The sequence below is a fragment of the Gillisia xinjiangensis genome, from assembly GCF_046298265.1.
GTDB lineage: Bacteria > Bacteroidota > Bacteroidia > Flavobacteriales > Flavobacteriaceae > Gillisia > Gillisia xinjiangensis.
Window position 1 is genome coordinate 403,701 of the sequence record NZ_JBKAHK010000002.1, and the last position, 115,343, is coordinate 519,043.

Here is a 115,343-nt window from a genome sequence, read left to right on the forward strand (position 1 = left end):
AAGACAGGTTAGAACGGAATGAAAAACGCCTTCAGGAAAATGAAGCACTGCTGGAAGAATTGCAGAAATATTCAGAAAAAATCAACAGGGAAGAATTAACCGAAAAACTTGAAAAACTCTCCAAACAAAACAGCACTGAGCAAAAGAATCTGGAACAACTCCTGGAGTTGACCAAACGATATTACGTTCAGGAAAAAACCCAAAAACTTGCAAATGAATTAAGTGAACTGGCTCAAAAGCAGGAGGCGTTAAAAGATAAGGATTCATCAAATGCAGTTCAGGATCAGGAAGAAGTCTCAAAGGAATTTGAAGATTTCCAGAAACAAATGGAGGAGTTGGAAAAGGAAAACGAGAATTTAAAGAAGCCCATGGATCTTGGAAGGGAAGAGGAAAAAGAACAGGACATAAAGGAAGAGCAACAACAGGCAAAAGAGAATCTGGAAAAAAATAAGTCAAAAGAGGCCGGAAAAAACCAACAGAAGGCGGCAGAAAAAATGAAGGAAATGAGCAAAAAAATGAAAGCTTCTCAAATGATGGCTCAAGGGGAACAGCTAAATGCCAATATTGAAAGCATGCGGCAAATCCTTAGTAACCTCCTCGTTTTTTCCTTTGAACAGGAAGATTTGCTTCTTAAATTCAGGGATTTAAGGATTAACGATCCGGGATATGCAAAGGAGTTGAGGAAGCAACAGGTTTTAAAGGACCATTTCCGCCATATAGACGATAGTATTTTTTCCCTCGCGCTTAATAATCCACTGATCACAGAAAAGATCACCTCCAAATTAACGGATATTGAGTTTAATATAGATAAATCTTTGGAACGGCTTGCTGAAAATGAATTGCCGCAGGGAACTGCTAGTCAGCAATACGTAATGACCGGAACCAATGAGTTGGCTTTAATGTTGAGTGATGTATTGGCAAATTTGCAGGAAATGGCAAATTTGCAGCTAGGTTCTGGCGGGACTGGAAAAGGCATGCAGCTGCCCGATATTATTCAATCCCAGGAACAATTAGGAGAAAAAATGCAGCAAGGAATGTATCCAGGTGAAGGAGAAGAGCCTAAAGATGGTGAGGGAGATGGTAAAGACGGCGACCAGAATGGAGAGCAGGAAAAAGGATCGGATAGGTTGGACGAAAAGATGGACGGTGAGTTGTATGAGATATTCAAGGAACAACAAATGCTTAGGCAACAACTGGAAGATAAATTAAAGGAACGTGGTTTGGATAAGAAAAATTCTGGTTTGTTAAGGGAGATGGAAAATGTGGAGCGGGATATTCTTGAGAAAGGATTTAATTCCGAAACGAGCCAACGGATGAACCGGATTGTGCATAGATTGCTTCAACTTGAGAGTGCGGTGATGGAGCAGGAGGAGGAGGAAAGGAGAATTTCCAGGACTAACGAGAATAGTTTTGAGAACCACGCTAAGGATCAAATCATTAAGGCAAAAGAATATTTTAATTCTACAGAAATTTTAAACAGACAAACCTTACCTTTACGCCCTGTTTATAAAGAAAAAGTAAAGCGCTATTTTGAAGGAGTCGAAAATTAATTTTTATTCGGAAAATGAGTTCCAACTTGAACATGAGAAATCTTATGAAAGTTGGATCGAACGGGTGATTGATTCGGAAAATAAAAAGCTGGAAGAGATCAGTTATATTTTTTGCGACGACGATTATTTGCTGGATATAAATATGAAATATCTGGATCATGACACCTTTACCGATATTATTTCTTTTGACTACTCTATAGGGAATATACTACAGGGTGATGTCTATATTAGCACTGAGAGGGTGGAGGAAAATTCCCGGGAATTCAATGTTAGTTTTGAGGAAGAATTGCGACGGGTTATAATCCACGGGGTTTTGCATCTTTGTGGTTACAACGATAAAACGGAAGAAGAATCCTCTTTGATGAGACTTAAAGAAGAGGAAAAACTGAAATTGTTCCACGTGGAACAATAGGAAAAGATAAGCTATATGTTTGATAAGGAATATGATGTAATTGTGGTAGGAGGCGGTCACGCCGGAAGTGAGGCAGCTGCAGCAGCGGCCAATATGGGAAGCAGTACCTTGCTTATCACCATGAACCTTCAAAATATTGCACAAATGAGCTGTAATCCAGCTATGGGCGGTATTGCAAAGGGACAGATCGTTCGGGAAATTGATGCCATTGGGGGTTACAGCGGATTGGTGAGTGATACCAGTGCCATTCAGTTTAAAATGCTCAATAAATCTAAAGGCCCTGCAATGTGGAGTCCAAGGGTTCAAAGCGACAGAATGATGTTTGCCGAACACTGGCGATTGAGGCTTGAGAATACGGCAAATCTTGATTTTTACCAGGAAATGGTTGCCGGTTTAATCGTTGAAGGAAATAGGATTGCCGGAGTTCGAACTTCTCTTGGACTTGAAGTAAGGGCAAAATCTGTGGTGCTTACAAACGGTACTTTTTTAAACGGGTTAATTCATATAGGAAATAAAAATTTTGGTGGTGGTCGTTCTGGCGAAAGAGCCGCTACAGGAATTACAGAAGAGCTTGTTCAACTTGGATTTGAATCGGGCAGAATGAAAACCGGAACGCCTCCGCGTGTGGATGGCCGTTCCTTGGATTACTCAAAAATGGTAGAACAACCCGGTGATGAAATCCCTTCCAAATTCTCTTACCTGGATGAAACACAACCTTTGGTAAAACAACGTTCCTGCTATATGACGTATACCTCCAATGAGGTACATAATATATTGAAAGAAGGTTTTGACCGTTCTCCAATGTTCAACGGAAGGATTAAGAGTATTGGACCTCGATATTGTCCATCTATAGAAGATAAGATCAATAGATTTGCCGATAAGGATAGGCATCAGTTATTTGTGGAGCCGGAAGGATGGAATACGGTAGAGATGTATGTAAATGGGTTTTCAACATCGCTTCCGGAAGATGTTCAATACAAAGCATTAAAATCTGTAGCCGGATTTGAAAAGGTGAAATTCTTCAGACCGGGTTACGCGATCGAATACGATTATTTTCCGCCCACTCAGTTGCAACATACCCTGGAAACAAAATTGGTTGAAGGCTTATATTTTGCCGGTCAAATCAATGGAACCACCGGTTATGAAGAAGCCGCTTCCCAGGGGTTGATGGCAGGTATAAATGCCGCGCTTAAAGTTCAGGAAAGGGATCCTTTTATTTTGAAAAGGGACGAAGCTTATATTGGAGTGCTGGTGGATGATTTGATAACTAAAGGAACTGAGGAACCCTACCGGATGTTTACTTCCAGAGCCGAATATAGAACCTTGCTTCGGCAGGATAATGCCGATTTCAGGTTAACTGAAAAATCCTATAAATTAGGCTTGGCCGGAGAAAAAAGGATGCGAAAAATGGAAGAGAAGAAAGAAAAATCTTTCGGCTTTGTCAATTTTTTAAAGGAAACAAGTGTGGTTCCTGAATTTTCTAATCCTGTTTTGGAATCTAAAGATTCTGCAGTAATGAAACAAAGCGATAAGATCTTTAAGATTTTTTCCAGACCAAATATTACGATGGAGGATGTGAAAACATTCCCCGGGGTTACGGAATATATAAGGGAACATGATTTGAATGAAGAGATGCTTGAGCAAACAGAAATTCAAATTAAATATTCCGGATATATAGATAAGGAAAAAAACAATGCCGATAAATTGCATCGTTTAGAAGAGGTGAAAATCCCTAAGAATTTCGATTATTCCCACATTAAATCCATGTCTTATGAGGCTCGGGAAAAGCTGAATAAAATTCAACCTGTCACGGTATCTCAGGCTTCAAGGATTAGTGGGGTGAGTCCCAGCGATGTTTCAGTTTTGTTGGTTTATATGGGAAGATAAAACAGATTGTTTCACGTGGAACAATTTGAAATAAATTTTGTTTTTTAAATAGTACAACAACAAATTCAATGATAGGATCCGATATACAAAACAAACATTCAGTTTTTATCTCGTGTAAAGATCATACCGTTTCAAAGGAACAATTTGATTTGTTATATGATCCTGAAAAACAAATGTTGACTACTTTTCCTAAACCGGATTTAAAAGATCTCCCCGGCTTTTACAAAAGCAAGGATTACATTTCACATACCGATTCCAAAAAAACTTTAATAGAGAAAATCTACCATCAGGTTAAAAAGCATATGCTTTTAAGAAAGCTGAAATGGATAGAAAGAAAATATCCGGAAATAGGAAACTTACTTGACATTGGTGCCGGAACGGGTGATTTTTTAAACGAAGCAAAAAAGAGGGGATGGAAAGTTCATGGAATAGAGCCCGATACAGAAGCGCGAAAAAGAGCTTTAGATAAGGGAATTAAATTGTCTGTAAATTCCCACAATTTCAAATCGGGGAAATTTGATGTGATAACGATGTGGCACGTCCTTGAACACGTACACGATTTAAAAAGTCAGATCATAGAATTGGAACACCTTCTTAAAAAAAATGGATTATTGGTTATTGCGGTTCCAAATTACAAAAGCTATGATGCTCAATATTATAAAGAATTTTGGGCGGCCTATGATGTCCCCCGACATCTTTGGCATTTCTCCCAACAAAGCTTTAAACCTCTTTTTTCGGAAAACGGATTTAAACAGACCGATCTCAAACCATTGATTTTTGATTCCTTTTATGTAAGCCTTCTTTCGGAAAAATATAAAACCGGGCGAAGCAATTTTTTAAAAGCCTTCGCAATAGGATTAAAATCGAATATAAAAGCAAGATCCACCACAGAGTATTCTTCGCTGGTGTATTTCTTCCGAAAAACTAAGTAAAACCCATTTTAAGCTGTTTTAAGCGGGTATCTACCTGTTAAATAACCAATCACCTGTTTTTTGTCTGAAAATGGTTTTTGACGGCTTTAATCAGCTTGTTTTCTATTTCAATTCGCTATGTTTTTTAAAATTACTATAGAATTTAATTATAATCAGTAATTTCCAAATTAATTATTTTTTACAATCCTACTTTGTTACTTTTGCGGCTAAACAAAATTAAAAAGATGAAAAAATTAATATTGGTAGTTTTAGTTGCTGCCGGTCTTACAAGTTGTAATCAGGAAAAAACGGCGTATGTAGATACGACCAAACTTATTCAGGAATATAAGGAGATGAAAGATGTGGAAGCTGAATTCACTTCAAAATCCGACAGGATCAAGGGAGAATTGGATTCTTTGGCCCAAAGTTTCCAGGCAGAAGTTCAGGCTTATCAGGAAAATATGAGTAAGTTATCTACTGCTCAAAGACAGGAAAAAGAGCAGGAATTAATGAAAAAGCAGCAAACTATTCAGCAGCAACAACAAATGATGGGTAATCAATTGCGTAGTGAAAGCGACGTGGTAATTGATTCTATCGTGACTAAAGTGAAGGATTATGTGAAGGTATATGGTGAGAAAAATGACTATACCTATATTTTTGGTTCAAACGAATCTGCAAACATTATGTATGCTAAAGAAGGCCTTGATATTACAGAGGTGATCCTTGAAAAATTGAATGAAGGCTATAAAGAGTAGCACCAGATTTCTTAATTTAAAAAACGCATCAGGCTTTTTGTCTGATGCGTTTTTTTATGTATATACTGAAGCAGTATCTGATTTTCGGTTTATCATTATAATTCTATTAAATCAGGATAGAATATACACCCCAAAAATCACCACTATAAAATATCCGCAAATTGTAAAAGCTCCGGCATAATCTTTCGCCACTCTTTGTCCAAACAAAAGCATTAACAAAGTGATTGCTGCCATTATACAGGTATAAAGTGCAAATAGAAGTTCTCCATCTGTTATCAATTTAATAATTCCAACAATAGCCAAAAGACCTGTTACCACCTCAAGAACTAATATAGTACCAACCATTAACGGTACCTGCCCGGCTAAAAATGTTTTTGAAAAATGGGATTTTAACCAACCTGTATTTCCTTTCCAGTCGGTTATTTTATCAATTCCGGATTGTAAAAAGGTGATAAGAATAAAGATGAGAATTAAGATCTCCGTAATATAAGTTTGAAGGTTTACCATATTTGTGATTAAGCTGCTTTTTGATGTAAAAGACGGGTTAGTTTTATAGATAAGTCTGTGAGTATTATTTTTGCATTTCCATTTCGTTCAATATGATATATAGCATCCTGAATTTCTGAAGTGATCGCCATAATATTTGCACCGTGTATAAAAGGCGCGAATTTTTCCATCTTGAAAGTAGCCGATTTCGGCTGTAAATAAACCAGGTTTTTTGCGTTATAGTTGAACATTAATGCCTGCCTGAAAAAATCAAGACAATAGGACAAAAAGCTCTTTTGAGTCTCGCGGCCAATTCCTGCAATTTCTGTACTCCAGTCTATCAAGTCATGAATTGCAGCTTTATTGCCTTTTGCCTTAAATGCACTGCGCACCCAGGAAATGAACCAGGCTTCAAATTGTTCATCGCCGGAATCATTTTTTAAAATCTGGAGCGCCTGTGCAAAATTTCCATTGGCCTGGATCGCAATTTTTTTTGCTGAAAGCGCATCAATTTTTTTGTTTTTTTCCAATTCCTGAGCAATTACCGTTTCTGCAATAGGAGGAAAACGAAGAATTTGACACCGGGACCTTATGGTTTGAATAATTTGCTCCTCGTCTTCGGCTATTAAAATAAACAAGGTTTTCTCCGGCGGTTCCTCTATAAGTTTTAGAAGTTTATTGGAACAGGCCGTATTCATTTTATCGGCCCCCCAGATAAGCATCACTTTATAACCGCCTTCATAGGATTTCAGCGAAAGGGATTTTACAATTTCCTGCGCCTCATCTACTCCTAATTGCCCTTGTTTATTATCAATTCCAAGTTTAAGGTACCAGTCAAACAAACTTCCGTAGGGATTTTCATGGATAAATTCCCGCCAGGAATCCATAAAATTCCCCGAAACCGGGTGCTTTTTTATGGTATCTGTTGTTGCTACAGGGAATGCAAAATGAAGATCAGGATGTGCTAATTTTTTAAAGCTGTTATTACAGGATTGTGTTCCGGAACTGTTTTCGCCGCCAGAATTTTCGCATAATATATATTGGGCATAAGCAATGGCCATGGGGAGTAATCCGCTGCCATGATTTCCCGTAAATAGTTGTGCATGTGGAATGCGTCCTCTATCTGCGGTAGTAGTTAAATGATTTTTGATGTGGGGTAGGCCCAAAACTTCAGAAAAAAGCATAAGCAAAGATAAAATTAATCTACACTTTATATCTTCAGAAAAATTTATATTTGTAATATACGTACCCCCTGAGAAAGGCCAAATATGATTGTGGTCTAAAAAATTTAATTAATTATTCCCGATGGTGGCGTGGAACCATAAAATATAAAGAAAATGAAAACAATTAACGATTATAATTTTAAAAACAAACGAGCTTTAATTCGGGTAGATTTTAATGTTCCTGTAGATAAAGGTGGGAAGGTAGGCGATGCCAACAGGATTGAAGCAGCCGTACCTACTATTAAAAAAGTATTAAACGATGGCGGAAGCGTGGTTTTAATGTCTCATTTAGGAAGGCCAGAGAACAATGAGTCCAAGTATTCTCTCGAGCAAATTGTTGGAAAAGTATCTGAAGTTCTTGGAGTGGATGTGAAATTTGTAAACAATTGTGTAGGGGAAGTTGCCGAGAATGCCGCCAATGACTTAAAACCCGGAGAAGTTCTTTTACTTGAGAACCTGAGATATCATGAAGAAGAGACGGAAGGAGACTCAGATTTTGCCAAACAACTTTCCAAACTTGGGGATATCTATGTAAATGATGCTTTTGGAACGGCCCACAGGGCTCATGCTTCTACTACCATTGTCGCAAAATATTTTGAAGATAAATGTATTGGTTATTTGCTTCAAAAGGAAATTGAAAGTTTGAATAAGGTATTAAAATCGGCAGAAAAACCTGTAACGGCCATTTTGGGAGGTGCAAAAGTTTCCTCAAAAATTACCGTAATAGAGAATATTCTTGATAAGGTAGACCATCTAATTATTGGCGGAGGAATGGCGTTTACCTTTATAAAAGCACGTGGAGGAAATGTAGGAAGTTCACTAATTGAAGAAGATAAACAGGAGCTGGCATTGGAAATTCTTGAAAAAGCAGAAAAAATGGGTGTTGAAATCCATTTGCCAATCGATTCTGTAATTGCCGATAGTTTTTCTGAAATGGCCAATACCAATACTACTCCAATAGACAATATTCCGGATGGCTGGATGGGATTGGATGCAGGCCCCAAAACCATTGAAAGTTTCTCTAATGTGATCGCTAAATCTAAAACCATCCTTTGGAATGGTCCTATAGGTGTTTTTGAAATGAAAACTTTTTCAAAAGGAACCATAGAACTCGGAAAGGCTATAGGAAAAGCTACCAAAAATGGAGCATTTTCCCTGGTTGGTGGAGGAGATTCGGTTTCTGCTGTGAAAAAATTCGGACTTGAAGATCAGATGAGCTATGTTTCCACCGGAGGTGGTGCTATGCTTGAAATGCTGGAAGGAAAATCTTTGCCCGGAATCGAGGCAATTTCCGGAGAGTAGGCACTAAAATTGAAAAAATTCCGTTTTAAACCATAATTCAACGGCGAAATGAAAAAAACGATCTCTTTCCTGATGTTATTTCTTTGGTTTTTAGGCAGTTATGCCCAAAACCCAAAGAAACAAATAAATACGGCCAAGACTACCAATGCTCAAAAAGCGAACTTCAGGGTTCAGGTTTTCGAAAAAAAAGACAGCAGCAGCATAAAATTGCTAAACCCTGACCCTGAATTTAAAAACCGACTGCCTATAGGGGCTAAAATTGATGAAATATCAAATTTTCAGGATCTACCAAAGGCTGCTGTTATAGATTCAGTTTGGAAAGCAGAATTGTTGAATTCAGATCTTTTTGAAATGATGCAACGGGAGATCCGGGACCAGGACTATTCTGAAGTTGTTTATAAAGAATTACCCACAGATACCTTAAAGGCAAGATTGGCAAAATTAAATGCACGAACACCTTTTAATGTGGAGTATAATCCTATACTGGAAAGCGTAATTAAATCTTATTTGAAGCGTAATAAAAAGTCCATGGAGCGGCTTATGGCTTTAAGCGAATATTATTTTCCAATGTTTGAACAGCAATTGGACAGGTATGATGTTCCTCTGGAAATTAAATATCTTGCCATTGTGGAATCTGCTTTAAATCCCAGGGCTAAATCTCACATGGGTGCTACAGGACTCTGGCAGTTTATGTTCGCAACCGGAAAAATGCAGGGGCTAAATGTGAGTTCCTATGTAGACGAGCGAATGGATCCAATAATGGCTACAGAGGCTGCGGCGCAATATCTTGCCAGTCTTTACCGCACTTTTGGTGACTGGGATATGGTGCTGGCATCGTATAATTCCGGTCCGGGAAATGTTTCCAAGGCAATACGTCGAAGTGGTGGCTCTACCAATTACTGGAATTTGCGCTCCTATTTACCAAGGGAAACTGCAGGATATGTTCCGGCGTTCCTGGCTACATTATACTTATTTGAGTATGCAGAGGAACACGGTTTTCAGCCTGAAAAGCCTGAATTGGCATTTTTTGAAACCGATACTATCCACGTGAAACAATTGCTTTCTTTCGATCATATATCGAAGGTAACAGGCGTAGAAAAAGAACTGTTACAGTTTTTAAATCCCAGTTATAAACTGGATATCATTCCCTATGTTGAAAATGAAGACTATGCGCTCCGGATGCCCAGAAAAAGCGTGGGAATGTTTGTAAATAACGAAGATGCCATTTACAATTTCGCTAAAACCGAGTTGGTAGAAAAAGAGAAAGCGTTACCAGCATATGTGGAAGCTGAAGACAAGGTGAGATATCGTGTGAAAAGCGGTGATTATCTTGGAAAAATCGCTCAAAAATATGGTGTAGGGATTAGCAGTATAAAAAGCTGGAATAACCTAAGCGGAAATAATTTAAGGGTGGGTCAATACCTCACTATTTATTCCCGAAAGCCTGTAAATGTTGCAAATACTGGCAATGCAAGACCCAGCAATGAAGCTGAAACAAAATTATATACAGTTAAAAGCGGAGACTCCCTTTGGAGCATCTCTAAAAAGTTCCCTGGAATTACGGTACAAAATTTGAGGAGTTGGAATGGAATAACCCATACCAACCTTAAACCAGGGATGGTCCTAAAACTCTCACGAGGATAGGATCTTCTTTTAAAAACCAGTATATGAAGAGCTTTATATTCTTTGGATTGATTGTAGCCACACTTTTTTTAAGCTGTAATGATTCTGAAAATCAGAATGAAATTATCCTTACAAATTCCTCAGGGAACATCAACAATGTTTCAGTAATAATTGAAAATGAAAAATGGGAAGGCCAGATAGGGGAAGCACTTCGGAAAAATCTTGCTGCAGCTGTAGATGGATTGCCACAGGAAGAACCCTTGTTTTCTTTGAACCAAATGCCTCCGGAAGCCTTTTCCGGATTTGTGAGAAAAAACAGGTTATTTGTAAAAATCGAATCAGATAAACCAGCGAATTTTAAGGTTTTTAACGATCCTTTTGCGCACCCTCAAACCGGAATTTTAATCGCCGGAAACAACCCACAGGAAATAGTAGATCAAATCAATAAACATTCAGACAGTATTATCGATATTTTGAAGACCACTGAAGTAAAGGAGAAACAACGTAGAATCCATAAATCCCTGAAGAATGATGAAAAGCTGAAAAAGCAATTTGGGGTTTCCCTGAAGTTTCCCTCTGCCTACAGATACGCAATTGAAGATGAAAATTTCTTTTGGATAAGAAAAGATATTCCAAGCGGAAATATGGAAATTATGGTGTACCAGGTTCCTATAAGTTCCATAGAAAATGATTCCAGTGTGGTTTCCAATATAATAAGAATGAGGGATTCCATTGGGGAGACCCACATCCCCGGACCTCTTAAAGATAGCTATATGATCACGGAGGAGGCTTACGCTCCTTATTTATTTGATTCGGAGATCGACAAAAAGTTTGCTTATGAGACCAAAGGTACCTGGGAGGTAAAAAATGCTTTTATGGCGGGTCCGTTTATCAATTATGCGGTACGTGACAGCGCAAATAACCGATACCTTATTTTGGAAGGTTTTACTTTCTCACCTTCAACGGCAAAAAGGGATAATATGTTTGAACTGGAAGCTATTCTGAAATCGGCGAAAATAGAATAAAAAAAAGCCCAATTTAAATTGGGCTTTTTTTAAAGTATTTAGAAAGGATTACTTGTTTTCTTCAGGTACCTTCTTGTTATCAGAATCATCTTCTTTGGAAGCATCTTTAAACTCTTTTATTCCGCTACCCAAACCTCTCATTAATTCTGGAATTTTACGGCCACCAAATAAGAGTAATATAACTATTACAATAAGAATGATTTGTGGTGCTCCTATCATCAATGGTAAAATCAGTGCGTTCATAATAAAAAATTTTATCCTACAAACTTACTAAGAAATCCTTAAAACTAACGTTTCCCAACAATAAAAAACAATAAAATAGTATAAATTTAACTTTATACTATCTTTGTCAAAGCTTCGAAAAAATGGGTAATAAAAAAGATAACAAAAAATTTGCCACTAAATTACTGCATAAATACAGGCTGGTAATTTTAAATGAAGATACATTTGAAGAAAAATTATCCTTTAAGTTAACCCGTCTCAATGTATTTGTTGTGGTAACGCTAAGTGCGATAATCCTTATCGCGGGCACTACATTTTTAATAGCCTTTACCGGTTTAAGGGAATATATTCCCGGATACTCTTCTGCAACTTTGAAAAGACAAGCTACAGAGTTGGCCTATAAAACAGATTCCCTTCAAAGAGTCCTGATGTTGAATAACCAATACTATGAGTCGGTAAAACGTGTATTGACCGGGGAATTGGACAGTACAAACTTAAATAGGGATTCCGTGATAAAGCGGGGAATAAATGATCCTGACTTACTAAATTTAAATCCTTCCCGTGCAGATTCTCTATTAAGGGATCAGGTTGCACAGGAGGATAAATATAATATTTTTGAAGAAGCCGGTTCTGAGATGGAATTTGCATTGTTTCCGCCGGTTAAGGGGTCAATTTCTGAAAAATATAATATTAAAACCCGCCATTTTGCAGTAGATGTAGTTGTTTCAAAAAATGCGCCCGTTAAAGCAGTTGCCGATGGCCGAGTGATTTTTGCAGAATGGAGTGCCAGTACCGGATATGTGATAATCATTGAACATAATTACGGCCTGATTTCCGTATATAAGCACAACTCCTCCCTCACCAAAGAACAGGGTGATTTTGTAAGATCCGGAGAAGTGATTGCCGCTGCCGGATCTACAGGCGAATACAGTACAGGTCCCCACCTTCATTTTGAACTATGGAAAGAGGGAAATCCTGTAAATCCAACAGATTATATTGATTTTGATTAACTATTTATGTCTATAAAATCCTTTTCAGCTAAACTCTTTGCCAGATATATCCGGAATAAAATAGATTCCTGGGCGAGCCATCCTATAGAAACCCAGGAACGGGTTTTCAAGGATCTAATAAAATTTGCCAAAAATACCCGGTTTGGACAAGATCACAATTTCCAAAATATCACCTCCCATGAGGAGTTCATAAAAAATGTTCCTGTAAGGGATTATGAAGAACTTCGGTTTTATGTAGATAAAATGGTTGCCGGCGAAAAAGATATTTTATGGCCCGGGAAACCCCTTTACTATGCAAAAACCTCTGGAACAACAAGTGGAGCAAAGTATATTCCGCTTACCAGGGAATCCATGCCAACGCATATTAATGCTGCCAGAAATGCTATTTTATGTTATATAGCCGAAACTGGGAAAGCAGCATTTGTGGATGGTAAAATGATCTTTTTACAGGGAAGTCCGGAACTGGAAGATAAAAACGGAGTGAAACAGGGAAGACTCTCCGGAATTGTGGCACATTATGTTCCCGCTTATCTTCAAAAGAACAGAATGCCAACGTTGGAAACCAATTGTATTGAAGATTGGGAAACCAAGGTGGATGCGATTGTGGAGGAAACCAAAGCAGAGGATATGACCGTGATAAGCGGAATTCCCTCCTGGGTGCAAATGTATTTTGAACGACTTTATGAGAAAACTGGAAAACATATAGGAGATCTTTTTCCAAATTTCAACCTGTTTATTTATGGCGGGGTGAATTATGAACCCTATCGGGCAAAATTTGAAAACCTGATAGGCAGAAAAGTGGATAGTATTGAGTTGTACCCTGCTTCTGAAGGGTTTTTTGCATTTCAGGATAAACAGGATGTAAAAGGAATGTTGCTTCAGCTGGATTCAGGAATGTTTTATGAATTTATTAAAGCAGATGAATTTTTTGAAGAAAACCCTGCCCGTTTAGGAATTGGAGCGGTTGAAATTGGGATTAATTACGTGATGATCATCTCTACAACAGCCGGTTTATGGGGGTATAATATTGGAGATACCGTTCTGTTTACCTCATTGGCTCCATACCGGATAATAGTTTCCGGAAGGATCAAGCATTTTATTTCGGCTTTTGGAGAACATGTGATCGCAAAAGAAGTGGAATTTGCAATGCAGGAAGCTACAGAAAAAACTTCCGCCAGAATTTCAGAATTTACCGTGGCTCCGCAAATTACTCCTGATGGGGAAGAATTACCATACCATGAATGGTTCGTGGAATTTGAACAAGAGCCTGAAAACATGAATGAATTTATTGATATCCTGGACAGGTCCATGCAAGAGCAAAATTCTTATTATTTTGATTTAATTGAAGGCAGGATCCTTCAGAAGTTAAAAGTAACAACAATTCCACAAAATGGATTTCAACAGTATATGAAGTCTATAGGAAAACTGGGCGGTCAAAACAAATTACCAAGATTATCAAACGATCGAAAAATCGCCGATGATCTCGAGAAAATTAAAAAGAATTAGAACAGAATGGGAAATTTCAAATTGATGGGCAGAACGAGGGCACAGGAGAGCACCAATGCCATTGAACGCATGTATATAACCATGCGGCATTTGTTCAATCGCGGATTTTATAAGCCAATGGGTGTTTCTGGGGATACTTTAAGGGAATCTCTTTTGACCCTCAGGCCCGAAATTTATGGCTCAATAGCCGATGAAAAAGTGGAACTTGAAGGGCTTTTATATGTTATAGATCGTTTACCAAAAGGGATTGAAGAATGTAGGTATATTAACTTAACCAGTGATGAGGGCTATGCCAATTCACATTTTAAGCCTATTGTTCCCCCTAAAAGACGCAGGAATTGTTACCGGATCGATGAGGAACAAATGAATATTGAAATTACCAGGGGGCGATCCGAGATCTACGATATCCTTACGCACCTCACCTTTTTGTTCATGGAATCGCATAAAATAATGCGCAGGGTGATTATAGATGAAGATGGGGAGATGACAAGGGATTGGAAAAAGCTTGAAGAAGCAGTTTTAAAAAAGGAACTGTCACAAATAGAGCGCGAAATAGCCTTAACGCATACTTCAAATATTCTGGGAAGAACATTTAAAGAGGTTACAACACTTTATCCAAAATTCATGATTCCCGAAAATGAAGAGCGTTTTTTACACATCATCTATTGGCTGGGGAAATTGGCAATTGAAGAAACCATTGAATCCAATAAGCGCATTGTTACTTTTAGCCCGGTTTTAAGGGAACGCCTTGGTCATCATATCCACGGAGAGATTTGGGCAGATTCCATTAAAAAGCAATTACTGGAAAACAACTTAATGCATCGTCCAATTCATATTATAAGTGCAAATATGCATAGCGTGATGAACACGTTGTATGCTCCAATAGCTTTAAAAGAGGAGTTGAAGAAGAAAAGTTCGATGGAACTATATAAGGAATTAAGCGATAGTTCCAACGGGCAGTTGCGCCACAAAGTGATGAAAGTTGCTTTGGAGAACGGCATGAAATTTCTTGAAGATTTTAGTGGGGCTTATATCGATGTACAGATATTTGACACCTCCAAGATAAAAAACGGGTACAGAAATTCAGGATTTGAAGATAAACCAGAAGATAAAAAACCTGTAATTGTTGTAATGGATTATGCTTTTGGAGAACAGGCTTACGAAACCATGGATGAACTCCTGAAACCTTATACATTTGAAGAAAATGAGATCCATTTAAATGCCAGTTCAATTTCCATAATGGGAAAAGCAGGAATATTAGATGGAGGAAAAGGCGATATTATGATCCCTTCTGCCCATTTGTTTGAAGGCACTGCAGATAATTATCCCTTTAACAATGAACTAAAAAAATCTGATTTTGAAGACAGCCAAGTTAAGGTTGTTGATGGATCTATGATCACGGTTTTGGGAACTTCGTTGCAGAATAAGGATATTCTAAGATTTTTTCAGGAATCAACCTGGAATGTTGTAGGACTTGAAATGGAAGGCGCCCATTATCAAAAAGCGATTCAGGCAGCATCAAAACTTCGCGGAAATATAAGTGAAAATGTACAAGTTCGGTATGCCTATTATGCTTCAGACAATCCCTTGATTACCGGGAGTACCCTGGCGTCGGGTGGACTTGGGACTACCGGGGTAAAACCCACCTATCTTATCACAGAAAAAATATTGGAACAAATATTCAATTCTTAAAAAATCTATGCAATTTCATCCAACTCCATTAAAAGATTGTTTCGTCGTAACTCCTGAGGTTTTTAAGGATCACCGGGGGATTTTCGTGGAAGCCTATCATAAAAAAAAGTTTAAAGAAGCAACAAATCTGGAAATTGAATTTGTTCAGGACAATCAATCAGTTTCAAAAAAGGGGGTTTTAAGAGGCCTGCATTTTCAGACCGGAGATTTTGCACAGGCAAAACTGGTGCGGGTTGTTTACGGAGAGGTTTTGGATGTGGTAGTAGATCTTCGGCCACATTCTCCAACCTTCAAAAAAGCACACAAAATTATTCTGAATGACGAGAATCAACATCAGCTTTTTGTGCCCCAGGGTTTTGCGCACGGGTTTATAACACTTTCTGAAACTTCGGTTTTTTCTTATAAATGTGACTGTTTTTATTATCCGGGATCCGAATCCGGAATTATCTATAATGATCCTTCCCTTGCAATTGACTGGGGATTTCCGGAAGAAAAAATGATTTTATCTGAAAAAGACCTTAAATTACCAACATTAAACGAACTCTTTCAATAATAAATTTATTAGAAACACATTGCTTAAATTTCCTTACGGAACTTTTCATTTAAGCCATTTGAAGTTACTCAAAACAAAAATATATATGAAAACAGTTTTAGTTACCGGTGCCTCAGGTCAATTGGCATCCTGCATTAAAAAGTTTTCCGAAGCGGAAGATTCTATCGACTGGCTTTTCATGGATTCTTCAGAAATCGATATTACTTCAAAGTGTGATCTTGAGGAATGTTTTAAGAGCAAACGAATCGATTTTTGCATTAACACTGCAGCTTACACCAATGTTGAAAAAGCCGAATCGGAACAGGAAAAAGCCTTTAAAGTCAATGCCGATGCGGTTAAAAATCTCGCTGTAATTTGTAAAAAAAACAGCACTGTCTTGATTCACGTCTCCACAGATTATGTTTTTGACGGAAGTGCGAGCAAGCCCTATTCTGAAACAGACACCACAAACCCTATCAATGTTTACGGAGCTTCAAAACTTAAAGGAGAAACCAGTATCCGGGAGAATATGAATGAATATTTTATTTTTAGGACTTCCTGGTTATTTTCTGAATTTGGTCATAATTTTTATAAAACCATCTTAAAGAAAGCTGCTGAAAATGCAACTTTGAATATTACCACCGCCCAAACAGGAACACCTACAAATGCAAATCATTTGGCACAATTGATCTTGAAACTTATCCGGGAGAAAAATTCAAATTATGGGCTGTATCATTTCAGCAATTTGGGAGAAACAACCTGGTATGGCTTTGCAGAAGAGATATTAAGGGTTTCAAACAATCTGGAAAAAATTAAGCTAAACGAGGACATTTCTTATAAAACAACTGCAGCCAGACCAGCGTATAGCGTACTAAACAAGCAAAAGCTGATAGAAACCTTAAAATTCATTCCCGTTTCCTGGCAAGAAGCTGTAAGAGAGGTCTATCAAACAGAAAATGTTATTATATAAACAGACCTTATCAACATATATCTATTTATGGCAAAAAGAATATTGATCACAGGCGCGGCTGGATTTTTGGGATCTCATTTATGCGACAGGTTCATCAAAGAAGGTTTTGAAGTCATAGGAATGGATAACCTGATTACGGGCGATATGAAAAATATTGACCATCTGCTCAAAGAAGAAGCCTTTGAATTCTATCATTATGATGTAACAAGATATGTTCACGTTGCCGGAGACCTGGATTACATTCTCCATTTTGCCTCCCCTGCAAGTCCAATAGATTATTTAAAAATTCCCATTCAAACTTTAAAAGTTGGATCCCTGGGGATTTTGCATTTACTGGGTCTGGCAAAGGAAAAAAATGCACGGATCCTTATCGCTTCTACTTCAGAGGTGTATGGTGATCCGCTTGTGCATCCTCAAAATGAAGATTATTACGGAAATGTAAATTCTATAGGCCCGCGTGGGGTATATGATGAAGCAAAGCGTTTTCAGGAATCCATGACGATGGCCTATCACAGGTTTCACGGTGTTGAAACCCGTATCGCACGTATTTTTAACACCTATGGTCCACGAATGCGTTTAAATGATGGAAGGGTAATTCCCGCATTTATTGGGCAGGCATTGCGTGGAGAAGATCTTACCGTTTTTGGGGAGGGTGCCCAAACCCGCTCTTTTTGTTATGTAGATGACCAGGTTGAAGGGATTTACCGCTTATTGCTTAGCGATTACAGCGATCCCGTAAATATTGGAAACCCGGATGAAATCACTATTAAACAGTTTGCAGAAGAGATCATAAAACTAACCAATTCAACTCAAAAAATTGTTTACGAACCTTTGCCGGAGGATGATCCGTTAAAACGTCAACCGGATATTACCAGGGCCAAAAACATCCTTGGATGGGAACCCAAAGTTTCCCGAAGTGAGGGAATGAAGCTCACCTATAACTATTTTAAAGGGCTCACAAAGGAGGAATTGTTCAAAAGTGAGCACAAGGACTTTTCAAGGCATATAAAGCGCTAAAAACCCTGTCAGGATGAATGAGCCATTGGTTTCTGTGATTATGCCCGCCTATAATGCTGCAGCTTATATTTCAGAAGCAATCGCCTCGGTGCAAAACCAAACTTATAAGAACTGGGAACTGTTTGTAATTGATGATTTTTCAACCGATGAAACCTGCTCCATTGTTGAAAATATTATAAAGCCGGAACCAGGGATTCACCTTCTGAAAAATTTAAAGAATGAAGGCACAGGAGCTGCCAGAAATAAAGGTATAACCGCTTCAAAAGGAGATTTTATAGCTTTTCTTGATGCCGATGATCTCTGGCTACCTGAAAAGCTGGAAGTCCAGATGAAATTTATGAAGGAAAACCAGCTGGCGATGTGTTTTTCAAGCTACCATCTAATTTCTGAAAATGGTGCGTATTTTTCAAAAGGCATTCTCGCTTTACCAAAGCTTAGCTACAAAAAACTGCTGAAAGCAAATTACGTAGGCAACCTTACCGGAATGTATGATGTTTCAAAAACAGGTAAAATTTACAGTCCGCTACTGCGCAAAAGACAGGATTGGGCCCTATGGCTTTCGGTATTAAAAAAGGTGAAATTTGGCAAAGGTATACAGCAGCCACTGGCTTGTTACAGGATACGAAAAAACGGCATTTCAACCAACAAATGGGCACTTATCAAATATAATTATCGGGTATATAACCGCTTTCTGGACTTCGGAATTTTAAAAAGCAGTGGTTATATGGTTCTTTTTTTATGGGAACATTTTGTGGTCAAAAGGAAACAGAAGAAAAAATTAGACCAATGAGGAAAACTGCTGAAGTTTTCCGCTTTTGTTCCTTTTTAAAAAAGATTTCTGCTCAAAATCCACTTTGAGATTTTTACCCACAAAAATTTCTATAGCGACTAATATTTTCTGAATTTGAACCGCTGTGAACGGTTCTTCACTTACATATTCAATTTTAAACCGGTCCAGTTCGGTTTGAAAGATCACAAATTCCTTGATGCTTCCGGTATCTTCAATAATAGATTTTGTCACGTAATAAAACGTAAGCCCGGGAACAACTTTCCCGTTTGCAAGTACAGCCACGTCATTGGTCCTTCCTGTAAGTGTTTGTAAAATAGGTTTTTTAAAACTGCTCTTTCTGGACAGACTTCCAATATCGCCAATGTCATAACGTATCATTGGATGTGCTTTATTGTAAAGAGAAGTGATTACAACTCTTCCTTCTTCCCCGTACGGCAAAACCTTATCCTCATCGTCCAGAATCTCAATATATAAACCTTCAGAGTTCACCACCCATTCGCCTTCAGGATTTTCAAAAGCAATCAGGCCGGCTTCACTCGCCCCATATTCATTAATAACCGGTACTCCAAAGGATTTTTCGATCTGTTTCTTATCTTTTTCAAAAAGCTTTTCAGAAGTTACAATACATATTTTAAGGGTAGGGCAAATCGTTTTTAAAACAATCCCTTTCCTGCTGAGGTATTTCGCAAAAAGCAAAATGGCACTGGTATACCCGTTTATATAATCAAAGTTTGATCTTTTAAACCGGTTTAAAAATATTTCCATCTTTTGTTCACTAAGATCAAAAATATTGAACCTTCTTCTTAAGCTCATGCGGTCTTTAAACCGTTCCTGTAAATTCCCGAAAAAATCCAGTGGAATTCCGTAAAAACGTGCCTGTAGTGATTTGTTGAGGTCTATATCCATCCACTGATACCGGTCGATAAATTCTGCCCAGGCAAGTGCATGGCACAAGCGATCTTTTGCAAAAATAAAAGGATGACCGCTGGAACCGGATGTTTTTCCAATATAGGTATTGTTTTTATTGAAGGAGTCGCTTAAACGTTCCTTCAAAGGATGTTGCAGATCTGACTTTTGCATTACAGGAACCTCTTCCCAACTTAAAAAAGAAGGACTTCCGAAGAAATTTTTATAATTCGTATTATTCGCCAAATGATAGTTCACAATACTTTTCCGTTGCTTCTCCAAATAAGAATGATATTCGGACTCTGGAATATCCTGAATTTCGCGCAGCAATTTTTGCGCCCTGTTAATGGGAAATTTATTGAGTTGTAGGGAGATTTTAAACCAGTTCAAGAATATTATTGGCTTTAATTTATTCAAAATTATTAGTGCTTCAATTTACAAACAATTATTTTTGGCGCAAGAACAATAAATAACTTCTCCATGAATATTTTAATTTTGGGTGCCGGTGGCCGGGAACATGCTTTTGCATATAAAATTTCCCAAAGCGAATTATGTGACAAACTCTTTATCGCGCCGGGAAATGCCGGTACAGCCCAGTTTGGTAAAAATATAAATTTGAAGCTAACCAATTTTGATGCAATTAAGGAATTTGTATTGAAAGAATCCATAAAAATGGTAGTAGTTGGACCAGAGGATCCTTTAGTGCTGGGAATTTCAGATTTTTTCACAGAGGATTCGGAGTTGAAAGACGTTGCTTTAATAGGCCCTTCAAAAAGGGGAGCCCTTCTGGAAGGAAGCAAGGAACGCGCAAAGGAGTTTATGTTCATGCACAAAATACCAACTGCTGCTTACCAAAGTTTCACTGCAGAAAGTTTACAGGCCGGAAAAGATTTTCTGGATACCCTAAATGCGCCTTACGTATTGAAAGCCGATGGTCTTGCAGGTGGAAAGGGAGTTTTAATCCTAGAAGATTTAGAAGAAGCCAAAAAGGAACTGGAAAATATGCTGCTTGAAAGCAAGTTTGGGAACGCAGGAGAAAAAGTTGTTATTGAAGAATTCCTGGATGGTATAGAATTAAGCGTATTTGTTTTAACCGATGGGGAACATTATAAAATGCTTCCCACGGCAAAGGATTATAAACGAATTGGGGAAGGAAATACAGGCCTTAATACCGGCGGAATGGGCGCGATATCCCCGGTTCCTTTTGCAGATGATGAATTGATGCAAAAAATAGAGGAACGCATTGTAAAACCAACGGTAGCAGGACTTAAAAAGGAAAAAATAGATTATAAAGGTTTTATTTTTATAGGGTTAATGGTGATAAAAGGTGAACCTTATGTAATTGAGTACAATGTACGAATGGGGGATCCGGAAACAGAAGTTGTTTTGCCCCGCATAAAGTCAGATTTGGTGGAATTGTTTCAGAAGGTCGCTTCAAAAACCCTGAATGAAACCGAAATTGAAATTGACGGGAATACCGCAGCAACGGTAATGCTCGTTTCAGGAGGTTATCCGGAAGCTTATGAAAAAGGGAAGGAAATTTCAGGTATTGCAAATGTGGAAGGTTCGCTGGTTTTTCATGCTGGAACAAAAGAATTTAATGATAAGATCATTACCAATGGTGGCAGGGTACTGGCGGTTACTTCTTTTGGCAGCGATTACAAAGAGGCACTAAAAAAATCTTATCAAAATGTAGATAAACTTCATTTTGATAAGATGTATTATAGAAAGGATTTAGGATTTGATCTATCCTAAAAACGAATGTGCAGTTGGGTCGCGGTCCTCTTCATCATTGTCATTGAATTTTTTAAGTTGCAGCATCCAAAAGAGAAAAGCAACAAAAGCAATAACTACAAAAATCCAATTCATAAAATTGGCGAGAAACCAGGATTCTAATTCCAAATCTCTAAGCAAGTCGAAAGGGATGAATAAAACATCTTCAAAAAGAGATGCAATTCCTTCAAAAAATTCTTTCATTGTATAACTTTGTTATATTATTTTACAAAAATAGAAAAAACCCCAATGCTAACAAGCTTTTTTAGCAAATCAAAACCGGTAAATTTTTTAGCTGTAATAGTTGTTATGGCTTTATTTTACGTTTTTGCAAATTACGAAGTCTTATTTACAGGTTTTAATGTGTCTCTTATAGCAAAGAAAACAGGGATATTAGTATGTTTTATAATAGGGGTTTGGGTATTGGATTTTATTGCGAGAAAAAATGAACTAACTCAAAGAAGCGCTTTCAAGATCGTACTATTTGCCGTTTTCTCAACTTCATTTTTACCAATCCTTAGAGATAATCAGGTTATTGTAGCCAATTTATGCGTTTTAATGGCCTTGAGAAGAATCATAAGCTTAAAATCCCATAAAGAAATTCAGAAGAAAATTTTTGATGCAACTTTCTGGGTTTGTATTGCATCTTTGTTTTATTTCTGGTCCATCTTATTCCTAATCGTGGTCTATAGCGGGATTTTAATGTATACTGCAAATTATTTTAAAAACTGGTTGGTCCCACCGGTAGCTATTTTCGGGGTGATATTACTGGTAACTGCGTTTCATATCCTTTTTTACGATCAGTTTTACAGTTTTCTAGCCTGGTTTCAGGAAAGCAGTTTCGATTTTCAGGCATACAACGATCCGGGTTTATTAATTCCGCTCAGCATAATCCTGGCTTTATCGCTCTGGACGCTTTTTCACTATTTTGGATTGTTAAAAAAAGCCAGTATAAATTCCCGGCCAACATATACGTTGGTTTTTCTTACATTACTTGTTTCTGTTGCTGTTGCAATTTTCTCGCCCGTTAAAAACGGGAGTGAATTTATATTCTACTTTGTGCCCTTGTCTATTATCGCATCCAATTATTTTGAAAGCAAGCGGGAAAGGACCTTCAAGGAAATTCTATTAATTGGCCTGGTCTTAATGCCATTTTTAATCCCTATTTTATTTTGAAAAATCTTAATTTGCTGAAATTATCCGGGCAGTAAAATGAATTATATAGGCTCCAAAAATAAACTTTCAGGATTTATAAAATCCAATGTTGAAAAAGCGGTTTCCGGGGATTTAAGCGGAATGGTATTTTGTGATCTTTTTGCAGGAACCGGCAGTGTAGGCAGGAATTTTAAAACTTCGGTAAAACAGGTAATTGCCAACGATGTTGAATTTTACAGTTTTTCATTATTGAAAAACTACATAGGAAATCATCAAAAACTCCATTTTGAGACTTATTTATTATTTCTGAATGAACTTTCAGGAATAAAAGGGTTCATTTTTCAGAATTATTCGGAAGGAGGAGATGCCGGCCGACTTTATTTTTCTTCTGAAAACGGACAAAAAATCGATGCTGCAAGATCTCAGATAGAAACCTGGAAAAATTCAGAAGAAATTGGGCTCAATTTATATTATTTTCTGTTGGCTTCCCTTATAGAAAGTGCCGATAAAGTTGCAAATACTGCTTCGGTTTACGGTGCATATTTAAAAAAGATAAAACCTTCCGCAGCTAAAATAATGCAGATTGCTCCGGCCTATTTCGAGCTCACCAAAAATCCACATCGGGTTTATCAGGAAGATGCCAATCAATTAATCAAGGAAATTGAGGGAGATATCCTGTACCTGGATCCACCTTACAACAACCGGCAATATGGCGCCAATTACCATTTGTTGAATACTATCGCCAAATATGATACCTTTGTTCCCAGCGGGAAAACTGGCTTGAGATCTTATTACAGATCTGAATATTGCCAAACTTCCCAGGTGAAGAATTCCTTTGAAACATTGCTGAAGAATGCCCGTTTTAAGTACATTTTTTTAAGCTATAACAATGAAGGATTAATGCCGGCAGCAGAGATTCGAGAAATAATGCAGGGATTGGGAAAATATGATCTTGTTACAACAGATTATCAACGTTTTAAGGCAGATAAGACCGAAAACCGAAATCACACGGCTTCTGCCACAAAAGAATATTTACACATTTTAGAAAAAAATCAATAAGCATGTTTTCAACTAAGGCAAATCGTATATTTAAGGAAGTAATTGAAAAATATCACGAGATAAATACAGTTAACCAGGAGTTTAATAATCCGTATGATCAAGAAAATGAACTTCTGGAACATTTATTATACAGAAAATGCTGGATAGATACCGTACAATGGCATTATGAGGATATAATCCGGGATCCCAACATAGATCCGGTCGCGGCTTTAAAATTGAAAAGAAAAATTGATGCTTCCAATCAGGATCGTACAGATACCGTTGAATATATTGATAGTTATTTCCTGGAAAAATACAAGGATGTAACTCCCAAAGAACAAGCGACCATCAATACCGAAAGTCCGGCCTGGGGAGTAGATCGCCTTTCTATATTGGCACTTAAGATCTATCATATGGAGGAAGAGGCAAACAGGGAAGATGCCTCGCAGGAACACCGGATGAAATGCAAAGCTAAGCTTGATGTTTTATTGGAACAACGTGCAGATCTTTCTAAAGCTATCGACCAATTGCTTGAAGCAATTTCCAGGGGAGGTAAATATATGAAAGTTTATAAGCAAATGAAGATGTATAATGATGATGAATTGAATCCCGTTTTACGTAAAAAATAAAAAATGGCCCGCCGCACCTCTAAATTCGAAGACTTCTCTCATCCTTTGTATGATAAGCCTAAGTTAGAGGAGGCAGCACATATTCTGGTAATCCGTCTTTCTGCAATGGGAGATGTTGCTATGTTGGTGCCAGTTCTACGAATTTTAACTGCTACTTATCCCAACCTAAAGATCACCCTGCTTACCCGTAGATTTTTCGCGCCCATGTTTAAGGATATTTCAAATGTGGACGTTTATGAAGCCGATCTATCCGGGATACACCACGGATTCGTTGGTCTTTGCAGATTGGCGAAAGAACTGAAGGAACTTGAAATAGATGCCGTGGCAGACTTACACGATGTTTTACGAAGCAATGTGTTGAGGTATATTTTTTATTTGTACCGAATCCCGGTGAAGCAAATAGATAAGGGAAGAGAGGAAAAAAAGGCCTTAACTGCTGAAAATGACAAGGTTTTGAAACAGCTGAAATCCACGCATCAACGTTATGCCGATGTTTTGTCGGAATTGGGATACCCCGTGAATTTAAAAAAACCTTCGTTTCCCTCAAAACAGAAACTTTCGCCTAAAACCCTGGATATAACAGGGATAAATGTTCTTAAATGGATTGGAATTGCCCCTTTTGCACAACACGATTCAAAAGTATATCCATTGGATCTTATGGAAAGAGTGATCAGGGAGATCGATAGAGAAGGGAAAGCAGAGATTTTCCTATTTGGAGGAGGGAAATCGGAAACCGAAAAACTGGAGGAGTTAGCCAAACCATTTAAAAATGTGGTTTCTATAGCTGGAAAACTTTCGTTTGAGGAAGAACTGGCATTGATTTCCAATCTCGATGTGATGCTTTCCATGGACAGCGGGAATGCACATTTGGCAGCCATATACGGGATTCCGGTAATTACACTTTGGGGAGTAACCCATCCGTATGCAGGTTTTTCAGCATTTAATCAACCCCCGGAAAACAATTTACTTCCGGATCTCAATAAATATTCAAAAATACCAACATCGGTTTATGGCAACAAAGTCCCGGAGGGTTATGAGGATGTAATGCGAACTATTTCACCACAAAAAGTGATTGATAAATTAAAGGCTCTCTAACCCCCGAGGGGGAATTAAAAAAATATGAGAATTATTATAAACAAGGAAGATCCTGGCTTGCCAGGATCTTCCTTGTTTATACAAACCCCGAAAAGGGGCTACTTCAATAGTTATTTAGAAAAAGAAAAGCTCCCCCTTCGGGGCTGGGCTCCTAAACATCATCATAATCTACCTTTAAAACCGGCGATGTGGGTTGCGCCTGGCAGGTTAGGATCAATCCTTCAGCGATCTCGCTGTCGGTTAATATTTGATTCTTGCGCATTACGGCTGTTCCTTCTGTGATCCTGGCAATACAACTGCTACAAATTCCGCCCTGGCAGGAATAAGGAACATCAATATCATTATCTAAAGCTACTTCCAGAACTGTTTTTTTGCTGTCCATAGTCAAGGCGAAATCCTCATCATCGACCATAATGTTAAGCGCTACTTCTCCTTCGGTTGCAATTGTCACTTCATCATCTTCCTTCGCCGTGAAAAGTTCAAATAAGATATGTTTTTCAGAAATACCGTTTTGTTTTAATATTTCAGTAACACTATTTATCATTGGTTCGGGGCCACACAGGAAAAAGGTTTTAAAGCTGGTGCCCTTAAATTTATTTTTGAGAACGTAATTAACAGTACTGGTTTCTATTCTCCCAAATTGTGCGTTTTCTTCCCTTGTTTGGCTATAGATAAACTCAATAAACAACCTTTCCGGATGTTTTATTTGAAGCTCCAGCAATTCCTTGAAAAATATGGTTTCGTCCAGGGATTTATTTCCGTATACCAATACAAATTTGCTCTCCGGCTCCCGTATTAAAACGGTTTTAATAATTGATAAAACCGGTGTAATACCGCTCCCTGCAGCAAAAGCCGCATAATTTTGTGGAATGACCCCCGGTTCAAAGATAAATTTGCCTTCTGGTGGATGAACTTCCAGGATATCGCCGGCTTTTAATTTATTATTTGCCAGTCCTGAAAAAAGCCCTCCCGGAACCTCCTTAACGGTGACTTTAAATTCGTGGGTGTGCGGCGAGGAACAAAGGGAATAAGCTCTTCTTATTTCCTTGCCGTCAATAACTGTTTTAATGGTAACATACTGCCCTGCTTTATAGTTAAATTTGTCCTTTAAGTCCTGAGGAATGTCGAAGGATAAACTTACGGCCTCCGGAGTTTCGCGGATAATTTCTTTTATCTTTAACGCATAAAATTTATTCATCATCTCATATTTGTACGCAAAAATACAAAGACTTAAAGTTTTTTAATTGTAACAAATGCGTAAATTTCAACACTTGTATAAAAACTTCAGAATATATGTTTAAGCGTTTAATCTCGCTGGAATGGAAATCTTTTTTCCGGTCGGCAAGCATGGGCAAGAGCATTGGCCTAAAAATACTGATGATCTTTTTAGGTATCTATTTCACAGCGATCTTCTTATTATTTGGTATTGGCCTGTATCCGCTTGTAGAAAAATATTTTCCTGGAGAAACACCGCTTTTTGTAATAAACAGGTTTGTATTGGTTTGGCTTTTGGTTGAACTGGCATACCGGTTTTTATTACAAACCCTCCCGGTTTTAAACATCAAACCACTTTTAATATTACCGATAAAAAAACGAAAAGTGGTGAATTTTGTGTTGCTGAAATCCCTTTATTCCTTCTTTAACTTTCTGCCTTTAATGGTAATCATCCCATTTGGTATCTTCAATATTTATAAGGAGCAATTTGCAACAGGCCCTGTTCTTGCCTGGATGATTGGGATGGCAGGGTTTACCTTTTGTGTGAATTATGCCAATTTCATCATCAAAAAGAGATTTACAGAAAACTTAAAGGCGTTGATTCCGGTTTTGGTTGTTTTTTCAGGTTTAGCAATTCTTGATTATTTTAAAATTTTCGAGATCAGTGTGTGGTTTGGAAAAGGTTTAAATGAGATCCTTTTCTATCCATTTATCGCTATTATTCCAATTTTGTTATTTGTAGTGCTGTACCTTTGGAATCGTAAAAATCTTGAAAGCAAATTTTACCTGGATACCACTTTAAAGGAACAAACCAAAATCATAAATACCCGCGAGTTTTTATGGACACGCAGGTTTGGGGATATCGCACCCTACCTTCAGCAGGATTTGAAATTGATTTGGAGAAATAAACGACCCAAAACATCTATTTATATGTCCATTCTTTTCCTTGGATATGGATTGTTCTTTTACACTCAGGATACTTACCAGGATCTACCCTGGAGCTTTGTGTTTGTAGGTATTTTTATCACAGGGATGTTCATGATCAACTTTGGCCAATTTATTCCCGCCTGGGATTCCAATTATTATCCAATGATCATGGCTCAAAATATCCCGATGAACAGATATTTAACCGCAAAAGCCGGATTGATAACCTTTAGTGTTGTTGCGCTGGCGATTTTAGCTACACCGTATGCTTATTTTGGATGGAGGATATTTTTGCTGAATATTATTTGCGCCATCTACAATATTGGAGTTAACATTCCAATTTTGCTATACGCCGGATCTTTTAACCGAAAACGAATAGATCTTGATAAAAGTCCGTTCATGAATTACCAGGGAGCGGGTGCAGCGCAATGGCTGGTAGGAATTCCTCTAATGGTGATTCCTGTATTTCTGTTCTGGATTTTTTATAAATTTATTTCATATGAAAGTGGAATGCTTTTCTTATTTGGGTTAGGTGTCCTGGGGCTCATTTTAAGAAGCAGGCTTATAGATTCCATCGCACAAATTTATAAAAGGAATAAATATGCTATGATCGAAGGATTCAAACAACAGGGCGATTAAAATAAAATAAAACAGCTTATGATAACCGCAACAAACCTCAAAAAAATATATAACGGAACCACTGTTTTAAACATAGAACATCTGGATATTCCTACCGGGCAAAGTTTTGGTCTGGTAGGAAATAACGGAGCAGGAAAAACCACCTTTTTCAGTCTTTTACTGGATTTGATTCAACCTACTACCGGGAATATTTTTAACAATGAGATCACCGTTAGCCAGAGTGAAGCCTGGAAAGCTTTTACATCTTCTTTTATAGATGAAAGTTTCCTTATAGGTTACCTTACCCCGGAAGAATATTTTTATTTTATTGGCGATTTAAGACAGCAAAATAAAGCCGATGTAGATGCTTTATTGAGCACTTTTGAAGACTTCTTTAACGATGAAATTTTAAAAAAGCGCAAATATCTAAGGGACCTTTCAAAAGGGAATCAGAAAAAAGTGGGAATTGTGGCAGCACTTATCGGAAATCCTAAAGTGGTCATTCTTGATGAACCTTTTGCCAATCTTGATCCTACCACCCAAATAAGACTCAAAAAAATTATCAGGGAATTAGGTGCTTCCCAGGACACTACTTTTTTAATATCCAGTCATGACCTTATCCATATTACCGAAGTTTGTGAACGCATAGTTGTTATGGATAAAGGAATCCTTGTAAAAGACATCATCACTTCGGAAGCTACTTTGAAGGAACTGGAAACTTATTTTTCAGGAGGTCAAACCGTAGAGATATAGCATTTCTATTTCAGTAAGAAAAAGAAACGTATTTTTGAATACTAAATACTTAATATTTCAGTTATTTATTAATCAAGAACGTATTGATTTTGAATAGAATTACCTTCAGCGCTTTATGTCTTATTCTGGTGATAGTGGTCTCGGGATGTTCCCGAAAAAAGGACACCTTCATCAACAGGAACTGGCATGCCGTAAATACAGAGTTTAATACGCTCTACAACGGCAATCTTGCGCTGGAACAGGGAAAAGAACAGGTTGCCAGTTCTTACAATGAAAATTTCTGGGAAATACTTCCGGTGGAGCGCATGCAGTTTTCTGAAGAGATTGTCCTTCCTGGCGCAAATAGAAACGAACTCTTTCGGGCTGCAGAAGTAAAAGCCACCAAAGCGATTCAAAAGCATTCCATGCTTATTGGGGGAAGGGAGAAAAATCCACAAATAGATGAAGCCTATCTTTTACTGGGAAAAGCCAGGTATTATGACCAGCGGTTTATCCCGGCACTGGAGGCTTTCAATTACATTCTTTTTAAATATCCCGCAGGAAATACCATTAATCACGCCCAGATATGGAGAGAAAAAACCAATATCCGGTTACAAAACACCAGTTTGGCCATTAAAAATCTGAAAAAGATCCTTAAAGCCGAAACCCTGAACGATCAGGATCTTGCAGATGCAAATGCGATGCTGGCCCAGGCATATATCAATAGGGGGTCTTTGGATAGTGCTGTGGTTCCAATAAAAAAAGCGGCCGTTTTTACAAAAAAAGACGCAGAAAAAGGCAGGTATCACTTTATAGAAGGGCAGCTATATAATCATTTACAAAAAAAAGATAGTGCCAATTTTGCCTTTGAAAAAGTCACGGAATTAAACCGAAAAATCCCAAGGGAATATTTGATTCATGCAGAACTAGGAAAGCTCAGGAACTTTAATTTTTCTCAACAGGATCACCTAGGGCTCTATGAACAGTTAAAAGAACTGGAGGACGATCGTGAAAACAGGCCTTTTCTGGATAAGATCTATTTTCAGTTCGCCGAATATTACAAATATCTGGACTCGATAAGTCTTGCGGCAAACTATTACAATAAATCGCTCAAGGCATCTTCAAATGATACTTTTCTCCAGTCTGTAAACTATGAAACTTTGGGGAATATCTATTTTGAAAATTCCGATTACAGGCTTGCGGGAAAGTACTATGACAGTACACTTACCAAAATACCAACCCATACCAGGGATTATTTTTTTATAAAACGGAAGCGCGACAATCTTCAGGAAGTGATTCTATTTGAAGAAATTGCCGAAAAAAATGACAGTATCCTGAGACTTGTTGCTATGAGCGATGAAGAAAGACTTAATTTTTTCTCTTCCTATACGGAATCTTTAAAGCAGGCAGCAATTGCAGAAGCTAAAAAGGGAAATATCCCGGAACAGGTACCAATTGCACGAATTCCAACCGGACCGGGAATGCCGCCTGCTTTGGAAGGGCCCAATGCAGGAAGTAATACGTTTTATTTTTATAATCCAGTAAGAGTAGCCAATGGAATGCGGGATTTTTTACAAACCTGGGGCAGCAGAGAACTAAAGGACAATTGGCGCCTGGACTCGGGGGATGCCAAAAGTTTTAGTGCGGAAGAGCTGGATGATGTTTCAAGCCTTATAATTGCCAACAACCCGCAATTTGACCCACAAACATATCTGGAACAAGTCCCCCGGGAACCTAGAATAATAGACAGTCTGGCTGCCCAGCGAAATGATGCTTATTACCGGTTAGGATTGATATACAAGGGGAAATTCGGTGAAAATGAATTGGCTTTGGAAAAATTTCAGGCTTTACTTGGTTTTACATTCGAGGAAAGATTGGTGGCTCCGTCCACCTATTATTTATATCAAATCTATCTGGAAGAGGGAAACCTTTCCGAAGCTGAAAAATACAAACAGTTGGTTTTACAAAACTATGGCGATTCAAGATATGCTGCCAGTATTAGAAATCCTGGCCTGGCTGTAAAACTTAATGATGAGGTTGAAGATAAATATCTTGAACTTTTCCGTTTATTTGAAGAAGGCAACTATGTGGAGGTATTAGAGCAAAGTGAAGGTTATTTGGAAAAGTACCAGGATGAAGATATTTTACCAAAAATAAGTCTGCTTAAGGCGATGGCAACAGGCCGTTTATTTGGATTTGAAGCCTATAAAGAAGCTCTGTTAAAGGTTGCTACCAGTTATCCTCAAACAGAATCCGGAAAAAAAGCGCAGGAACTCTATAATACATCGCTTCCAAAACTGGCAAATAAAGAATTTAAGTTAACCGATGAAAACAACCTCAAATTGCTCTATACTTTTAATAAAAAGGAAGAACCGGAAGCACTTAAACTGAAAGAAAAAATTGAACTTGCCATGGCAGACTTAGGGTACTCCAAACTCTCAACTTCGGTAGATGTGTATGCTACAGACAGTATTTTTGTAGTGGCACATAAAATTGAAGATAGGAACAAAGCAGAAGGATTTGCAGAGCTATTGAGGATTAACAAAAAATATGATATTAGTAAAACACCTGTGATTATTTCTTCAGATAATTATAGAATTGTTCAGCTTCATAAAAATTTAGAAGCTTATATTGAATTAAAAGAAAAACAGTAAACCCAAATTTTATGTTTTCAAATCAGAAAAAATCAAAGTTCACGAATGAAATCAGTAAAGAGCAAAACCGGATCTCTGCAGGAACAATAATTACCGGTGATATTGAAGCCAAAGGAGGATTTAGAATAGAAGGGACTTTAAAAGGAACCCTGAAAACGTCAGGGAAAGTAGTAATAAGCAAAGGTGGATTTATACAAGGTAATTTAGATTGCCAGAATGCAGATTTTGAAGGAAAATTTTTGGGTAAGTTAATTATTCATGAAACCCTTACCCTAAGATCTTCCGCAATTATTGAAGGGGAAGTGATTGCCGGGAAACTTGCGATAGAACCAGGAGCGGCCTTTAACGCATCCTGCGAGATGAAAGGCGCTTTAAAAAACGTCAAAAAAGATGAACAAAAACAAAACGAACGCTCCGCTTGATAAATACCTTGAATTTATAAACATTGCATTTCAAATGGGGATTATAATAACAGCAAGCGTTTTGCTTGGAATTTGGCTGGATAAAAAATTTCCAAATGATTTTTCAGGATTTACAATTGGAGTTTCCCTTTTTGGGGTGTTTATCGCATTATACATGGTGATAAGAAGGGTAATGAAAATGAGCAAGGAAGATTAAAAGAACTATAAAATGAGCATATCGGAAACTTGATGCATACACAAATGAACCCGCCTGCCAGTGTTCAGGGAGATGCGAATTGCTCCGGAGACCAATAAAAAAACAATTAATATTACATATGACGCAAAAATTACTTGATTTTTTAAAAATATTTATTCCATTTTCCATCGTTTTATTTGTAATCCAATACCTGGTGGTGAATTTTCTTCTGAAGGACATCGTATTTTATTACAGTATCTGGACAATTTACTCTTTTCATATTTTAGCAACTTCCATTATTTTTATAGTAATGGTTTTAATACATAAGAATTTTAGGGACAATACCGGTTTTGCCTTTATGGGGGGAAGTCTGTTGAAAATGCTTGCTGCGGTGCTTTTTTTACTGCCTATGTTATTAAAAAATCAAGAGTTTCGGTTTATAAATTTGCTTTCCTTTTTTATCCCCTATTTTCTTTATTTGATTTTTGAAACTATTTATGCGGTCCGCCTAATAAATTCCAAATAACTATTTGGGTTTCAAAGCCATCAAAAAAGCATGAATCGAATCAAAAAAATGAAATGTTAGCTTTTAGATAAAAATTAAAAGTATACCTTTGCACGGAAATTTTGAGCACCCATTTATTAAGTTTAACAGAACTATGATAGCACAAAAATCTTTTAAGATTATAGTGGTTTTTGCACTGGCTTTGATTCCTTTGTTTTCTTTTTCTCAGGAAGAAGGCAGTAAAATTAAAGAAGCAGCAGAAAAATTCAATGCTACCGATATGATTATGCATCATATTGGCGACTCACATGGATGGCATTTTTTTGGATCTGGAGAGAATTCTTTTACCCTTCCGCTCCCTGTAATTCTATTTACTGATAATGGAATGGTTTCATTTATGTCCAGTGAATTTCACCATGATACAGAAGGTGAGTATATAGTGGAAAAAGATGGAATGCAATTCGTGAATTACCACGAAAAAATATATAAGCTTGATGAAGGGGCTACCGCTATTAATTTTGATGATGATCATAATGCGGTAAATGCAAGCAAACCCTGGGATTTTTCTATTACTAAAAATGTTGCAGCAATGTTCTTAACAGTAATTTTAATGCTGTTATTCTTCTTTTCACTTGCCCGCTACCATAAAAACAACACCAAAGCACCATCTGGTTTCAACAATGCCATGGAAGCCTTGGTTATATTTGTACGCGACGATATTGCCCGACCGCAAATTGGGGAGAAAAAATATATGAAGTTTATGCCTTTTCTTTTAACGGTATTCTTCTTTATCTGGATCACGAATCTTTTAGGTTTACTTCCAGGGGCTGCAAACGTTACCGGAAATATTGCTGTTACAGTATCGCTTGGTCTGTTTACCCTGGTATTAATAATAGCTAACGGGAACAGGGAATTCTGGAAACATACCTTTTGGATGCCGGGAATACCTACTTTTGTGAAGCCTATTTTGGCGGTCGTAGAAGTTATGGGCTTAATTATTAAGCCTATTGCCTTAATGATTCGTTTGTTTGCAAACATCACCGCAGGTCATATTATTATTCTAAGTTTATTAGGACTTATTTTTATATTGGAAAGTGCAGGAGTTGCCGGAATTTCGGTGCCATTTGCATTGTTCATAACCGTTTTGGAATTGCTGGTTGCATTCCTTCAAGCGTTCATTTTTACAATGCTGTCTGCCCTGTTCATAGGGATGGCGGTTGCGGAACATGAGCATCATTAATTTTTAATTTTTAATTTTATTACTATGGAGTATTTACACATTGGACTTGCCGCATTAGGAGCTGGTCTTGCAGTTATTGGAGCTGCTATTGGTGTTGGTAGAATTGGTGGATCTGCAATGGATGCTATCGCTCGCCAGCCAGAAGCTTCTGGAAAAATCCAAACTGCTATGATTATTGCTGCTGCACTTGTAGAGGGTGTTGCCCTTTTTGGAGTAGTTGCTGCTTTGCTAGGAGTACTTACAGTACCGGCTTAGTCTTAAGTTTTAAGAACCTGCTCGTAACGGTTGGTTACGAGTAGGTTTTAATGTTATTTTGAATTAAAAAGAATTATATATAACAATCATTATGGATTTAATTACTCCTGAAATTGGCTTGTTCTTTTGGCAAACCATCGTCTTTTTAGTATTGATCATCCTTATGGCAAAATTTGCCTGGAAACCAATTCTTGGTGCTGTTAAGAGCCGTGAAGATTCTATAAATGACGCATTGTCCTCTGCTGAAAATGCAAAAAAGGAAATGCAGAATTTGAAAGCCGATAATGAGAAATTGTTGAAGCAGGCAAGGGTTGAACGGGATGCCCTTCTAAGAGAAGCCAGAGAGATAAAGGATAAAATGATTGCCGATGCCGGAGCAGAGGCTCAGGAAAAAGCAAATCATATCGTTGGTCAGGCTCAAATCACGATTCAAAATGAGAAGAACGCTGCAATGGCTGATATTAAAAATCAGGTTGCCAGTTTGTCTATTGAGATCGCCGAAAAAGTTGTTCGTGAAGAATTATCCAATAAGGATAAGCAACGAAAGCTTGTTGAAACGATGTTGGATGATGTTACGCTAAATTAGAGTTATGAAATGAGCATAACGGAAACTTGGTACAAATACCAATGAAGATATGCGAATTACATATGACCGCTAAAACAATATTATAAACAGATGAAAGGAACCAGAGTTTCTCAAAGATATGCAAACGCGATTTTAGATCTTGCAAAAGATCAAAATGCTGCAGATGTTGTCAATGGCGATATGCAAAAGATTTTTAAAACTATTATTGGTAGTGAGGATCTTCAGGATGCACTTTCAAGTCCTGTGATTAAAGGTGGCATAAAAAAGAATGTTTTAAAGGAGATCTTTAGTGATGTCCATGCTGTTACATTGGGTGCTTTTGATATTCTTATAGAAAATAACCGGATCGCTATTTTAAAGGCAGTTGCTCAAAAATATACTTTATTGTATAATGAGATGAACCACATTCAGGTGGCAACCGTAACAACTGCAATTCCATTGGATACAGCACTGGAGGAAAAAATACTGAATAAGGCAAAAGAACTTACCGGAAGCGGTGCAACTATAGATAACATTGTGGATCCATCTATTATTGGAGGTTTTATCCTTAGAATAGGAGATTTGCAATACAATGCAAGTGTAGCTAAAAATCTAAGTAACCTGAAAAGGGAGTTTAAAAACAACACATATATTTCAAAATTAAATTAAAACAGGTGCGCAATGCGTACCAATTTTATTCTAAATAATTATGGCCGAAGTAAATCCAGCTGAAGTTTCAGCAATATTAAAAAAACAGCTTTCAGGTTTTGAAGCAAAAGCTTCTTTAGATGAAGTGGGAACTGTGCTTACGGTTGGTGATGGTATCGCCCGTATCTATGGTTTAGCCAATGCTCAATATGGGGAATTGGTAGAATTTGAAAGTGGTTTGGAAGGACTTGTTCTTAACCTTGAAGAAGATAATGTTGGGGTAGTGCTTTTAGGACATTCCAAGGAGATAAAGGAAGGATCTATAGCAAAAAGAACCCAACGTATTGCCTCTATAAAAGTTGGGGAAGGAATTTCAGGAAGGGTAATAGATACTCTTGGAACTCCTATCGACGGAAAAGGACCTATTGAAGGAGAAACTTTCGAGATGCCATTGGAACGTAAAGCTCCTGGTGTTATCTACCGTCAACCAGTAACCGAACCTATGCAAACAGGAATCAAAGCTATTGATGCGATGGTACCGGTTGGAAGAGGTCAAAGGGAATTGGTAATTGGTGACCGTCAAACAGGGAAAACAGCTGTTTGTATCGATACTATTTTGAATCAGAAAGAATTTTACGATGCCGGAAAACCCGTGTATTGTATCTATGTTGCCATTGGCCAGAAAGCTTCTACCGTTGCAGGAATTGTGAAGGTATTGGAGGATAAAGGTGCTTTGGCATATACTACCATTGTTGCTGCAAATGCATCAGATCCTGCTCCAATGCAGGTTTATGCACCATTTGCAGGAGCTGCAATCGGGGAATATTTTAGAGATACCGGTCGTCCTGCGCTAATTGTGTATGATGATTTATCGAAACAAGCGGTAGCTTACCGTGAGGTTTCCCTTTTATTACGTCGTCCTCCGGGACGTGAAGCCTATCCTGGTGATGTTTTCTTTTTGCACTCCAGACTTCTGGAACGTGCTGCAAAGATCATTAATAACGATGAGATTGCAGGGCAAATGAATGATCTTCCGGATTGGATGAAAGGAAAAGTAAAAGGAGGAGGTTCTTTAACCGCACTTCCAATTATTGAAACTCAGGCTGCCGACGTTTCTGCATATATTCCAACCAATGTGATCTCGATTACCGATGGTCAAATTTTCTTAACAACAGACCTGTTTAACTCGGGAGTTCGTCCTGCGATCGATGTGGGTATTTCTGTATCAAGAGTTGGAGGTAATGCACAAATTAAGCCGATGAAAAAAGTGGCTGGTACCCTTAAACTGGATCAGGCACAATATCGTGAACTGGAAGCATTTGCTAAATTCGGATCTGATCTGGATGCTGCAACGCTGAATGTTATTGAAAGAGGTAAGCGTAACGTTGAGATTTTAAAGCAAGCTGAAAATGACCCATATGCAGTAGAGGATCAGGTTGCAATAATTTTTGCCGGAGCAAAAAACCTTCTTAGGAGTGTACCTGTTGAAAAAGTTAAGGATTTTGAAAGAGATTACCTGGAATATTTGAACGTGAAACACCGTGATGTTCTGGACGCTATCAAATCTGGAAAATGGACAGACGAAATTACTGAAACTCTTACCAATGCGGCAAAAGAGCTTTCAGCAAAATTCAAGAACTAGTATTGAGTACAAATAACCAGGTTTTCAGGAACCTGGGCTTGTATTTAAAAAATGGATTTATAAAGTATTGAGCAACGGTTTTAAAGCTGGTGCTTAATACTCAATTCTATAAAAAATGGCAAACTTAAAAGAATTACGCAGCAGGATAACATCGGTTTCATCAACGATGAAAATCACCAGCGCTATGAAAATGGTGTCGGCCGCAAAGTTGAGCAAGGCCCAGGATTCCATTACCCAAATGCGTCCTTATTCTGAAAAGTTAACAGAACTGCTTCAAAGTTTAAGCGCAACTCTGGATGATGATACCAGCAGTAAGTATGCTGAGCAGCGCGAGGTGAAAAATGTCCTGATCGTTGCTATTTCCTCAAATCGGGGTCTGGCTGGTGCATTTAATAATAATATTGTAAAGGGAGTTAGACAAATCGCTGCTGAAAAATACAGCGATAAAAATGTTAGCCTTTACACTATTGGTAAAAAGGCAAGCGATGTATTGAAAAAAGGTTTCACTATTTCTGAAGCCAACAATGCCATCTACGACAATTTGGACTATGAGCATGTTGCTGTAATCGCAGAAGAATTGATGGAATTGTTTTTGAAAGGAACATATGATGAGATCGTATTTGTTTACAACCAGTTCAAAAATGCCGCAACTCAAATCATAACCAAAGAGCAATTTTTACCTATCGAGAAATTTGTTACGGATAAAAATGTCACCCTGGATTATATCTTTGAGCCAACAAAAGTAGAGATCGTTCGGGATTTGATCCCAAAATCTTTGAAAATGCAGCTTTTTAAGGCGATGAGTGATTCCCTTGCATCAGAACACGGAGCGCGTATGACAGCAATGCATAAGGCTACAGATAATGCTACCGAATTAAGGGATTCCCTTAAATTATCGTACAATAAGGCCCGTCAGGCTTCCATTACCAATGAAATTTTAGAAATTGTTGGTGGAGCCGAGGCTTTGAACAATTAGACGCAGCGATAGCGGAGTAAAATTTTCAAATGCTGAAGCGTTGAATAACTAAAGATCTTATTACAATTAAAACAATAGAAGTATAAATTATACCGAAAACCCCTGCAGAAGTGCCGGGGTTTTCTTTTGGCATTCATTTTGTTTTAGATAAATTAACTATTATAAAAATTTTACTATGAAATATTTCTATCTCGTATTTAGTACCGTATTTGCTGCAGTTTTGTTAAGCAGTTGTGGAAGTAATAAGGAACTTCAGGAGCGATCGCCCGCTCAATTCGATCAACCTTATTTTACTTCAACCGCCAATTCGTTACAACTCTTTATTCCGGTTAAAGCTATTCAGCCTAACAGGATTAGTCTTGACAGCGTATATTTCCGCGGAATGAAGTCGGCGCTGCAACAAGATCCAGAGAATAAAAGTATTTATAACGCTCATTTTAATACAGGAAAGCAAGATCTTATCATGAGTTCGGACCCCGCGGAAGAATATGCCAATAAGATGCCTCAAATGCCTGTTAAAGTTCCTTTTGAGCTAAAGGAAGATGAAGCTGTAATTGTTTTTAAGGAAAATAATAAAAAGAAATATTATAAAATTACGGGGATAAAAGAGGGTTCAAAAGAATAGTATTTACAAATAAGCGTTTATGCAGGCCGGAATTAACCGATTAATTAAGATATTTATACCTTAAACGAACCCCCTTTTGAGCACCTTAAAACGTTTTTTTCAGGATACCATCATTTACGGTTTCGCAACAGTATTGCCAAGGCTCATGAATTTCATTCTTGTGCCTTTGCATGTTACGGCGCTATCCACGGTTGGATATTCGGTAAATACCACTTTTTATGTCTGGGCCGCATTTTTTAATGTGATCCTGACCTATGGTATGGAAACAGCTTTTTTTAGGTATTTTAGTCAATCGGAGAAGAAGAATCTGGTTTTTTCCACTGCATTTATAAGTCTTACGCTAACAACCGTAATTTTCTTTTTTGTTGTTTTTATACTTAGGGATCACATAATAGGTTTGGTGGACCTCAATCCGGATTATTTCAATATGCTTTTGGGAATTTTAGCCCTGGATACATTAGTGGTGGTGCCATTTGCATTTTTAAGGGCCTCCAACAGGCCACTGAAATTTGCAGCCGTTAAGATCTTTAATATTGTTTTGGTGGTCTTGGTGAATTTTTACTTTCTATGGCTTATACCAAAGCATACTTCACTAATTCCCGATTTCATTTTAAATAACTATTCTGAAACCGACAAAGTCCAGTATATTTTTCTTGCAAATTTAATCGCCAGCGGTGCGACTTTCCTGATCTTGTTGCCATATTTTTTCAGAACAAGTATTGCATTTAGCAGCGACATTTTCAAACAAATGTGGAAATATGGCTGGCCCATTATGGTTGCCGGGATAGCATTTGTGATCAATGAAATGCTGGATAAGATCCTTTTGAAGGAAATGGTTTCAGATGAAATTATGGGAGCCTATGCTGCCTGTTACAAACTCGCTATTTTTATGACCATTTTTGTCCAGGCTTTCCGGTTAGGGGCAGAACCTTTCTTTTTTAACCAGGCAAAACAGGAAAATGCAAAACAAACCTATGCCAATATTCTCAACTATTTTGTGATCCTGGGAAGTTTGATCTTTATTGTTATGGTTGTATTTTTGGATTTATTCAAGATGCTTATCGTTCCAAATCCTGATTATTGGGTTACCATTTCAATTGTACCCGTTATTTTGTTGGCCAATTTATTCCTGGGGATTTATCACAACCTTTCGGTTTGGTACAAATTAACCGATAGGACAAAACTTGGGATGTATATATCTATAATTGGTGCCATAATTACCATTGGCCTTAATTTATGGCTTATTCCCATGATCGGTTTTATGGCATCGGCCTATACAACACTCGCTGCCTATGGCACAATGATGCTTGTTTCATATTACCTGGGAAGAAAATATTATCCGGTTCCCTATGATATTAAAAACATATTTTTGTACCTGTTTATCTCAATAGGATTTGCAGTGATTTCCTTTAATTTTTTCAGGGGAAATTATTTTGTAGGAACTGCTTTTGTAGTTTTGTTCTTAATGTTTGTCTTTATAAATGAACGGAAGGATTTCAAAAAAATCATCAATCATTAAAATATTGAAGTATGGACGAAATGGCGGTACAACTTAAGATTTCTTTAAAAAATTCTAAGCCTCCCATCTGGAGACGGGTTTTGGTGAAAAGTTCGATCTCTTTTTATGAATTGCATTATACCATTCAAATAGCGATGGGTTGGGGGAATTTTCATTTATATGAATTTAAGATCGGGAATTACCGAATTGGAATTATAGATGAAGATTTTGATGATCCGCTATCTGTTAGCTCGGATGTTATTGACGCTACCGAAATAACCCTGGATGAAGTGCTTTCAAAAGGTGAGGTTAAAAGTTTTACCTATGAATATGATTTTGGCGATGGATGGATTCATTCCATTGTTGTTGAAAAAACCTTGCCTTTAGATCGGGATACATATTACCCTGTTTGCATTAAAGGAAAACTTGCTTGCCCTCCTGAAGATTGCGGAGGTTTATACGGGTATTACAATCTTTTGGAAATAATATCGAATAAAAAACATCCTGAATATGAGGATATGTTAGAATGGATGGGCGGTAGATTTGATCCAATTGAATTTGAGGTGGAGGATGTAAATGTTGACCTTGAAGACATAGAAGGAATTATGGGAGGGGAAGACGAAGATTTTGATGGTGATTTTGATGATGATTTTTTATAATAGATAATTTCACATCAGTCATCAATAATTATTTCAATGCTGGGTTGTTAAGAAAGCGAACATCAATCCTGCCTTGATGGTAAGAAGGAGCTACGAAAAAAGAATGTCTAAAGGCTTCCAATAATTTATTATTCATGTGTTAGAGGCAATTTTAATGATGTTCAACGTATTTAAATACAAGCCCTAACATTAGTATTATTACGTTTATAACTCAAAAAAATATATTAAAATGAAAATAAAAATAATCAATAAGTCTTCTCATAAATTACCACATTACGAAACAGAAGCTTCTGCAGGCATGGATTTGAGAGCCAATATTTCAGAAGCAATTACGTTAAAACCATTGGAACGCAGTATCGTGAAAACCGGTTTGTTTATAGAATTACCTATGGGCTATGAAGCTCAGGTAAGGCCCCGAAGCGGACTCGCTGCAAAAAAAGGAATAACAGTGCTCAATTCACCTGGCACTATAGATGCAGATTACAGGGGAGAAATTGGCGTTATTCTTGTAAATCTGTCCAACGAAAATTTCACCATTGAAAATGGAGAACGCGTGGCACAGTTGGTAATTGCAAAACACGAACGGTCAGAATGGATACAAGTCGAAGAACTTGAAGAAACCCAAAGAGGAGCCGGCGGCTTCGGCAGCACCGGAACCAAATAATAAATTTATTAAACAATAATATAAAAAACAGAAGAAAGAATATAGATAATAAACAATTAAGTTGACACAAATCTAATATCTAAATTCTAACTACTCAATACTCAATACTACTTTATTATGAAAATAATTGTACCTATGGCGGGTCGTGGTTCACGACTTCGCCCTCATACCTTAACTGTTCCAAAACCTTTAATTCCCATAGCCGGAAAGCCTATCGTTCATCGTTTGGTGGAAGATATCGCAAAAGTACTGGATGAAAAAATTGAGGAAGTCGCATTTATTATTGGAGTCGATTTTGGTGAAAAAGTTGAAAAAGACCTTATTAGGATCGCAGAAAGTCTTGGCGCAAAAGCCAGTATTTATTACCAGGATAAACCTTTGGGAACCGGTCACGCGATCATGTGTGCCAAGGATTCTCTTGAGGGTCCCGCAGTTATCGCGTATGCCGATACACTTTTTAAAGCAGATTTCTCACTCGATAAAGATGCCGATAGTGTTATCTGGGTGAAACAGGTGGAAAATCCCAATGCCTATGGCGTGGTGAAACTAAATGAAAAGAACCAAATTACAGATCTTGTTGAAAAACCGGAAGAATTTGTTTCAGACCTTGCTGTGATAGGAATTTATTATTTTAAAGATGTTTCCGTTCTAAAGGAGGAATTACAAACCGTATTGGATGAAAATATTATTCGTGGCGGGGAATACCAGATCAATGACGGAATTGAGGCGATGAAGCAAAAAGGCTTGATTTTTGTTCCCGGAAAGGTAGACGCATGGATGGACTGCGGAAATAAAGACGTTACCGTAGAAACCAATGGAAGGATCCTGAAATTTTTGCATCAGGACGGTGAAAAGCTGATATCAGATTCTGTTAAGATCACAAATTCTGAAATTACGGAACCTTGTTACATAGGCGAAAATGTGGTTTTGGAAAATGCGAAGATAGGTCCAAATGTTTCCATTGGAGATGGTTGTGTGGTAAAGGATTCCACTATAAAAAACAGTTTAATTCAGAATTTTTCTGACATAAAAAATGCAAACCTGGACAATGCAATGATTGGGAGTTATGCTAAATTTAATGGTGATTTTACCAGTATTAGCATTGGAGATTATTCGGTGTTGGAATAAATAACCACATTTTGGTCCCCTTGGTTGAGCGTTAATAATGAAAAAGAGTGAAAAAGAAGGTCTACATAGTTATACTGATGTTTTTGGGGATTTTATTTTCTTCCGAAGCAATTGCACAGGAGATTGAAACTCCTGCTCAGGATGTTAATGTAGATGATCTGGGAACTGTAACCGACGAATTTCAGGAATATTTTTTTGAAGCCTTAAAGCAAAAAGCTATCGAGAATTACGAAAAAGCGATTGTTGCTCTTCAGAAATGCGAAAGCTTGCAACCTGAGAATGCTGTAATTCATTTTGAGCTTGGAAAGAATTACAATGCACTTGAAAAGTACGAACAGGCTATTCCCAGTTTGCAAAAGGCCAATAGATTAAAGCCCAATCAGGAATGGGTGCTGGTGGAATTGATGGATGCCTTTCATGATGCTAGGGATTATGAACAGGCTATTTTGATAGCTGAAAAATTGCTTCCTTTTAATTCAAAATACAATGAAAATCTGGCCGATATTTTATTTGAAAGCAAACAGTATGATGCCTTATTAAGCTTGCTGGATAAATTGGATTCTGAACTTGGTTTAACAGAATACAGAACAGGTCTTAGACAGCAAATTTATGCACTTACCGATAATACTCCGGCGCAAATTCAGGTTTTACTGGATGCGATAAAACTTAATCCTGAAAATGAAAGGAATTATCTCAACCTGATATTTGTTTACAGTGAGCAGGATATGCAGAAAGAAGCTTTTGAAACCGCTAAAAATATGGAAAAAATATTTCCTACTTCAAAAGTGGTTCATCTGGCTTTGTATAAATTTCATCTGGATTCAGGAGAAACAAAGGCAGCTCTGAATTCCATGAAACTTATCCTGGAGGCTGAAGAAATTGATCCCGAGTCGAAGTTTAAGGTTTTGAATGACTTTTTGCTGTTTGTAAATGAAAATCCTTCATATGAGGATGAATTACTGGAAGTTGCTGAAATGTTTTCAAAATCTGAAAGTAGTCCGGAGATCTATCAAAGATTCGGGGAATATTATCTTAAAAAAAACCAGAAGGAAAAAGCGCTCGGGTATTTTGAACTGGGCATTGAAAAAAACCTTGACAATTTTGATCTTTTGCGGAATACATTGCTATTGCAACTGGATCTTTCAAAACTTGATAATGCTCTAAAATTAAGTGATAAGGCCATAGAAATTTTCCCTGCCCAACCAATCCTGTACCTCATTAAGGGTGCTGCGTTAAATAAGAAAAAGGAATTTACAGAAGCAGCGGAAATACTTACATTTGGCCTAGATTATTTAATAGATAATCAAATAATGACCGCCGAATTCTATGATCAATTGTCTATAACCTACACCGGACTTGGAAACGCTGAAAAAGCGATAGAATTCAACGAGAAGGCGGCAGAAATTAAAAAAAGTCAGAATTAAATGTATAAGAAAGCATTCACCCTACTGAGTATATGTTTATTGATTATTTCCTGTAAGAGCAGGAAAGAACCTGTTGAAATTGAAGATACAGCAACCGCAAAAGTTGTTGCAATGCACTATAGCAACGAAGCCGATTTTAAAACCATGAACAGCCGGTTACGCCTGAAATATCAGGATGAAGACCGTTCACAATCGGTTACGGTGAGTTTTAGGATGCAAAAAGATAGTGTGATCTGGATGAGTGCTCAATTACTCGGAATTCCATTGGCAAAGGCCATTATCACCAGGGATAGGGTGAGTTACTACGAGAAGATAAACAAAACCTATTTTGACGGAGATTACAGATTGCTCAGCAAGTGGCTGGGAACTCCTTTGGACTTTGATAAATTGCAGAATTTGTTAACTGGACAGGCCATATATGATCTAAGGTCAGACCGTTATAAATTAACCGAATCCATTCAGGGATATCAATTGGTACCTTTACTGGAATTGGGGATCATCAAAAAAATTTTCCTGCTTGATTCCAAAAGTTTTAAGACAATCGCCCAGCAATTATCCCAGGAGAAGGAAAACAGAAACGTGACCGTTACCTATCCAAAATACCAAAGGGTGAATGGAAGAACTATTCCGGAGGAGATTAGGATCGTGGCCAATAGCCAGGGAAGTGGTACCCAGATAGAGATCTCCTTTAAATCGGTAACTTTTAACGACCCGGTGAGTTTCCCTTTTGAAATTCCTTCAGGTTATGATGAAATCGCTATAGAATAATGAGGTTCAAAAACAGTATTTCGCTCTTATTTCTTCTGGTTGTTCTCTATACCGGGAATATTTCAGTGTATTCGCAAACCAGTCGTGAGGATTTGGAAGAACGCCGTCTGGAACTTCGGGAAGAAATTCAAAGGATCAACAGTTTAAGAACTTCAAATAAAAACAAGGAAAAATCCGTTTTAACCGAAGTGGAGGACCTGGACCGCCAAATAAGAACTACAGAAAATTTGATAAAGGTTACCAACCAACAGGCGAATTTGCTTACGCGCGATATTAATTCTAACACGAATAAAATTCAGAGTCTACGGAAGGAACTGGAGAAATTAAAGGAAGATTATGCTCAAATGATCGAAAAATCTTTTAAGAGTAAATCCCAGCAAAGCAGGGTGATGTTTTTATTGTCTTCTGAAAGCTTCTTACAGGCCTACAAGAGGCTTCAATACATGAAACAGTACGCGAACTATAGAAAACAGCAAGGAGACGAAATAAAGCTTCGTACAGTAGAAATGCAGGAGCTGAACGCAAGTTTGATCAAGCAGAAAAAAACAAAGGATATCTTAATTGCTGAAAATAGGGAAACCCGGGCACAATTAGGGAAAAACCGACAATCTCAACAGGTTCTTATAAAAAGTATAAGACAAAAGGAGGGTCAGTTTGCATCGCAAATCAAGAAAAAACAGCAGGAGATCAGCGCGATAGATAAACAAATTGATGAAATTATAAGGGCTTCCATCGCTGCTGCCAATAAGGAAAGCGGTTCAACCTCCCGGGATGTTTATGAATTAACCCCAGAAGCAAAAGCGCTTGCGGCAAATTTTGCAAGCAATAAAGGGAAACTTCCATGGCCGGTTCGATCTGGTGTTGTCACTACCCGATTTGGAACGCAACCGCACCCGGTTGTGAAATCAATAAGCATAAACAGCAACGGCGTGCGTATTGAAACCGATAAAGGTGGAAAAGCACGGGCGGTTTTTGGAGGAACAGTAAGTGAAGTCCAGGCCGTAAAAGGTGCAAATAAAGCCGTAATGGTAAGGCACGGAGATTATCTTACCATTTATAACAATCTTTCCAAGGTATATGTTAATAAGGGAGATGTTGTTTCTCTGGGTCAGGATATAGGAGAAGTTGCTACCAGCAGCAGTTCAGGTAAAACAACACTCTATTTCCTTATCTATAAAAACATGGATAAACTGGATCCTTCAGATTGGATCTTACGGATGTAAATTGTGGATGAAAAACCTTAAATATGACTAATTCCTGATTAATAACGTTGATGGAAATAATGTGGGATGCTCTAATCTTTAAACAACGCTTTCAGCTCGGTAGCATCTTTTGGTTTCATTTTTCCGGCAAGAACCAAACTTAGCTGTTTTCTTCTTAAGGCAGCATCGAAACGTTCTTTTTCAAGTTCTGTTTCAGGGTTCAAAGCAGGAACTATAACCGGAGATCCGGTTTCATCTACGGCAACAAAAGTATAAATGGCTTCGTTGGCTTTAGATCGTTTTCCGCTTTCTCGGTCTTCCACCCAAACATCTATAAAGATTTCCATAGAGCTTTTAAAGGCACGGGAAACAGCCGCTTCTACAGTAACCACGCTTCCTAAAGGAATCGCTTTGTTAAACGCAACGTGATTTACAGAGGCGGTCACAACGATCCTTCGGCTATGCCTTCTTGCGGCAATACTCGCTGCACGATCCATTCTTGCCAATAGTTCCCCACCGAATAAATTATTAAGCGGATTGGTTTCACTTGGTAAAACAAGGTCTGTAAGGGTAGTACGGGAATCGCTGGGAGTTCTTGATTGCATTCTGCCAATTTTCTGGCAAAGGTACAAGCCATTCCAGCTGTTTACAAGTTAATGAAGTATTAAAATTCCTGAATAAGCATCCAGGCTCCTTCATTCGATTTTTTGGCTTTTCTCAACATAACCATGGCCTCCGGTCTGGTTTGGAAACTACCATAAACCACCTGATGAAGTCCAAATTTGTTTTCGCCAATATAACGGGCTTTAAAACCTTCAGTCCTTAACTCGGTTACTTTTTGATGGGCGTTTTCTTCCACACGGAAAGCACCTGCAACGATGTGATAATCTCCAAGTTGTTTGGTCACTTTAAAAGTGATTTCCGGAAGTGGATTATCTATAACGAATGTAGCCTGTTGAATTTGTTGTTGTAATTGAGATTCTGCAGCCTGCTGTTCAGCAACATTATGCTGGCTTACCTGATTGCTGTAAATATTCAAACCGGTAAACCCGGCAAGGCCTAAAGCTATTAATCCTATGGCGGCATATTTCAAATAAGGCCTGCTTTTTCTTCTTTCAGGAGTGAAAAGGAAAGGTACTTTCTCCTCGAGTTCCTGAACCTGTTTTTTATAAACTTCCCGTTTCACCGCATAAGCCGGGATAGTGCTTAAACCAAATGCTTCCGAAAGAAAATTGGTTGCTTTAAAAGGTTCAAATGTTAAATTTCCTTCAGAAGAAACAGAGAAATTCCCCAAAGCATCTAAAGTCACTTTATTTTCTTTTTCCAGTTGTTCGTTGATTTGCTGAACAAATTCTTCCACCTTATAAACAGCGGCAGGATATGAGATCTCCTGTACTTCTGAAATATAGTTTACCAATAATCCATCACTTTTCTTTAATTGTGCATTAAAGGAAACCTGCTTTTTAGGCGGGAAAAAAGTTTTGGAATCTTCGTCGAAATGTGCCGACTCTGTTTGGGTTAAAAATGCCCCAAAACCTGGAAGGATGACACATTCGTAACGGTAAAGTAAATCAGAGATGAAAGTAGCTATGGTCATAATAACAAAAGTAAGATTTTAAGCAACAGCATAAAATTAGCTAAAGATATCTTATTAACAAATCTTTTTTTGAGTATTTTTAATACTCCCTGAATGTTATTAATCATTGAAAATGAATAATGTACAGCGATTTGATCTCATTAGTTCATTTTACCGGGCAAAGCTTTTAAAATTATGGATTTATCTGACTTACTTTACGTTCTGGCTTTGCAACATATTCCAAATTTGGGAGATAGTACTGCTAAAAAACTCATCAGGCATCTTGGATCTGCAGAAGCAGTGCTGAAATCAAAAAAGGAAAGCCTCCTGAAAATTGATGGAATTGGAAACATCAAGCTGAAAGGATTGCATGATTCTGTGCATTTACGTGCTGCGGAAGATGAACTTAAGTTTATTCAGGAAAACAATCTTCGATATGATTATTACCAGGATCCGAATTATCCGGAAAAACTCAAACATTGTAATGACGGGCCAATTTTGTTGTTTTCCCGTGGAAAAATAGATTTGAAGAACAAAAAAATAATAAGCGTGGTTGGCACCCGAAATATTACTGTTAATGGGACCGCTTTTTGTGAAAAGCTTATTGAGGAACTGGCTCCTTTAGATCCGGTTATTATTTCCGGATTTGCTTACGGTGTAGATATTACCGCACAAAAGGCAGCGGTTAAAAATAAATTACAAACCATTGGTTGTCTGGCTCATGGCCTAAACCAGATATATCCAAAAATTCATTCAAAATATGTTGAACAGATCGAAGAAAACGGAGGTTTTTTCACCGATTTTTGGTCTACCCAGGCATTTGAACGCACCAATTTTTTAAAACGAAACAGAATAATTGCAGGGCTTAGCGAAGCTACACTAGTGATTGAAAGTGCCGAAAAAGGGGGATCGCTTGTAACTGCAGATATCGCGAATTCTTATAATCGCGAGGTTTTTGCAGTTCCCGGAAGACCAAATGATTCACAAAGCCGTGGGTGTAATAACCTTATAAAATCTCAAAATGCCCATGTGCTTACAAGCGCTGCAGATCTTATTTACATCCTTAACTGGGATCTTAATATCGTACAATCGGTGGTGCAAAAACAACTTTTTGTGGAATTGGATTCCCTGGAGCAGCCAATCCATAATTATTTAAGAGAAAACGGAAAGCAGCAACTGGATACCATCGCCCTAAGCTGTGAGATCCCAACCTACAAAGCTGCCGGATTATTGCTTGAAATGGAATTAAAAGGGGCCATACGGCCCCTTCCGGGAAAATTATTTGAAGCTATTTAGTAACCCAGTTTGGTCCGCACCCTTAAAAGTACCTCGTTGGCTGTTTCAAATGCCTTTTTTGCACCTTTTTTCAAGGCTGCATCTATTTCTTCGGGATGTTCCATATAATACGTATAGCGCCTCCGTTGGTTTTCAAATTTATGGATAATAAGCTCGTAAAGGGCCTGTTTGGCGTGGCCATATCCATAGTTGCCCTCCAAATATTTAGTTCGCATTTCTTTGATTTCTGCAGCCGTTCCTAGGAGTTTGTACAAAGCAAAAACATTACAGGTTTCAGGATCTTTTGGAGCTTCCAGCGGAGTACTGTCGGTTGCGATACTCATGATCTGCTTGCGAAGTTCCTTATCTGAAAGAAATAGGTTTATCACATTTCCTTTGGATTTGCTCATTTTTTCGCCGTCGATCCCGGGTATATATTTGGTGTCTTCCTGCACCTTTGCTTCAGGAATTACAAATGTATCTCCCATTTGAGCATGGAATCTTGATGCCACATCCCGAGTCATTTCAATATGTTGCAATTGATCTTTTCCTACAGGAACGATTTCGGCATCATAAAGAAGAATATCTGCAGCCATTAACATAGGATACGAAAACAAGCCTGAATTCACGTCTTCAAGTCTATCGGCTTTGTCTTTAAAGGAGTGTGCCAGGGTTAAGCGTTGGTATGGAAAAAAGCAGCTTAAATACCAGGAAAGTTCGGTTACCTGTGGAATATCACTTTGCCGGTAAAAAACGGTTTTTTCAATATCGAGACCAAATGCAAGCCACGTAGCCGCGGTAGAGTACGTGTTTTCCTTTAAAACCGATGCGTCTTTAATTTGGGTGAGGGAATGCAGGTTTGCGATAAATAAAAAAGAATCATTTTCAGGCCGATTTGCCATTTCAATCGCCGGAATTATGGCGCCCAATAAGTTTCCAAGATGGGGAGTGCCTGTGCTTTGCACTCCGGTAAGTATTCTTGCCATTGAATTTTTTAATTTTCACAAAGGTACTTCTTTTATGGAATTGGCTTAATTCATTTTAGTATTTTTGGCTCTTATGAAGATATTCAAAAAATTTCTGATCCTTCTTTGGCGAATCTGGTTCTATGTGTTAATGGGAATACCCATAATTATAATGCTGCCCTTTTTGGTCTTTTTCACCTCTTCAGAAAAGTACTACCCACAGTATTTTGCCTGTGCAAGAATATGGGCGAAATGCATTGTTTATGGGATGGGATTTTTTCCGAAAAAAATATCTTCGGCTCAATTAAAAAAGGGAGAGAGCTATATGTTTGTAGCAAATCATACTTCCATAATAGACATTATGTTAATGTTGACGGTGATAGATCATCCGTTTGTATTTGTAGGAAAAAAGGAGCTTACCAAAATTCCGCTTTTTGGATATTTCTACCGGCGAACCTGTATTTTGGTGGACAGAAATAGTCAACGGAGTAAATTTCAGGTATTTGAAGAAGCGCAGCGCAGGTTAAAGCAGGGAAACAGTATTTGTATTTTTCCGGAAGGTGGAGTTCCCGAAGATAAAAACCTGGAACTTACTAGCTTTAAGGAAGGTGCTTTCAGGCTGGCGATAGATCATCAAATCCCTATAGTACCAATTACTTTTCACGATAACAAGAAGCGATTTTCCTATACTTTTTTCTCTGGAAGTCCTGGGAAAATGAGGGCTAAAGTGCACGAAATTATTCCTACCGAAGGAAAAACTCAGGAAGACAAAAGAGTTGTTAGGCAGGAAACCTATGATTTGATTCTGAAGGAATTAAGAAATCCTTCTTTGTAGGTTTAGAATTTGAAGCTGAAACCGGAATAAACCCCAAAGAAATAAGGATTTACATTGCTCGTGTTTTCATTGAACGCATTCATTTGGTATTTAAAAATAGGTTCAAGATTTAATTCGAACTTTGGAGAAATATTGTAGTCCAATCCTACCCCGATGTTTGTTGTAAAACTTAAATTATTAAGATTATTGGATGCTCCAAGATTGGTGGAAAAATCGGCTGAATTAAGAGAAATCATATTCCTGTCCAGGAAGAGCGTACTTCCACCTCCAATAATATTGATGCCTATCTTTTTATCAACAATCACATATTCAATTTCTAAGGGAACTTCAATAAAACCTATTTGCTGATTTAAATATCCTGTTGTTGGAGAAGCCAGGCTTGCCCGGTTGAATTCTGCAGAAGCACTAATATTGCTGAATGGACGGGCAATAGTGTTCTCTATTCTGAAATTTGGGATCTTATCACCATAATTAATCCCTTTTAAAGCAACCGGGTTAACTGTTGCGGTAAATGCGATATTGTTGGTGTTATAACTCATATCCACCTTGCTTATACCGGTACGGATCTTTATTTTTTCTGAAATTTGGTACGCAAAATTTATTCCGTAGGAAAGGGTGATCTCACTGCTGTTTTCATTATTGGCAAAACGTTGATCTATCGCATTTCCGCTTCCCATATTATTATAAAAAATAGGTGCAGCCATGGTAGAAACTTTTAATTTTCCTGAAATACTGGATTTTTCGCTAATTTGGGATAGCGCGTCTTTTGAGTCAAGGTTTGCAATTGGGAGATCGCGTTTTTTGGTAGTAGAGGTCTCCGCTACTTCTGCCATCCCTTCAGCTTTTAAATCTTCAAAATCTGAAAATGTATATGCTCCATTTTCGGAATTTATGGGAAGTGTTGTATTGCTTATATTTCCAATACTTCCAAAAGTTACTTCGTCATTATTTTTCTCACTTCTGAAATATGCTGCCTGCGCTTCAATAGCTTCCCTATTTTGGGTATTCTGCCTCAAAGCCTGAAGTATAATGGAAGACCGGATCATATTTTCGGTATAAGCCTGCGAAGCAAGACTTACCTCAAGAAAAGTTTCATCCATCAAGGCTGAAGCTGTTTGTGATCCCTGCGAATTATTGGTTTTGAACAAACCGTTGGTATAACTTATAAACAGCGCCAGTACAGCTGCAACTCCAGCCATTCTATACCAAAGAGGTAAAACGCTTTTTTTACGTTTCTTTTCATGTAATTTGGTGGAAATATTCCTCCAGACTTCCTCGCGTGGACTAGCCTCGAAATCTTTGAATTTCTCCTGATATACTCTGTCTATATGCTTTCTTTCCTCCATTACTATGATGAATGCACGGCCAGTTTTTCCTGGCTGGCTTCAATTTTTTCTTTTAATATTATTCGGGCTCTTGCCAAATTGGATTTGGAAGTGCCTATTGAAATTTGAAGCATTTCTGCAATTTCCTTATGAGAAAACCCATCCAATGCATACAAATTAAAAACCTGACGGTACCTGTCCGGTAATGCGTGGATTATCTCCAGTAAATAATCGATGGATACCTCTTCCTCATCGATTTCAAGAGCGGGCTCTCTAAGCTGTTCTTCATTAACAAGCTCAAAAACAGTTTGTTTCCTGTATTTCTGAAGAGCGGTGTTAATCACAATTCGCTTCATCCAACCTTCAAAAGAACCTTTATCCTGATATTGCAAAATTTTATCAAATATTGTCATAAAACCATCCTGCAGATTGTCTTCAGCCTGCTGATAGCTATTTGAATATTTAAGGCACACTGCAAATAATTTATTGGCATAAAGCCTATACAGTTGTTCCTGTGCTTTTATATCCTGTTTCTTACAATTGTGTATGAGCTGATTTAAACTCAAATGTCTGGGAAATTGTTAGTTAATATTACATTCCTGGACGGGTTACGGGGACTTCCACGGTTAAAAACTGAACCTCTCCTGCTGCATTTTCACCCTGCCAGAATTTAAAGATATAAAAATCATCCCTATCTGCAACAAAATTTAATTTTGTGCTTGTATTTAAATTTCCTGTGCGCTCACACGTTGTATTGCTTACGTGATAACTTGTTACCACGCCAATAGTTATTAAATTACTGCTTTTTGAAATATCAAATCCGGAAAAAAAGTCACACGCAGTAGGGCGTTTGTAATTGATTTTAATCTCGTATTCCTGGTTATATTCAAAATGCTCTGGTAATTCTACATTTGTTATAACCGCCAGATTCTGCATCATTCCGCCGTTGTCTTCATCGCTGGAGCAGGCAGTCATTATTGCTGAATAAAAAAATAACAGTAGTAATTTTTTCATCTGAAAAATTGACTGAATAAGTAGGTTACACTTATCAGATGCAAATAAGGTTAAAGGGTTGCGTGAATAAAAAACAAAAATCCCGCATTTGCGGGATTTTTGTTTAATGTGAAGATTATTTTATTCCTTAGCGATCTTAATAGCGGCCTTGATTTTTTCTTCCAATTCCTCCATGAGCTCAGGATTATCCTTAAGTACAGCTTTTACAGCATCGCGGCCCTGGCCTAATTTAGTATCTTCGTAGCTAAACCAGGAACCACTTTTCTTAATGATTTCATAATCTACTCCTATATCTATTATCTCCCCTATTTTGGAAATTCCTTCCCCGTACATAATATCAAATTCTGCGGTTCTAAAGGGCGGAGCAACTTTGTTTTTTACGACTTTTACTTTCGTCTTATTCCCTAAAACATTGCTGTTTGCATCTTTTATTTGAGTTGATCTTCTTATATCAAGCCTAACCGATGCATAAAATTTAAGGGCATTTCCACCGGTAGTTGTTTCAGGATTACCAAACATAACACCTATTTTCTCCCTAAGCTGATTGATGAAAATCACGGTACAATGGGTTTTGCTGATGCTGGCAGTTAATTTTCTTAAAGCCTGGGACATAAGCCGTGCATGAAGTCCCATTTTTGAATCTCCCATTTCTCCTTCAATTTCACTTTTAGGAGTAAGAGCGGCAACAGAATCTATCACAATTATATCAATAGCTCCAGATCTAATCAAATTATCGGTTATTTCCAAAGCTTGCTCTCCGTTATCGGGTTGAGAGATAATCAGGTTTTCAAGATCTATTCCAAGGCTTTCCGCATAAAACCTGTCAAAAGCATGTTCGGCATCAATAAATGCTGCAATTCCACCCGCTTTTTGCGCTTCGGCGATGGCGTGTAAAGTTAAAGTTGTTTTTCCTGAAGATTCCGGGCCATAGATCTCAATGACTCTTCCACGCGGATATCCACCTACGCCCAAAGCCAAATTTAAACCTAAAGATCCTGTAGAAATAGCTTCCCCTTCATAAATAGGCTGATCGCTCATCTTCATTACGGTTCCTTTTCCGTAAGTTTTATCCATTTTATCAAGGGTAAGCTTTAATGCTTTTAATTTAGCTTCTTTTTCTTTTTCGTCGACCATAATATTTTTTCTAATTTTTATAAATGCGTGCAGCTAAAATACTATAAGTTTTGATTCGCTACAATTTAACGCGCAACCTTTTGTAATTGTTTGCTTCTTAATTTTAAAGAAGCAGTATTATGAGGTTTCTTAAAACCAGTTTAAACTTGGATCGACCTGGCGCTGCTACTACAATTTTATTGAGTTGTAGCAGCAGGGTTGATGGTGGCTAACTCGTTATTAGTTTTTTACGATAGTAAATAAAAAATAATAATAACGAATTAGCCGTTCGAAAAAAAGCATCAAATGACCAATTTGATGCTTTTTTTATTGACTGACCTCATAAAATCAGTACTTTTGCAGCCTGTTCTTCCATTTAGAACAAATTATATTTCTCACTTAAACCGTTTATAGCATGCAACTATACAACACCTTAAGCGCAGAAGAAAGGGCCGGGCTTATAGACGAAGCGGGCAAACAACGACTGACGTTGTCTTTTTATGCGTACGCAAAAATTGAAGATCCGGAATCTTTTAGAAACGCCTTATTTTTAGCCTGGAACCCTTTGGAGGTCTTGGGTAGAATTTATGTAGCCAAAGAAGGCATTAACGCTCAACTCTCCCTTCCTGCGGATAATTTTTATGAATTCAAAAAAGTTATTGAAGAATATGATTTTATGCGGGGAATTCGCCTGAATATCGCTGTGGAACACGATGATCATTCTTTTTTGAAGTTAACGATTAAGGTGCGCAATAAAATTGTTGCAGATGGGCTTAACGATGAAAATTTTGATGTTACCAATATTGGAATTCATTTAAAAGCCGAAGAATTCAATAGTTTTTTGAACGATCCAAATACAATTGTAGTGGATATGCGGAATCACTATGAGAGCGAAATTGGTCATTTTAAAGGCGCAATTACTCCCGATGTTGATACCTTTCGGGAATCCCTTCCCATTATTGAAACCCAACTTGCAGCACATAAGGAAAACAAAAATCTGTTGATGTATTGTACCGGTGGAATTCGGTGTGAAAAAGCAAGTGCCTTTTTTAAGCACAAAGGATTTAAAAACGTCTACCAGCTGGAAGGCGGAATTATAGAATATACGCGCCAAATAAATGCTGAAAAATTAGAAACAAAGTTTATTGGTAAAAACTTTGTTTTTGACCATCGACTTGGGGAGAGGATTACCGATGATATAATTTCCCAATGTCATCAATGTGGAAAACCTTGTGACAATCATACTAATTGCGCTAATGATGCCTGTCATTTGCTCTTTCTTCAATGTGATGAATGTAGCGATGCAATGGAGGATTGTTGTTCTTCCGAATGCCTGGAGATTATTAAATTGCCGTTGGCAGATCAAATTAAATTGCGGAAAGGACTCGATAAGGGAAATATGATCTTCAAGAAAGGAAAATCAAAGGACCTGAAATTTAAAAAATCGGGAGATCTGCCGGATGCTGCTTTAGCCGTATTCAAAAAGCCAAAAACTATCCGTAAACGCATTTCGAAAAAAAAGGTTTTAATCGGAAAAGGGGAGCATTACTATACCAAATCTAAAATAGGATTATTTGTATTGGACAGAAACGAATTAAAGATCGGAGATAAAATCAGCATTTCAGGACCGACAACCGGCGTTCAGGAATTCACATTAGATCAAATGTACGTGAATGGCAAACTTGCAAACATTGCAAATGCCGGAGATAAAATAACCCTCTCCTTACCTTTTAGAATAAGGAAATCGGACAAATTGTTTAAAGTAATTCAATAGGAAATCGTGGAAAAAGGAAAAATTGAATTAATGGCTCCCGCGGGAAATTTTGAATCCCTTCAGGCTGCAATTCAAAACGGGGCAGATTCGGTTTATTTTGGAGTGGATCAATTAAATATGAGGGCGCGCGCATCTGTCAATTTTACAATGGATGATTTATCTGAAATTGTAAGAAGATGTGAAGAAAAAAATATGCGTACCTATTTAACCCTTAACACCATTGTTTACGATCACGATCTATCAGTAGTAAAAACACTTCTGAACAGAGCAAAGGAAGCCGGGATCACGGCTGTGATAGCTTCAGACCAGGCGGTAATCGCCTCAGCAAGGGGGATAGGAATGGAAGTGCATATCTCTACTCAACTTAATGTAACAAATATTGAAACTGTAAAATTTTACAGTTTATTTGCCGATACGATGGTGCTTTCCCGGGAATTGAGTTTACGACAGGTAAAGCATATTACAGATCAAATTGAAAAAGATGAGATAAAGGGGCCTTCCGGGAATTTGGTGGAAATTGAAATATTTGGCCATGGGGCACTTTGCATGGCGGTTTCAGGAAAGTGTTATTTGAGTTTGCATTCAGATAATTCTTCGGCAAATCGTGGCGCCTGTAAACAAAGCTGCCGAAAAAAATATACGGTAACAGATCAGGAAACAGGTTTTGAAATTGAGCTTGACAACGAATATATGATGTCGCCAAAAGACCTTTGTACCATAGATATTCTGGATCAGGTGATCGCTTCAGGCATACAGGTCCTAAAAATTGAGGGTCGTGGCAGGGCACCAGAATATGTAGCAACTGTGATCAAAACATATCGTAAGGCAATAGATGCTTATTACCTTGGGACCTATTCAAAGAAGAAAGTAAGCTTGTGGATGGATGCGTTAAACACGGTTTACAATAGGGGATTTTGGTCTGGGTATTACCTGGGACAAAAATTGGGAGAATGGTCCAATCACAATGGCTCAGAAGCCACGCAAAAAAAGATATACATAGGGAAAGGCACCCATTATTTTCCCGAAGCCGGAGTTGCTGAGTTTAAAATTGAGGCCTACGACATCAAAAAAGGAGATAAAATATTGATAACCGGACCCAGCACAGGAGTGGAGGAAGTAGTTATTGAGGATATGTTTGTAAATGATCTACCATTCGAAAAAGCAAAAAAAGGCGATAACATTACCCTGAAATTACCTTTTAGGGTGAGAATGTCAGATAAATTATATAAAATCACACAAGCCTGATGGTTGTGATTACTTTACAAAGAAAAAAGTGTATTGGTTGCAACTACTGTGTTGAGGTTGCTCCTCAGCAATTTCAAATGTCAAAAAAAGACGGGAAAAGTGTATTATTAAAATCTGTAGACAGCAAAGGCTTTTTTACACTTAAGTCTCACAATTATTCAATTTTAGAGGCTTGTGAAGCCGCTTCAAAGGCTTGTCCCGTAAAGATCATTACAGTAAAAGAGACAAACTGAATGTCTTTTAGCGTATTTGCTAATATTGGAACAGCTTCTTTCGTTTAAATACCAATATAAAACAAAGGAAATTTAACCATCATTTAAAAAGTGATATATTTACCTTTTAGAATTATTTACGAATCTAAAATTCAACAGGTATAAGCCTTGTTAGAATTTCAATATATAAAAAAGAGTATGGGATGTAGCAGTTGTGCGACCGGGAAAGACGGTCAGCCAAAGGGATGTAAGAACAATGGTACCTGTGGTACAGATGGATGTAATAAATTAACTGTTTTTGATTGGCTTTCAAATATGTCACTCCCTGGAGGGGTTGAACCCTTTAATTGTGTGGAGATCCGTTTTAAGAACGGAAGAAAAGATTTCTTCAAAAACACTGAAAGATTAACGCTGAGTATTGGAGATGTAGTGGCAGTGGAAGCTTCACCGGGTCACGATGTGGGGATTGTAACCCTTACCGGAGAACTGGTACGGGTACAAATGAAGAAGAAAAAAGTGGCTATTGATAGCCCTGAAATTCTGAAAATATACAGGAAAGCTACTCAACGGGATATTGATATCTGGCAGGAAGCCAGGAACAAAGAAGATAAAATGAAAGTTCGTGCGCGGGAAATAGCCATCAGGCTAAATCTTCACATGAAAATTAGCGATATTGAATTTCAGGGAGATGGTTCTAAAGCAACCTTTTATTATACTGCAGAAGAACGTGTGGATTTCCGCCAGCTAATTAAGGAATTCGCAGTAGAATTCAGTACTCGTATAGAGATGAGGCAAATAGGTTTCCGGCAGGAAGCTGCAAGATTGGGAGGAATTGGATCCTGTGGAAGGGAACTTTGCTGTTCTACCTGGTTAACAGATTTTAGATCGGTAAATACCTCAGCGGCAAGATATCAACAACTATCACTGAATCCTCAAAAACTGGCAGGACAATGTGGGAAACTAAAGTGTTGTTTGAATTACGAATTAGACACCTATCTGGATGCCTTAAAAGCTTTTCCAAAAACAGAAGTGAAGTTATTTACCAAAAAAGGAACCGCGGTATGTCAGAAAACAGATATTTTCCAGGGATTTTTATGGTATGCCTATGAAGGAGATTGGATGAACTGGCATAAATTAACCCCGGAGCAGGCAAATAAAATCATAAAAGCCAATATAGACAGGGAACCGGTAAACAGCCTGGAAGAATATGAGGTAATGATCGAGAAAGAAGATACTACAAAATCCGATTTCAATAATGTGGTTGGACAGGATAGTTTAACAAGATTTGACACCCCAAAAAGCACCAATAAAAAGCGCCGTAAAAATAAACGCCGAAAACAAAATCCATCAAAAAATGAATAGATTGTTCTTATGGATGTTGGTTATAGCCGCAACAGGATTTGTATCCTGCGACTCTAAACGGGTTTATGATGAATACCATTCTATTTCAACAGCATGGAATAAAGATTCTATAGTTACGTTTAAGCTTCAAAATATAGATCCGGATAAAAAATATGACCTGTTTATTAATGTTCGGAATAACAACGAATTTAATTTCAGCAATTTATTTTTGATAGCAGAGATTCAGTTTCCGCAGGGAAAAGTTATCACCGATACCCTGGAATATGAAATGGCAGCCCCCAGCGGGGAATGGCTTGGCACGGGATTTGGGAATGTTAAGGAAAATAAACTCTGGTACAAAGAGCAGGTGAGTTTTGAAGAACCCGGCCAATATGTGGTTTTTCTTAAACACGCAATGCGAAAAAACAACAGTGAACAGGGAATTGAAAACCTGGAAGGTATAACACAAATTGGTTTTCGGATAGAAGAAGCCCCAAAATAATTTTAGTGCAGTTATGGCAAACCCGTCAAAAAAAACAACATCTAAACCGGTTAAAAAAACTGGTTTCACAAAATATATCATAGGATTCTGGACACTTTTTGGTGTTGGGATCTTAATAATCATACTCCTGTTTCTTATGGCAGGATGGGGTGCATTTGGGACAATGCCCAAATTTGAAGAACTGGAAAATCCTGAAACAAATCTTGCTACCGAAATATTTTCATCAGATGGGGAAACTCTTGGGAAATATTACAGCGAGAACAGAACGCCAATAAAATATGATGATTTGCCAAATCATCTTGTTCAGGCCCTTGTTGCGACGGAAGATGAACGTTATTATGAACATGCTGGAATAGATGCTATTGGAACGATGAGAGCCGCAGTTTATTTAGGTGCACGTGGAGGAGCGAGTACCATTCCGCAGCAGTTGGCAAAACTTTTATTTACAGACAATGTTTCTCAAAATTTCGTTGGAAGGGTGATGCAAAAATTCAAGGAATGGATTATTGCAATTCGTCTTGAGCGCCAGTATACCAAGGAAGAAATCATCACCATGTATCTTAATAAATACGATTTTATTTACCAGGCGGTAGGAGTTCGTTCTGCATCCAAGATATATTTCAATAAAGAAGCAAAGGACCTTAAAATTGAGGAATCGGCTGTTTTGGTGGGAATGCTTAAGAATTCAGCATTATACAATCCTGTTCGCAGGCCGGATTTGGTAGTACAACGCAGGAATCAGGTTTTGAAGCAAATGCAAAAAAACGGATTTCTCACCAGCGAGGAAAAAGATTCCTTGCAGGCACTTCCTATGAAAATAGAATTCACGCCTCAAGGTCATGATGAAGGGATCGCGACCTATTTCAGGGTGTACCTTCAGGGATTTATGAGGGACTGGATTCAGAAAAATCCGAAGCCAGATGGAACAGAGTACAATATATACCGGGACGGTTTAAAGATTTACACCAGTATAGATTCCAGAATGCAGAAATATGCTGAAGAAGCCGTAACAATGCATATGTCCAACCTTCAGAAGGAATTTAATTATCAAAACAGGAACAATAAAACAGCTCCTTTCAGGGATATTAATGAGGACGAAGTTGAAAGCATCATAAAAAGATCCATGAAGGTTTCAGACCGATGGAAAAAGATGGAAGCTCAGGGAAAATCCAGGGAAGAGATTGTTAATTCCTTTGAGAAATTAACGGAGATGAGCGTGTTTAGTTGGCAAGGCATTAAAGATACTGTCATGACACCACGTGATTCCATCCTATATTATAAATCTTTCCTAAATGCCGGCATGATGTCTATGACTCCGCAAACCGGCGAAGTAAAAGCCTGGGTAGGTGGTATCAATTTTAAGCATTTTAAATATGAGCATGTAAAGCAGGCTAAACGTCAGGTAGGTTCTACCTTTAAGCCATTTGTGTACGCTACGGCTATAGATCAGTTAAAACTATCTCCTTGTGATACCTTGCCCAGAAATCATTTTACTATTGAAGCCGGTAACCTGGGATCTCAAAATGATTGGTCCCCATCCAACAGCGATAATAAATATGATGGAATGCTTACCTTAAAGCAAGCACTTGCTCAATCTGTAAACACGATAAGCGCAAGATTAATTGCCAAGACAGGTCCCAAACCGGTAATTGAGCTACTTGATAAATTGGGTGTGGATACCAAAGATATTCCAAATGTGCCATCTATTGCACTTGGAACTGCCGATATGAGCGTTTTTGAAATGGTTTCAGCCTATAGCACTTTTGCCAATGAAGGTGTTTATGTAAAACCTGTAATAGTCAATCGTATAGAAGATAAAAACGGAACGGTATTGTATCAGCACGTACCAGAAACCAGGGATGTCCTTAATAAAGAATCTGCTTATATTACCGTGAACCTTATGGAAGGGGTAACTCAGGGAGGTTCCGGAACAAGACTTCGTGGAACCTGGGCCGGAAATCAGGATCATTATAAAAGAGCGGTCACAGGATATCCATACGACTTTAAAAACCCAATTGCCGGAAAAACCGGTACTACGCAAAACCAGAGTGATGGTTGGTTTATTGGAATGGTGCCAGACCTTGTTACAGGAGTATGGGTGGGAGGTGAAGATCGTGCCGTGCATTTTCCAGGAATTACTTATGGCCAGGGAGCAACGATGGCTTTGCCTATATGGGGGATTTATATGAAAAAGGTCTATGCAGATAATGATCTTGAAGTTTCTTCCGGTGCTTTTCCAAGACCAGAGAATTTATCAATTGAGATAGATTGTAGTAAATACAATGGTAAAAATTCAGATCATCAATACATTCCGGACGAACTTGATTTCTAAAATGTCTTAAAGTCGCACTTAAATTCCCTAGAAGAAAACGTTGTAGTAAGATCATTAATTTTGTAAATTTCCACAAAATGAAATTCAATGATCAAAAAAACTGTTAATAACGTACAGGAAGCAATGAAAGGAGTTCATGACGGAATGACCTTTATGCTTGGGGGTTTTGGCCTGAGTGGAATTCCCGAAAATGCAATTTCAGAATTGGTGCGTCTTAATCTTAAAAACCTCACCTGCATTTCCAATAATGCCGGGGTAGACGATTTTGGCCTCGGCCTTTTGCTTCAAAAAAAACAAATCAATAAAATGATATCTTCCTATGTGGGGGAAAATGCAGAATTTGAGCGGCAAATGCTTAGTGGTGAACTGGACGTAGAATTAACCCCGCAGGGAACACTTGCCGCAAAATGTCAAGCCGCTCAGCAGGGATTTCCCGCCATTTATACGCCAGCCGGCTATGGTACCGAAGTAGCTGAAGACAAGGAAACCCGTGAATTTGACGGGAAAATGTATGTGCTTGAAGAAGCCTATAAAGCCGATTTTGCTTTTGTAAAAGCCTGGAAAGGGGATGAAGCCGGGAATTTGATATTTAAAGGAACGGCCCGAAATTTTAATCCTCTCATGTGTGGAGCTGCAACAATAACCGTAGCCGAGGTTGAAGAATTGGTAAAACCGGGGGAACTCGATCCAAACCAGGTACATATCCCGGGAATTTTTGTGCAGCGAATTTTTCAGGGAAAGGATTATGAGAAGCGTATCGAGCAGCGTACAGTCAGAAAGAAAGATTGATTTGAAGATGTGATAATTTAAAAATATTTACGTTAATCTCTGCACTCCCGATAGTTATCGTGGGCGGTTTTTTGTTAATCAGCAATAGTGAAACGTGAAATGAGAAAGAGTAAAACTGAAGTTGAAATTATAAGGAACGAAAAGGTAAATCTTATTGTAAATAAAACCTTCAGTTTTGCATTGGAAGTTATGGATTATTCAGAAAAATTAAGATTATTGCACAAGTATGAAATGGCTTCTCAGCTTTTTAAAAGTGGAAATTCTATTGGTGCAAATACGTGGGAGGCCCAAAATACAGAAAGTAATGCAGATTTCATTCACAAATTTAAAATAGCTGCGAAAGAAGCAGATGAGGCAAATTACTGGCTTAAACTCTTCACTGCTTCAAAGCATTATCCGGATCCACCTTTAGATATAGAAACAGAATTAAAGTCCATTATTTTAATTATTTCAAAATTATCAGTAGTAGTAAAAAACGTTGATTTCAGAATCTAAAAATTTTCAAATAGAATATTGTTTTCAATATCAATTTAGTAATTAAAAAAGGGAAGATTTGAATTTTCAAATCTTCAAATCAACAAATTTTCAAATTAATAATATGTTAGATAAAAACGGAATAGCAAAACGCATTGCGAAGGAAGTAAAAGATGGCTTTTATGTGAATCTTGGAATTGGAATCCCAACTTTGGTGGCCAATTATGTAAGGGATGATATAGAAGTGGAATTTCAGAGTGAAAACGGGATTTTAGGAATGGGACCCTTTCCATTTGAAGGGGAGGAAGACGCCGATTTGATCAATGCAGGGAAACAAACAATTACAGCCCTGCCTGGGGCAAGCTTTTTCGACTCTGCCATGAGCTTTGGAATGATTCGGGGGCAACACGTAGATCTTACAATCTTAGGCGCTATGGAAGTAGCAGAAAATGGTGATATCGCCAACTGGAAAATTCCCGGAAAAATGGTGAAGGGAATGGGAGGTGCTATGGACCTGGTTGCTTCCGCAGAAAATATTATTGTAGCAATGATGCATACAAACCGTGAAGGGGAGTCAAAGGTGCTTAAAAGATGCTCCTTACCCCTAACCGGAGTAGGTTGTGTTACAAAAGTGGTTACCAATCTTGCAGTGCTGGAGGTCACCGATAAAGGATTTAAACTTTTGGAACGCGCACCGGGAGTAAGTGTTGAGGAAATTAAAAATGCTACCGAAGGAACTCTTTTAGTTGAAGGGGATATCCCAGAAATGCAGTTGAATTAGATTCCTCTTTTTTAAAAAAGAGGGGTATGTAAAGTATAAAAAAATCACAGCATTTCTTTAAAGAAAACACTATGATTTTTAGTTTTAAAAAAGAGTTGGAGATAGTAACTATATAGACATTTTAGTCGATTAAAGAGGTTGAATGAGCCTCAATGTTTATCAATTTTTCAATAACCTTAGGCATTGGTATCATTTCTCCCCGTGCATTTACCTGGGAAAAATATTTATGCCACCCGGAATCGGCCACTGCTTTTTCCAGTTTTTCCACATCATCTATAGATGGTAATTTCCAAACTGCCATATAGCGGTAATCGCTTCTATAGGGTGTGTGTTCATCATTCATCGCCCAACCGGTCACTTCTGCTCCGCTATCCATGATCTCTCTTACACCTAATTCCATTTTATCAAAAAATTCCCGTCTTTTATCTTTAGAAAGTTTCATCCATGATTCGGTCACATTCCATAATTCTACGTATAAATACATAATTTTAAATTTTTGGTTAGATTAAAATAAATTAATCCCAAAGAAGGATCTTTTTTAAAGGTACTAAATAATTGAGAATAAAATAAAAAATCTAAAAATTGGTGTTGTTTACTTCTTCTTCCGAATGATATTTTTAAAATTTTCCGGATCTGTATCTCCTTCGGTACTGTAAAAAAGCACCCTCGATTCAGCGGTAATATTGAGGGCTTCCTTCAAATTCCTGAAACGGGGATCCGTCATTAATGCGATAAAGCCGGCGAGTCCACCTGCACCAGATTCTCCCGAAATGATCCTTTTATCATCCCCGGTAGGGTAATATAATTCCCTGATGGCTTGTTTTGTAAAGCTGTCTTCGATTGCCATTGCGGCATCTGTTGAATCTTTTAAAATATCCCAGGCGGTTAGAGATGGAATGCCGCAGTTTAGTCCTGCCATTATGGTTTTAAAATTCCCTTCAGGTTTGGTGCGTTTTCCTTTTTTAAAGGAAGCCAAAATCCCTGCAGCTTCTATGGGTTCTACAAGTACGATTTTTGGCCTGTTTACACCATACCGGTTGAGGTAATACCAGGCTGCTGCCGCTGGCCAGCTTCCCACTCCAGCCTGTAAAAACACAATATCGATCTTAGGTTTTGGCAAGGTGTGGATACTGTCTTCCAGTTCCATAAAATGAGTGAAATATCCTGCCATAATATAAGCCGGGATCTCTGCATAGTGCGCGCTGGCTGTATCCTGAACGAGTTGCCAGCCGTTTTTCCTGCTCATCTCTTTGGCAAACTCACAGGTTTCATCATAATCTGCATCGACTTTTTCTACTACTGCTCCCTCGTTTTCAATTGCCAGAATGCGAGCCCTGGTAGTATCTTTAGGAACGAAAATTCTTGATTTTTTTCCAAAAAGTTTTGCCGACCATGCTACGGCACGGCCATGATTTCCATCCGTTGCCGAGCAAAATGTCTCTATGTCCGGGTCCTTTTCCAGTATTTTTGAAATTGCAAAAGAAGCCCCTAAACCTTTGAAAGCATTTAAGCCGAAGCGATAGGATTCATCTTTCACAAAAATTTTCTTCACTCCAAAGTATTTCGCCAATTCGTTTAATTTCAGCAATGGGGTAACCGTATAGTTTTTTAAAGATTGATGATATGCCAGGGGATCACTGCTTCTGAAAACGGAATTTGTAAGCCCTTTCGGCAAAATATTATCGGGCTTGTTTAAGTAATAAGGTGTGTGCTTCATAATAGATAAATTAAAAAACTCGGGGAATTAAATCCTCAATGAGGGATTCAGGATCTCCATTTAAAGGATTTTTCGTCTATTGCACGCATAGTACATAAAATTCCATTTAAATGATCATACTCGTGTTGTAAGAGTTCTGCCAGGTCATTCTCAAGTTTTAATTCCTGGGGTTGCCAGGATTCATCCAGGTACTTAATGGTCGCTGTCTTATGCCGGTTTACTTTTACAAGAAGATTAGGGAAACTCATACAATCATCCCAGACTTCAAACATTTCCTTACTTAGAAAGCTGAACTCGGGATTTATAATAATCACAGGTTTTTCGATATTCATATAGATAAGCCTTTTCATAATCCCTAATTGTGGCGCGGCTATGGCACGACCAAAATGGTACTTTTCACGGATCTCTCGCATAACATTATCCAGGTCTTCCACCCATGCTTTTACCATAGGTAATTCTTCCCTTAGAACCGGATCACAGGGTTGATAAAGCCTTGGATCTCCAAGAAGCAATAGATCGTTGAGGTTTTTCATTTCTATAATATTATTCTGAATTATTAGCAGCTTAAATGTGTTTTCAAAAAGGTATTAATGAAATTTAGAAACAGTAATGTCCGGTAAAGAGCCAAGATCGTTTCGCCTTTGGCGTAACTGCAAGAACCAAGAAAAAAGGCTTGATTTTAATTAGCTGATAAACATTTAGTTAGAATTTTTGTTTTTTCAAAACACCTTAATTTTCTATATAATTGAAAAATTCAGAAAAGCAAGGTTTGGTTATTAAAAATAATATTGGAATGCCCAAACTATGAGTGGTTTTAGCTTTCACAAAAATGTTTGCCGGACAACAATTATTTAAAAGTAATACTAAGAAATAAAAACAACTTTATAATGTTCTTTTGCTGAAATCTACTCCTGAAATTAAATTTAACAAAAAACCCGCTAAAAGAGCGGGTTTCGTATATTTCATTCTGAGTATCAATTATTTTTCAGCATTTAGATGATTAAAGCCTGCCATTGGCAGCTACCCATTTAAATTGGTGCTGATCCTGTGGGATAGAAATCCTGCCTGCAATTCTGGTCATTCTATCCGGAAGTGCCATTAAATAATCCCTTGCTTTTTCAGCATCATCGGTAAGGGAAGTGAACTTGTCAATTTCCCAATAGTCATTTAATTTTTTAAGAATATCTATGTAATCGTAGGTGGTATAAACACCAAGTCGTTGAGCCGCATTGGAGAAATTCTCAAAAGCGGTGGCGATATCATCTCCCGACTCTCTTATAAATTGTGCGGGCATTACGATTTTTTTCTTCATCATATCCTGGAAAGCGAGCATCATCTCACTTGGATCATAATCAAATATAACTTTTACAAATTCCCGGTATGCCAAATGATGTCTCATCTCGTCTCCGGCAATAACGCTACACATTTTAGCGAGCATTTTATTGCCTTTTTTCTTGGCAAGTTGCCCTACTCTTTTGTGTGAAATATTGGTAGCCAATTCCTGAAAACTGGTATATACAAAATTCTTATAAGGATCTCTTCCTGTCCCAATATCAAATCCGTCATTGATAAGATATTGCGTGGTTTTTTCAATTTCCTTCATATCAACACGTCCGGAAAGGTAAAGGTATTTATTAAGGGTATCTCCGTGTCTGTTTTCTTCTCCGGTCCATTGGCGTATCCATCGTGCCCATCCATTTTGTTTACCGTGAGAAGCTCCGTGTTGCTCGACCCCTTCCATATCCATTAACCAGGACTCGTAGGTAGGCAAAGCTTCTTCAGTAACCATATCGGCTACAAGCACAACCCAAAAATCGTATCCTAATTCCTGAGCTTCTTCCCGAATCTGGACAATTTCATCCATGTAATTTTCATTCTGAAGATTTGGCAAAAGATCTGTAGGTTGCCAAATCTCCTCGACAGGAATTAAGTATTTATCTATAAAACCATCTACCGATTTCTCGACGGTTTGCATGACTTCTAATCGAATGTTATCCAGGGCCATAGCTTTTTATCTTTAGGGGTTTTCCTTACAATACAAAATAATTTTCTGTAAAGCGTAGGCTATTTTTTTTAAAATATAATCAAAAATTGTGCAACTAAACTTAGGTAAACCTCAAAGATATAAAGTTATTAAGATTTCCTCCTAAAATTTATATTAATTTCTGCCTTCTTCCTTGGGGTATAGCTTATATACAGGTTGACTTTGCCATACATTTTTAGAATCTACATCTATCCCGGAAAGTTTTCCCTTAAATGCTGCGCCTGTATCAATGTTCCAAACATTTGCCATTTTTACAGGCTTTTCTTCATCTATTCGTGAAACCGGAGTATGGCCAATAAAAATTTCTTTAAATAATTTTAAGCGTGCAGGATAGAGCTTATGAGTAGTTGGTAAGCTTTTGTCCAGTGATAAAGCTGTTTCCCATAGAGTGCGATCCCAGTAGAACCCACTTTCATAATATTCCTGTTCCGGACCATGAAGATTTGTAAAACCGGCATGAACAAATAACCTGTTTTGCTTATCGATGTAATAATTTAGCATCTGTTCATAAAAATCCAGATGACTTTTTATTTCTTTTGAAGAAAAATCCCGGTAAGCATCAATGCTTGACTGGCCGCCATGTTGCAGCCATTGCTCGTTTAATTCCCCGGTTTTTAACCAGCGATAGGTGAGGTCATCATGATTTCCGCGTAAAAAGATGCAGGTATTTTGTTTTGCTAGGTCGATCAAATAGCCAACAACATTTGCGGAATCTTTCCATCCATCAACATAGTCCCCCAAAAAAATAAGAGTATCGACCGGGGTGATATTGATTTCCTCAAGAAGCTGTACCAAAGCCTTTAAACCGCCGTGAATATCCCCAATTGCAATAGTTCTTTTCATCATTAACTGTATTGTACCTTTCTTAATATGCGCATACTTTCTTTATAAGACTGATAAAGCTTTTGGCTATGCTTTTTTAAAACTTCTTTTGCCGATTCCAGTTTCTGAATCGCCAATTCAAAATCGTTGAAATAGCATATCAAATAAGTGGCAGGAAGATTTAAAAGGTCTTTCTCTTCATTTTTATTAAGTGCGGCCCCGTTTTTCAGTTTAGAGATAAGGGCATTGTTGGAATTATAAATATGATATAAGATCTTTTTATCAAATTTAGGCGGATCAAATAAAAGCTTACTTTCCATTTCATATCCCGCGTTATCCTTGAATTTAATTTGAACTTCCTCCAGTGGGTAATACTGAAATTTATTCTGCAGTCCTAAATGCACATATTCCACGATCTTGAAATAATCCTTATCAATACTTATGCTCACTTCATCCAGATCTGAATAAAAGAGTTTTACCTGTTCATTTATCAATTCAATATCCACCCTGGAATAATAAATTTCATTTTTGATCTTCTTAATTTTACCGGCCCAGCAAACCACAAAATATTCCTTAAAAACTTTATATTCAGGATTATAATCCTTTCGCTTTTTCATAAAGTCAAAAACGCCATCCAGGGTGAGCTCAATGTTGTTTTGGGCGTGTTTTTCTATCGAATCCACGATTTTTGAATTCACATCTTTAATCTCTATTCCAAAGATTTTGGGCATACTTATACTGCCTTCCCTTATAAAAACCGAGCCGCCATAATATTTCCAGATGTTTTTACGCAACGAGCAAATTTTACCAAAATTTGGCCGGATTGTCACTAAGCCAACTACCAGATTATCAGGCAAATGCGGAAATGGAATGTTTTCATAGGAAACCATTGGGGGATTAGAAAGATATGCGTTCACGAGGTTCTGGATCTTGCTGTCATCAAAAAAATCTACCCCGGTAATATGATTGTCTTCATCCTCTACCCCAATCACAATATAGGAATTGTTATACGGATTGGAATTAGCGAGCGCACAAACGTGTTTTAAAAACTTTGCTTTTCCTTCTTTTTGGCTAATATTAAGCAACCGCTTTTTATCGTAAAAGCTGTTCTCGTCATTATGCGCAAGCAGGTTTTTTATTAAAAGCCGTTTGTTGATCATCGGTTGAAATTGTTGGTGTTTTCTGCTGGGTTAAAATAGTTGTTTTCTCTTCTTTTTTGTTAATCCCTGTTAATAATGGTGCTGCTGGCCTGTGAGGTGGGCATCACGGTAAGATCTGCGATGTTTACATGGTACGGACGAGTGACCACAAAACGAATAACATCTGCAATATCTTCTGGTTTTAAAGCCTGAAATCCCTCATAAACCTTTTCTGCCCTTGCAGTATCCCCTTTAAACCTAACTTTGCTGAATTCCGTTTCTACAAGTCCGGGATTAACTGCGCCCACCCGGATTCCTGCTTTGTTAAGATCTATTCTCATTCCCTGGTTAATGGCATCAACCGCAAATTTGCTTGCGCAATACACATTCCCTTTGGGATATACTTCCTTTCCGGCAGTAGAGCCTATGTTGATGATATGTCCGGATTTGCGTTCCACCATTTGCGGAATTACCCCTTTGCTCACATAAAGCAGCCCCTTCACATTGATATCTATCATGGCGTCCCAATCATCTATATTTCCATCCTGAATAGCATTCATACCATGAGCATTTCCGGCATTGTTGATGAGTATATCGATTTTTTTAAATTCGGAAGGAAGACTTTCCAGTTGTTTGAATACTTCGGTTCTATCACGAACATCAAAAACCAGGGTCGTTACTGAAACTTTTTTTGATAATTCTGAAGCAAGCTCTAAAAGAAGCTCTTTCCTTCTTCCGCATAAAATGAGATCAATTTTTTCTGAAGCAAATGCGTGTGCAGTTGCTTTTCCAATTCCGCTGGTGGCACCGGTAATAAGGGCTATTTTATTCATATTTAGATATTTATTTTAAAGTTTCTAAGGTATAAAATGTATTGCTTACACCGGTATTAAGTTTGTAAAAGAGGGTTAAGCAGTGTTAAAAAAAGTTAATTGTATATATCCTTTATAATCTATAGAACAATATCGCGTTCTTAAGCCCGAACCCAAATTTAAACAAATATGAAAATGTACTCAAAGAAGTTTAGTGTAAGGAAAATTACAGCAATGTTAATCATTGCAATGGCAGTTACTATGTTTTACAGCTGCGATAACGATTCTGATGCGGAAGGAAAGGCAAGAGTAAAAGTAAGTATGACGGATGCCCCCGGAGATTATAAAAATGTTTTTATCGATGTTCAGGATGTGAAGGTGAAATCAAATACTTCAGCCGATGAGGAAGGCTGGGTTAGTTTATCCGGAGTTGAACCGAGAATCTATGATCTTTTAGAGTTAACAGGTGGAGTAACACAGATGCTTGCCAATTCTGAAATGGAACCGGGAACTTTAGGACAAATTAGATTGATCTTAGGACCAGACAACACAATTGTTCTTAATGATGAAGTTGGTACCGTGGTAAACCTTTCCGCTCCAAGTACAGAACAATCTGGATTGAAGCTTCAGGTAAACCAGGAACTGGAAGCAGGAATGGAATATGAATATCTTTTGGATTTTGATGTAGATCAATCTATTGTGTCTGCAGGTGCATCAGGAGGTTACATTTTAAAACCTGTTATTCGTCTTGTTAATTTGAAAGATACAGGAATTATTAAAGGAGAAGTACAGCCTTCTTTAAGTCAGAGTGTGGTGAAGGCTGCAAATGCTGCCAATACCATCACAGCTTATGCTGCTGCCGATGGAAAATTTTCGCTTAATGGAGTTCCCGCTGGTACTTACCAGGTAACTGTAACTCCTGCTGTTACATCCGGATTAGCCGTGAAAGTTATCAATAATGTTCAGGTTTCTTCCGGCGCTTCAGCTGATCTTGAGGTTATTTTTCTTGAAGACCTATAAGGATTAAAATTAATCACTGAAAAAGACTGTCTGAAAAGGCGGTCTTTTTTTGCTTTTTGAGCAATTTTGGTTCAATAATTGCGTATTTGCATCGTTCGTAATTTGTGAATATCTTCACATTCTTAAAAAAATATTCCATGATTGAAAATAACGCTTCAGTAGATATTTCAAGCTTAAATGAAAAAATAGAGCGGGAAAGCGCTTTTGTAGATCTTCTTACCGGAGAAATGAACAAGGTTATTGTAGGCCAAAAAGATATGGTAGAGCGCCTGTTAATTGGTCTTTTGGGCCAGGGGCATATTTTGCTGGAAGGTGTTCCCGGTTTGGCGAAAACCCTTGCTATCAATACACTTTCTCAGGCAGTTCATGGAACTTTCAGCAGAATTCAATTTACACCCGATCTTTTACCGGCAGATGTTGTGGGAACCATGATCTATAATATGAAGCTGAGTGATTTCAGCATTAAAAAAGGGCCTATTTTCGCCAATTTTGTACTTGCAGATGAGATTAATAGGGCACCGGCAAAAGTACAGTCGGCTTTACTGGAAGCCATGCAGGAAAAACAGGTAACCATCGGTGATGAAACTTTTATACTCGACAGGCCATTTCTGGTAATGGCTACCCAAAACCCTGTAGAACAGGAAGGAACCTATCCTTTGCCAGAAGCCCAGGTGGATAGATTTATGCTGAAAACAGTTATAAAATATCCTTCAATGGCTAATGAGCAACAAATTGTTCGCGCCAACTTAAGAGGTGGTTTCGAAAAGGTAAACCAGGTAGTGACCCTGGACCAAATCGCACAGGCACAGGCATCGGTGAGAGAAGTTTATATGGATGAAAAAATTGAAAAATATATTCTCGATATCATCTTTGCCACCAGAACTCCGGAAAAATATAAACTTGAAGAGTTAAAACCGCTTATTAATTTTGGAGCTTCCCCAAGGGGAAGTATTAACCTTGCGATCGCATCTAAATGTTATGCATTTATAAAACGAAGAGGCTATGTGATTCCTGAAGATGTAAGAGCGGTAGTTTACGACGTTTTAAGACACAGAATTGGAATAACTTATGAAGCCGAAGCTGAAAATGTAACTTCTGAAGATATCATCAGCAGAATTATAAATGAGGTAGAAGTTCCATAAAAAGGCCTTAAATCCTCCAAAGGGAATTTTTTTTAAAAAAATAGTTGGTTCCTTTTCTCATCGGGAAAGACTCAGGAAACGTAAAGAATGGATACGAAGGAATTACTCAAAAAAGTTCGGAAAATAGAGATCAAGACCAAGCGCCTGAGCAATCATGTGTTTGGAGGGGAATATCATTCCACTTTTAAAGGCAGGGGAATGACTTTTAGCGAGGTTAGAAGTTATCAGTTTGGAGATGATGTTCGAAGTATAGACTGGAATGTAACTGCCCGGTATAATGAGCCTTTTGTAAAAGTATTTGAAGAGGAACGGGAACTTACGATGATGTTGCTGGTAGATGTTTCCGGCTCTGAACTTTTTGGAACCGGGGATCAGTTTAAAAAAGATATTATTACCGAGGTGGCTGCCACGTTGGCATTTTCTGCGACTCAAAACAACGATAAAATAGGACTTCTACTGTTTTCAGATCAAATGGAGCTGTTTATTCCGCCTAAAAAAGGAAGATCTCACGTATTGCGGATAATCAGGGAACTTATAGAATTCGAACCAAAAGGGAAAAGCACCAATCTAACCGAAGCGCTTAAATATGCCACCAATGTTCTGAAGAAAAAGGCCATCGTTTTTGTGCTTTCAGATTTTATCGATGATGGATATCAGCATAGTTTAAAGATCATCAGTGGAAAACACGATGTTACCGGGATTCGCGTTTATGATCATAGGGAAGAAGAAATTCCTAACCTTGGTTTGGTGCAAATGCTGGACAGGGAATCGGGGGAATTGATGATGGTAAATACCGGCTCAAAATCTGTTCGATATTCTTATGCCGAATATTTCAGGGATCGTGAAAATTACTTCAGGGAGAGTTTCACAAAGAGTGGTGCCGGAAGTTTGAGCACCCGGATAGATGAAAGCTACGTCAAAAAATTATTGGGATATTTTAAAACAAGGGGATAAGAAAAATATGACCAAAAAATATTCAAATTTAAATACGTTTATCATAAAATCGAAGATACCTGAGCTTTTCAGATTTCCTGAAGTTGCAAATACTGCGTTTCATAAATTTCTTCTTTTTTCAATTTTTATAGCTACTTCATTTTCCGGTTTTGCTCAGGAAACAAAAATTTCTTCTGCAATAGATTCAACCAGAATAAAGATTGGAGAACAAATTATCTACAGTATTCAGGTGGAAACAGATTCTACGAATTTGGTGGTTTTTCCTGAAGGGCAAACCTTTAATCCAATGGAGGTTGTTGAATCCCTGCAAACCGATACTTCCAGGGTTCAAAACCGGTTTCGTCTCTTTAAGGAATATGCGCTAACGCAATTTGATTCCGGGAATTATACGATTCCGCGGCAGCGAGTTCTTGTAAATGACACCCCGTATTTTACAGATTCCATGCGGGTGGAGGTTTCAAATGTTGTTGTAGATACAACCAAACAAAAAATGTATCCTATTAAACCTGCGATGGAAGTCCCTTCAGGATTTCAAATTCCAAATTGGGTATGGTGGTTTCTGGGTATTTTATTGCTGATAGGTTTAGGATATTATTTCTTCAGGAGAAGGAAGAAAAAACAGGAAGCGGCCAAACAATTGCCGCCTTATGAAAGAGCTTTGTTTGAATTGCAACAACTGGATCAATCCCAGTTTCTGGAAAACAGACAAACGAAAGAATATTATTCGAAGTTAACCGAAGCGGTTCGGCGTTATCTGGAAGATGAGATTCATTTACGTGCTATGGAAAGCACCACTTCAGAACTTATCCATGACCTCGAAATAAAAATGGAAGCCGGACAGCTGAAGTTAAGCCGTGAAACCATCGATGAGTTGAAACGAATTTTACAACGTGCAGATCTTGCGAAATTTGCGAATTCCAGACCAGATGTTATCACTGCTAAAGGAGACCGTAGTAAAATCGAGCACGTTATAAATGATACAAAAGCCGCTATTCCGGAACCTACCGAAGAGGAACTTTTAAAAGATGAAGCTTATAGAATTGAGCGACTTAGAAAGCGCAAACGCAAAAAAATAATTTATGGAGTGCTGGCCGGTGTTCTGGTAATTGCAATAGTCGTCACTGCACTTATTACAACAAAAGGCTATGATTATTTACAAGACATTTTAATTGGGAATGAGACCAAAGAATTGCTGGAAGGCGAATGGATACAAAGTGAATATGGAGACCCCCTGGTTTCTATCACAACCCCAAGGGTACTAACCCGCGGAATAATAGAAAGGCCGGACGAAGCAAATGAAATGCTGGTTGGAGATGAAACTTTTATAGATGGAAGCCTGGAAAATGATCTTTATGTGGTGGTTAGCACCCTGAAATTTCAAAAAGAAGCAAAATTCGATCTCAATACTGCTGTGGAAGGTGTTTATGCAAATCTTGAGAAAAAAGGTGCAAAAAATATTATTGTAAAAGATGAAAAATACAACACAATACAGGGTGTTGAAGGGGTAAAGGTTTTTGGAACACTGGAGCTGGAAAACCCAGCAACAAAGCGTGCTGTAAAAAAAGAGTATATTATTTTGAATTTTGGAGTGAATCAGGGTTTCCAACAAATCACTGTGATCTTTGATGAACAGGATCCCTTTGCTGAAGAAATTGCAAACCGCATTATAAATTCGGTTGAATTTGAAAATCCCACAAATTAATGTTTGAAAACTTCACATTCGAAAGCCCTCAGTTTTTCTGGTTATTGCTTTTACTGCCAATAGCCGCGGCCTGGTATTTCTGGAAGCGAAACAGGCAACAGGCAGAACTAAGGATTTCAAGTATCCGGGGATTTAAGGCTAAAAGTAGCATGTTACCTGTTTTAAGACACGGATTGTTCCTGCTGAGGTTGATAGCGCTGGCATTATTAATAACTGCGATGGCACGCCCCCGAACTACCGATGTTTCCACAAGAACAAGTTCTACCCAGGGGATCGATATTGTGCTTTCCATAGATGTTTCGGCAAGTATGCTTGCCCGGGATCTTAAGCCAAACCGGCTGGAAGCATTAAAAGAAGTAGCAGCCGACTTTATTAAAGGCCGCCCCTCAGACAGAATTGGATTGGTGGAATATGCGGGAGAAAGTTTTACAAAAACCCCGGTGACCAGTGATAAGGCTATCGTGCTTACATCCCTTGACGAGATAAAATACAATACCGTTATTGAAAGCGGGACCGCCATAGGAATGGGGCTCGCAACATCTGTTAACCGATTAAAGGATAGTAAAGCAAAAAGCAAAGTCATTATTTTACTTACAGATGGGGTAAATAATTCCGGATTTATAGACCCAAAAATTGCGAGTGAACTTGCCGTAGAATACGGAATCAAGGTATATACCATAGGAGTTGGAAGCAATGGGATGGCATTATCTCCCATTGGAATACTTCCAAATGGCCAGTTTCAATACGGAATGGCCCGGGTGGAAATAGATGAAAAATTACTGCAGGAGATAGCGCAAACAACAGGCGGGAAATACTTTCGTGCAACTGATAATGAAAAACTTGGAGAGATCTATGAAGAGATAGATAGCCTTGAAAAAACGGAGATCGAAGAATTTAAATATACCAATTATGAGGAAAGGTTCCGGCCATTTTTATTGTTAGCCGGACTTTTGTTGATTTTGGAACTTTTTTTGAGGTTTACGGTATTCAGAAGTTTTATTTAAATTTAAAAATAGCAACGCATATTTCTTTCAAAGGAATGTGACAATTGAACAATAAAGGAGCATTTAAATGTATATTTTAGAAGAGGAAAAATTTTTCTGGTTATTGCTCATCGTTCCGGTGTTGCTCCTGTTTTATTTTCTGCAATTATTCTGGAAAAGACGAAAGCAAAAGCAATTTGCAAAACCCGCAATGCTAATGCAATTAAGTCCGGATAGATCCAGGTTTAAGCCGGCTCTTAAATTCGCCTTTTTGTTGGTTGCTTTGGGGGCGATGGCATTTGCTTTGGTAAATCCAAAAATCGGGACCAAAATGGAAACGGTTACCAGGGAAGGGGTCGACATTGTTTTTGCGCTGGATGTTTCTAAAAGTATGGAAGCAGAAGATGTAGCTCCCAACAGGCTTGAAAAATCAAAACAACTGGTTACTCAGGTTATCAATAATTTGGGGAGTGACAGAATTGGACTAATCGGTTATGCAGGAAGTGCTTTCCCGCAGTTGCCTATAACCACAGATTATGCTTCAGCAAAAATGTTCCTGCAGTCCATGAATACCGATATGGTTTCATCCCAGGGCACGGCTATAAAAGAAGCGATAAAAATGGCAACAACCTATTTTGATGAAGACAGCCAAACCAGCAAGGTTCTAATAATTATCAGCGATGGCGAAGATCACGAAGGAGATGCATTGGCAGTGGCCAGGGAAGCTGCCGAACAAGGGATACGTATCTTTACAATTGGCGTGGGAACTCCCAAAGGCGGTCCTATTCCTATTAAAAGAAACGGAGTAATCCAATCCTATAAAAAAGATCAAAATGGGGAAACCGTGATCACCAGGATGAGTGATCAAACCTTAAAAGACATTGCCGATGTTGCCAACGGAACTTATATCCAGGGGAATGTTACCTCTGAAGTGACAGGAGAAGTTGCAGAATTTCTTCAAACATTGGATCAAACCGAATTTGAAGCAAAACAATTTGCAGATTATCAATCCCAGTTCCAATGGTTTTTAGGATTGGCTATTTTGTTGCTGCTGGCAGATATTTTTATGTTAGAAAGAAAAACTGCCTGGGTGAAAAAATTAAACCTGTTTAATGAAAGAGGAAGCAAGTAAGAAGATGAAAAATATACTAATAACATATAAATTTTTTGTGTACTTATTTATAGGTGCAGGCTTTTTAATTTCCGGGACTTCCTATTCCCAAACTATGGAGGAGGAGCAAAAAAAGATAGAAAAGCAAACAAATAAATTCCTGAAGGAGGCTGAAGAAAAGCTGGGTGAGAATGATTTTGCTTCTGCAGAAGCTTCTTATAGAAAGGCGGTTGCCAAGAATCCTGACAGCGAAGTTGCGCGTTACAATATGGCCAACATGTATTACGGCAAGGAAAAATCGGGAAATGCAACGCAACGTTACATACAAGCTGCTGAAGTTTCCGAAACCAAGGACTCCAAGCATAAGATCTTCCATAATTTAGGCAATACCTTTATGGAGCAAAAGAAATATAAAGAAGCTGTAGAAGCCTATAAAAATGCTTTAAGAAGTAATCCATCAGATGAGGAAACCCGTTATAACCTGGCTTTAGCAAAGAAAATGCTGGAAGAGGAGGAAAAAGATGGCGGTGGCGGAGATGATGACCAACAAGATAAGGACGAAGGGGAAAAGGACAAGGAAAAAGATCAAAAAGGAGATGAAGGAGAAAAAGATCAGGATAAAAAGAACGGAGAAGAAAATGAAGATAAGGGTGGTGACAAGGAAGATGAATCCAAAAAAGAACCTGAAAAAGAGGATGAAAATGGAGACCCTAAAGATCAGAAGAAAGACGAAGGAAAAGATGGGGAGAAGGAGCAACCCCAACAACCACAGCCCCAACCTGGACAACTATCTCCACAGCAAATAAAAAGTTTGCTGGAAGCGATGAATAATGAAGAGAAGAAGGTTCAGGATAAAATAAATGCGCAAAAAGCGCAGGGAGCTAAAACCAGGACAGGAAAGGACTGGTAAAAGTCCATATAAAGCTTCAAATCAAAAACCTCGGGGCAAACCAGGAGGTATGAATTAGAAAATACTTTTAAAAAATTCGAGGCAGGCCCGCATGAATAGTTCGGGCAGGTCTCGGGGAACCAGTCCGTCCGTCAGGCGGGTTAAACCCTCAATAAGGGATTAAAAAGTTTAATTAGGAATGAATTTAAGAATATTCATAGTATCATTTTTTTTACTTATCTCAGGCATTGGTTTTGCCCAGGTGAAATTTGTTGCAGAGGTTAGTAAAAATAAACTGGGGATGAATGAACGTCTTCGGGTAGATTTTGAAATGAATCAGGATGGAGATAATTTTAAGGCGCCCTCTTTTATCGGATTTACAGTGGTTGGTGGCCCAAACCAGGCGGTAAGTAACAGCTGGATAAACGGGAAGCGTACCTATTCAAAAACATACAGTTATTTTTTGGCACCAACCTCCAGGGGAAAATTTACCATAGGACAGGCAGAGATCACCATTGACGGAACAACGTACAAAACTTCGCCGGTTCAGGTGGAAGTAACCGCTGCGGTGGATAAACCTACCGATGGAAATAATTCTGATTTTGTTGCATCTGAAAATCTGCATTTGGTGGCAGAAATATCAAATTCCAATCCCTATCTCAATGAAGCCATAACCGTAGTTTACAAACTTTATGTGAGCCCCAGGGTTAGTGTGAGCAACTGGAGAGAATTGGATAATCCTGTTTACAGTGATTTCTGGAGTCAGAATATTGATATTCGACAGCTTAAAATAGAAAACGGCGCATATCAGGGAGAACCGTACAGGTTTGTAATACTTCGAAAAACAATTTTATACCCTCAAAAAACAGGAGAACTGGATATCGAGCCCTTAACGCTTTCGGTCGCTGTAGATGTTCCCAGTAACCGCAGGGATATTTTTGGAGGCAGACTTTATGAAACCATTGACAAAACCGTTGCAGCCGGGAAAAGGACCATTAATGTGAAACCTTTGCCAGAAGCGAATAAACCGGCAGGATTTACAGGGGCAGTTGGAAAATTTGATTTTAAGGTAATCCCCGGTAAAACCGAACTTGCCGCAACCGAATCTTTAACTGTAAAGGTTGAAGTAAGCGGTAAAGGGAATTTAAAATTATTTGAACTTCCGAAATTGCAGGTACCAGCTTCGCTGGAAAAATATGAGCCGGAACGCAGTGAAAATGTCCGGACAGATCTTAATGGAACCCAGGGAAGTGTGACTGATAATTTTACCATTGTTCCTACTCAAAAAGGGAAATTCCCAATTCCCGGACTTTCATTCTCTTATTTTGATTTAGACAGTAAAAGTTATAAAACCATCACCTCCGGCGAGATCCTTTTGGATGTTTCTGCCGCTCCGGCAGGAAGTTCAATGGCCTCCGGAGGCTCGGTGACCGGAGTGAAGCAGCCGGTAGGAATCGTGGAAAATCAATTTAAATATATAAAATTAAATCCCGGTTTGCATCCTGTTGGTTCCGGTAGCTTTTTTGGAGGTTGGTCCTTTTGGGCCCTTTATCTCTCCCCATTTCTTCTTGTTGTTTTGGGTATTTTATTAGGAAAAAAACGAACAGAACTGGCAAATGATGTTGCTGGAAACAGAATTAAAAGAGCTAATAGACTCGCACGTAAGTATCTTTCAGAAGCAAAAAAGAATCTTGGCGATCAAACAGCTTTTTACATTGCTTTGGAAAGAGCGCTGCACAATTACCTTAAAGCCAAGTTGCATATACAGACCACAGATATGAGCAAGGAGAAGATCATAAGCCTTTTGGAAGAAGCAAAGGTGGATAAACCGGCTATCATGGAATTCATGTCACTCCTTAAAAGTTGCGAATTTGCACGTTATACACCTTCTTCAAGTGATACCATGCGCGAGGAATACGAAAAGGCCGTTATTACAATTTCAGCTTTAGATAAACAGTTATAAATCATGAAGATCTTACTATTTTATTTTTTAATGTTTTGCTGTATCCCACTAATGGCTCAAAATGAAGCCATATTTGAGGAGGCGAACGCTGATTATAATGCGGGGAATTATCAGGAGGCATTGGAAAATTATCAACAAATTCTCAGCAATGGAGAAACCTCAGCTGCCTTGTATTTCAATTTAGCCAATACGCATTATAAATTAAATAATATTGCACCAAGTGTTTATTATTACGAAAAAGCACTTCAGTTAAAACCTAAGGATAAGGATATAAAGAATAACCTTGAATTTGCAAGGAATATGGTTATTGATGATATTGCAGATGTACCTGAAACAGGGTTATCCAAAATGATTAACAATACGATTTCCAAACTCAGTTTTGATGGTTGGGCCTGGATGGCAATAGTAAGTTCTGTGATTTTTGCGATTTTTTTCCTGCTGTATTATTTCAGTGCCGGAGCAAAATTTAAAAGAATCTTTTTTGGTGTTTCAATCTTCTTTCTAATAGTTTCTTTAGGCTCGGTAGGTTTTGCGTATCAGCAGCAGGTATCGATTCAAAACAGCAAGTATGCTATAATATTTTCGGAAGAGGTTCCTGTGAGGAGTGAGCCTAACCTTAGAAGTGATGAATTATTCCTCCTGCATGAAGGTACAAAACTAAAAGTATTGGAGACATTTCAGGACTGGATTAAACTTGAATTATCAAACGGTGCGCAGGGCTGGATTACAAAAAATGAGGTGCGATTCTTATAAATAGTTTTTATTGATGTTAACCTTAGTTTAAATTATCGCTTTAAGTTTTGATATAGCTTGTTAAATGCTATTTTTGCACCGATGAAAAAAACAGCTGGCCTTCTGGCATTTCTTTTTATAAGTTTTCTTTTATGCCCAACGATAGTGGTCATAATTGATAAGCATTCAGATATTTCCTATGTTTTTTCCATGACTGAAGAGGAACAGTCTAAAGAAGGCAAAACTCTTACAGAATTCACTTTCCACGATAACGATACAAACCATCTTAGTATTGGATTACTTTCAAAGAAGAAAGTAATAGCCTATAAGGTAAAAAGTGACCTTGATTTATTATATCCCGAAGTAATATCGCCTCCTCCGGATATTGCATAATACTTCTTCATTAGAGAATCTTTAGTTTCAGCAACCGTATTTCAAAATCGGAATAGCCTATGTGTGCTTCTATGAGGCATAAAGGGTAGGTAATCTAGTGCTGTTTCTGAATATTCAAATTCAAATTATTCGCAAATTTTCCGATTGTTAGGAGCATCTTTCTCTAAATCAGGTTTATAATTAAACCTGAAATTGAAAGGGCAGTAGATAATCGTCCTATTATTTCATATCGTATGTTTAAAAATTTAAAAAACGACTTGCCTGCAAGTTTAGTAGTATTTTTTGTTGCTTTGCCATTATGTTTGGGAATAGCCCTGGCCAGTGGAGCTCCTTTATTTGCCGGCGTTATTGCCGGCGTTATCGGAGGTATTGTTGTAGGTTCCATTTCCGGATCTTCCCTTGGAGTTAGTGGTCCGGCAGCAGGATTGGCAGTAGTGGTTTTAACCGCAATTTCCGATTTGGGGAGTTATGAATTGTTTCTGGTAGCTGTAGTAATTGCCGGATTGCTTCAAATCCTTCTTGGAATTTTAAAAGCCGGGGTTATTGGTTATTTCTTTCCATCTTCAGTAATTAAAGGAATGCTGTCTGCAATTGGGATCATTATCTTTTTAAAACAAATCCCTTTGGCGCTTGGCTACGAAGATGGGGAAACACCGTTTGCCTTTTTTGAAACCACCGGATTTGATATCTATACTGGTTTAGTAAATATGTTAAATTCTGTTGCGACAGGAGTGGTGGTTATTACTGCAATCTCATTGGCAATCCTATTGATTTGGGATAAAGTTCTTGCAAAAAAGCACAAGGCTTTTAAACTTATTCCCGGCCCACTGGTAGCTGTAGTTGTTGGTGTTATTTATATGCTTATTTTTCAAGGCAGCGGCTCAGTATTTGAAATTACAGGAGCTAATTTAGTAACTGTACCGGTTCCCGATAATGTATCGGAATTTTTAGGCCAGTTAACATTCCCTGATTTTTCTCAAATAGGAAATTCACAGGTATTTATCGTGGCTATTACCATTGCCGTTGTAGCCAGTTTGGAAACTTTATTAAGTGTGGAAGCCACAGATAAGCTTGATCCTGCAAAAAGAGTAACCCCAACCAACAGGGAATTGGTGGCCCAGGGTATAGGGAATACTTTTTCCGGTCTTGTGGGTGGTTTACCAATAACCCAGGTAATTGTTCGAAGTTCTGCAAATGTTATGAGCGGAGGAAAAACCAAAGCTTCTACTGTTATGCACGGGCTTTTATTGTTGTTAAGTGTAATCCTAATTCCGCGGTTTTTAAACCTGATCCCATTAGGGGTTTTGGCAGCAGTATTGTTGATTATTGGTTATAAACTTGCAAATCCGAAGCAATTTTTCCAGATGTCAAAACTTGGAAAAACCCAATTCATGCCATTTTTGGTAACTGTTATAGCGATTGTTGCAACCGATTTATTGGTGGGTATTTTATTAGGTTTGGCTGTGGGAATAATTACTATATTGATAAACAGTTACAAAAACTCTCACTTTCTTCATATGGAAGATAAATCCAATGGCCTGCACAAGATTAAAATGGAATTTGCAGAGGAAGTAACCTTTTTGAATAAAGCAGCCATTCAAAGAGAATTGTATGCATTGCCAAAAGACACCTATCTTACCCTGGATGTAAGAAAAACAAAATCCCTTGACCTGGATGTTTTGGAAATCCTTGATGATTTTTCAATAACGGCCGAGAGAAAAAATATCACTATCAATTTAATTTCAGATAGGGGTGTGGTTGAAAACCCGCCAAGCTATCGCGAATTTTTTGGAGTGAACGTATTAGAAGGAGCACATTAATTATTAATTAAAAAATATCACATTATGAGTACATTTTATAAATCTCTACTTGAGAATAATAAAAAATGGGTAAAGAGTAAACTGGATTTAAATCCCGATTATTTTGACAAGCTATCAAAGGGACAACAACCTCCTTTATTATGGATAGGTTGTGCAGATAGCAGGGTTCCTGCAAATGAAATTATTGGAGCTCAACCTGGAGAAGTTTTTGTCCATAGGAATATAGCCAACATGGTTGTCCATTCTGATATGAACATGTTGAGCGTACTGGATTATGCTGTGAATGCATTAAAGGTGAAGCACGTGATTGTTTGCGGGCATTACGGATGCGGCGGCGTAAATGCGGCCATGACAAACCAATCTATTGGTTTGATAGATAACTGGATACGTCACATTAAAGACGTTTACAGGTTGCATAAAGAAGAACTGGATGCTATTGAAGACCAGACACAGCGTTCCAACCGGTTTGTGGAATTGAATGTTACAGAACAGGTCTTTGACCTTGCCAAAACCTCTATTGTGCAGGGAGCATGGGAAAAAAACCAGGAACTTAGCCTTCATGGCTGGGTGTATGGAATAGATTCAGGAATTATTAAGGATCTGGGTGTTAACATCAGCAATGATTCTGAACTGGATGAGGTTTACCAGCTTAATTTCTAAATCAAGATTTATATTTCCCTGAATTTGTTTGATTTGGGAGCCAAAGGATCGGTGTTCACATCGGTCCTTTTTTTATACCTCAAAATCTTCTTCAAGAAGATCTATTTCTTTTGCTTCCCGTAGAATAGCCGGCAATAAAACAGGGGCAATCGCCTTTACGTGAGGAAATAATAAGGAATCTTCGATGGTTTCCTCTTCTACAATATTAATATCTTCATTTGTTTCCCCAAAAAACATAATCACCACGCTTATAATAAAGGCGAGTTTGATCAATCCAAATCCGGCACCTGCCAGTTTATTTATAATTCCTAAGGCGGCAAAATTCATTATACCGGTTAGAAATTTTCCTGCAAGGGAGATCACAAAAACAATAAGGACAAAAGTGATTACAAAGGCTATTAATTTTACAAACTGAATGCTCCAGGAAACTTTATCAATAAGGTAATCGCTTAAAATATGGGAGAAATATACTGCAACATATATTCCGGCCACAAAAGCAACCAACGAAGCAAGTTCAGCAAAAAAACCTCTAAAAAAGCCTCGTATCAATCCATAAAGAAGGATGACGGCAAGAATTATATCTATTATATTCATGTTTTAAGGATAGCAATTACATCTTCCAAGATACGTATCTTTGCCAAATGGCAAGAGATGAACAATTAAAAGAACGGTGGACCCAGTTACAAACCAGGATTTCCAATCAATTTGCAGATGGAGATATGCTGGATTTGGATGCTATAATCTACCTTATTGGAGTGCAGGAACTTGGAAGACCTCATGAAAAATTCAAAAAAGATCAAAAATTAGATCTTATGCACATAGCAATATGCCGTTTACTGGCGCCCTATGGGTATTATGAATTCGATTTTGTTGATGAAGAGGGTTGGCCTCATTACAAGGTGCTGGAAGTTTTGCCCAGCTTGAAAGCAGGAGAGCAATCGGTGTTGATGAAGGATGCCATAGTACAGTATTTTCTCGAAACCGGATATATTCAATAAGATTGTTAAAATTACAGGGTAAAAGTACGATTTTAGTAAATTTGCCAGTTAAAGAAATGAATTCATGATTGATAAGATAAAGGAACATATTGCGATAGTTGCAGGTTTTCAGGCTTCAAATAAAGAGGAAGTGGAAGCTTTCAGGATTAAATACCTCGGAAAAAAGGGATTTTTAAATCAATTTTTTGCTGAATTTAAAAATGTTCCGAATGATCAGAAAAAAGATTTCGGTCAGGCAATAAATACTTTAAAAACCGCCGCTCAGGAAAAGGTTTCGTTGTTAAAAAATGCTTTTGAAGGTGCACAGGAAGAACATGGAGTATATGGTGATCTTTCCCGCCCGGCAGAACCTGTTGAGATTGGATCCAGACATCCTATTTCCATCGTGAAAAATCAAATCATAGAGATCTTTTCAAATATAGGATTCAATGTTTCTGAAGGACCGGAAATTGAAGACGACTGGCATAACTTTACGGCATTGAACCTTCCTGAATATCACCCTGCAAGAGATATGCAGGATACCTTTTTTATCCAGACAGATCCCGATATTTTATTAAGGACACATACCTCCTCTGTACAGGTAAGATATATGGAGAATAATCAACCTCCAATACGAACCATTTCCCCGGGACGTGTTTTCAGGAATGAAGCTATTTCTTCAAGATCTCACTGTATTTTCCACCAGGTGGAGGGGCTGTATATCGATAAGGACGTTTCCTTTGCTGATCTAAAACAAACTTTACTGTATTTTACAGAACAAATGTTTGGGAAGTCCAAAATCAGGCTTAGACCTTCTTATTTTCCATTTACAGAGCCTAGTGCCGAAGTTGATATCTATTGGGGACTGGAAACAGAAACCGATTACCGCATCACCAAAGGAACCGGCTGGCTGGAAATCATGGGCTGTGGAATGGTAGATCCAAATGTGCTTAAAAATTGCGGGATTGATCCCACAGAATACAGCGGATTCGCTTTTGGAATGGGAATAGAACGTATTGCCATGCTGCTTTACCAAATTGGAGATATAAGGATGTTCTATGAAAATGATATTAGGTTTCTGGAACAATTTAAATCATCCATGTAAATTGAACGTTACGACCCCGATATAAATACCAATGGAGTAATGCGACTTAATCCCGATAGCTATCCGGGAGATCAATAAAAACCAATAAGTCTCTATATATGAAAAAGATTGGAATTATTATTTTAGCGGTTATTATTTTAGCGGGGATAGCGGTACTTACGCTGGTGTTTCAGGTAATTGAATTTTTTGTGGGCGCCATTCTTTTCCTGGTGGCCATTTTCTTCATGGGTTATTTGTATAAGATGGTAAAGGACAAGCTGGATTGATTTGAAATTGAGTTTGCTAAAAAACTGGAATTGGAGTTTCTTCTAAAAATAAAATTCCCAGGAATATATTCCCGGGAATTAATAAATATATCGATTCTAATTTAATCTGAACGGTTTAAATTCCTGCCAAACCTATAAAACACCTTGATCTAACATAGCATCGGCCACTTTTATAAAGCCTGCAATATTCGCACCTTTTACATAATTAATATATCCATCATCATCTGTTCCGTATTTGGAACAAACCGTATGAATTGAAGACATGATTTGATGTAGTTTTGCATCCACCTCTTCGTTAGTCCAGTTGATTTTCATTGCGTTTTGTGACATTTCCAATCCTGAAACTCCTACCCCGCCAGCATTTGCAGCCTTTCCAGGAGCAAAAGGTAATTTGTGATTATGAAACAGTTCAACCGCTTCTGGTGTACATCCCATATTGGATACTTCCACAATATATTTTACGCCATTGGCAATTAATGTTTTTGCATCCTCCCCATCCAATTCATTTTGAATTGCACTTGGCATTGCGATATCCACAGCAACCTCCCAGGGCTTTTTACCGGGAACAAATTTGGCTTCCGGGAATTCTGTTACATAAGGAGAAACAATGTCGTTGTTTGATGCCCTAAGCCATAAGAGATAGGCTATTTTTTCTGCATCCAGACCGCTCTCGTCATAGATATATCCGTCAGGACCGGAGATGGTAACAACTTTTCCGCCAAGTTCAGTAACTTTTAAAGCTACACCCCAGGCTACATTTCCAAATCCTGAAACAGAAACCGTTTTTCCTATAAAGGAATCATTTTTTGTTTCCAGCATTTCCTTTGTGAAATAAGTTGCTCCAAAACCAGTAGCTTCTGGTCTTATAAGACTTCCACCCCAGTTTAAACCTTTACCAGTAAAAACCCCGGTATTTTCAAATTGTAGTTTTTTATACATTCCGTACATAAAACCAATTTCCCTACCGCCAGTTCCAATATCTCCTGCCGGAACGTCTTGATTAGGACCAATAACACGCCATAATTCCAGCATAAAGGCCTGACAAAAACGCATGATTTCTGCATCGGATTTCCCCTTCGGATTAAAATCAGATCCTCCTTTGGCACCACCCATTGGTAAGGTTGTTAAGGCATTTTTAAATGTTTGTTCAAATCCTAAAAATTTTAGAATACTTAAGTTTACACTTGGATGCAGTCGAATTCCTCCTTTGTAAGGTCCTATTGCATTGTTAAATTGAACCCTGTGCCCTAAATTTACCTGAACCCCTCCTTCATCATCTACCCAGGCGATTCTAAAGGTTAAAATACGATCGGGTTCCACAAGTCGCTCAATTATTTTTGCTGCTTCATATTGAGGATTTTCATCATAAATAGTTTGGATAGATTCCAATACTTCGTGAACCGCCTGCAAGTACTCTTTTTCTCCGGGGTGTTTTGTTTCCAGATTATTTAATATGTCTTTTACATTCATAATAGTATGATTTAAACGTATTTAAAATTATTTAGGGATATATTCTTCCGTTTGTTATCCGGGTGCAAAATTACATATATTAAATTGTATTTTTATTTAAAAACAACCCTCAGTTTTTAACAAAGCAGCGGGGTATAATTCCCAGATACCGCAGGTGCCCTTAGGGAAAATTTCATTTTAACTTCAGCTACATAAATCCTTCCGGAGGGAGATCTTCCAGGGAAACTTCCGGCTTAGGATTATCTTCCGTTTTATGTCCTGCTTTAAAAATTATGGCTTTACTGTTTTTCCCGTCTATAATTATATTTAAAGGTTCTTTAAAACGAATATGCCTTAAATATTCATCTTCATATTCAGCAACTTGTTCATTTAAATAAGATAAATCGAAATATCCATCTTCTATAAAAGGATTTATAGTTAAATAACCCACTTTAAAAGAGGTTAGATTTTGGAAAAAATGAGTTCCCTGGCTGGGTTCAATTCTATAGTCATTCAAGCCTGCCTCAATGATGATTTTAGCCGATGCTATTTGTGGCCAAATCACAGGAATGCCCAGCCATGGGTCGCTGGAGCCCCACCTTCCCGGGCCAATTAAAATATATTGCTCATCCAGTTCACTGAATTTTTTATTTATACGTTCCACTGCAGCTGCTATTTCCCGGGTATTGGCAGAGTTGAAGGTTTCGGGTTTTACATATACAAGATCCTGAATATTTCCATAATTTCCGTTTCCAAGTGCAGACTCCGAATAAACTATAGTGTCCTCAATATCAAAATTCTCTGGAATTTTGTTCATTGTCTCAATGCTTTCAACAATAGGCCTTATTTGTAAAAAACTAAATTCTTTTGGATTGCCGGATGGAACATCAAGTTTTACCGCAAATTCAATTTCTATGGGATTCCGCATTTCCCGTTGTCCAACTCGTAGCAGGTCCTTGAGGATTTCTGCCAACGGAAAGTTGTTGTACTTCAATATATTATCGAAAGTTATTACCCGAATACCATCCTGTAAAACTCCGGGTCTTATGGTGTTGTTTTGAATGTCGTAGGTTGAAGAAACGAATTTTAAAGAGCCGTGTTTTTCAGCATTTCTTATGCTTATCTTTTTCTTATTTATAGCTTCACTGGTGGAAACCTGATAGCTTTCCGGATCCATATCCAGCCCATAGAAATATTGCTGTGTTTCCCTTTTGGTAGATTCGGGAGAAGATAGCTGGAGAATCTTTTTAGGATGATAAGGTGAAAATCTAAGGGTTTGACCACCGCCAACAATAATTTCGCCCAATCCCAATGCGATATTGGCAATGCCCTCATTGGGCAATTCACTGCCAAGGGGATAAAAATTTATGGACCGCGCCACTCCTGAAACATTTGGGTAATACACATCATCATATTGTTTCCCGGTAACCTCTTGTAAAATAACGGCCATTTTATCTTCTTCAATACTATGGGAAGATGCCTTTAAGTAAATTTTGCTCTGTTCAAAAAAGGCTGAAGCCATTACCGATTTTATGGCGTTGGAAACCATATGCAGCATTTTTTCTTTTGAAGAATTTGGAATCATATAGGTTGCAAAAACCCCTGCAAATGGGATATAATGCGAATCTTCCAATACACTGGAAGAACGGACTGCGATTGGAGTTTTTGTAATACTTAAGAAGGATTTTATATCTTCCAGAACCCAGTTGGGCAGTGGTTTTGAAATAAATTCGTTTAAAATTTCATCATCATTATCACATTGAGCAACAAAGCGTATAAGCTTATGTTTTTCCATAAATTCATCAAATACCTCCGTGCTTAAAACCACCGTTCGAGGTATTGAGATGGAAATATCCTTGTATTTATTGAATAATTTATGGCGCTTTAAAAAAGAATTGATAAAAGCCAGTCCAAGACCTTTTCCTCCCAGGGAACCTTCGCCTATTCGTGCGAAATCCAAATACTCATCGTATTTATTTTTGTCAAATTTAGCTATAACTCCTCTGGATCTGTATAAACGGTATTTTTTAATGGCGTTTATTAAAAACTCCCTTATTTGTTCTATATCATCAAAATCCTCATATTCCACAGTGCTAAATAAATTAGCCAATGGAAAAAGCGCCCGGGATCTTAACCATTTAGAATATTCACTTCGCTTTGCGTGGTACTGTAAAGATTCTAAACTTACGCTGTTGAGGCTCCTTTGAAAATTATTTAAATCTTTTACCGTAGCCAAAACTTTCATTTGAACCGGATCCCAAAATTCAAAATCACCAAATGAAAAGTATTTATTGATATAATTTTTAATTTCCTCACCCAGAACTTCAGAATGTTTATACAGAAACTTTCCCTTTAACTCCATGGTTAATTTCTCGTTGTTCTTATCGGAAGATTGAATCAGGAACGGAAAATAGCGTTTCAGGCTTCTAACATATTTCAGAAATTCGAATCCCGCATTAGGATCCCTTTTTCCGCCTTTGAAATAATTTACATCAGAAATAACCCCTAAAAGATTGTCTTTATATTTTTCGAAAAGGGAAAGTCCTTCTTCGTAATTTGTTGCCAGTAAAATTTTTGGACGGCCTCTCATAAGCATCATAGTCCGGTGCTCATTCAAACCTTCAGACATGAAAGAGTGAGTTTGTTTTAAAATGATCTTATAAATAATTGGTAGATACCTCGAATAGAATTTTAAGGAATCTTCTACCAGCAAAATCGCTTTAACACCAATTTCACTGATGTCTTTTTCGGCATTCATCCTGTCTTCAGTAAGTTTGATAATTGCCAGGAAAATATCAACATTCCCGTTCCAATGAAAAACCAAATCGATAATTCCCGTGTTTTCACTTAGTGTTTTTTTTCTAAGTTCAGCAGAATACAGGCTAAGAGCAGCAATGGGAATGGATGGGAAAGCCTCTTTTATTTGCTTTGAAGTTTCAAAAGCCTTCGCATTTCCAATATCAAGCCAGGTTATAACCAGGTCTATTTTATCAGATTGCATTGTGCTTATTGCCCTTTTGGCAGAATTGGCATGGGTAAAACTTGGAGGATACCTAAGGTTTAAAGCAGTATATTCATTGAAAATACGCTCGTCTATTCTTCCATCCTCCTCGAGCATGTAATAATCATAGTTAGAACATACGATAAGCACCTTATTGATCCTGTTTTGCATTAATTCTTTAAATGCAAACTCTTCAAATTCGTATGTTTTTAAGTCGGGGAGTGTTCTTTTGTCCATTTTTATGAAGGCCTTAATTTACCCCAGCAAGATAATTATTCAATGAACAATTTTAAAGCTTTTAAAGAGGTGTTTTGCTTAAAGTACCACATTTCATTGAATTTAAATAGCTTCTGATGGTTTGATATTAATAGCTTGAATTGATCCTTATAATTGCTTTTTCAAACATTATATTTGTTGCCAGGTTTTTGTATAATTTGAAACAACCAAAGTAAAAAGGATCAATTTTGAAAAAAGATATTAAAATACCGGAGTCTAAAGGAATTTATATTGGTGTAGCCAGGGAAAAAAATGAAGAATCTCAAATCATGGAATGGAATGCCTATTTAATAAATGACCGGGATGTTACAATTGAAATGATCCTGATTGTAAGCAAAGGCTTCGATAAAGAGATTAAGACTTCAAAGATGCGGCATACTGTAAAAGAGCTTCATGCAAAATCCTTCGCGAAAATCGAATTTCTGCAGGAGGAGGTTTTAAAGCTTACAAATGAATTTGCTGTAACTTATTTTGCCGATGGTAAAATGTATGAAAGGACTTTTATATTTGCTGAAAATTCCATTAAAGAATCCGAATTGGTGAAATTGCCAATAATTAATCTCCCGGGAATCCTGAAGAAATAGGGAAGTAAAAGTGCTATCTATTTCAAACTCCTGTTGAATCTGGGTACATTCATAACCACCACAGCCATAAGAATAATTATTATCCCTATCCACTGTTGGAAATTAACCACTTCGCTTAAAAAAATATAGGCCATTAATACTGCTACAGGCAATTCTACGGAAGAGATAATAGCGCCAAGTCCCACATTTATTTTGGGCATTCCTAAAGTGAATAAAATAGGAGGGAGAATAGTGCCAAAAAGAGCCAGAATAAGTCCCCATTTTTGAAAGATCTCCAGGTTAAATTGTTCCAATAAAAACGGGATGGAAATAATACTTACTATTATCGTTCCGCCTACCATCATCCATAGACTTCGCCTGAAAGAGTGCAAATGATTGGCAACGGTATTGGAAGCATAAATAGTTACGGTGTAGGAAAGCGCAGCCAGAAATCCCCAGGCAATTCCACGCCAGTCCAGCTGAATGGAGTTAAGGAATAAATTGGTAGCGAGAACAGTTCCCCCAAGTATGGCAAAAACGGCGATAATTTTGCTTCTGGAAGGTTTTTTCCGGCCTATAATGGCTTCCAGGACAACCCCAATCCATACACTTTGCATAAGCATCACGATCCCAATGGAAACAGGAATATAGCGAACAGAAATATAATAAAAAATACTGGTAAGGCCTAAAGAAGTCCCTGCCGCCATAAGTTTTAGAATACTTCTTAATTCAGGCTCGGTGGTCTCTGTTTTCTTTCTTTTTACAAAAATCAGGTTTATTAAAATGAGTCCGATTAAGCCAAGGATCATTTGTGAAAAAGTGATCTCGTAGGAAGTAAAACCTTGAGCATAAGCCATTTTAACGAAGGTTGTAAGCATTCCATAACTGGAAGCGCCAAGGGCAACCAGCAGGCTGCCTTTAAGAACAGGATTATTCATTTACTTCTGAAAAATGCAGTTAAAAAACCGCAGTTGAAATTAGGTTTTAGGCTGTTTTACTGAAAATGATCAGTCCAGTTTTTCAGCTAATTTGTTGAAGACTTTTTTAGGATTTTTACCCTGATAAAGAATGTCATATACCGCATCGATAATAGGCGTTTTTGCGCCTTTCCCCTGGTTGATCTTATAGGCGCTTTCTGTGGCATAATAACCTTCGGCAATCATGCTCATTTCCATTTGCGCGCTTTTTACGGTGTACCCTTTCCCTATCATATTCCCAAACATTCGGTTGCGGCTAAAAACAGAATATCCTGTTACCAGCAAATCCCCCAAATAAGCAGAATCATTGATGTTCCGCTTCATCTTATGCACTTTTTTGATGAATTTTTTCATTTCCCGAATGGCATTGCTCATCAATACACTCTGAAAATTATCGCCATATCCAAGTCCGTGCGCAATTCCGGCTGCAATGGCGTAAATATTTTTCAACATTGCGGCATATTCTGTTCCTGTTACATCATCGCTGGTTTTACAGGTAATATAATCGCTTTGAAGGTGATTGGCCATAATGGTGGCTTTTTCTTCATCCTGGCAGGCAATGGTTAAATAAGAAAGTCTCTCCAGGGCGACTTCTTCTGCATGACAAGGGCCAGTAATCACGCCAAAATTTTCATCTGGAACTCCATATTCCCTATTAAAATGTTCCCCAACGATGAGGCTTGTTTCAGGAACGATCCCCTTAATGGCTGAAAATATAACCTTGTCTTTTAGCGAAATATACAACTTGTCCAACTCTGCCTTAACAAATGCAGAAGGGATGGCAAATATTAAATAATCAGAATTTTTTACCACCTCATTAATATCGTTGCTTAACCTAAGTTGTTTCACGTCAAATTCTACAGAACTGAGGTAATTGGGGTTGTGGTCCTGGGTCCTTAAATGTTCTATGGCAGTTTTGCTGCGCATATACCAGTTTATTTCGTCCAGGTTTTCGCTTAGCATTTTCACAATAGCCGTAGCCCAGCTTCCGCCGCCAATGACACCAAATTTCGGAGAGTTTTCCATAGTTTATTTTATTGCGTCAAAAATACATAAATTTAAAGTAAAGTGAATTATTCCTTCTTTTCTTGTTGAATCTACAATTGATATGTTATTTCTGCGTTTATATTAAACGAAGCGCAAAGTTGCTTCTTTAGAACTAATTTATATTAGTTTTTTTGGTTGGTTATTTTGGTTGGAAAACAGCATCAGGTCTTTAATTACCGGGTGCTGTTTTTCTGTTTTAGTACCAATTTATTTATTTTGAAAAGTTTTTCTTTTAACATACCTCGTAAGCTTGCACGCTTATAATTGATTCCTTTATAACAAAATTTTATAAGTTTAAAATAATTCAGTTTTCAGGAGAATTTGTATCTTGTTTATATAAATTAAAAGATAAACATGGGACTATTCAAATTTATTAAGAGTGCAGGAGCTAAAATTTTTGGTGCAGATAAAAATTCCAAAGAAAATTCGGTGAAGGTTGCCGGAGAGCAGGAAAAATCTGAAGAAATGGAGAATGAAAGAGCTGCAAGGAAACTTGAAGAAACCATACGGGATTTAAGTCTCAAGGTTGAAAACCTGAAGATTACCATAAAAAATGAAATGGCCAAAATATCTGGAAAGGCACTAGACCAAACCACACGGGAAAAAGTGATTTTGGTGGTTGGAAATGTAGAGGGGATTTCCCAGGTAGAGGATAATATGGAGGTTGACAGAAAGGAACCCGAAGCGGTGTTTCACACGGTAGAACGAGGGGATTCTTTAAGTAAAATTGCAAAGGAACATTATGGTTCCGCAAATAAATATCAAATAATTTTTGAAGCAAATAAACCAATGCTAACAGATCCCGATAAAATATATCCGGGACAGGTATTAAGAATTCCGGCTTTGAAGGAATAAAAGTAAAAGGACTGTTTATAAGAATTGCGAGTATTACATTGAGCGCAGTCGAAGTGCCAGGTTATTGTTCCACAATGAAAAAAGTAGGATCATTTAACCATCAAGAATATTCAAAAGGATTTTTAAACAGTCTTTTTTATTGCTGAGGTGGTTATCGTCTTAGTTGTTTTTTCTTGGTTTCTAAATTAAAATATCACTTTTCACCAGAATACCAGCTATTTGCTCTTAACCGATGTTAGGCTGCGGCTGCGTTACATTATTCTAATCCTAGTTTTTTAATTAATCCATTAATCTTATCATCCATATTATAAGCTCCTTCTCCACTCGGATAATTACCAAATTGAAATTGATATGTTCTTCCTAAATATCCTTCAAAATAGTCAGAACTTATATTTTTATCTATATAAGCATTATATAAGTAGTTGAAATATTTCTTTCTCTGCTCAACATCTGTTGTGTGATGAATAACTATCCAAGGAGCTATTGAAGCATTCCTTGAAACTGAATCTACTGATGGATATCCAAATGTTTTTAAAAAGATATCTATTCTTTTTAGATTCAGTTGGTCAATTGAATCCATTATATAATTGAAGTTATGATATTCACTAGAGTTCTCTCCATATTTTAAAAAAATTTCTGAGCTTCGCTCATCTCGTATATTCTGATCTGTTTCAAGAATATATTCTAAATAATCTTCTTTATCCGACAGAGATTTTAATTCAGCAATTTCGTGTTCTACATTTACTGGTTTTTTCTCTTCAACTTTTTTACATCCAATTAATGTAATTAGACCAAAAATCAGAAATAATCTTCTTATTCTCATAATTCTTTAATGCTGCCCAACTCGTTATACCCCACTTTTTTATACCATAATAATGGTATTCACCCGGAATTAAAGCAGGCTTAATCGTAGGCTTTCCTGTAAATCTATTAAAATTTTGTTAATACCTCTTACGGGATTCCGTAAAATAAGAATGTTATAACTCCAACAACGGATGGAAGCATTTCATAGAAAGGCTGTGATCACCCGGTATGGAAGAATTTAAAAACGTAAAAATTGAGTTAGAGCCAGGCAATTTTTGGGGAGCTGGCAAATTGGTATTTTCATGTAAAGTCTTTAAGAGAGATTGCTAATGAGAAAACGAGAATTATGATTTTCCGGCCTTTTAATTTTAATAACTATTTCTTCCTTAAATAATTTAAGTCGTTGAGGCTACAATTTATAGAAATTCATCAATTCTATATATTCCCAGACCTTCACAGGTAACATCGCCGTAATATTTTTCCCATCTTTAATCGCATTTCTTATAAAAGTAGAAGATATCTCTATTACCGGAGCATCTACCCTCGTGATTTTTGGATGATCTTTAAATTGATTATCCACCCTGCCGAGGGAAACCCTTGGATATACATAAACAGCATGTCTTTCAAGAATTATGTCGTAATTTTTCCATTTATGGAAACTTTTTAAATTATCCTCGCCCATTATAAGGGAAAAAATAAAACCGGGGTGATCTTCTTCCAGTTTGGCGAGTGTGACGACCGTATAATTAGGTTGCGGAAGTTTGAATTCGACATCACAGGGTTTTAAGTTCTCATAATCTTCACAAGCCTTATAAACCATTTCCAGCCTGTGATGGTTTTCGAGCAGGCTGCTTTTTTTCTTAAAAGGATTATGCGGAGTAACTACCAGCCAGACTTCGTCCAGATCTGAAAATTCCACCATATAATTTGCAATAATGATATGCCCTATATGGATGGGATTAAAAGTTCCAAAGTATAAGCCTACCTTTTTTTTCATACCAATTTTTTATCTGCATTCACATAATTCGATACTAAATTGTAGGCTTCATTTAGTGCTGTTTGCAAATGATTATTCTCTATAATAAAATCAAATTGAGGTGCGGTTGCCAGTTCTATAGATGCTTTTGCAACGCGCATATTGATCTTATCTTCCGACTCTGTTTTTCGCTTTTTTAAACGGATCTTTAATTCTTCAATACTTGGCGGCTTAACAAATACAGCTAAGGTTTCATCCGGATAAATATGCTTTATATCCAAACCTCCAACCACATCAATATCAAAGATCACATTTTTACCCGATTCCCAGATTCGTTCAACTTCAGATTTTAGGGTGCCGTAAAAATTGTCCCTGTAAACTTCTTCCCATTCCAGGAATTCATCGTTTTTTATCTTCTTTTTAAAATCTTCCAAAGAGAGAAAATAGTAATCTTTTCCATCAATTTCTTCAGCTCTTGGATCGCGGGAAGTTGCAGAGATGGAAAAATCCAGTTTCAGTTCCGGTTGGGAAAGCAAGTGCCTGACAATGGTAGTTTTTCCGGATCCGGAAGGAGCCGAAAAAACAATAAGTTTTCCGGTTTTCATTAAAGTACGTTTAAAAGTTGTTCTTTTATTTTTTCCAGTTCATCTTTCATTTGGACTACCAGTTGCTGCATAGGTGCATAATTGGATTTACTCCCAATGGTATTTATTTCCCTGCCCATTTCCTGAGAGATGAAAGCGAGTTTTTTTCCATTGGAATCTTCAGAATTTAATGTTTCCTTGAAGTAAGATAAGTGATTGTCCAGGCGCACTTTTTCTTCGGTGATATCGAATTTTTCGATGTAAAAAACAAGTTCCTGTTCAAATCGGTTTTCATCAACATTTTCCCTTAGATCTGCCACCCCTTTTTTAAGGCGTTCCCGAACCCCTTCTATTCTGTCGGGATCCATGGCAATTATAGCCTCCAAAAGCCTTTCTATACTTGTCACTCTAAATTCCAGGTCCTTTTCCAGTGCAAGGCCTTCATCGGTTCTAAATTTATTTATTTCGATTAATGCTTCAGAAACTGCTTCTTCAATTCCTTCAAATTCGGTTTCATCAATTTCAGCACGCTCAGTTTTAAGAACATCGGGCATTCTAACCGCCATTTTCAATAATTCGGTTTCATCGCCGTCTACGATCTCTTTTAACTGCCGGATGTAATTTTTGACCACCGCAGGATTGATTGCAGCAGTAGTTTCTTCGCCCGTAACTTCTACGTGTAAGGAAAAGTCCACTTTTCCGCGGGTTAAGGAATTGGCAATGAGGGTGCGTAATTGCAGTTCCTTTTCCCTGTACTGTCCGGGAATGCGGGCATTAAGGTCAAGGCTTTTGCTGTTTAAGGATTTTATTTCTACCGTTATTTTCTTGGATGGGAGCTGTAAAAGGCTTTTTCCAAATCCGGTCATTGACTGAATCATGTTCGATTTTTAAAAGTTGCGCAAAGATAGGTATTTCTACAGCATCACAAATTTAGGAGAACCCTATTTTGAAGTTCTCAGGTCAATCTTGTCAGGTTTGCATGTCTTGCAACCATAATATGAAACATGCCATAAGCGGTTAGGCCAAGTGCAACTGCTCCAAGAAGGAGGTTGCCATAGCTAAAACTTAGAAAATATGCCAATGCTCCCTCCGTGCCCTTATACTCATTGGCATTGAGATTTAAAATAACTTTTACTATAAAGAAAGCGAGCACTCCAAATACCATTCCGCGGGCAATATATCCCAATCTTCCCGCTCTTCTTATAAAGTCATATTCGTGTTTTACCGAAGGATAATTATCAATTTTCTTCATAAATGAGGCTTTATAAGCTATATAGAATTGTTGAATAGCCTGGCCGGCTATAAGAATTCCCAAAGCCCAGATAAGGGCTTTTCCCCAGTCGTGAGACAATAGCTCCCACAAGGCAGCTTTTTTATCTCCCCCTCCATTTGTTTTCAAATCTTCCTGAGAACCTCCGGTTAAAGAGTTAATTAGGGGTTTTGCAAAAGCATAAGCTAAAACACCGTAAAATACTCCTGAATAAAAATAACGTATCCGTGTAAATCCCGATTTTAACGTTTCATTTTCTGCATCGCTTTCCGGCAATTTTATAGTCTGATAGAATCTCCAAAAGGAATATGCAAATAATCCAAGGGCAATGACTCCTACAAAGGTTTTTCCAAGGGGAAATTCAAGTAAAAACTGAATCACATCATTGGTGTTGGAAATTTCCCCACCCAGATCAAAGGCGGCCATAAAAGTTAAACTCCCCAGCAGTACATACACGACACCTTTGGTGAAGAATCCGGCAGATCTTATTTTGGCAATTTTGCCCGTATCTTTATTTTTCATTTTCAGGAAAGGTTCAATTAAACCTTCATAAAATTATTACATTTTAAATTGGATTTATTTAAATATATTCTAAAATAAATTCCAGGGAACGTTCTTCTGTATAGGTTTGTTTTTTCTTCTGAATAAAACCAACATGGCCGCCATATTCCGGCATTTCAAGATGAAAGTTAGGATTGGATTGTGCAATCGCAATTGGAGAGGAATTTTCAGATAAAAACCCATCATTTTTTGCATTTATGAGCAAGGTTGGAATGGATATTTTCTCTATAAACTGAAGGGAACTGCTTTTCTCATAATAATCTATTGCATTTTTATATCCGTGAGCACGGCTGGTGTAAAGGTCGTCTATGGCAAACAAACTGGTGCAGGCTGCTATCTGTTGTTTTTCCAAACATTCAGGGAAATGGGTTTCACGATTATAGAGCTGTGTTTTGAGCTTTTTCACAAATCTTCCGGAATAGATCCTGTTTCGCGATTCTTCAAGTTTTTTAAGCGATAAATGAAGATCGCAGGGAGTGGAAATTGCAACTGCCGCTTTCAATTGAGTTGGAAGCTTATTGCCTTCTCCAAGGTATTTCAGCATTAAATTTCCCCCAAGACTAAATCCGTTTAAGGCGAGGTTGGTATACCTGTTTTTTGAAAGAATATGTGAAACTACCTGCACCAGATCCTCACTTGCACCGGCATTATAAGATCGATACAACCGGTTGATTTCACCGCTGCATCCCCTGAAATTTATAGCAGCAACATCCCAGCCATTTTGGTTAAAATATCGCGCCATTCCTACCATGTAAGGTCGTTGGGCGTTGCCTTCAAGTCCGTGGAGGAGGATCAATAGTTTTTCCGATTTCCCCGAAATGGAATAGCTCCAGTCCAAATCCAAAAAATCTCCGTCTTCCAGCTCAAGCCGTTCCCTGCTTTGAGCCACCGGTGGAACTTTCCTTAAAACCGAAGCATAGATAGTTGAAATATGGTAATTTTTGAATAGTACCGGAGGACGATATGTGCTTTTTATAATAGGCATAGGGAACAAATTTCTGAAATCAAAAACCTTGGGGCAAGCTCACAAGGTATGAATTGGAAATTACTTTAAAAATTCCTGGAAAGCTTCAGCCGATTAAACCCTCAATGAGGGATTAAAACGGATCTATTAAGATTAAAAAGAATTTTAATCCTGCCTAAATATTTAAGACGCTTATGCCTACGCAATCAATTTTGTTATGCACGCATATTAATTATTTGTAGGTTTGCTAAAAATCATAGGCTATGTACGTAAAAGAATTTGATATACGATGGAGTGATCTGGATGCCAACCGACATTTGGCAAACAGCGCTTTCATCAATTTCATGAGCCACACCCGGATGGGGTTTTTAATGGAAAACGGATTTGGTCAAAAGGAACTTGGAAAACACAATATAGGGCCGGTGGTATTTTATGAGCACGTATACTATTTCAAGGAGATTTTCGCCGGAAAACCCGTAAAAGTGAGCCTTCAGCTAAAGGGACTTTCTGAGGATGGCAAGTATTTTGAATTTATCCATAATTTTTATGATCATAAAGGTCGTAATTTCGCCAGCTGTGAAATGATGGGCGGTTGGATAGACCTGAAGGAAAGAAAACTTATAGGTTTGCCATCAGAATTATTTGAAAATCTAAACAGCCTTTCTCATACGGAGGATTTCAGAACCCTAACAAAAGAAGATACCAGGAAATTCAGTAAAAAACCTAAAGATTTAATTGATTAAACTCGTATAGGTTTTGCTTTTCGGGATACCAAATAAACACCCACAAATACCAGAAGGGCTGCGATAATTTTTACAGTATTCAGCGAATCGGCGCCTGTTCCTACTGCAAATGCTATCGCTACAAGAGGTTGTAAATAAATAAACGCACTTATTGTAGAAGCGCTTAATTCTTTCAATGCAAAAATATTGAGTAAATAAGTTGCAAAAGTTGTTCCCACAACCACAAATGCCATTTTCCACATTGCATCCGTAGGAAGAGCCGTCCATTCTACCCTGGAAAACTCTGAAATTGTTATTGGAAAATTGATGATTATGCCAAAAAGGAAAAGCCATTTCATCAATGTAAAAGGATGGTATTTGGCTGTTAAAGGTTTTACAAGGATAAGGTATAATCCGTAGGAAAAAGCATTGATGATAAAGAGTAGATTGCCCAAAGGAATATTGGGGGCATTAAATGTTTTTTCCGTACTAAAAAGCACCAGGGTCAACGCTCCTGCAAGGCCGGTTACAATCCCAATAATTTTTAACGGCGTGATACGCTCTTTGATAAGAATAGCGGCCAGGATCAAAACCAGGATTGGGGAAACAGTGATGATTACCGAACTGTTGATAGGCGTAGATAAGCTGAGACCTTTAAAGAATAGGAGCATGTTTATTACCATTCCAAAGATGGTACATACCACAATCCTGGGCCAGTCGCTGGTGGCAATTTTCTCTTTTGGTCCCCAGAAACTGATGATCCAGAACAAAATAGCTGCTCCCGTAACCCGCAATAAAATAAACCCGAAAGGCTCTATGTAAACCGGCATAAGGCCTTTTGCAATCGTGTGGTTGATGCCGTAAATCGTACTGGCGCCCGTAGCTGCCAGGATTGCCAGAGCCCTGTTATCCATATATAGCTGTTTTGGCTGCTTCTACGGTTTTTTTAGCATTTCCAATAAATATCCGGTCATTGTAGATAATTACCGGACGCTTTAAAAATGTATAATGTTCCAGAATTAAATTTCTAAAACGATCCTCGGTTAAATCTTCATTTTTAAGACCCCGTTCTTTGTATAATCTTGCCCTTTTGCTGAATAATGCCTCAAAACTGCCACTCAATTCCTTCATCTCTTCAAGCTGAACTTCGATGATAGGTTCTTGCTTTATGTCCTGAAGAATAAAAGAAGAAAGAGGATCCAGTTCCTTTAAAATTTTTTTGCAGGTGTCACAGGTTGAAAGATGATAGATTTTTTTCATTTCCAGGATTTTTATTAAAAAGTTACCTCCTTGCAAAAAAAGGATTCCCTCATTTCAAATGGTTATGTTTCAGGAAATTATAGAAAGGTGCTTTCATTAACCACAAAGGACACAAAGTTTCCACAAAGGTTGCAACTTGCTATTTCATTCGGTATTGCTGTCAAGTAGTCCCTTTCTAATTTCCAACTCAATAATTACCCATGGTTCATTTTCAATCATCATTTTTTTCTTTGCGTCCTCAGTGTTTTTTTCTTGGTGTGTGGTTAAAAAGAAACGAAGCAAAAAATGACAACTCTCAACTGAGATATATAACATAATCCATAATGTTCTAAAACATAATTATTCAAATTAAAGGATTTTTATAAACTCTTCAACTTCTTCCAGTGGAATTTCCAGCTGAATACCACCTTCGGCATAGGAAGCTACTTCATAAGGGTTGTACCTGAGAATGACTTTGTTTTTGAGAAAACCAATGTTTTTAGGCAATTGAAATTTGTCCTCTTCAAAAAAGAATCCGGTGCTGTTAATAGGGCCATCCTCAGGGATGTTATTCCTTTTTCTGAAAAGTTTTTCAGCATAATTATTGAAACCGGCGGTAAACAGATCTTTATTGGAAAAAACCTCCCCGGTTTCAGGGTTGAGATTCAGGAAACTAACGCTGGTATACCCATGGGCACCTCCTGTAAATAATCCTACTTTGTACTCCAGGGAAATAAGTTCAGCAGACTGATAGACAATTCTACCTTCCACCGAAGCTTCCCAGGGAATATTATATTCCTTAAATTCTTCTGCAGAGGCCTCGTAATCATCAATAAAGCGTTGGGCAAGTTCTTCCAGGGAACCTATATTCTGCATCTCCTGGTAATCTACCAAACCAAGTACATGTTCCTCGATATTTTGGTTGATGGTTTTACTTCGTGGTCCTACAGGTTTAGCTAACGGAGTATGAATACTTATAAATGCACAATTTTCTTCTTCGGAATTACAGGCGGTTTCAGAAACCTCTTCTATAAAAAATTCCTCGAAATGCAGCTCTTCATCTTCATTCTTACATCCCACTAATAATACGGTGATTATTATGGGTAAAAGCAGTTTTTTCACAATAAATCCTTATGTTAAATTAGGGATAAAGGTACATGCTATTTTGTCAATCAACAATACGAATGCTACATTTACTCGAACGAAATTTTTTTTGAAAACAAGCTGAAATACTTGTAAAAATATCGGTATACCGGCTGGGCTTTTGACAGATGCGGGCTTCTAAAGGTAGGTAGCTAAAAACAAAAATATATAGAGATGAAATTTAATACTAAAACAATTCATGGTGGACAGCATAATGTAGATCCTGCTTATGGATCGGTGATGCCACCAATTTATCAAACAACCACGTATTCTCAAACCACTCCGGGAGGGCATAAAGGCTTTGAATATTCCAGAAGTGCTAATCCTACAAGGACCGCGCTTGAAAATTCCCTTGCAAGTATAGAGAACGGAAAATTTGGTCTGGCCTTTGGTTCTGGTCTTGCTGCCATCGACGCGGTGCTGAAACTCTTTAAACCCGGGGACGAGATTATCTCAACCAATGATCTTTATGGCGGATCCTACCGGCTTTTTACAAAAATATTTGAAGGTTTAGGGTTGAAATTTCATTTTGTCGGAATGAAGGATTCCGGTAAAATTGAAGAATTCATCAATGATAACACTAAAATGATTTGGGTGGAAACACCTACCAATCCTATGATGAACATCATAGATATTGAAGCCGTTTCAAAAATATCCAAAAAGCATAAGTTGCTGTTGGCCGTAGATAATACGTTTGCTACAGCATATTTGCAGCGGCCCTTAGATCTTGGCGCCGATATCGTTATGCACTCTGCAACAAAATACCTTGGAGGTCACAGTGATGTGGTCATGGGATCTTTGGTGGTGAATGATCAAGAACTTGCGGACAAATTGTATTTTATTCAGAATGCCAGTGGTGCTATTTGTGGTCCAATGGATAGTTTCCTGGTATTAAGAGGAATAAAAACTCTTCATATCAGGATGCAACGTCATTGCGAAAACGGAGAAAAGATAGCAAGATTCCTAAAGAATCATCCAAAAGTAGGTAAAGTTTACTGGCCTGGATTTGAAGATCATCCCAACCACGATATTGCTAAAAAGCAAATGAGCGGATTTGGCGGAATGATTTCTTTCACAACATTAGAAAATACGCTGGAAAGTGCCGTCAAGATTGTTGAAAATTTAAAGGTCTTCACTTTAGCCGAATCCCTGGGAGGAGTTGAATCGCTTGCCGGACATCCTGCAAGTATGACCCATGCTTCCATTCCTGTTGAGGAACGTGAAAAAACAGGCGTGGTAGATTCTCTTATCCGCCTAAGCGTTGGTATTGAAGATGATGAAGACTTAATCGAGGACCTGAAACAGGCTTTGGGTTAGAGGATTAAGTTGAAATATAAATAAGAGGCCTCAGCGATAGCTGAGGTTTTTTTGTTTAGAAATTTATGTAATAAATGTAGCCCACATTAACCCAAAAAACCAGGTCGTTGAACTGGTTTTGAGGCCCCTGTACATTTAGTCCTTCCAGCCAATCTGTATCATAGTATTGCCAACGGGCTTCCAGATTGAGATCACTTGAATGACCAAGGCGAAACCTGGTTCCTGCAATCCCAACAAGGGCCCATGTAGAACCGCTGTCCAATTCTACTCCCCCATCTCTAAAAGTGGGAAATAAATTATTTTCATCAGTAATTGGTCCCAGGTCTGAATATGCGTCGGGAAAATAACTTACAAAGTGTACCCCAAGGCTGATAAATGGTGAGAAAAGATGTGAAAATGCCCGGTAATCCCTTATGCTGCGGGGATAATACTCCAGGCTTGTTCCAATTTCAAAGGTTTGGGTCTCCCCATGCATGGCCCTTAATAAGATTCCTCCAGCCGATTTGGGTTTTTCAGCTATAGGTCCAAAATGCTCAAGTTTTGTTTTAAAATAATCTATTTCGGTGCGTATTTTAAAGTGATCGTTGAAATAAGTTTCGCGGGCATAACAGTTACAATCTGCCCGGTAAGCAAAATTCATATAATGCACCAGGCCAATGCCTATCCCGGAATTATTAACATTATTCTTAAAATTATAACGCTGGCCGTAATCGGTAAAAAAAGAGGTGGGACCTACCAGTATTCCTATTTCATGAGATAATCCAAGCTGTGCATATACGCTTCCTCCGGGAAGGAAAAGCAGCCAGATAACAATTAAAAGGGAGCGCAAATCTGCCATAGATCAAACGGTGAAGGAGTAACAAATATATAAAATAGAAGTTAACAAAATTATTGTTAAAATGGTTTCCTTGAATCTTTAAATAAATTGGACGTTAATATTATATCAAAATGCAAAATATCCGCTTAATTCAACATATAACTTTTATATTTGAAATAAATTACGAATTTCTTAATAATTAAATATACTAAGGATTACATTATGGAAAAAAATGTACAAGATTTTTTGGACCTTGCCGCTAAAAGAAACCAAAATGAACCTGAATTCATGCAAGCTGTACATGAGGTGGCCGAGACGGTGATCCCATTTATTGAAAAAAATAAAAAATACCAGAATGCCATGTTGCTTGAGCGCATGGTGGAACCGGAAAGGGTTATAATGTTCCGGGTTCCCTGGATTGATGATAAAGGGAAAACTCAAATTAACCGCGGATTTAGAATACAAATGAATTCTGCAATAGGACCTTATAAAGGTGGATTGCGTTTTCATCCCTCCGTAAACCTTAGCATTCTTAAATTCCTTGCATTTGAACAAGTTTTTAAGAACAGCCTTACAACATTGCCCATGGGTGGTGGAAAAGGAGGATCAGATTTTGACCCTAAAGGAAAAACAGATAATGAAGTAATGCGTTTTTGTCAAAGCTTTATGACAGAACTCGAACGCCATATTGGTTCAAATACCGATGTGCCGGCAGGTGATATAGGTGTTGGAGGGCGCGAAGTTGGATACCTGTTTGGACAGTATAAACGCCTTAGAAATGAATTTACCGGAATTTTAACCGGGAAAGGTCTTTCCTATGGGGGGTCTTTAATTCGGCCTGAAGCTACCGGTTATGGAAATGTGTATTTTACTCAAAATATGCTGCACCTAAAAGGAGACAAGATAGAAGGAAAAACTATTTTAATCTCAGGATCCGGGAACGTTGCACAATATGCAGCAGAGAAAGCAACCCAACTGGGGGCAAAAGTGCTTACCATGTCTGATTCCGGTGGTTATATTCTGGATGAAGAGGGAATAGATTCAAAGAAATTGAAGTTTATTATGGATCTTAAAAATATAAAACGCGGTAGGATAAGTGAATATGTAGATGAATATCCTTCGGCTAAATATTTTGAAGGTGAAACTCCCTGGGAAGTGCCTTGCGATATTGCAATGCCCTGTGCTACCCAAAATGAATTGTTGGTTGAAGATGCAAAAATATTGGTGAAAAACGGTTGTATTTGTGTTGGAGAGGGAGCAAATATGCCTTGTACTCCAGAGGCTGTTGAGGTTTTTCAGAAGGCTAAAATTCTTTTTTCTCCCGGGAAAGCATCTAATGCCGGTGGAGTAGCGACTTCAGGACTTGAAATGTCTCAAAACTCCTTGAGATACAACTGGACTGCTGAAGAAGTTGATAAAAAACTTCACGAGATCATGAGAAGTATCCACGATAAATGTGTGGAATACGGCGGTGGTGAAAATGGTTATGTGGATTATGTGAAAGGAGCAAATATAGCAGGCTTTGTGAAGGTTGCAGATGCCATGTTAGCGCAGGGAGTGGTATAGGTATAATTCACTTTTCCAAAATTTTTTTAGAGTTGGAAACTTTACAAAGGTTTCGGAAATCAGGGTTAACCATTGCAAAGTCCTGAACTTTGGAAAATTATATAAATGCCGCTTCCTGAGCGGCATTTTTTATGTGTTCCTTTCTAAGAATTATTTACAAAGGTTTGGTGTAAAGATTTTTATCCTTAATTTGTACATTTCCTGTTTTTTTAGCAGGAAATAAATTTTTTTCTTTGAGTGAATAAGAAACTAAAATTTAATTACCATAATTAGTCCCTAACAAGCACGTATGAAGTATCCCAATTTTCTTAAAAAATACAAATTTATTTTTCTTAATTTATTTTTACTGGCTCCCCTTTTTCTTGTTCAGGCCCAACAGGTTCAGCAGGAAACTTTAGATACAACGCTTTTCCAAACCCTGGAGTACAGAGTTGCAGGTCCTTACCGTGGTGGGCGCTCTACAGCCATAGCAGGTCATGCGGACAGGATTCATGAATATTACTTCGGTGCTACCGGTGGAGGCCTATGGAAAACCACGGACGGAGGTCTTATTTGGAAACCTGTAACCGATGGCCAGATCAATGCTTCTTCAGTAGGAGCTGTTGATGTCGCAGATAGTAATCCCGATATTGTTTACATTGGGATGGGGGAATCTCAGTTTAGAGGTAACATCATGCAAGGAGATGGCATCTATAAATCTATAGATGCCGGGAAGACCTGGGAAAATGTTGGCTTAAAAGATTCTCAAACGGTTTCCCGAATTCGAATTCACCCTACCAATCCTGATATTGTTTATGCAGCGGTTTTGGGGCATCCTTTTGGCCCAAATGAGGAACGCGGGGTTTTTAAAACAACCGATGGCGGAAAATCCTGGAATAAGATTCTTTATAAAGGACCAAAAGCCGGAGCAGCCGATCTGATCATTGATCCTAATAATCCTGAAGTAATTTACGCTTCCATTTGGGAGGTTTATAGGAAGCCATGGAAAATGTGGGGAGGTGGAGGAGCTTCCGGATTCTTTAAATCTACTGACGGTGGAAAGAACTGGACCGAACTTACTAAAAAATCCGGATTACCGGAAGGTCCCATAGGCAAGATAGGGATCACGGTTTCTCCCTTGGATTCCAACAGAGTTTGGGCAATTATAGAAGCCAACGAAGGAGGGGTTTTTAGATCTGATGATGCAGGTTTAACCTGGAAACGCACAAATGAGGACAGAAAGCTGCGGCAACGGGCTTTTTATTACACCAGAATTTATGCAGATCCTCAGGATAAAGAAACTGTTTATGTACTTAATGTTGATTTTTGGAAATCTACCGATGGCGGAGTAGAATTTGATACCGAGATCAAAGTTCCCCACGGAGATAATCATGATCTCTGGATAGACCCCAATAACCCAATGCGTATGGCCGAGGCCAATGACGGAGGGGGAACTATATCTGTAAATGGTGGAGAAACCTGGACAGACGAGGATTTTCCTACTGCCCAATTATATCATATTACCGCTACCAACGACTTCCCGTATTTTGTCGCGGGTGCGCAGCAGGATAACAGCACAGTTGCTGTTCCCAGTGAAGGTTGGGATTTCCTAACCGCACGGGGAAATACTATGAAAGAAAGTGTTCCCTCATATTCTGTAGGAGGAGGGGAAAGCGGCTATATCGCTCAGGATCCGAATAATCTGGATATATTTTATGCGGGGAGTTATTCCGGAGTATTGACCAGGATAAACCGCAAGACCGGAGAACGAAGACGCATAGAACCGTATCCACGATATTTTATGGGAAATGCCGCTGAGACCTTACCAGAGCGGGTGCACTGGACCTATCCTATTGTTTTTTCACCTCTTGAAGATAGGCTGTATGTAACGAGTCAGCATGTTTGGACAACTACCAGTGAAGGACAATCCTGGGAAAAAATAAGTCCGGATCTTACCTATGCAGATCCTGAAACCATGGGGGTAAGCGGGGGAGAAGTTACACTCGATATGAGTGGCCCGGAATTATACGCCACTGTGTATGCACTGGCTCCTTCTTACCACGATGTAAATACCATCTGGGCAGGATCTGATGACGGTTTGATCCATATTACCAGGAACCACGGGAAGACCTGGGAAAATATTACTCCCCCGGGCTTGCCAAAGCATTCGCGGGTGAGTATTATTGATGCTTCAAAACACAAACCCGGAACAGCTTACGTTGCCGTGAAACGATATCAAATGGATGACCGTAGTCCCTATATTTTTAAAACCAAGGACTATGGCAAAACCTGGAAGAAGATCACCACTGGAATTCCGGAAGGACATTACGTGCATGTGGTAAGGGAAGATATTACCACTCCCGGATTGCTGTATGCAGGTACAGAACATGGAATGTACGTTTCTTTTGATGATGGTGAAAACTGGAATTCCCTTCAGCTCAACCTACCGGATGTTGCAATAAGGGATCTTGCGGTTACAGAAAAGGATATTGCTATTGCTACCCACGGAAGATCTATGTGGATCCTTGACGATATTTCCCCTATAAGAGAATACAACAAAGATATTTTGAAAAAGGACCTTCATTTATTCAAGCCTTATTATGCAGTAAGAAGGGTACAGGATGCTATTTTTCATTATAACCTCGGAAAAGATGCAGAAGAGGTAAAAATTGAGATTTTGGATCCTTCCGGAGAAATTATCCAGACTTTTATTTCTGAAGAGCCAAAGCCTGAAGAAGAGAAAAAACCGGAAGATCCTGAAGTTATAAAAGGAGATGAAACTAAAGTTGTAAAAGAAGTAGTTAAGGAAGAGCTAAAAGAAACAGCTAATGGTTATACTCCACCAAAGCCACCAGCCAGTAAAAAAGGATTGAACACTTACAAATGGGATTTAAGGTATCCTGGTTCTACAGTATTTGATGGAATGATCTTATGGTCTGCCCGTCCTGAAAGAGGGCCGCTGGCAAAACCCGGAATTTATCAGGTAAGGGTAAATGCAAATGGTAAAACGGAAACCAAACCTTTTGAGATCAAACTTGATCCAAGGTTGGAAAATATTTCTGAAGCAGATATTAAAGAACAGTTTGATCTTGGAATGAAAATTCGTGAGAAAGTAAGCGAGGCCAATGAAGCCGTTATAAAGATTAGAGAATACAAAGAACAAATGGGTGATAACATCAATTCTGAAGTGTTGAAAAACCTTAATACAGTTGAAGAGGCTATTTACCAGGTGAAAAATGAGAGTAACCAGGATCCTTTAAACTTCCCCATCAGGCTAAATAACAAAATTGCCAGTTTAGGATTGATCGTGGATAGCGGGGAGGCAAGGCCTACAGATGGGGCCTATTTGGTTTTTGAGGAACTTTCAGAAGAGTTATCTGTTCTTATTAATGAAATGGAAGCTATTTTTTTAAATGCTGAAAAAACTAATTCCATGAAAAAGTAATTTATGCTACCAGGTTAATAACTGTAAAAACCTTTCTTGATTTAGAACTACATTTATACCTAAGATCAAATTTATATAAGCTTTGAAAATGCCGCTTCCCGAGCGGCATTTTTTAATTATCTTCGTCCAAAATTTTCCCGATGCTGGTAAAAACCAATGCCATTGTTATAAGTGCTTTGAAATATGCGGAGGCAGATTTAATTGTGAAATGCTACACCCAAAAAAGCGGCCTTAAAACGTATATTTTGCGCGGAGTTCTAAGGTCTAAAAAAGGAAAATTCAAGACCTCCATGTTTCAACCCTTGTCTCAACTGGAACTGGTTGCAAAGCATAAGGATAAAGGCACGCTGGAATATTTGCAGGAAGCAAAAATGCTAAGCACCTATAAAACACTTCATACAGATGTAATAAAATCATCCATGGTACTTTTTGTTTCTGAAATTCTTCGGAATTCGATACAGGAGGAAGAAGAGAATGAAGCTTTATACCATTATCTGGAAACAACACTAAACTGGCTGGATCATCATGAGAGGTTCGCTAATTTTCATTTGCTGTTTATGCTGAAACTTACCAGGTACCTTGGTTTTTATCCCGATGATTCCAATACCAATTCTGAATACTTTAATTTGTTGGACGGCGTATTTCAGGATGTGGAAACCAATAATTACTGTATAGAAGGCCAAAACGCTCTGATTTTAAAACAACTTCTGGGTATAAATTTTGATGGGTTAGAACTACTGAAATTAACCAAAACTAACCGAAGCCATTTTCTTGAGATGTTATTAGTGTATTATCAACTTCATATAGACGCATTTAAGAAACCAAAGTCGCTGGCGGTGCTTCACGAAATTTTCAATTAAATGCGAGTTCTTTTAGGCCTGTTTCTTTTTTTGTTTTTCAGCAATTCCTATGCTCAGGAAATAATGGTGCTGGATAGGGGGTCAAGAATCCCCTTGAGCAATGTGGCAATTTACAACAAAGAGAGAACCAGAAGCACACTCACTAATCTTGATGGAATTGCCAATATTTCCGGATTTTCTTCTGATCAAATTTTAATATTTAAACACGTTTCTCATCATGAGTTGCGAATCAAAAAATCTGACATCAAATTAAATTATAAGGTTTATTTAATTCCGGATGAAAATCAACTTCAGGAAGTAGTCCTGTCTGTTTCCAAATTCGCGCAAAATAAAAGAGACCTCCCAAGGCAGGTTGTGAGTATTACTTCAGAAGAAATTCAATTTTCCAATTCCCAAACCGCTGCCGATCTTCTAGAAAGCTCAGGCAAGGTATATGTTCAAAAAAGTCAACTGGGAGGTGGAAGTCCAATGATTAGAGGTTTTGCAACCAACAGATTGCTTATCACCGTAGATGGGGTGCGAATGAATAACGCTATTTTCAGAAGTGGAAATCTTCAGAATGTGATCTCTATAGATCCTTTGGCAGTAGAACGGGCGGAGGTTATTTTAGGTCCCGGATCTATAATTTTTGGAAGTGATGCGGTAGGAGGGGTTATGAACTTTTACACCTTGACTCCGGAGTTTGCAATGGGGCGCAATACGGTTGTTTCCGGAAATGCCTATTCCCGGTATGCCTCTGCTAGTGATGAAAAAACCATTCACGCCGATTTTAATATCGGCCGGAAAAACTGGGTGTTTCTAACCAGCATTACCTACTCCGATTTTGGGGACCTTAAAATGGGAAGTCATGGTCCGGATGAATATCTTAGGAACGAATATGTGATTAATAGCAATGGAAATGATCGTATTGTTTCAAATCAAGACCCCCGGATTCAAAAACCAACTGGTTACAATCAAATCAATATGTTGGAAAAGATTCGGTATATGCCCAATGAATTTTGGGATTTCAGCCTGAATTTCATGTACAGCACCACTTCCGATTTTCCACGGTACGACCGGCTTATTCAAAAAAGAAACGGGCAGTTGAGGTCTTCAGAATGGTATTATGGTCCGCAAACCTGGTTTATGGGGAATTTTAAAATCGATAAGGTAGGAAGTGGAGTGTTTTATGACAATGCTCAATTGACCGCCGCCTATCAATATTTCAAAGAAAGTAGGAACAATCGGGACTTTGGAAGCGAACTGCTTTTTAATTCTGAAGAAAATGTAGATGCCTGGTCGGTAAATCTGGATTATGAGAAAAAATTTGAAAAGAGTAAATTGAATTACGGCGCAGAATATGTTTTGAATGAGATTTCTTCTGAAGGGCGACAAATAAATAGAACCACGGGTAATTCAAATGCCGATATGCCCCGTTATCCAGATGGATCCTCATGGCAATCCCTTGCTGCCTATTCTGGATTTCAATGGGAACTCCACCCGGAATTAACCCTGCAAACTGGGGCCAGGTACAATCATATATTTTTGATAGCCGATTTTGACGATGCCGTATATCAATATCCTTTTAAAAATGCCGATTTAAGCACCGGTGCTTTAACAGGTAGTGCCGGACTGAGTTGGGATCCTTCAGAAAAAATCAATTGGAAATTAAATTTTTCAACAGCTTTTAGAGCTCCTAACATAGACGATGTGGGAAAGATCTTCGATTCAGAACCTGGATCTGTAGTGGTTCCAAATCCCGATTTAAAACCGGAATACGCCTACAATGGAGAAATTGCTGTGAACTGGAAAATTTCCCAAGCTATACGTGTTGATGTTGCTTCCTTTTATACACATTTGGACAACGCACTTATACGGAGGGATTTTAGCTTCAATGGAGTTGAAACAATAGATTACCAGGGAGAACCAAGTAATGTGCAGGCAATACAAAATGGCGCAAATGCTTATGTATATGGATTTGAAGGAGGAATTGTAATTAATTTTAGTCCTTCCCTTTTACTGAATTCTCAATTTACCATTACAGAAGGAAAAGAAGAACTGGATAACGGCACAACTGCTCCTTTACGACATGCAGCCCCGCTTTTTGGAAATACGCATTTGGTATGGCAGCGGGATAAATTAAAACTGGATCTTTTTGGAGAATACAACGGGCAGTTCGATTATGAGGACCTCGCTCCATCTGAACAAGGGAAAGCATATTTGTACGCCATTGACCAAAACGGGAATCCTTATGCCCCATCCTGGTACACTATTAATTTTACCGGACAGTATGAAATTTCAGCTAACTGGCAGGCAACGGCATCACTCGAAAATATTACCGATCAGCGGTACCGGACGTATTCTTCAGGAATTGCTGCCGCTGGAAGAAATTTGATCCTGGCGTTGAAATTTAGCTTTTAGCTTACAGAAACGAAACTCTGCAATAAGCCTAACAGGTCTTCAAGACCTGTTAGGTTTCACTTTTCCACTTATAAAACCTTCTCTTTTCTTAAAAATGATTATTTTCGCCCCTCATAAGAAATTTTGATAAAATGAGCACAAAGTTCGCTGAATATAAAGGTCTTGACCTTCCAAAAGTAGCAGAAGAAATCCTTGAATATTGGAAGGAGCATGATATTTTTGAGAAAAGCGTAACTACCCGTGAAGGAAAGGAGCCGTTCATATTTTTTGAAGGACCGCCTTCTGCCAACGGCTTACCGGGAATTCACCACGTGATGGCCCGTGCGATTAAAGATATATTTTGCAGATATAAAACCCAAAAAGGTTATCAGGTAAAACGAAAAGCCGGATGGGATACCCATGGGCTTCCAATAGAGCTTGGAGTGGAGAAGGAACTGGGAATTACAAAAGAGGATATCGGAACCAAGATAAGTGTAGAAAAATACAATGAAGCTTGTAAAAACGCTGTAATGCGCTATACCGATGTCTGGAACGACCTCACCGAAAAAATGGGTTATTGGGTGGATATGGAAGATCCATACATCACCTATAAATCAAAATATATGGAAACAGTGTGGTGGCTGCTTTCTGAAATTTATAAAAAAGGCCTTATTTACAAGGGATATACCGTCCAGCCGTATTCGCCAAAAGCAGGAACAGGATTGAGCTCCCATGAGCTTAACCAGCCGGGAACCTACCAGGATGTTACGGACACCACAGTTACGGCCATGTTCCGTATTTCAAACTCCTCCCCCTTGGGGGGAGGCCAGGAGGGGGCTATTGACCTTTCCGGGGAGCTAGAAGGAGCTTTCTTAATCGCCTGGACCACGACTCCCTGGACATTACCCAGTAATACGGCTTTAACAGTTGGTCCCAAAATAGAATATGTTACGGTTAAAACTTACAATCAATATACCTTTGAACCTATAACCATTGTAGTTGCAAAAGCGCTTGCCGATAAACAATTCGATAAAAAGTTCATTAAAGTTGCAGATAAAGAGGGCTTAAAAGGCTTTAAAGAAGGCGATAAAATTCCGTATTTTATAGATAAAACTTTCTTGGGAAAAGACTTGGTTGAATTAAGATACGAGCAATTGATGCCCTACGTGCAGCCGTATAATAATCCAGAAAACGCATTTCGTGTAATTTCCGGGGATTTTGTAACCGTAGAGGAGGGAACAGGTATCGTACACACGTCGCCAACCTTTGGGGCAGACGATGCCATGGTAGCAAAACAGGCAACTCCTGAAGTTCCGCCATTATTGGTAAAGGATGAAAATGACAACCTGGTCCCTATAGTGGATTTGCAGGGAAAATTTATAAAAGAGATCGGTGAGTTCGGCGGGAAATATGTTAAGAATGAATATTATGATGATGGTCAGGCTCCGGAGCGGTCTGTTGATGTGGAAATCGCGATAAAACTCAAGGAAGATAACAGAGCCTTTAAAGTCGAAAAATATGTTCACAGCTATCCGAATTGCTGGAGAACAGATAAGCCTATTTTATATTATCCACTGGATTCCTGGTTCATCAAAGTAACCGAGTTTAAGGACCGGATGTTTGAATTGAATAAAGGGATCAACTGGAAACCAAAATCTACCGGGGAAGGCCGTTTTGGGAACTGGCTTGCAAATGCAAACGACTGGAATCTTTCCAGAAGCAGGTACTGGGGGGTTCCATTGCCTATATGGAGAACGGAAGATGGAAAGGAAGAAATCATCATTGGGTCTATAGAAGAATTAAAAGCAGAAATGGCAAAAGCCGTGAAGGCCGGAGTTTTGGAAAAGGATGTTTTTGAAGGTTTCGAAGTTGGAAATATGAGTGAGGAAAACTATAATTTGGTAGACCTTCATAAAAATGTAGTAGATGAGATCACCCTGGTTGCTGATTCAGGAAAACCTATGAAGCGGGAGGCGGATCTTATAGATGTGTGGTTTGATTCTGGTTCTATGCCATATGCACAATGGCATTATCCTTTTGAAAATAGGGAAAAAGTAGATTCGGGAGAGCGGACTGCTGATTTCATCGCTGAAGGTGTAGATCAAACACGGGGATGGTTTTATACCCTGCACGCCATTGCAACCATGATATTTGATGATGTAGCCTATAAAAATGTAGTTTCCAACGGACTTGTTTTGGACAAAAACGGGCAAAAAATGTCCAAACGTCTTGGCAACGCTGCCGATCCTTTTACAACTTTATCTACCTATGGCGCAGATGCCACGAGGTGGTATATGATCTCCAATGCAAATCCCTGGGATAATTTAAAATTTGATCTGGAAGGCATCGGGGAAGTGAGTCGGAAATTCTTCGGAACACTTTATAATACGTACTCGTTCTTTACGTTGTATGCAAACATTGATAAATTCAAATATTCTGAAGCTGATATTCCCTTAGAGGAACGCCCTGAAATTGATCGATGGATACTTTCAGAATTGAATACCTTGATAAAAAAGGTTGATAAATTCTATGCAGAATATGAGCCTACAAAGGCAACAAGGGCAATTTCAGAATTTGTACAGGAAAATTTAAGCAATTGGTATGTTCGGTTAAGCCGAAGAAGATTTTGGAAAGGGGAGTATGAACAGGATAAAATTTCAGCCTATCAAACCCTTTACACCTGTATGCTGAGCGTTG

General features: G+C 38.1%; 110 protein-coding genes (2 of these 110 cut by a window edge). 75 read left to right on the forward strand and 35 right to left on the reverse strand.

Annotated elements, in window-relative coordinates; translation table 11 throughout:
• The 5 genes from ACKGJN_RS02885 to ACKGJN_RS02905 form a co-directional block, all read left to right on the forward strand.
• Window positions 1-1,550: the end of a hypothetical protein gene (locus ACKGJN_RS02885; protein ID WP_409537922.1), read on the forward strand. It extends 1,750 nt beyond the left edge of the window; 1,550 of the gene's 3,300 nt are visible here — the last part of the coding sequence; its start codon lies beyond the left edge, outside the window; its stop codon occupies window positions 1,548-1,550.
• Window positions 1,531-1,962, forward strand: a complete 432-nt coding sequence (gene ybeY / locus ACKGJN_RS02890; RefSeq protein ID WP_409537923.1) for an rRNA maturation RNase YbeY — start codon at window positions 1,531-1,533, stop codon at window positions 1,960-1,962. Before ACKGJN_RS02885 ends, ybeY begins: the two co-directional genes overlap by 20 nt.
• A gap of 15 nt (window positions 1,963-1,977) precedes the next feature.
• A complete protein-coding gene (gene mnmG, locus ACKGJN_RS02895; RefSeq protein ID WP_409537924.1) occupies window positions 1,978-3,849 on the forward strand; it encodes a tRNA uridine-5-carboxymethylaminomethyl(34) synthesis enzyme MnmG in 1,872 nt (623 codons plus the stop codon).
• 68 nt (window positions 3,850-3,917) lie between these two features.
• Window positions 3,918-4,781 carry a class I SAM-dependent methyltransferase gene (locus tag ACKGJN_RS02900; RefSeq protein WP_409537925.1) on the forward strand — a complete coding sequence of 288 codons (864 nt, stop codon included), beginning with the start codon at window positions 3,918-3,920 and terminating at the stop codon, window positions 4,779-4,781.
• Window positions 4,782-5,005: 224 nt separating this feature from the next.
• Window positions 5,006-5,515, forward strand: coding sequence for an OmpH/Skp family outer membrane protein (locus tag ACKGJN_RS02905; RefSeq protein ID WP_409537926.1), 510 nt, complete (start codon window positions 5,006-5,008; stop codon window positions 5,513-5,515).
• Window positions 5,516-5,626: 111 nt separating this feature from the next.
• On the opposite strand, the gene ACKGJN_RS02910 is transcribed toward ACKGJN_RS02905, so the two are convergent.
• Both ACKGJN_RS02910 and ACKGJN_RS02915 read right to left on the reverse strand, forming a co-directional pair.
• Window positions 5,627-6,022 (reverse strand): DoxX family protein, encoded by a 396-nt coding sequence (locus tag ACKGJN_RS02910; RefSeq protein WP_409537927.1) that lies wholly within the window; start codon window positions 6,020-6,022, stop codon window positions 5,627-5,629.
• 8 nt (window positions 6,023-6,030) lie between these two features.
• The gene (locus ACKGJN_RS02915; protein ID WP_409537928.1) at window positions 6,031-7,185 is read right to left on the reverse strand and encodes a DNA polymerase III subunit; all 1,155 of its coding nucleotides are present in this window, start codon (window positions 7,183-7,185) and stop codon (window positions 6,031-6,033) included.
• 153 nt (window positions 7,186-7,338) lie between these two features.
• Here ACKGJN_RS02915 and ACKGJN_RS02920 point away from each other — a divergent pair, with 153 nt between their 5' ends.
• From ACKGJN_RS02920 to ACKGJN_RS02930, 3 genes are read left to right on the forward strand one after another with little or no spacing between them, the layout of a single operon-like run.
• Entirely contained in the window at window positions 7,339-8,526 is a 1,188-nt protein-coding gene (locus ACKGJN_RS02920) for a phosphoglycerate kinase (RefSeq protein WP_409537929.1), read from the forward strand.
• Between the two features lie 48 nt (window positions 8,527-8,574).
• The gene (locus tag ACKGJN_RS02925; RefSeq protein ID WP_409537930.1) at window positions 8,575-10,170 is read left to right on the forward strand and encodes a lytic transglycosylase domain-containing protein; all 1,596 of its coding nucleotides are present in this window, start codon (window positions 8,575-8,577) and stop codon (window positions 10,168-10,170) included.
• 23 nt (window positions 10,171-10,193) lie between these two features.
• Window positions 10,194-11,174 (forward strand): DUF4837 family protein, encoded by a 981-nt coding sequence (locus ACKGJN_RS02930; RefSeq protein WP_409537931.1) that lies wholly within the window; start codon window positions 10,194-10,196, stop codon window positions 11,172-11,174.
• A gap of 48 nt (window positions 11,175-11,222) precedes the next feature.
• Here the strand turns inward: ACKGJN_RS02930 and tatA are convergent, their stop codons facing one another.
• The gene (gene tatA / locus ACKGJN_RS02935) at window positions 11,223-11,417 is read right to left on the reverse strand and encodes a twin-arginine translocase TatA/TatE family subunit (RefSeq protein WP_409537932.1); all 195 of its coding nucleotides are present in this window, start codon (window positions 11,415-11,417) and stop codon (window positions 11,223-11,225) included.
• Between the two features lie 122 nt (window positions 11,418-11,539).
• Here tatA and ACKGJN_RS02940 point away from each other — a divergent pair, with 122 nt between their 5' ends.
• From ACKGJN_RS02940 to ACKGJN_RS02970, 7 genes are all read left to right on the forward strand, one after another.
• Window positions 11,540-12,406 (forward strand): M23 family metallopeptidase, encoded by an 867-nt coding sequence (locus ACKGJN_RS02940; protein WP_409537933.1) that lies wholly within the window; start codon window positions 11,540-11,542, stop codon window positions 12,404-12,406.
• Window positions 12,407-12,412: 6 nt separating this feature from the next.
• Window positions 12,413-13,912, forward strand: coding sequence for a GH3 auxin-responsive promoter family protein (locus ACKGJN_RS02945; protein WP_409537934.1), 1,500 nt, complete (start codon window positions 12,413-12,415; stop codon window positions 13,910-13,912).
• Between the two features lie 6 nt (window positions 13,913-13,918).
• Window positions 13,919-15,604 (forward strand): DUF6909 family protein, encoded by a 1,686-nt coding sequence (locus tag ACKGJN_RS02950; RefSeq protein ID WP_409537935.1) that lies wholly within the window; start codon window positions 13,919-13,921, stop codon window positions 15,602-15,604.
• A gap of 7 nt (window positions 15,605-15,611) precedes the next feature.
• A complete protein-coding gene (rfbC, locus tag ACKGJN_RS02955) occupies window positions 15,612-16,157 on the forward strand; it encodes a dTDP-4-dehydrorhamnose 3,5-epimerase (protein WP_409537936.1) in 546 nt (181 codons plus the stop codon).
• 85 nt (window positions 16,158-16,242) lie between these two features.
• Window positions 16,243-17,106, forward strand: a complete 864-nt coding sequence (gene rfbD, locus ACKGJN_RS02960; protein ID WP_409537937.1) for a dTDP-4-dehydrorhamnose reductase — start codon at window positions 16,243-16,245, stop codon at window positions 17,104-17,106.
• Window positions 17,107-17,133: 27 nt separating this feature from the next.
• Window positions 17,134-18,123 carry a UDP-glucuronic acid decarboxylase family protein gene (locus ACKGJN_RS02965; protein ID WP_409537938.1) on the forward strand — a complete coding sequence of 330 codons (990 nt, stop codon included), beginning with the start codon at window positions 17,134-17,136 and terminating at the stop codon, window positions 18,121-18,123.
• 13 nt (window positions 18,124-18,136) lie between these two features.
• Window positions 18,137-18,913, forward strand: coding sequence for a glycosyltransferase family 2 protein (locus ACKGJN_RS02970; protein WP_409537939.1), 777 nt, complete (start codon window positions 18,137-18,139; stop codon window positions 18,911-18,913).
• On the opposite strand, the gene ACKGJN_RS02975 is transcribed toward ACKGJN_RS02970, so the two are convergent.
• A complete protein-coding gene (locus ACKGJN_RS02975) occupies window positions 18,902-20,209 on the reverse strand; it encodes a phenylacetate--CoA ligase family protein (protein ID WP_409537940.1) in 1,308 nt (435 codons plus the stop codon). The two genes, ACKGJN_RS02970 and ACKGJN_RS02975, sit on opposite strands and share 12 nt — an antisense overlap.
• 90 nt (window positions 20,210-20,299) lie before the next feature.
• Here ACKGJN_RS02975 and purD point away from each other — a divergent pair, with 90 nt between their 5' ends.
• Window positions 20,300-21,574 (forward strand): phosphoribosylamine--glycine ligase, encoded by a 1,275-nt coding sequence (gene purD, locus ACKGJN_RS02980; RefSeq protein ID WP_409537941.1) that lies wholly within the window; start codon window positions 20,300-20,302, stop codon window positions 21,572-21,574.
• Here the strand turns inward: purD and ACKGJN_RS02985 are convergent.
• A complete protein-coding gene (locus tag ACKGJN_RS02985; protein WP_409537942.1) occupies window positions 21,566-21,796 on the reverse strand; it encodes a DUF6341 family protein in 231 nt (76 codons plus the stop codon). The genes purD and ACKGJN_RS02985 overlap by 9 nt on opposite strands.
• 105 nt (window positions 21,797-21,901) lie before the next feature.
• Here ACKGJN_RS02985 and ACKGJN_RS02990 point away from each other — a divergent pair, with 105 nt between their 5' ends.
• From ACKGJN_RS02990 to ACKGJN_RS03005, 4 genes are read left to right on the forward strand one after another with little or no spacing between them, the layout of a single operon-like run.
• Entirely contained in the window at window positions 21,902-22,768 is an 867-nt protein-coding gene (locus ACKGJN_RS02990) for a DUF6427 family protein (RefSeq protein ID WP_409537943.1), read from the forward strand.
• A gap of 36 nt (window positions 22,769-22,804) precedes the next feature.
• Window positions 22,805-23,806, forward strand: coding sequence for a DNA adenine methylase (locus ACKGJN_RS02995; protein WP_409537944.1), 1,002 nt, complete (start codon window positions 22,805-22,807; stop codon window positions 23,804-23,806).
• 2 nt (window positions 23,807-23,808) lie between these two features.
• Window positions 23,809-24,414 carry a DUF4254 domain-containing protein gene (locus ACKGJN_RS03000; protein WP_409537945.1) on the forward strand — a complete coding sequence of 202 codons (606 nt, stop codon included), beginning with the start codon at window positions 23,809-23,811 and terminating at the stop codon, window positions 24,412-24,414.
• A 3-nt stretch (window positions 24,415-24,417) separates the two neighbouring features.
• Window positions 24,418-25,509 (forward strand): glycosyltransferase family 9 protein, encoded by a 1,092-nt coding sequence (locus ACKGJN_RS03005; RefSeq protein ID WP_409537946.1) that lies wholly within the window; start codon window positions 24,418-24,420, stop codon window positions 25,507-25,509.
• A gap of 151 nt (window positions 25,510-25,660) precedes the next feature.
• Here ACKGJN_RS03005 and ACKGJN_RS03010 read toward each other — a convergent pair whose 3' ends face one another.
• Window positions 25,661-26,707, reverse strand: coding sequence for a 2Fe-2S iron-sulfur cluster-binding protein (locus ACKGJN_RS03010; protein WP_409538374.1), 1,047 nt, complete (start codon window positions 26,705-26,707; stop codon window positions 25,661-25,663).
• Window positions 26,708-26,802: 95 nt separating this feature from the next.
• On the opposite strand from ACKGJN_RS03010, the gene ACKGJN_RS03015 reads away from it, so the two are divergent.
• From ACKGJN_RS03015 to ACKGJN_RS03110, 20 genes are all read left to right on the forward strand, one after another.
• Window positions 26,803-28,287 carry a DUF5687 family protein gene (locus ACKGJN_RS03015; RefSeq protein WP_409537947.1) on the forward strand — a complete coding sequence of 495 codons (1,485 nt, stop codon included), beginning with the start codon at window positions 26,803-26,805 and terminating at the stop codon, window positions 28,285-28,287.
• An 18-nt stretch (window positions 28,288-28,305) separates the two neighbouring features.
• Window positions 28,306-29,019, forward strand: coding sequence for an ABC transporter ATP-binding protein (locus tag ACKGJN_RS03020; RefSeq protein WP_409537948.1), 714 nt, complete (start codon window positions 28,306-28,308; stop codon window positions 29,017-29,019).
• Window positions 29,020-29,108: 89 nt separating this feature from the next.
• Window positions 29,109-31,652 (forward strand): type IX secretion system periplasmic lipoprotein PorW/SprE, encoded by a 2,544-nt coding sequence (porW, locus tag ACKGJN_RS03025; RefSeq protein WP_409537949.1) that lies wholly within the window; start codon window positions 29,109-29,111, stop codon window positions 31,650-31,652.
• Between the two features lie 11 nt (window positions 31,653-31,663).
• Window positions 31,664-32,074: a bactofilin family protein gene (locus ACKGJN_RS03030; RefSeq protein ID WP_409537950.1), complete on the forward strand. Its 411-nt coding sequence runs from the start codon at window positions 31,664-31,666 to the stop codon at window positions 32,072-32,074.
• Complete coding sequence (locus ACKGJN_RS03035) at window positions 32,043-32,270, forward strand: AtpZ/AtpI family protein (protein WP_409537951.1); 228 nt, start codon at window positions 32,043-32,045, stop codon at window positions 32,268-32,270. The genes ACKGJN_RS03030 and ACKGJN_RS03035 overlap by 32 nt, the downstream gene beginning before the upstream one ends.
• Window positions 32,271-32,388: 118 nt before the next feature.
• Window positions 32,389-32,775, forward strand: a complete 387-nt coding sequence (locus tag ACKGJN_RS03040; protein ID WP_409537952.1) for a hypothetical protein — start codon at window positions 32,389-32,391, stop codon at window positions 32,773-32,775.
• A 133-nt stretch (window positions 32,776-32,908) separates the two neighbouring features.
• Window positions 32,909-33,994, forward strand: a complete 1,086-nt coding sequence (gene atpB, locus ACKGJN_RS03045; protein WP_409537953.1) for a F0F1 ATP synthase subunit A — start codon at window positions 32,909-32,911, stop codon at window positions 33,992-33,994.
• A 24-nt stretch (window positions 33,995-34,018) separates the two neighbouring features.
• Window positions 34,019-34,249 (forward strand): ATP synthase F0 subunit C, encoded by a 231-nt coding sequence (gene atpE / locus ACKGJN_RS03050; RefSeq protein WP_006989078.1) that lies wholly within the window; start codon window positions 34,019-34,021, stop codon window positions 34,247-34,249.
• Window positions 34,250-34,340: 91 nt separating this feature from the next.
• Window positions 34,341-34,835, forward strand: a complete 495-nt coding sequence (locus ACKGJN_RS03055) for a F0F1 ATP synthase subunit B (RefSeq protein WP_409537954.1) — start codon at window positions 34,341-34,343, stop codon at window positions 34,833-34,835.
• Window positions 34,836-34,925: 90 nt separating this feature from the next.
• Window positions 34,926-35,483, forward strand: coding sequence for an ATP synthase F1 subunit delta (gene atpH / locus ACKGJN_RS03060; RefSeq protein ID WP_409537955.1), 558 nt, complete (start codon window positions 34,926-34,928; stop codon window positions 35,481-35,483).
• 40 nt (window positions 35,484-35,523) lie between these two features.
• Window positions 35,524-37,104, forward strand: coding sequence for a F0F1 ATP synthase subunit alpha (gene atpA, locus ACKGJN_RS03065; protein WP_409537956.1), 1,581 nt, complete (start codon window positions 35,524-35,526; stop codon window positions 37,102-37,104).
• A 115-nt stretch (window positions 37,105-37,219) separates the two neighbouring features.
• The gene (gene atpG, locus ACKGJN_RS03070; RefSeq protein WP_409537957.1) at window positions 37,220-38,080 is read left to right on the forward strand and encodes an ATP synthase F1 subunit gamma; all 861 of its coding nucleotides are present in this window, start codon (window positions 37,220-37,222) and stop codon (window positions 38,078-38,080) included.
• 175 nt (window positions 38,081-38,255) lie between these two features.
• Window positions 38,256-38,705, forward strand: coding sequence for a hypothetical protein (locus ACKGJN_RS03075; protein WP_409537958.1), 450 nt, complete (start codon window positions 38,256-38,258; stop codon window positions 38,703-38,705).
• 76 nt (window positions 38,706-38,781) lie between these two features.
• Window positions 38,782-40,224 (forward strand): oligosaccharide flippase family protein, encoded by a 1,443-nt coding sequence (locus ACKGJN_RS03080; protein ID WP_409537959.1) that lies wholly within the window; start codon window positions 38,782-38,784, stop codon window positions 40,222-40,224.
• Window positions 40,225-40,235: 11 nt separating this feature from the next.
• Window positions 40,236-40,862 (forward strand): plasmid pRiA4b ORF-3 family protein, encoded by a 627-nt coding sequence (locus ACKGJN_RS03085; RefSeq protein WP_409537960.1) that lies wholly within the window; start codon window positions 40,236-40,238, stop codon window positions 40,860-40,862.
• 229 nt (window positions 40,863-41,091) lie between these two features.
• Window positions 41,092-41,526 (forward strand): dUTP diphosphatase, encoded by a 435-nt coding sequence (dut, locus tag ACKGJN_RS03090; RefSeq protein WP_409537961.1) that lies wholly within the window; start codon window positions 41,092-41,094, stop codon window positions 41,524-41,526.
• A 117-nt stretch (window positions 41,527-41,643) separates the two neighbouring features.
• The gene (locus ACKGJN_RS03095; RefSeq protein ID WP_409537962.1) at window positions 41,644-42,654 is read left to right on the forward strand and encodes a sugar phosphate nucleotidyltransferase; all 1,011 of its coding nucleotides are present in this window, start codon (window positions 41,644-41,646) and stop codon (window positions 42,652-42,654) included.
• A 47-nt stretch (window positions 42,655-42,701) separates the two neighbouring features.
• On the forward strand, window positions 42,702-44,078 hold the full coding sequence (locus ACKGJN_RS03100; protein ID WP_409537963.1) for a tetratricopeptide repeat protein: 1,377 nt from the start codon (window positions 42,702-42,704) through the stop codon (window positions 44,076-44,078).
• On the forward strand, window positions 44,079-44,846 hold the full coding sequence (locus tag ACKGJN_RS03105; protein ID WP_409537964.1) for a DUF4292 domain-containing protein: 768 nt from the start codon (window positions 44,079-44,081) through the stop codon (window positions 44,844-44,846). It begins immediately after the preceding gene.
• Window positions 44,846-46,069: a murein hydrolase activator EnvC family protein gene (locus ACKGJN_RS03110; RefSeq protein ID WP_409537965.1), complete on the forward strand. Its 1,224-nt coding sequence runs from the start codon at window positions 44,846-44,848 to the stop codon at window positions 46,067-46,069. Before ACKGJN_RS03105 ends, ACKGJN_RS03110 begins: the two co-directional genes overlap by 1 nt.
• Window positions 46,070-46,140: 71 nt before the next feature.
• Here ACKGJN_RS03110 and ACKGJN_RS03115 read toward each other — a convergent pair whose 3' ends face one another.
• Both ACKGJN_RS03115 and ACKGJN_RS03120 read right to left on the reverse strand, forming a co-directional pair.
• Window positions 46,141-46,653: an acyl-CoA thioesterase gene (locus ACKGJN_RS03115; RefSeq protein WP_409537966.1), complete on the reverse strand. Its 513-nt coding sequence runs from the start codon at window positions 46,651-46,653 to the stop codon at window positions 46,141-46,143.
• A 59-nt stretch (window positions 46,654-46,712) separates the two neighbouring features.
• Window positions 46,713-47,645, reverse strand: coding sequence for an HU domain-containing protein (locus tag ACKGJN_RS03120; protein ID WP_409537968.1), 933 nt, complete (start codon window positions 47,643-47,645; stop codon window positions 46,713-46,715).
• 174 nt (window positions 47,646-47,819) lie between these two features.
• Between ACKGJN_RS03120 and dprA the strand changes: the two genes are divergently transcribed.
• Window positions 47,820-48,920: a DNA-processing protein DprA gene (dprA, locus tag ACKGJN_RS03125; protein WP_409537969.1), complete on the forward strand. Its 1,101-nt coding sequence runs from the start codon at window positions 47,820-47,822 to the stop codon at window positions 48,918-48,920.
• Here the strand turns inward: dprA and trpS are convergent.
• Entirely contained in the window at window positions 48,917-49,885 is a 969-nt protein-coding gene (trpS, locus tag ACKGJN_RS03130; protein WP_409537970.1) for a tryptophan--tRNA ligase, read from the reverse strand. The genes dprA and trpS overlap by 4 nt on opposite strands.
• Before the next feature lie 73 nt (window positions 49,886-49,958).
• Between trpS and ACKGJN_RS03135 the strand changes: the two genes are divergently transcribed.
• On the forward strand, window positions 49,959-50,699 hold the full coding sequence (locus tag ACKGJN_RS03135) for a lysophospholipid acyltransferase family protein (RefSeq protein WP_409537971.1): 741 nt from the start codon (window positions 49,959-49,961) through the stop codon (window positions 50,697-50,699).
• A gap of 2 nt (window positions 50,700-50,701) precedes the next feature.
• On the opposite strand, the gene ACKGJN_RS03140 is transcribed toward ACKGJN_RS03135, so the two are convergent.
• From ACKGJN_RS03140 to recA, 4 genes are all read right to left on the reverse strand, one after another.
• A complete protein-coding gene (locus ACKGJN_RS03140) occupies window positions 50,702-52,045 on the reverse strand; it encodes a hypothetical protein (RefSeq protein WP_409537972.1) in 1,344 nt (447 codons plus the stop codon).
• A 2-nt stretch (window positions 52,046-52,047) separates the two neighbouring features.
• Window positions 52,048-52,590: an RNA polymerase sigma factor gene (locus tag ACKGJN_RS03145; RefSeq protein WP_409537973.1), complete on the reverse strand. Its 543-nt coding sequence runs from the start codon at window positions 52,588-52,590 to the stop codon at window positions 52,048-52,050.
• A gap of 25 nt (window positions 52,591-52,615) precedes the next feature.
• Window positions 52,616-53,038: a hypothetical protein gene (locus ACKGJN_RS03150; protein WP_409537974.1), complete on the reverse strand. Its 423-nt coding sequence runs from the start codon at window positions 53,036-53,038 to the stop codon at window positions 52,616-52,618.
• A 120-nt stretch (window positions 53,039-53,158) separates the two neighbouring features.
• Complete coding sequence (recA, locus tag ACKGJN_RS03155) at window positions 53,159-54,172, reverse strand: recombinase RecA (protein ID WP_409537975.1); 1,014 nt, start codon at window positions 54,170-54,172, stop codon at window positions 53,159-53,161.
• A 394-nt stretch (window positions 54,173-54,566) separates the two neighbouring features.
• Here recA and trhO point away from each other — a divergent pair, with 394 nt between their 5' ends.
• From trhO to ACKGJN_RS03200, 9 genes are all read left to right on the forward strand, one after another.
• Window positions 54,567-55,925, forward strand: a complete 1,359-nt coding sequence (gene trhO, locus ACKGJN_RS03160; protein WP_409537976.1) for an oxygen-dependent tRNA uridine(34) hydroxylase TrhO — start codon at window positions 54,567-54,569, stop codon at window positions 55,923-55,925.
• A gap of 30 nt (window positions 55,926-55,955) precedes the next feature.
• Window positions 55,956-57,170, forward strand: a complete 1,215-nt coding sequence (locus ACKGJN_RS03165) for a U32 family peptidase (protein ID WP_409538375.1) — start codon at window positions 55,956-55,958, stop codon at window positions 57,168-57,170.
• Window positions 57,170-57,403, forward strand: coding sequence for a ferredoxin (locus ACKGJN_RS03170; protein WP_409537977.1), 234 nt, complete (start codon window positions 57,170-57,172; stop codon window positions 57,401-57,403). Before ACKGJN_RS03165 ends, ACKGJN_RS03170 begins: the two co-directional genes overlap by 1 nt.
• 177 nt (window positions 57,404-57,580) lie before the next feature.
• Complete coding sequence (locus tag ACKGJN_RS03175; protein ID WP_409537978.1) at window positions 57,581-58,744, forward strand: PSP1 domain-containing protein; 1,164 nt, start codon at window positions 57,581-57,583, stop codon at window positions 58,742-58,744.
• The gene (locus tag ACKGJN_RS03180; protein ID WP_409537979.1) at window positions 58,737-59,225 is read left to right on the forward strand and encodes a gliding motility lipoprotein GldH; all 489 of its coding nucleotides are present in this window, start codon (window positions 58,737-58,739) and stop codon (window positions 59,223-59,225) included. Before ACKGJN_RS03175 ends, ACKGJN_RS03180 begins: the two co-directional genes overlap by 8 nt.
• A gap of 13 nt (window positions 59,226-59,238) precedes the next feature.
• Window positions 59,239-61,557, forward strand: a complete 2,319-nt coding sequence (locus tag ACKGJN_RS03185) for a penicillin-binding protein 1A (protein ID WP_409537980.1) — start codon at window positions 59,239-59,241, stop codon at window positions 61,555-61,557.
• An 87-nt stretch (window positions 61,558-61,644) separates the two neighbouring features.
• Window positions 61,645-62,346, forward strand: coding sequence for a CoA transferase subunit A (locus ACKGJN_RS03190; protein ID WP_409537981.1), 702 nt, complete (start codon window positions 61,645-61,647; stop codon window positions 62,344-62,346).
• An 87-nt stretch (window positions 62,347-62,433) separates the two neighbouring features.
• Window positions 62,434-62,841, forward strand: coding sequence for a four helix bundle protein (locus ACKGJN_RS03195; protein WP_409537982.1), 408 nt, complete (start codon window positions 62,434-62,436; stop codon window positions 62,839-62,841).
• Window positions 62,842-62,944: 103 nt separating this feature from the next.
• Window positions 62,945-63,601 carry a CoA transferase subunit B gene (locus tag ACKGJN_RS03200; RefSeq protein ID WP_409537983.1) on the forward strand — a complete coding sequence of 219 codons (657 nt, stop codon included), beginning with the start codon at window positions 62,945-62,947 and terminating at the stop codon, window positions 63,599-63,601.
• 121 nt (window positions 63,602-63,722) lie between these two features.
• On the opposite strand, the gene ACKGJN_RS03205 is transcribed toward ACKGJN_RS03200, so the two are convergent.
• The 7 genes from ACKGJN_RS03205 to ACKGJN_RS03235 form a co-directional block, all read right to left on the reverse strand.
• On the reverse strand, window positions 63,723-64,085 hold the full coding sequence (locus ACKGJN_RS03205; RefSeq protein WP_409537984.1) for a DUF6616 family protein: 363 nt from the start codon (window positions 64,083-64,085) through the stop codon (window positions 63,723-63,725).
• Window positions 64,086-64,193: 108 nt separating this feature from the next.
• A complete protein-coding gene (locus ACKGJN_RS03210) occupies window positions 64,194-65,318 on the reverse strand; it encodes a diaminopropionate ammonia-lyase (RefSeq protein WP_409537985.1) in 1,125 nt (374 codons plus the stop codon).
• Window positions 65,319-65,365: 47 nt separating this feature from the next.
• Window positions 65,366-65,851 (reverse strand): peptide deformylase, encoded by a 486-nt coding sequence (locus tag ACKGJN_RS03215; protein WP_409537986.1) that lies wholly within the window; start codon window positions 65,849-65,851, stop codon window positions 65,366-65,368.
• 467 nt (window positions 65,852-66,318) lie between these two features.
• Window positions 66,319-67,323, reverse strand: a complete 1,005-nt coding sequence (locus ACKGJN_RS03220; RefSeq protein WP_409537987.1) for an acyl-ACP desaturase — start codon at window positions 67,321-67,323, stop codon at window positions 66,319-66,321.
• A 153-nt stretch (window positions 67,324-67,476) separates the two neighbouring features.
• A complete protein-coding gene (locus ACKGJN_RS03225) occupies window positions 67,477-68,205 on the reverse strand; it encodes a metallophosphoesterase family protein (protein WP_409538377.1) in 729 nt (242 codons plus the stop codon).
• A gap of 2 nt (window positions 68,206-68,207) precedes the next feature.
• Window positions 68,208-69,344 carry an ATP-binding protein gene (locus tag ACKGJN_RS03230; protein ID WP_409537988.1) on the reverse strand — a complete coding sequence of 379 codons (1,137 nt, stop codon included), beginning with the start codon at window positions 69,342-69,344 and terminating at the stop codon, window positions 68,208-68,210.
• Window positions 69,345-69,403: 59 nt separating this feature from the next.
• Window positions 69,404-70,156: an SDR family NAD(P)-dependent oxidoreductase gene (locus ACKGJN_RS03235; protein ID WP_409537989.1), complete on the reverse strand. Its 753-nt coding sequence runs from the start codon at window positions 70,154-70,156 to the stop codon at window positions 69,404-69,406.
• Window positions 70,157-70,330: 174 nt separating this feature from the next.
• On the opposite strand from ACKGJN_RS03235, the gene ACKGJN_RS03240 reads away from it, so the two are divergent.
• From ACKGJN_RS03240 to can, 12 genes are all read left to right on the forward strand, one after another.
• Window positions 70,331-71,155: a DUF4382 domain-containing protein gene (locus tag ACKGJN_RS03240; protein WP_409537990.1), complete on the forward strand. Its 825-nt coding sequence runs from the start codon at window positions 70,331-70,333 to the stop codon at window positions 71,153-71,155.
• 137 nt (window positions 71,156-71,292) lie between these two features.
• On the forward strand, window positions 71,293-72,297 hold the full coding sequence (locus tag ACKGJN_RS03245) for an AAA family ATPase (protein WP_409537991.1): 1,005 nt from the start codon (window positions 71,293-71,295) through the stop codon (window positions 72,295-72,297).
• Window positions 72,298-72,384: 87 nt separating this feature from the next.
• Window positions 72,385-73,251 carry a DUF58 domain-containing protein gene (locus ACKGJN_RS03250; protein WP_409537992.1) on the forward strand — a complete coding sequence of 289 codons (867 nt, stop codon included), beginning with the start codon at window positions 72,385-72,387 and terminating at the stop codon, window positions 73,249-73,251.
• Window positions 73,202-74,953, forward strand: a complete 1,752-nt coding sequence (locus tag ACKGJN_RS03255) for an LPXTG cell wall anchor domain-containing protein (RefSeq protein ID WP_409537993.1) — start codon at window positions 73,202-73,204, stop codon at window positions 74,951-74,953. The genes ACKGJN_RS03250 and ACKGJN_RS03255 overlap by 50 nt, the downstream gene beginning before the upstream one ends.
• Window positions 74,953-75,957, forward strand: coding sequence for a vWA domain-containing protein (locus ACKGJN_RS03260; RefSeq protein WP_409537994.1), 1,005 nt, complete (start codon window positions 74,953-74,955; stop codon window positions 75,955-75,957). The genes ACKGJN_RS03255 and ACKGJN_RS03260 overlap by 1 nt, the downstream gene beginning before the upstream one ends.
• Window positions 75,958-76,024: 67 nt before the next feature.
• Window positions 76,025-77,068 (forward strand): VWA domain-containing protein, encoded by a 1,044-nt coding sequence (locus tag ACKGJN_RS03265; RefSeq protein WP_409537995.1) that lies wholly within the window; start codon window positions 76,025-76,027, stop codon window positions 77,066-77,068.
• The gene (locus tag ACKGJN_RS03270; protein WP_409537996.1) at window positions 77,049-77,957 is read left to right on the forward strand and encodes a tetratricopeptide repeat protein; all 909 of its coding nucleotides are present in this window, start codon (window positions 77,049-77,051) and stop codon (window positions 77,955-77,957) included. Before ACKGJN_RS03265 ends, ACKGJN_RS03270 begins: the two co-directional genes overlap by 20 nt.
• A 178-nt stretch (window positions 77,958-78,135) precedes the next feature.
• A complete protein-coding gene (locus ACKGJN_RS03275; protein ID WP_409537997.1) occupies window positions 78,136-79,899 on the forward strand; it encodes a BatD family protein in 1,764 nt (587 codons plus the stop codon).
• Window positions 79,900-79,902: 3 nt separating this feature from the next.
• On the forward strand, window positions 79,903-80,652 hold the full coding sequence (locus ACKGJN_RS03280; protein WP_409537999.1) for a tetratricopeptide repeat protein: 750 nt from the start codon (window positions 79,903-79,905) through the stop codon (window positions 80,650-80,652).
• Window positions 80,653-80,733: 81 nt separating this feature from the next.
• Window positions 80,734-81,024 carry a hypothetical protein gene (locus ACKGJN_RS03285; protein ID WP_409538000.1) on the forward strand — a complete coding sequence of 97 codons (291 nt, stop codon included), beginning with the start codon at window positions 80,734-80,736 and terminating at the stop codon, window positions 81,022-81,024.
• Window positions 81,025-81,257: 233 nt separating this feature from the next.
• Entirely contained in the window at window positions 81,258-82,844 is a 1,587-nt protein-coding gene (locus ACKGJN_RS03290; protein WP_409538001.1) for a SulP family inorganic anion transporter, read from the forward strand.
• A 24-nt stretch (window positions 82,845-82,868) separates the two neighbouring features.
• Entirely contained in the window at window positions 82,869-83,504 is a 636-nt protein-coding gene (gene can, locus ACKGJN_RS03295; protein WP_409538002.1) for a carbonate dehydratase, read from the forward strand.
• 72 nt (window positions 83,505-83,576) lie between these two features.
• Here can and ACKGJN_RS03300 read toward each other — a convergent pair whose 3' ends face one another.
• Entirely contained in the window at window positions 83,577-84,098 is a 522-nt protein-coding gene (locus ACKGJN_RS03300; protein ID WP_409538003.1) for a CvpA family protein, read from the reverse strand.
• Between the two features lie 47 nt (window positions 84,099-84,145).
• Here ACKGJN_RS03300 and ACKGJN_RS03305 point away from each other — a divergent pair, with 47 nt between their 5' ends.
• The 3 genes from ACKGJN_RS03305 to ACKGJN_RS03315 all read left to right on the forward strand — a co-directional run bounded on the left by ACKGJN_RS03305 (window position 84,146) and on the right by ACKGJN_RS03315 (window position 85,852).
• Window positions 84,146-84,502 carry a hypothetical protein gene (locus ACKGJN_RS03305; RefSeq protein ID WP_006989125.1) on the forward strand — a complete coding sequence of 119 codons (357 nt, stop codon included), beginning with the start codon at window positions 84,146-84,148 and terminating at the stop codon, window positions 84,500-84,502.
• A gap of 64 nt (window positions 84,503-84,566) precedes the next feature.
• Window positions 84,567-85,586, forward strand: coding sequence for a phenylalanine--tRNA ligase subunit alpha (pheS, locus tag ACKGJN_RS03310; protein ID WP_409538004.1), 1,020 nt, complete (start codon window positions 84,567-84,569; stop codon window positions 85,584-85,586).
• Between the two features lie 98 nt (window positions 85,587-85,684).
• The gene (locus ACKGJN_RS03315; RefSeq protein WP_409538005.1) at window positions 85,685-85,852 is read left to right on the forward strand and encodes a hypothetical protein; all 168 of its coding nucleotides are present in this window, start codon (window positions 85,685-85,687) and stop codon (window positions 85,850-85,852) included.
• A 132-nt stretch (window positions 85,853-85,984) separates the two neighbouring features.
• Here ACKGJN_RS03315 and gdhA (ACKGJN_RS03320) read toward each other — a convergent pair whose 3' ends face one another.
• Together gdhA (ACKGJN_RS03320) and ACKGJN_RS03325 are read right to left on the reverse strand one after the other, a co-directional pair.
• Window positions 85,985-87,322, reverse strand: coding sequence for an NADP-specific glutamate dehydrogenase (gdhA, locus tag ACKGJN_RS03320; protein WP_409538006.1), 1,338 nt, complete (start codon window positions 87,320-87,322; stop codon window positions 85,985-85,987).
• Window positions 87,323-87,509: 187 nt separating this feature from the next.
• Window positions 87,510-90,539: a PEP/pyruvate-binding domain-containing protein gene (locus ACKGJN_RS03325; RefSeq protein ID WP_409538007.1), complete on the reverse strand. Its 3,030-nt coding sequence runs from the start codon at window positions 90,537-90,539 to the stop codon at window positions 87,510-87,512.
• 227 nt (window positions 90,540-90,766) lie between these two features.
• Here ACKGJN_RS03325 and ACKGJN_RS03330 point away from each other — a divergent pair, with 227 nt between their 5' ends.
• Window positions 90,767-91,162: a hypothetical protein gene (locus tag ACKGJN_RS03330; RefSeq protein ID WP_409538008.1), complete on the forward strand. Its 396-nt coding sequence runs from the start codon at window positions 90,767-90,769 to the stop codon at window positions 91,160-91,162.
• A gap of 17 nt (window positions 91,163-91,179) precedes the next feature.
• Here the strand turns inward: ACKGJN_RS03330 and ACKGJN_RS03335 are convergent, their stop codons facing one another.
• Both ACKGJN_RS03335 and ACKGJN_RS03340 read right to left on the reverse strand, forming a co-directional pair.
• Window positions 91,180-92,079 carry an EamA family transporter gene (locus tag ACKGJN_RS03335; RefSeq protein WP_409538009.1) on the reverse strand — a complete coding sequence of 300 codons (900 nt, stop codon included), beginning with the start codon at window positions 92,077-92,079 and terminating at the stop codon, window positions 91,180-91,182.
• A 69-nt stretch (window positions 92,080-92,148) separates the two neighbouring features.
• A complete protein-coding gene (locus ACKGJN_RS03340; protein ID WP_409538010.1) occupies window positions 92,149-93,144 on the reverse strand; it encodes an NAD(P)H-dependent glycerol-3-phosphate dehydrogenase in 996 nt (331 codons plus the stop codon).
• 375 nt (window positions 93,145-93,519) lie between these two features.
• Between ACKGJN_RS03340 and lysM the strand changes: the two genes are divergently transcribed.
• Complete coding sequence (gene lysM / locus ACKGJN_RS03345; RefSeq protein WP_409538011.1) at window positions 93,520-94,020, forward strand: peptidoglycan-binding protein LysM; 501 nt, start codon at window positions 93,520-93,522, stop codon at window positions 94,018-94,020.
• A 256-nt stretch (window positions 94,021-94,276) separates the two neighbouring features.
• Here lysM and ACKGJN_RS03350 read toward each other — a convergent pair whose 3' ends face one another.
• From ACKGJN_RS03350 to ACKGJN_RS03375, 6 genes are all read right to left on the reverse strand, one after another.
• Window positions 94,277-94,843 (reverse strand): hypothetical protein, encoded by a 567-nt coding sequence (locus ACKGJN_RS03350; protein ID WP_409538012.1) that lies wholly within the window; start codon window positions 94,841-94,843, stop codon window positions 94,277-94,279.
• Between the two features lie 390 nt (window positions 94,844-95,233).
• Window positions 95,234-95,821, reverse strand: a complete 588-nt coding sequence (gene nadD, locus ACKGJN_RS03355; protein ID WP_409538013.1) for a nicotinate (nicotinamide) nucleotide adenylyltransferase — start codon at window positions 95,819-95,821, stop codon at window positions 95,234-95,236.
• A complete protein-coding gene (gene gmk / locus ACKGJN_RS03360) occupies window positions 95,818-96,405 on the reverse strand; it encodes a guanylate kinase (protein WP_409538014.1) in 588 nt (195 codons plus the stop codon). The genes nadD and gmk overlap by 4 nt, the downstream gene beginning before the upstream one ends.
• Window positions 96,405-97,262, reverse strand: coding sequence for a YicC/YloC family endoribonuclease (locus tag ACKGJN_RS03365; RefSeq protein ID WP_409538015.1), 858 nt, complete (start codon window positions 97,260-97,262; stop codon window positions 96,405-96,407). The genes gmk and ACKGJN_RS03365 overlap by 1 nt, the downstream gene beginning before the upstream one ends.
• Before the next feature lie 77 nt (window positions 97,263-97,339).
• Entirely contained in the window at window positions 97,340-98,176 is an 837-nt protein-coding gene (locus ACKGJN_RS03370) for a DUF1206 domain-containing protein (protein WP_409538016.1), read from the reverse strand.
• A gap of 58 nt (window positions 98,177-98,234) precedes the next feature.
• Entirely contained in the window at window positions 98,235-99,200 is a 966-nt protein-coding gene (locus ACKGJN_RS03375; RefSeq protein ID WP_409538017.1) for a YheT family hydrolase, read from the reverse strand.
• 242 nt (window positions 99,201-99,442) lie between these two features.
• Here ACKGJN_RS03375 and ACKGJN_RS03380 point away from each other — a divergent pair, with 242 nt between their 5' ends.
• Window positions 99,443-99,922, forward strand: a complete 480-nt coding sequence (locus tag ACKGJN_RS03380; RefSeq protein WP_409538018.1) for an acyl-CoA thioesterase — start codon at window positions 99,443-99,445, stop codon at window positions 99,920-99,922.
• Here the strand turns inward: ACKGJN_RS03380 and ACKGJN_RS03385 are convergent.
• The 3 genes from ACKGJN_RS03385 to ACKGJN_RS03395 all read right to left on the reverse strand — a co-directional run bounded on the left by ACKGJN_RS03385 (window position 99,919) and on the right by ACKGJN_RS03395 (window position 102,262).
• On the reverse strand, window positions 99,919-100,815 hold the full coding sequence (locus ACKGJN_RS03385; RefSeq protein ID WP_409538019.1) for a DMT family transporter: 897 nt from the start codon (window positions 100,813-100,815) through the stop codon (window positions 99,919-99,921). The genes ACKGJN_RS03380 and ACKGJN_RS03385 overlap by 4 nt on opposite strands.
• Complete coding sequence (locus tag ACKGJN_RS03390; RefSeq protein ID WP_409538020.1) at window positions 100,808-101,161, reverse strand: arsenate reductase family protein; 354 nt, start codon at window positions 101,159-101,161, stop codon at window positions 100,808-100,810. The genes ACKGJN_RS03385 and ACKGJN_RS03390 overlap by 8 nt, the downstream gene beginning before the upstream one ends.
• Before the next feature lie 348 nt (window positions 101,162-101,509).
• Window positions 101,510-102,262: a DUF3298 and DUF4163 domain-containing protein gene (locus ACKGJN_RS03395; RefSeq protein ID WP_409538021.1), complete on the reverse strand. Its 753-nt coding sequence runs from the start codon at window positions 102,260-102,262 to the stop codon at window positions 101,510-101,512.
• A gap of 195 nt (window positions 102,263-102,457) precedes the next feature.
• Between ACKGJN_RS03395 and ACKGJN_RS03400 the strand changes: the two genes are divergently transcribed.
• A complete protein-coding gene (locus ACKGJN_RS03400; protein WP_409538022.1) occupies window positions 102,458-103,600 on the forward strand; it encodes a cystathionine gamma-synthase in 1,143 nt (380 codons plus the stop codon).
• Between the two features lie 55 nt (window positions 103,601-103,655).
• Here the strand turns inward: ACKGJN_RS03400 and ACKGJN_RS03405 are convergent, their stop codons facing one another.
• Window positions 103,656-104,438 carry a THC0290_0291 family protein gene (locus ACKGJN_RS03405; protein ID WP_409538023.1) on the reverse strand — a complete coding sequence of 261 codons (783 nt, stop codon included), beginning with the start codon at window positions 104,436-104,438 and terminating at the stop codon, window positions 103,656-103,658.
• A gap of 201 nt (window positions 104,439-104,639) precedes the next feature.
• Between ACKGJN_RS03405 and gdhA (ACKGJN_RS03410) the strand changes: the two genes are divergently transcribed.
• The 5 genes from gdhA (ACKGJN_RS03410) to ileS all read left to right on the forward strand — a co-directional run.
• Window positions 104,640-105,983, forward strand: a complete 1,344-nt coding sequence (gene gdhA / locus ACKGJN_RS03410; protein ID WP_409538024.1) for an NADP-specific glutamate dehydrogenase — start codon at window positions 104,640-104,642, stop codon at window positions 105,981-105,983.
• Window positions 105,984-106,272: 289 nt separating this feature from the next.
• Window positions 106,273-109,407, forward strand: a complete 3,135-nt coding sequence (locus ACKGJN_RS03415) for a WD40/YVTN/BNR-like repeat-containing protein (protein WP_409538025.1) — start codon at window positions 106,273-106,275, stop codon at window positions 109,405-109,407.
• A 140-nt stretch (window positions 109,408-109,547) separates the two neighbouring features.
• Entirely contained in the window at window positions 109,548-110,267 is a 720-nt protein-coding gene (gene recO / locus ACKGJN_RS03420; RefSeq protein WP_409538026.1) for a DNA repair protein RecO, read from the forward strand.
• Window positions 110,268-112,667, forward strand: coding sequence for a TonB-dependent receptor plug domain-containing protein (locus ACKGJN_RS03425; RefSeq protein WP_409538027.1), 2,400 nt, complete (start codon window positions 110,268-110,270; stop codon window positions 112,665-112,667).
• Between the two features lie 131 nt (window positions 112,668-112,798).
• Window positions 112,799-115,343, forward strand: partial view of an isoleucine--tRNA ligase gene (gene ileS / locus ACKGJN_RS03430; RefSeq protein WP_409538028.1) — the 5' portion only. The gene runs 878 nt beyond the window's last position; only the first 2,545 of its 3,423 coding nucleotides appear in the window; it begins with the start codon at window positions 112,799-112,801; its stop codon lies beyond the right edge, outside the window.

Bases quoted from the DNA above. Each gene is read 5' to 3' on its own strand.
- mnmG (WP_409537924.1), top strand. From the start codon at position 1,978: ATGTTTGATAAGGAATATGATGTAATTGTGGTAGGAGGCGGTCACGCC.
- ACKGJN_RS02900 (WP_409537925.1), top strand. From the start codon at position 3,918: ATGATAGGATCCGATATACAAAACAAACATTCAGTTTTTATCTCGTGT.
- ACKGJN_RS02905 (WP_409537926.1), top strand. From the start codon at position 5,006: ATGAAAAAATTAATATTGGTAGTTTTAGTTGCTGCCGGTCTTACAAGT.
- ACKGJN_RS02910 (WP_409537927.1), bottom strand. From the start codon at position 6,022: ATGGTAAACCTTCAAACTTATATTACGGAGATCTTAATTCTCATCTTT.
- ACKGJN_RS02915 (WP_409537928.1), bottom strand. From the start codon at position 7,185: ATGCTTTTTTCTGAAGTTTTGGGCCTACCCCACATCAAAAATCATTTA.
- ACKGJN_RS02920 (WP_409537929.1), top strand. From the start codon at position 7,339: ATGAAAACAATTAACGATTATAATTTTAAAAACAAACGAGCTTTAATT.
- ACKGJN_RS02925 (WP_409537930.1), top strand. From the start codon at position 8,575: ATGAAAAAAACGATCTCTTTCCTGATGTTATTTCTTTGGTTTTTAGGC.
- ACKGJN_RS02930 (WP_409537931.1), top strand. From the start codon at position 10,194: ATGAAGAGCTTTATATTCTTTGGATTGATTGTAGCCACACTTTTTTTA.
- tatA (WP_409537932.1), bottom strand. From the start codon at position 11,417: ATGAACGCACTGATTTTACCATTGATGATAGGAGCACCACAAATCATT.
- ACKGJN_RS02940 (WP_409537933.1), top strand. From the start codon at position 11,540: ATGGGTAATAAAAAAGATAACAAAAAATTTGCCACTAAATTACTGCAT.
- ACKGJN_RS02945 (WP_409537934.1), top strand. From the start codon at position 12,413: ATGTCTATAAAATCCTTTTCAGCTAAACTCTTTGCCAGATATATCCGG.
- ACKGJN_RS02950 (WP_409537935.1), top strand. From the start codon at position 13,919: ATGGGAAATTTCAAATTGATGGGCAGAACGAGGGCACAGGAGAGCACC.
- rfbC (WP_409537936.1), top strand. From the start codon at position 15,612: ATGCAATTTCATCCAACTCCATTAAAAGATTGTTTCGTCGTAACTCCT.
- rfbD (WP_409537937.1), top strand. From the start codon at position 16,243: ATGAAAACAGTTTTAGTTACCGGTGCCTCAGGTCAATTGGCATCCTGC.
- ACKGJN_RS02965 (WP_409537938.1), top strand. From the start codon at position 17,134: ATGGCAAAAAGAATATTGATCACAGGCGCGGCTGGATTTTTGGGATCT.
- ACKGJN_RS02970 (WP_409537939.1), top strand. From the start codon at position 18,137: ATGAATGAGCCATTGGTTTCTGTGATTATGCCCGCCTATAATGCTGCA.
- purD (WP_409537941.1), top strand. From the start codon at position 20,300: ATGAATATTTTAATTTTGGGTGCCGGTGGCCGGGAACATGCTTTTGCA.
- ACKGJN_RS02985 (WP_409537942.1), bottom strand. From the start codon at position 21,796: ATGAAAGAATTTTTTGAAGGAATTGCATCTCTTTTTGAAGATGTTTTA.
- ACKGJN_RS02990 (WP_409537943.1), top strand. From the start codon at position 21,902: ATGGCTTTATTTTACGTTTTTGCAAATTACGAAGTCTTATTTACAGGT.
- ACKGJN_RS02995 (WP_409537944.1), top strand. From the start codon at position 22,805: ATGAATTATATAGGCTCCAAAAATAAACTTTCAGGATTTATAAAATCC.
- ACKGJN_RS03000 (WP_409537945.1), top strand. From the start codon at position 23,809: ATGTTTTCAACTAAGGCAAATCGTATATTTAAGGAAGTAATTGAAAAA.
- ACKGJN_RS03005 (WP_409537946.1), top strand. From the start codon at position 24,418: ATGGCCCGCCGCACCTCTAAATTCGAAGACTTCTCTCATCCTTTGTAT.
- ACKGJN_RS03010 (WP_409538374.1), bottom strand. From the start codon at position 26,707: ATGAATAAATTTTATGCGTTAAAGATAAAAGAAATTATCCGCGAAACT.
- ACKGJN_RS03015 (WP_409537947.1), top strand. From the start codon at position 26,803: ATGTTTAAGCGTTTAATCTCGCTGGAATGGAAATCTTTTTTCCGGTCG.
- ACKGJN_RS03020 (WP_409537948.1), top strand. From the start codon at position 28,306: ATGATAACCGCAACAAACCTCAAAAAAATATATAACGGAACCACTGTT.
- ACKGJN_RS03030 (WP_409537950.1), top strand. From the start codon at position 31,664: ATGTTTTCAAATCAGAAAAAATCAAAGTTCACGAATGAAATCAGTAAA.
- ACKGJN_RS03035 (WP_409537951.1), top strand. From the start codon at position 32,043: ATGAACAAAAACAAAACGAACGCTCCGCTTGATAAATACCTTGAATTT.
- ACKGJN_RS03040 (WP_409537952.1), top strand. From the start codon at position 32,389: ATGACGCAAAAATTACTTGATTTTTTAAAAATATTTATTCCATTTTCC.
- atpB (WP_409537953.1), top strand. From the start codon at position 32,909: ATGATAGCACAAAAATCTTTTAAGATTATAGTGGTTTTTGCACTGGCT.
- atpE (WP_006989078.1), top strand. From the start codon at position 34,019: ATGGAGTATTTACACATTGGACTTGCCGCATTAGGAGCTGGTCTTGCA.
- ACKGJN_RS03055 (WP_409537954.1), top strand. From the start codon at position 34,341: ATGGATTTAATTACTCCTGAAATTGGCTTGTTCTTTTGGCAAACCATC.
- atpH (WP_409537955.1), top strand. From the start codon at position 34,926: ATGAAAGGAACCAGAGTTTCTCAAAGATATGCAAACGCGATTTTAGAT.
- atpA (WP_409537956.1), top strand. From the start codon at position 35,524: ATGGCCGAAGTAAATCCAGCTGAAGTTTCAGCAATATTAAAAAAACAG.
- atpG (WP_409537957.1), top strand. From the start codon at position 37,220: ATGGCAAACTTAAAAGAATTACGCAGCAGGATAACATCGGTTTCATCA.
- ACKGJN_RS03075 (WP_409537958.1), top strand. From the start codon at position 38,256: ATGAAATATTTCTATCTCGTATTTAGTACCGTATTTGCTGCAGTTTTG.
- ACKGJN_RS03085 (WP_409537960.1), top strand. From the start codon at position 40,236: ATGGACGAAATGGCGGTACAACTTAAGATTTCTTTAAAAAATTCTAAG.
- dut (WP_409537961.1), top strand. From the start codon at position 41,092: ATGAAAATAAAAATAATCAATAAGTCTTCTCATAAATTACCACATTAC.
- ACKGJN_RS03095 (WP_409537962.1), top strand. From the start codon at position 41,644: ATGAAAATAATTGTACCTATGGCGGGTCGTGGTTCACGACTTCGCCCT.
- ACKGJN_RS03105 (WP_409537964.1), top strand. From the start codon at position 44,079: ATGTATAAGAAAGCATTCACCCTACTGAGTATATGTTTATTGATTATT.
- ACKGJN_RS03110 (WP_409537965.1), top strand. From the start codon at position 44,846: ATGAGGTTCAAAAACAGTATTTCGCTCTTATTTCTTCTGGTTGTTCTC.
- ACKGJN_RS03115 (WP_409537966.1), bottom strand. From the start codon at position 46,653: ATGCAATCAAGAACTCCCAGCGATTCCCGTACTACCCTTACAGACCTT.
- ACKGJN_RS03120 (WP_409537968.1), bottom strand. From the start codon at position 47,645: ATGACCATAGCTACTTTCATCTCTGATTTACTTTACCGTTACGAATGT.
- dprA (WP_409537969.1), top strand. From the start codon at position 47,820: ATGGATTTATCTGACTTACTTTACGTTCTGGCTTTGCAACATATTCCA.
- trpS (WP_409537970.1), bottom strand. From the start codon at position 49,885: ATGGCAAGAATACTTACCGGAGTGCAAAGCACAGGCACTCCCCATCTT.
- ACKGJN_RS03135 (WP_409537971.1), top strand. From the start codon at position 49,959: ATGAAGATATTCAAAAAATTTCTGATCCTTCTTTGGCGAATCTGGTTC.
- ACKGJN_RS03140 (WP_409537972.1), bottom strand. From the start codon at position 52,045: ATGGAGGAAAGAAAGCATATAGACAGAGTATATCAGGAGAAATTCAAA.
- ACKGJN_RS03150 (WP_409537974.1), bottom strand. From the start codon at position 53,038: ATGAAAAAATTACTACTGTTATTTTTTTATTCAGCAATAATGACTGCC.
- recA (WP_409537975.1), bottom strand. From the start codon at position 54,172: ATGGTCGACGAAAAAGAAAAAGAAGCTAAATTAAAAGCATTAAAGCTT.
- trhO (WP_409537976.1), top strand. From the start codon at position 54,567: ATGCAACTATACAACACCTTAAGCGCAGAAGAAAGGGCCGGGCTTATA.
- ACKGJN_RS03165 (WP_409538375.1), top strand. From the start codon at position 55,956: ATGGCTCCCGCGGGAAATTTTGAATCCCTTCAGGCTGCAATTCAAAAC.
- ACKGJN_RS03170 (WP_409537977.1), top strand. From the start codon at position 57,170: ATGGTTGTGATTACTTTACAAAGAAAAAAGTGTATTGGTTGCAACTAC.
- ACKGJN_RS03175 (WP_409537978.1), top strand. From the start codon at position 57,581: ATGGGATGTAGCAGTTGTGCGACCGGGAAAGACGGTCAGCCAAAGGGA.
- ACKGJN_RS03180 (WP_409537979.1), top strand. From the start codon at position 58,737: ATGAATAGATTGTTCTTATGGATGTTGGTTATAGCCGCAACAGGATTT.
- ACKGJN_RS03185 (WP_409537980.1), top strand. From the start codon at position 59,239: ATGGCAAACCCGTCAAAAAAAACAACATCTAAACCGGTTAAAAAAACT.
- ACKGJN_RS03190 (WP_409537981.1), top strand. From the start codon at position 61,645: ATGATCAAAAAAACTGTTAATAACGTACAGGAAGCAATGAAAGGAGTT.
- ACKGJN_RS03200 (WP_409537983.1), top strand. From the start codon at position 62,945: ATGTTAGATAAAAACGGAATAGCAAAACGCATTGCGAAGGAAGTAAAA.
- ACKGJN_RS03205 (WP_409537984.1), bottom strand. From the start codon at position 64,085: ATGTATTTATACGTAGAATTATGGAATGTGACCGAATCATGGATGAAA.
- ACKGJN_RS03210 (WP_409537985.1), bottom strand. From the start codon at position 65,318: ATGAAGCACACACCTTATTACTTAAACAAGCCCGATAATATTTTGCCG.
- ACKGJN_RS03215 (WP_409537986.1), bottom strand. From the start codon at position 65,851: ATGAAAAACCTCAACGATCTATTGCTTCTTGGAGATCCAAGGCTTTAT.
- ACKGJN_RS03220 (WP_409537987.1), bottom strand. From the start codon at position 67,323: ATGGCCCTGGATAACATTCGATTAGAAGTCATGCAAACCGTCGAGAAA.
- ACKGJN_RS03225 (WP_409538377.1), bottom strand. From the start codon at position 68,205: ATGAAAAGAACTATTGCAATTGGGGATATTCACGGCGGTTTAAAGGCT.
- ACKGJN_RS03230 (WP_409537988.1), bottom strand. From the start codon at position 69,344: ATGATCAACAAACGGCTTTTAATAAAAAACCTGCTTGCGCATAATGAC.
- ACKGJN_RS03235 (WP_409537989.1), bottom strand. From the start codon at position 70,156: ATGAATAAAATAGCCCTTATTACCGGTGCCACCAGCGGAATTGGAAAA.
- ACKGJN_RS03240 (WP_409537990.1), top strand. From the start codon at position 70,331: ATGTACTCAAAGAAGTTTAGTGTAAGGAAAATTACAGCAATGTTAATC.
- ACKGJN_RS03245 (WP_409537991.1), top strand. From the start codon at position 71,293: ATGATTGAAAATAACGCTTCAGTAGATATTTCAAGCTTAAATGAAAAA.
- ACKGJN_RS03250 (WP_409537992.1), top strand. From the start codon at position 72,385: ATGGATACGAAGGAATTACTCAAAAAAGTTCGGAAAATAGAGATCAAG.
- ACKGJN_RS03255 (WP_409537993.1), top strand. From the start codon at position 73,202: ATGAAAGCTACGTCAAAAAATTATTGGGATATTTTAAAACAAGGGGAT.
- ACKGJN_RS03260 (WP_409537994.1), top strand. From the start codon at position 74,953: ATGTTTGAAAACTTCACATTCGAAAGCCCTCAGTTTTTCTGGTTATTG.
- ACKGJN_RS03265 (WP_409537995.1), top strand. From the start codon at position 76,025: ATGTATATTTTAGAAGAGGAAAAATTTTTCTGGTTATTGCTCATCGTT.
- ACKGJN_RS03270 (WP_409537996.1), top strand. From the start codon at position 77,049: ATGAAAGAGGAAGCAAGTAAGAAGATGAAAAATATACTAATAACATAT.
- ACKGJN_RS03275 (WP_409537997.1), top strand. From the start codon at position 78,136: ATGAATTTAAGAATATTCATAGTATCATTTTTTTTACTTATCTCAGGC.
- ACKGJN_RS03280 (WP_409537999.1), top strand. From the start codon at position 79,903: ATGAAGATCTTACTATTTTATTTTTTAATGTTTTGCTGTATCCCACTA.
- ACKGJN_RS03285 (WP_409538000.1), top strand. From the start codon at position 80,734: ATGAAAAAAACAGCTGGCCTTCTGGCATTTCTTTTTATAAGTTTTCTT.
- ACKGJN_RS03290 (WP_409538001.1), top strand. From the start codon at position 81,258: ATGTTTAAAAATTTAAAAAACGACTTGCCTGCAAGTTTAGTAGTATTT.
- can (WP_409538002.1), top strand. From the start codon at position 82,869: ATGAGTACATTTTATAAATCTCTACTTGAGAATAATAAAAAATGGGTA.
- ACKGJN_RS03300 (WP_409538003.1), bottom strand. From the start codon at position 84,098: ATGAATATAATAGATATAATTCTTGCCGTCATCCTTCTTTATGGATTG.
- ACKGJN_RS03305 (WP_006989125.1), top strand. From the start codon at position 84,146: ATGGCAAGAGATGAACAATTAAAAGAACGGTGGACCCAGTTACAAACC.
- pheS (WP_409538004.1), top strand. From the start codon at position 84,567: ATGATTGATAAGATAAAGGAACATATTGCGATAGTTGCAGGTTTTCAG.
- ACKGJN_RS03315 (WP_409538005.1), top strand. From the start codon at position 85,685: ATGAAAAAGATTGGAATTATTATTTTAGCGGTTATTATTTTAGCGGGG.
- gdhA (WP_409538006.1), bottom strand. From the start codon at position 87,322: ATGAATGTAAAAGACATATTAAATAATCTGGAAACAAAACACCCCGGA.
- ACKGJN_RS03325 (WP_409538007.1), bottom strand. From the start codon at position 90,539: ATGGACAAAAGAACACTCCCCGACTTAAAAACATACGAATTTGAAGAG.
- ACKGJN_RS03335 (WP_409538009.1), bottom strand. From the start codon at position 92,079: ATGAATAATCCTGTTCTTAAAGGCAGCCTGCTGGTTGCCCTTGGCGCT.
- ACKGJN_RS03340 (WP_409538010.1), bottom strand. From the start codon at position 93,144: ATGGAAAACTCTCCGAAATTTGGTGTCATTGGCGGCGGAAGCTGGGCT.
- lysM (WP_409538011.1), top strand. From the start codon at position 93,520: ATGGGACTATTCAAATTTATTAAGAGTGCAGGAGCTAAAATTTTTGGT.
- ACKGJN_RS03350 (WP_409538012.1), bottom strand. From the start codon at position 94,843: ATGAGAATAAGAAGATTATTTCTGATTTTTGGTCTAATTACATTAATT.
- nadD (WP_409538013.1), bottom strand. From the start codon at position 95,821: ATGAAAAAAAAGGTAGGCTTATACTTTGGAACTTTTAATCCCATCCAT.
- gmk (WP_409538014.1), bottom strand. From the start codon at position 96,405: ATGAAAACCGGAAAACTTATTGTTTTTTCGGCTCCTTCCGGATCCGGA.
- ACKGJN_RS03365 (WP_409538015.1), bottom strand. From the start codon at position 97,262: ATGATTCAGTCAATGACCGGATTTGGAAAAAGCCTTTTACAGCTCCCA.
- ACKGJN_RS03370 (WP_409538016.1), bottom strand. From the start codon at position 98,176: ATGAAAAATAAAGATACGGGCAAAATTGCCAAAATAAGATCTGCCGGA.
- ACKGJN_RS03375 (WP_409538017.1), bottom strand. From the start codon at position 99,200: ATGCCTATTATAAAAAGCACATATCGTCCTCCGGTACTATTCAAAAAT.
- ACKGJN_RS03380 (WP_409538018.1), top strand. From the start codon at position 99,443: ATGTACGTAAAAGAATTTGATATACGATGGAGTGATCTGGATGCCAAC.
- ACKGJN_RS03385 (WP_409538019.1), bottom strand. From the start codon at position 100,815: ATGGATAACAGGGCTCTGGCAATCCTGGCAGCTACGGGCGCCAGTACG.
- ACKGJN_RS03390 (WP_409538020.1), bottom strand. From the start codon at position 101,161: ATGAAAAAAATCTATCATCTTTCAACCTGTGACACCTGCAAAAAAATT.
- ACKGJN_RS03400 (WP_409538022.1), top strand. From the start codon at position 102,458: ATGAAATTTAATACTAAAACAATTCATGGTGGACAGCATAATGTAGAT.
- ACKGJN_RS03405 (WP_409538023.1), bottom strand. From the start codon at position 104,438: ATGGCAGATTTGCGCTCCCTTTTAATTGTTATCTGGCTGCTTTTCCTT.
- gdhA (WP_409538024.1), top strand. From the start codon at position 104,640: ATGGAAAAAAATGTACAAGATTTTTTGGACCTTGCCGCTAAAAGAAAC.
- ACKGJN_RS03415 (WP_409538025.1), top strand. From the start codon at position 106,273: ATGAAGTATCCCAATTTTCTTAAAAAATACAAATTTATTTTTCTTAAT.
- recO (WP_409538026.1), top strand. From the start codon at position 109,548: ATGCTGGTAAAAACCAATGCCATTGTTATAAGTGCTTTGAAATATGCG.
- ACKGJN_RS03425 (WP_409538027.1), top strand. From the start codon at position 110,268: ATGCGAGTTCTTTTAGGCCTGTTTCTTTTTTTGTTTTTCAGCAATTCC.